This window comes from Azospirillum ramasamyi (genome assembly GCF_003233655.1).
In the GTDB taxonomy this organism is placed as follows: Bacteria; Pseudomonadota; Alphaproteobacteria; order Azospirillales; family Azospirillaceae; genus Azospirillum; species Azospirillum ramasamyi.
Genome location: NZ_CP029833.1, coordinates 394,846 through 510,188, shown reverse-complemented (window position 1 = coordinate 510,188; position 115,343 = coordinate 394,846). Strand labels below are relative to the sequence as shown.

Here is a 115,343-nt window from a genome sequence, read left to right as displayed (position 1 = left end):
TGTTGGTCCAAGAGTATGGCCGCAAGATGGCGCGCCGGTCCAGTCGGCACCAGCGGAAATCACAAGCCCGCCGAATTCTTTCCAATCCTGCCGCGCGCCTTGACCCCGGCAAAGGAACGGCCGGATCGGGGAGCCCCCGATCCGGCCGCATTCCGTTCGTACGCGGAGCTTCGGCCTTACTGCGCCGGAGCGGCGGCAGGAGCCGGCTGGCTGGCCTGCGGGGCAGCCTGCTGGTTGGCCTGCGCCGGGGCCGGAGCGCCCCCGGACTGCGGCCCCGGCCCGGCGAAGTAGCGGAAGAACTCGCCGTTCGGCGACAGCACCATGGTGGTGTCGGTGCCGTTCAGCGACTTCCGGTAGGCCTCCAGCGAGCGGTAGAAGCCGTAGAAGTCGGGATCCTGCGACGTCGCCTCGGCCATCAGCTTCAACGCGGTGTTGTCGCCTTCGCCTCGCAGGATCTGCGCGTCGCGCTGGGCCTCGGCGATGATGACCGTGCGTTCGCGTTCGGCGCGCGACTTGATCTGCTGCGACTGCTCCTGGCCCTGGGCTCGCGCCTCGGACGCTTCGCGTTCGCGCTCGGAGCGCATGCGGGCGAAGATCGACTGGCTGGTTTCCTCCGGCAGGTCGGCGCGGCGGATGCGCACGTCGACGATCTCGATGCCGAAGCGCTTGGCCTCGTCGTTCACCTGCGACTTGATGTCGGTCATGATGCGGGCGCGCTCGTCCGACAGGACGGCCAGCACCGTGACGTTGCCGAGCACGCGGCGGAGCGCCGAGTTGACGATGGAGTTCAGGCGGGTTTCGGCCACCGCCTCGGTCCCGGCGGTCTGGTAGAAGCGCAGCGGGTCCTGGATGCGGTAGCGGGCGAAGGCGTCGACGTCCAGGCGCTTCTGGTCGGCCAGGATCACCTGCTCCACCGGCGGATCGAGGTCGAGCACGCGGCGGTCGAGAAGGCGGACCTCCTGGATGAAGGGGATCTTGGCCTGCAGACCCGGCTCCTGGATCACCCGGCGCGGTTCGCCGAACTGCAGGATCAGCGCCTGCTGCGCCTCGTTGACGGTGAACAGGGACGACGAGGCGACGATGCCAAGGGCGACGATGCCGATGCCGACGATTGCGAGGGTGCGGTTCATGATGCGATCCTCCTCACTGGCCGGACAGGAGCTGGTTCTGCGGCAGCGAAGACAGCGGCTGGGGCTGCGTCTGCGTGCCGGGGCGCGGCCCGCCCTGGTTGCCGCCGGAATTGGCCGGCGGGGCCTGGCGCGGCGCCTGCTGCGGAGCCGGCGCGGCGTTCGGGGCCAGCTGGTTCAGCGGCAGGTATGGCACGACGTTCTGCGCCGATCCCTCCACGATGATCTTGTTCCGGCCGCGGAGGATCTCCTCCATCGTCTCCAGATACATGCGGCGGGCGGTGACGTCCTTGTTCTGCGCATAGGCCTCGTAGACCTTGCGGAAGCGCTCGGCGTCACCCTGGGCCAGGCTGACCACCTGCTCGCGATAGGCCGACGCCTCCTGCACCAGACGTTCCGCCTCGCCTCGGGCGCGCGGGATGATGTCGTTGCGGTAGGCTTCCGCCTCGTTGCGGGCGCGTTCGCGGTCGGCGCGGGCGCGCTGCACGTCGTTGAAGGCGTCGATGACCGGAGCCGGCGGGTCGGCCTTCTGCAGCTGGACCTGGGTGATCTCGATGCCCGACTGGTATTCGTCCAGCATGGTCTGGAGCAGCTGGCGGGTCGAGGTTTCGATCTGCTGGCGGGCCTCGGTGAGGGCGGGCTGCAGGTCGGTGCGGCCGATCACCTCGCGCATCGCGCTCTCGGCGGCCTTCTTGACCGTCGATTCCGGATCGCGGATCTTGAACAGGTAGTTGCCCGCGTCCTTGATGACCCAGAACACCGTGAAGTCGATGTCGACGATGTTCTCGTCGCCGGTCAGCATCAGGGATTCGTCCGGCACGTCGCGGTCGTTGCGGCCGGTACCCGCGGAGGAGCGGTAGCCGACCTCGATCCGGTTGACGCGCGTCACCTTCGGCAGCAGCACCGTCTCGATCGGCGACGGCAGGCGGTAGCGCAGACCGGGCTGTTCGGTGCGCGTCCATTCGCCAAAGCGCAGGACCACGCCCTGCTCGTCCGCCTCGACGCGGTAGATACCGCTGGCGAGCCAGATCAGGGCAAGCACGCCCACGACCACGGCCACGCCCCGGCCGCTGCCGAAGCCGCCGGGCATGGCGCGGCGCAGGCGGTCCTGGCTGCGGCGCAGCAGATCCTCAAGGTCGGGAGGCTGCGGGCCGCCGCCGCCGCCGCCATTTCCCCCACCCTGGGGGCGGCCCCACGGATTCCCGGGACCGTTGTTGCCCGGCGGGGGACCCCAGGGACCGCCGCCGCCGCCGCCCCCACCTTGATTGTTCCACGGCATCCGAGTGTGTCCCCCTTACTTCGTGATTCGTCCCATGATGTGAAAGCGCGCTGGCATGGCCCCGCACCTCCCTTTACCGATGTCGTCCGTCGGTCCTATAGTCCCCCATACCCTTAGGCAAGGATTCCACCAACGGATATCCGCCAATATCGGGAAGATAGCGGAGTTTTCAACCATGGCGCAGATCAGCGAAGCTCAAGTCATGCAGGCGCTGAAGACCGTCGTCGACCCGGACCGGGGCGCCGACATCGTCAGTTTGGGCATGTTGTCGGGCCTCGTGGTGCGTGACGGCCATGTCGCCTTCTCCATCGAAGTCGACCCCAAACGCGGCGCCCAGGCGGAGCCGCTGCGCCACGCCGCCGAGAAGGCGGTGGACGCCCTCCCCGGCGTTCTGTCGGTCACCGCCGTGCTGACCGCCCACCGGGCCGCTCCCCAGGCCGCACCGCAGCAAGGCCATTCGCATGGCGGGCACGGCCACTCGCACGGCCACTCACATGGGCATTCCCATGGCGCGGCGCCGCAGGGCGACCCGCAGAAGCCGCTGGTCCCCGGCGTGAAGGCCATCGTCGCCGTCGCCTCGGGCAAGGGCGGCGTCGGCAAATCGACCACCTCGGCCAACCTCGCGCTGGCGCTGGCCGCCAACGGGCTGAAGGTCGGGCTGCTCGACGCCGACATCTACGGCCCGTCGATGCCGCGCATGATGGGAATCGCCGGCCGTCCCAACAGCCCCGACGGCAAGCGCCTGGAGCCGATGGAGAATTTCGGCGTCAAGGTAATGTCCATGGGCTTCCTGGTGGCCGAGGACACGCCGATGATCTGGCGCGGCCCCATGGTGATGAGCGCGCTGCAGCAGATGCTGCGCGACGTCAACTGGGGCACGCTCGACATCCTGGTGGTGGACATGCCGCCCGGCACCGGCGACGCCCAGCTGACCATGGCCCAGCAGGTGCCGCTGGCCGGCGCGGTGATCGTCTCCACCCCGCAGGACATCGCCTTGCTGGACGCCCGCAAGGGGCTGAACATGTTCCGCCGCGTCGATGTGCCGGTTTTGGGCATCATCGAGAACATGAGCTATTTCTGCTGCCCCAACTGCGGCCACCGCACCGACATCTTCAGCCACGGCGGCGCCCGCAAGGAGGCCGACGATCTGGGCATGGAGTTCCTGGGCGAGATCCCGCTGCACCTGTCGATCCGCGAGACCTCCGACCAGGGACAGCCGATCGTGGTGTCGCAGCCGGAGTCCGAGCACGCCCAGGCCTACCGCCGCATCGCCACCCGCCTGTGGGAAAAGATCGGCGGCGGCACCGGCGGGCGCGCCGCCCCGCGCATCGTGGTGGAGTGAGGGGAGCGGGCGCTCCTTTGACCGGTTGAATGGCGGCCGAGGGGGCCGGCGGCGGAGAATGCTCCGCCGCCGGCCCCCGACGCTCCATCCGACGCCCCGCATATTGCGGTGAGCCGGCATATCTCCGGAACCGCGCCTGCGCTCCGAAACGCTGGAGCGATGACGCCATACAATTCGATACTACAAATCGACGCCCCTGAAGACGGTCTTCCATGTACCGGAAAAATCGTCCGGTGAAAGGCTTCCTTGAAAGCCACGCCCACCTGAAAAACCCACAGCCCTGACATAAAAATGAAAAATGCAAATTGTCCTGCATTTTTGAAATTGATGCTTTTATGAACGTTTAACTTTTCTCTGTACGGAAAGCATAATTCATTTTACCCGCATTTCCGCCCAAACCGTGACCCTTAAGAATCATCTCCACTGTTCTAGGCCGCGGTTCATTGACCGAGGCAGAGGGTTGGCTTTCACTTCCCTTCACTATCCATTTGGAAAATGCCGGGAAAAACCCTTCTGCAAGGAAATTCCATGCCATGGATTCACTCCATCCTCGATCAGGCACCAGAGATTGCCTTATTTCTTTCCGTCGCAGGCGGCTATTGGATCGGCAAGTTCCAGTTCGGTAAATTCCAGCTCGGGGAAGTGGCCGGTTGCCTGTTGGTCGCGGTGGCGATCAGCCAAATCGGCGTCTCGATCGACGACGGCGTAAAATCGTTCCTGTTCGCCTTGTTCATCTATGCGGTCGGCTTCGAATGCGGCCCGACGTTCTTTCAATCGCTCGACCGGAAGTCGATCCGCGAAGTCCTCCTCGCGGTCGTTCTCGCGGCCAGCGGCTTGATCACGGTCATCGTCATGGCCCATCTGTCGAGTCTCGACAAAGGCCTGGCCGCGGGCATCGCGTCCGGCGGGTTGACCCAGTCGGCCATCATCGGCACCGCCAGCTCGGCCATCGGCAAGCTCGCGCTGCCCGCGGAGGAGATTCAGCGCCTCCAAAACAACGTCGCGGTCGGCTATGCCGTCACCTACATCTTCGGAACGCTCGGCCCCATTCTGGTCTGCGTCAACCTGCTGCCCTGGATGATGAAGCGCAGCATCCGCGACGACGCCATCAAGGCGCAAACGGCGATGCTGGCCGGCACCCATCCTCTGGGGCCCGGCGAGCAGTACGCCATGAGGGCCCTGGTCGGCCGCCTCTACCGGATCGAACAGGCGGCGGGGCGGACGGTGGCGGAGATCGAGGCGGCCGCCGCCAACGGCCCGGTCAGCATCGAACGCGTGAAGCGCAACAACATGCTGATCGGCCTGCAGCCGACCCTGCGGCTGCAAACGGGGGACATCATTCTGCTGGTTGGACGGCGTGCCGGGGTGGTCGGTCTGGCCGGCACTCTCGGAGTGGAGCTTCGAACCTCGCGGGGCATGGACGTCATCATGCTGGAGCGGGACGTGGTCATCACCAACCCGGCCTACACCCACCGCACCGTCGCGGAGATCCGCAGGGCTACGGCGGACATCCAGCATCATGGCGTCTATGTGACCGGCGTGAAGCGGAGCGGTGTCCCGCTGACGCTCACCCCCAACACCGTGATCGAGTCCGGCGACATCGCCACGCTCTATGGCTCCGCGAAGGATGTGCAGCGCGTCGCCAAGTCGGTGGGGACGGACATCATCCCAAGCGACATCACCGACTGGATCTACCATGGCCTGGGGCTGGTGCTCGGCCTGCTCATCGGCCTGGCCGAGATCCGCATCGGCGACATTCCGCTGACGCTGGGCGGCGGCGGCGGCGCCCTGCTGGCCGGTCTGCTGTTCGGCTGGTACCGCACCCGCAACCTCACCATCGGCAACATGCCCGTGCCGGCCATGACGGCGCTGCGCGACCTGGGCATTGCCGGCTTCATCGCCGTGGTCGGCCTTCAATCCGGCCGGCAGGCGGTGAGCACGGTCGCCGAGAGCGGCTTGAGCATCTTCCTGGCCGGCGTGGTGGTGACGCTCGTTCCGTTGCTGATCACCCTGCTCGTCGGCCGTTACCTGCTGCGCTACGACAATGCGGCCATCTTCGCCGGCGCGCTGGCCGGTGCGCGAAGCGCCAACCCGGCCTTCGGCGAGGTGCTCACCCAGGCCGGCAACTCGATCCCGACCGTCCCCTTCGTCATCACCTACGCGCTGGCGAACATCCTGCTGACCCTGCTGGGGCCGCTGGTCGTGGCCTTCGTGTGAGCCACAGCATCGGCACGGCGGCAGGGCCGCCGCGGGGCGGCTCCGGGTCACGCCGCGGCCACCTCTGTCCGCAGGATCGGGGCCGGCGCCTCCTCACCCGTAGCGCCGCAACGCCTCCACCGTCAGCCCCAGGCCGACGGAGCCGAAGATGTTGCCTTCCACCACCCGCGCGTCCGGCGCCTCGGCCAGGATGGCGGCGCGCACCTGCGGCAGCAGGGTGGAGCCGCCGGTCAGGAACACCGCGTCGATGCGGTCGGCGGTCACGCCCGCATCAGCCAGACAGTCGCGGATGCGCGAACCGATGCGGGCGGCGAGCGAGCCGGTGGCCAGGTTCAGCGCCTCCCGGTCCACCGCCAGGGAAAGGTCTCCGTCGCCCCAGTCCAGCACGAGATCCGCCGCCGGCCGGTCGGACAGGGCGATCTTGGTGCGCTCCACCGCCATGGCCAGCGCGTGGCCCTGACGGTGCTCGATGATGCCGATAAGGCGCTCGATCTTCTCCGGCTCGGCGGAATCCCGCCGCAGGCGTTCCAACTCGGCCATCGCCTTGGCGGTGTAGAGGAAGTTGATCTTCGACCAGGTCGCCAGATCGAAATAGATGCTGCGCGGCGCCAGCAGACCGGCGCGCTTCATCGCGCTGCCCAGCCCCAGTTCCGGCATGGCGGTGGCGAGGCTGAGGTCGCGGTCGAAGTCTGTGCCGCCGACGCGGATGCCGTCATTGGCCAGGATGTCGCCGGCCCGGTCGGCCTTGCCCCGCCGCTCCGGCCCGATGCGCACGACCGAGAAGTCCGAGGTGCCGCCGCCGATGTCGGCGATCAGCGCAAGTTCCTCCCCCGCCACCTGCTGCTCGTAGTCGAGCGCCGCGGCGATGGGTTCGAACTGGAAGGAGACGTTGCGGAAGCCGGCGGCGCGCGCGATCTGGCCGAGCGCCTCCTCCGCCGCGGCGTCGCCGGCCGGGTCGCCGTCGACGAAATGGACCGGGCGCCCGACCACCACGTCGCCCAGTTCGCCGCCCAGCGCCTGTTCGGCCCGCGCCTTCACCAGATCGAGGAAGGTGCCGATCACCGCGCGGAAGCTGATCCGGCCCTTGCGGAGCGCGGTGTCGGCGTCGATCAGGTCGGTGCCGAGCATCGACTTGATCGAGCGCATCAGCCGCCCTTCCACCCCCGACACATAGGCGTCGACGGCCTCCTGGCCGATGGTGGTCCGGTCATGCTCGAAATCGAAGAACACCGCCGTCGGCAGGGTGGTGCGCACGCCATCGAGCGCCAGCAGCCGGAAACCGCCGGAATCCTGCACGCCCAGCGTCGTGTTCGAGGTGCCGAAATCGAGTCCGCACGCCGTCATGTCCCGCCTCCTGCCCGGATGACCGCTGCGGCCACCCGCCGCACCGGAAAAGGGGCGAGCGTATAACGGCTCCCGGCCACGGGATCAAGGCCGCCGGATCAAGGCCGCCGGATCAGGGCGCAGGATCAGGCCGTCGGATCAGGCCGTCGGATCAGGGCCGCCGCCGGAGGATCGGATGCGGTGTCACCGGGCGTGCAGCTTCCGCCCGTTGCCCAGCGGACGGCTGGCCAGCAGCACCGGCAGCATGAACAGGGTCAGGTTGGTCCAGGAAATGGGGCTGCGCGGCGGCTTCGGTTCGATCCAGCCGCCGCTGGCGCCCTGATATTCCGGCATCGCGGTCATCACGCCGCCCGAGGTGGCGGGGGCGGAGCGGTTCTGGAACATGTCCCGCTCGATGGTGTGGGCGAGCGCCCGCTCGGTCAGCTGCGGGGCCATGGCGTTGCTGACCGCGGCGATGCGGGCCTCGGTGCCGACGAAGCGTTCGCGTTCCGGTTTGCGGGCGAGCGCCAGGATGGCGGCGGCGACCTCCTCCGGCGGGTGGATGGGGTTCAGCGGCTTGACCGCCCGGCCGGTGTAGTTGGCGGCATGCTGCCACAGCGGCGTGTCGATCGACGCCGGCATGACCATGCAGACATGGATGCCCGGCTCGTCCACCAGCTCCTGCCGCAGCGATTCTGAAAAGCCGCGCACCGCGAACTTCGCGGCGGTGTAGGGCGTGGCATAGCGCTGGCCGATGTTGGACACCATCGACCCGGTGTTGATGATGATGCCCTCCCCGCGGTCGAGGAAATGGGGCAGCACGGCGCGGCAGCCATGGACGGTACCAAGCAAATCGGTGCGCACCACCTGCTCGAACACGTCGTCGGGGATGTCCTCGAACCGGCCGAAGGCGATGACGCCGGCATTGTTGACCCAGATGTCGATGCCGCCGAAGGTTTCGACGGCGCGGTCGGCCAGACGCTGCACGGCGCGCTGGTCGGTGACGTCGGTCGGAACCACCATCGCCCGGCCGCCGGCCTCCACGCACTCCCCCGCCACCTCGTGCAAGGCGGCCTGCCGGCGGGCCGCCAGGATCACCGCAGCGCCCTGGCGCGCGAACTCCAGCGCGGTCGCCCGCCCGATGCCGCTGGATGCGCCCGTGATGACCACCACCTTGTCGCCCATGCCGTCATCTGGCCGCTTCGCCATGACCGCTTTCCTTTCGTCGAAATCCCGTCCTTGGGCCGTACAACAGCGGGACATGCGGAAAATCTCGGCCGCCGCTCCCGCTCCGCCGACGGTTGCGGCCGATGCGCCCGATCGGCCAGCGGTCTGGAGAAGCGGGCGCGAACCGGCTACAGTCACGGGCGGAGTAAGGATTTCGTCCTCAACGATCGTGGAGCGGGCGCGGTGCCGGCGAGAGAGCTTGACGTGAAGGGGTTGCATTGCCCATTGCCCATCCTGCGCACGCGGGCCCTGCTCGACCGCATGGAGCCGGGGGAGGAACTGGTGGTCCAGGCGACCGACCCGGCCTCGGTCATCGACTTCAAGCATTTCTGCAACACGACCGACAACGCCCTGCTGTCGCACGAGACCCTGCCCGACGAGGTCCACAAGACCGTCTTCGTCTACCGCATCCGCCGGGGCGGCTGAGGCGCCCGTCCACGCCCCCACCCCGCCGTTCCGCGAAAGGTCCGCCCCGATGCCGCTTCCCCCCGCCTCCCCGCCGCCCCTGCGCCCCGGCGCCGTGATCCACGGCCCCGGTTCCTACGGCGTCGACGCGCTGCTGGACGGCTTCACGGCGGAGCTGAAGCGGCGCGGCTTCCGCGTCGGCGGGCTGATCCAGCGCAACCACGGGCCGGGCGACGACTGTGCGGAGCGGATGGAGCTGGTCGACGTCGCGACCGGGCGGGCCTATGACATCACCCAGCGGCTGGGGCGGGAATCGCAATCCTGCCGCGTCGATCCCACCGGCGTGGCGGAGGCCAGCCAGGCCATCCGCAACGCGGTCGCCGCGAAGGTCGATCTGCTGGTCATCAACAAGTTTGCCGGGCTGGAGTCGCACGGCGACGGCCTGTCGGACGAGATGCTGACGGCGATCGCGGAAGGCATCCCGCTGCTGACCAGCGTCGGCAGCCGCTATCTCAACGAATGGCAGTCCGCCACCGGCGGCTTCTGCGACCTGCTGTCGCCCACCGCCGACGCGCTGTGGCGCTGGTGGGGGCCGCAGCGGATGTACCCGGATCTGGTGCAGGGCGTCGCCGACGCCGAGGTCCGCCGCGTCGTCACCGGCGACAAGTGGGTGCTGGTGGAAACCGGCCAGGGGCTCGGCGTCGCCGCCCGGCAGGCGCCGGCGGCGGAGGAGGAGGATCCGTGGCGCTGGGCCGGCCGGTCCTTGCGCGATCTCGCCGCCATGGCCGCGCAATCGTGGGATCCGCTGGAGATCGCGGTGGGCGTTGCCGCGCTGAACGCACACTACAACCGGCCCGATGTGGCCGGCATTCCCGGCAACGGGCTGGACCTGTTCGCTTCGGTGGAGGGGCGCGTCGTGGTGGTCGGCGGCTTCCCGCAGGTCGCCAGCCGGATGCCGCGCGCCCAGGTGATCGACATGACCCCGCAGGAGGGCGAGCATCCGGAGGCCGCCTGCGACTGGCTTCTTCCGGGCGCGGAGGCGGTGGCCGTCACCGCCTCGGCCTTCGCCAACCGCACCCTGCCCCGCCTGCTGCGGGTGTCGGCCGGGGCGCGGGTGGCGATGATCGGCCCCGGCACGCCGCTGACCCCGCGCCTGTTCGACTACGGCCTCGACGTGCTGGCCGGCTTCGTCGTCACCGACCGCGAGGCGGTGGTCCGCACCATCGCCGCCGGCGGCGGCTCGCGCGATTTTCATCCCCATGGCCGGATGGTCACCCTGCACCGGCCACCCCACTCTTAACAGAACAAGAAAACCGGAGGAGTAGAGACCCCATGGCCGATCTGGACCACCAGACCCGCATCGAACTGGAAGCCGCGGCATTCCGCGGCCTGGTCGAGCACCTGCGCAAGCGTACCGACGTGCAGAACATCGACCTGATGAACCTCGCCGGCTTCTGCCGCAACTGCCTGTCCAAATGGTACGCGGCGGCGGCCAAGGAGCGCGGCGTCGCGCTGTCGGACGAGGACGCCCGCATCGCCGTCTACGGCATGCCCTATTCCGAATGGAAGCAGAAGCACCAGAAGGACGCCAGCCCCGAGCAGCAGCAGAAGTTCGAGGACACCAAGCCGCTGCACGCGGAGATCAGCGGGCACCGGTAAGGCACGGCGTCAGGAAAGCGGGGGCCTCTCCCGTCCCGAGGCTGGCGGCCCGGGACGGGAGAAGGCGCCGGAATGCGCGGCAAGCGCCCGCCGGCCGGCGGGCAGGCAGGGTCGAAGCCCCGGGGACGCGCTTCAGTCCCGCGCCACGATGGGGCTCAGCTTGTAGCGGGCGGCGACGCTCTCCAGCCGGCCGTCGGCCTTGATGGCGGCGACGAAGGCATTCACCCGCTCCAGCCACGCCGCGTCGCCCGGCGCCACCGCATAGGCGTAGGGCGTCGGCTGGACCGGCATGTCCGGCACGACCAGCCGGGCCCAGGGATGGAAGGCCAGCATGCGCTGGCCATAGGGATAATCGGTCAGGAAGGCGTCGGCGCGGCCGGCCTGCACCTCCTCCTCGCGTTCCTGCGGGCGGGTGACGGCGACGATGCGGGCGGCCTTCATCGCGCTGCGGGCATAGCCGTCCATGTAGGTGTCCTTCTGCACCGCCAAGACGTTGCCGCTGCGGTCCAGATCCTCCCAGCGCCGGATGGTGTCGTTGGTCTGGGTGGTCACCGCATAGATGCCGCTGCGCAGATAGGGCTGGCTGAAGGCCACGCGCTGCGCCCGCGCCGGGGTGGCGCCGATGGCGAACATGCCGATGTCGCAACGGTCTGCCAGCAGATCGTCGATGAAGCGGGGAAAGCTGCTCTCCACCACCGTCAACTGCACGCCGAGATCGTCGGCGAAGGCCCGCGCCATCTCGGCGTCCAGCCCCTCCAGCGCGCCGGTCCGCGGATTCCGGAACGAGATCGCGTAGTAATCGGGCCAGGAGCAGACACGAAGTTGCTTCTGCTCTGCAATTTTATGAAGTCTCCCATCCTTCTCAATCGCTGAAGCGGTATTGCCGGCAGCCGGAGAGAACAGAATTGCACAGCAGACAGCCAAAACGATACGCGTCTCCATATCACACCTTTCGTTAACCACTCGGACCTGTTCTTTGACGCCGCCGTGCAATGCAATACGGGGGACGCGGCATACTAACATCGACCGCATGAGAACGGCAGTGAATGCTTGGCGTATGGTCCGCGCAGCTGCTATTGTCGGGAGCGTCGATCTCGACCGGGACCGCCGGGCCGCATACGGATGACAACGCCGCAAGACCACGCTGCCTGACCGAACCCGTTCGACCACACCTGACCGCCCGGAACGCACGCCCTGCTCCATCGCCCAGCAAAAGCGGATCCAAAGGGTCTTTTCCAGAAGCGCGGCGGCATCATCGCCTTTGCCCTTCTGGCCGTCTTCGCCCTGTTGGTCAATCAGGGGCAACAGCTGATCGCCGCGCGCGAGGCGGCGCTCGACACCGCGGAGATCAATCTCGCCAGCCTTGCCGCGGCGCTGGAGGTGTCGACCACCCGCACGGTGCAGTCGGTCGACGTCACGCTGTCGGCCATCGTCGATTCACTGTCCGACGCCAGCTGGACGGGCGAGGACGGCCGGACCGGTCCCGACCTGTCCGCGCTCCTGACCGACCGGCTGCGGCGGTCGCCGCATCTGCGGGGCCTGACCCTGCTCGACCGCACCGGCCGCATCCTCGCCACGACCGAGGGGGCGCATCCCGCCGACGCCTATCTGACGGAGCTGGACGCCTTCCGCCAGCAGGCCGCCGGCCAGAACAGGGGGCTGGTGATCGGCGACCCGCGGCCGGGCCGCGGCCTGCTCGACCGCGCTGCCGGAGGGGAGCGGTCCGGGCGCTGGCTGCTGCCGATGAGCCGCGCGCTGCGCGATGCGGACGGCATGCTGCATGCGGTGGTCGTCGCCACCGTCAATCCCGACTATTTCCAGGGCCTGTACCGTGCGGTCCAGGGCGGCGACGACGCCGCGGTGGGCGACCGCATCGCGCTCTACCGGTATGACGGCACGCTGCTGACCGTCCAGCCGCAGGCGGGGGAGGAGATCGGCCACTCCTTCTCCGAGACGCCGCTGTTCCGCCAGCGCCTGCCCCAGGCCGAATACGGCGTGTTCAGCCACTCCGGCACCGATATCGGCGCCGGTCCCGACACGCGCATCGTCGCCTACCGGACGACCCCGGTCTGGCCGCTGGTGCTGACGGTCAGCGTGCGGCAGGACGCCGTGCTTGCCGTATGGCGCCACAATCTGCGGATGGCGGCCCTGCTCTCGGGCGGCATGATCCTGCTGCTCGGGCTGTTCGGCCTGCTGCTGGCGCGGTCGCTCGCCGCCCAGCGCCGCCAGGACGAGGAGTTGGAGGCGGCGAACGCCCGCCTGTCCGCCATCGTCGACACCGCGGCGGAAGGCATCGTCACCGCCCGGCCCGACGGGGTGATCGAAGCCGCCAATCCGGCCGCCCACGCCATCTTCCGCTGCGCGCCGGGCGGGCTGGTCGGCCGGCCGGTGACGGAGCTGCTGCCCGCCGACAAGCGCGAGGCCGCCGCCCGCATCCTGTTGGAGATCGCGCGCGGCCGCCGTCCGATGGACACCGCCACCCGCGGAGAAACCGCGGCGATCAGGCCGGCGGCGGACGGCGAGGAGAGCTTCCCGCTGGCCTATTCCATGGCGCTGGTGAAGACCGCGGCCGGGCCGCTCTTCGCCGCCATCCTGCGCGACCTGACGGAGGCGAAGCGGCTGGAGCACACGCTGCGCGACGCCAAGGAGCGGGCGGAGGACGGACAGCGCATCAAGATGGAATTCCTCGCGACGATGAGCCACGAGATCCGCACGCCGATGAACGGGGTGATCGGCATGGCCGGGCTGCTGCTCGACACGCCGATGGAGGCGGAGCAGCGCACCTATGCCGAAACCATCCGCGATTCCGCCGAATCGCTGCTGGTCGTCATCAACGACATCCTGGATTTCTCGAAGATCGACGCCGGCCGCCTGGATCTGGAGGTCGGTGAGTTCGAACTGGTGCCGATGGTCGAAAGCGTGGCGGAAATCCTGGCCCCGCGCGCGGCGGCCAAGGGGCTGGACCTTGCCAGCTTCGTGCCGCCCAACCTGCGCGGCGCCTTGCTGGGCGATGCCGGGCGGCTGCGCCAGATCCTGCTGAACCTCGCCGGCAACGCGGTGAAGTTCACCGACAGCGGCAGCGTCACCATCCTGCTGAGCGAGGAGCCGGCCGATCCCGGCCAGCCGGCGGGGGACGGCGTCCGCGTCCGCTTCGAAGTGCGCGACACCGGCATCGGCATCCCCGAGGAGGAACGCCCCCGCCTGTTCGCCATGTTCACCCAGGTCGATTCGTCCCCCGCGCGGCGCCATGGCGGCACCGGCCTGGGTCTGGCGATCTGCAAGCGGCTGGCGGAGCTGATGGGCGGCCGCATCGGGGTGGAGAGCCAGCCGGGCGCCGGAAGCACGTTCTGGGTGTCGATCCCGCTGAAGCGCGGCGCCGGCAGCGCCCACCCGCCGGCTCCCGCCGGCAACTGGGCCGGCCGCCGCCTGCTGCTGGTCGACGACATCGCGGTCAACCGCGACCTGCTGACCCGGCAACTGGACGGCTTCGGCATCGTGACCGAGACGGCGGAGAACGGCGAGGAGGCGCTGGACCGGCTGGCCGCCGCCGTCCGCGAGGGCCGTCCGTTCGACGCCGCCATCCTCGACCACCGCATGCCGGGGCTGACCGGGCCGGAGGTGGCGCGGCGCATCCGCGCCAATCCCGCGCTGGCCGGGATCCGTCTGGCGCTGGCCTCGTCCCACAGGCTGGAGGGGCAGGAACCGGAGAGGGCGCCGGTCGATACCCATCTGCCGAAGCCGATCCGCTTCAGCACGCTGTGCCATTGCCTTGCCCGCCTGCTGGAACCGCAATCGGGACCGGAATCCTCGGCGGCGCCCGCTGACTGGCCGGCACCCGCGCGGACCGGCAACGTCATCCCCCTCCCCGTGCGGCCCCCCGCCGGTCCGGCGGCTCCGCCCGACGGCAAGCCGCGGGTCCGCGTGCTGGTGGCGGAGGACAATCCGGTCAACCAGCAGCTGACGCTGGCGCTGCTGCGCCGTGCCGGCCACAGCGCGGAGGCGGTGTCCAACGGCGAGGAGGCGGTGGAGGCGGTGGAGGCCCGCCGCTACGATCTGGTGCTGATGGACGTCCAGATGCCGGTGATGGACGGGCTGGAGGCGACACGGCGCATCCGCCGGCTGTCCGGCGCGGCCATGCGCATCCCCATCGTGGCGCTGACCGCCAACGCCATGCAGGGCGACGCCGCCATCTGCCTGGAGGCCGGCATGGACGACTATCTGTCCAAGCCGATCAATGCCCGCAAGCTGCTGGACACCATCACCCGCTTCGCGAAGCCGGCCGGCGGGGAGGATGGCGGCCCCGGAGGCGGTCCAGCCGGCCCGCCCCCCTCTCCGCCGGCCGAACCGGAACCGCCCGCCGTCAACGTGGAGAAGATCGGGGAATTGCGCGACTCCCTGGGCGCGGACGGCTTCGCCCTGCTGCTGGAAACCTTCTTCAGCGACAGCCCCATGCATCTAGACCTGCTGCGCGGCGCCATCGACCGCGGCGACTGCGCCGGCATCGAGCGGGAGGCGCACATCCTGAAGGGCTCCGCCGCCAATGTCGGCTTCGACCGGCTGGCCGCCACCGCCCATCATCTGGTCAGCGCCGCCCGCCGCCGGGACCGGGACGCGCTGACCCCCGCCGCCGGGGCCCGCGTCGCCGCGGAGCTGGAGGCTGCCCGTCGGTCGGCGGCGGCGCTGGAGACACCCGTCGGCTGAAACGCGCTCCACACGGCTCGCGCTTCATACTGCGGCGCAATGCCGCCGGTGATTGTGCAGCAGGTGTGGTTTCGGTAAAACATGGCGGATTCCGCCCCCCTCCCCGCCGCGAACCACTGGAGCCACGCCGACCATGGCCGATGCCGTCACCGCACTGGTCGTCGATGACGAGGAAATGACCCGCGCCATCGTCGCCGGGTATCTGTCCCGCATCGGCTACCGGACGCTGGAGGCGGGGACCATGGCGCAAGCCTGGGAGATCCTGTCGGCCAACGGGACGGCGATCCACGTGGTGCTGCTCGACCGCCGCCTTGCCGACGGCGACGGGCTCATGCTGTACCAACGGATGAAGGGCGTGCCGGAACTGGCGGGCATCCCCGTCATCGTGCAGACCCTCTCCGACAGCAGCGCGGAGATCGCGGCGGCGATCCGCGCCGGGGTGTTCTATTACCTGATAAAGCCCTATGACGGTGCGCTGCTGCGTTCCGTCGTCCGCGCGGCGGAGGAGACGACCGGCCGGCTGAGGAGCCTGCAGGGCGACCTGCGCTCCCGCTCCGACGCCATCGCGCTGCTGCGCGACGCGCATTTCCGCTTCCGCACCCCGCAGGAGGCGCAGAACCTCGCCATCGCCCTGTCGTCGGTCGCCTCCACCGGGCACTGCCTGACCTTCGGCCTGTCGGAAATCCTGGTCAACGCGGTGGAGCACGGCAACCTCGGCATCGGGTTCGAGGCGAAGGGACGGCTGAAGGCCAGCGGCATGCTGGCCCACGAGATCGAAGCCCGGCTGGCGTCGTCCGAGCACCGCGACAAATACGCCACCCTGCATGTGGAGCGCAGCGACAGCCGCGTCATCTTCACCGTCACCGACATGGGGCCGGGCTTCGACTTCAAACGCTATCTGTCGGTCGATGCCTCCCAATCGCACGCCACCCATGGCCGCGGCATCGCACTGGCCCGCATGGTCGGGTTCGACCAGCTGACCTTCGTCGGCACCGGCAACCGGGTGGTGGGAATCGTCAATCTGGACCGGGCATAGGCCCGGCACCCACCGGACCAGCCCCTACATTCCCGGCTCGAACACCGCCACCCGGTTGCGGCCGAGATGCTTCGCCCGGTAGAGCGCGAGGTCGGCGCGGTGGATCGCCCGCTCCAGCGTGTCGGTGGCGCCCTCCAGCCCGGCGATGCCGATGCTGGCGGTCAGACGGAAGGTGCCGTCCGGCGCCTCGATCGGCATGCGGGCGAGGTGACGGCGCACCCGTTCGGCCACCACGCGGCTTTCATCGGCGGTGGCGCCGGGCAGCACCACCACGAACTCCTCCCCGCCCAGCCGGCCCAGCAGGTCGTATTCCCGCAGGATCGCCTGACATCCGGCGGCGACCATGCGCAGCGCGTCGTCGCCGGTGGCATGGCCGAAGGTGTCGTTGATCCGCTTGAAATGGTCGACGTCCAGCACGAAGACCGACAGCGGCTCGTGAAAGCGGTGGGCGCGGGCCAGCTGGGAGCGGGCCAGCTCCATGAAGGAGCGGCGGTTGTAGATGCCGGTCAGCGGATCGCGCGACGCCATGTCGCGCAGCGCCTCCTCCATGCTGCGGCGTTCGGTGTAGTCGTAGATCCAGGCCAGATTGACCGGCACGCCCTGGATCACCGCCTGATTGACGGTGAACAACGTCCAGAAGGGCGACCCGTCGGCCCGCTTGAACTGGACCTCCATGTTGGTGACCCCGCCGCCGCCGCGCAGGCGTTCCAGGACGCGCAGGCGCTGGTGGCTGTCCAGGTAATAGTCGCGGGCGCGGCTGCCGATCAGCTTTTCCCGCGGCAGGCCGATCAGTTCGGCGAAGCGGGTGTTGACGAAGATGATCCGCCCGTCGTCGCGGCGGGAGACGGAAACGCCGACCGGGCTCTGCTCCAGGATCGCTTCCAGCCTCTCCTCTTGCGGGCGGGTTTCCTCCGGTTCGTGGATGGCGCCGGCGATGCCCGTCGGATTGCCGGCCCGTTCGCCGAAGGCGGCCCGGATCAGGCTGGCCATGCGCATCGCGCCCTCCGCCGTGCAGAACGGCGCCTCGACGCGGATGCTGCCCTCCCACTCCGATACGGCCCCGTCCCTGCCGGCATTCCCCCCCGTCATGCCCGGCCTGTCGATGCCGGCGGGGCGCGGGAAGGCGTCGCCGAGCGCGCTGTAGCGGCCATCGGCCTCCTTGACGAAAAGCGGCACCGGAACCGCTTCGAGCAAGGCGTCGACCATCGGCATCCCGGCGGGTCCGGTGCCGCAGGGGGCGCCGGCCCCCTTCGCCTGCCGGCAGAGGGCGCCGACATCCGTCACCGTCAGCATCCGCAGCGCATCCGCCCCCTGGCCGGCGTCGTCGGTGTCCACCGGCAAGGGCGTCTCCGCCACCGTCACCCAGCGGGCGGCGCCGTCGGCCCGCCGCACCGGCCACGCCCGCGGCAGGCCGCGGTCCAGATCGAACTCGCACAGGGTCCGCCCCGCCAGCCCGCCCGTTTCGCAGGCGAGCAGCCCATGCAGCGCGGGGTTGGCGTAGCGGATCATCCCCGATGCCGTGACGATGCAAACCCCGACCGGCAAGCAGTCGTAGGCCGACCATGCGGAGCCCCGCACCCCCTGCACGTCACGGTCGGAAATCATTGCCATGCTATCAGAAACCAGCATGGCACAAAGTGTCCCATAGAATTTTATTTCCCCGCAATGCCGGAACGACCCCAAGGGGTCGAGGTGATCCGGGCAGACTTCTAAAAACAGTTGAGCTTATAAAATTTTTATCGATTGTTCAAGATGCTGACTTTTTGCTTGGTTGCACCGTCCCAACCTTGTCCCCGCCTTGCTCCCAGGCTCCGCGGCTGTCGAGTGCGACGCTAAGTCGCTGCCAAGCCTCCTCCGGGCCGGGCAGGCCGAAGCGCAGCCAATCCGGCCGCCCTTCGAACCGGCGCACCAGGATTCCGGCCTCCCCCAGCGCGCGATAGAGGCCGGGCGCCCGCCGATCCTCGACGAGGCAGAACAGCGCGGTGCCGCCGACCACCGTCAGGCCGGCGCCGGACAGCAGGCGGCGCAGCCGCGCCATCGCTTCGTCCAGCCTGCCGCGCGTCCCGGCGATCCAGTCGCCGTCGCCGAGCGCCGCCGTGGCGATGGACAGGCCGGGGCCGGACACCGCCCAGGGGCCGACCGCGTCGCGCAACGCCGCCGCCAGCCCGGCCGGCGCCAGCGCGATCCCCAGCCGCAAGCCCGCAAGCCCGAAGAACTTCCCGAAGGAGCGCAGGACCACCAATCCCGGCCGGCCGGCGAAACGGACGACGCTCTGTTCCGGCTCCATGTCGGCGAAGGCCTCGTCCACCACCAGCCAGCCGCCGCGCGCCGCCTGCGCCTGCGCCAGATGCAGCAGCCTTTCGGGCGGCAGGAGGCGGCCGTCGGGGTTGTTGGGGTTGACCAGGACCAGAACATCCGACGCCGGAATATCGACGGCGGGAGCGCCCGCCCGGTCCGCGCCATCCACCCCGCGCACCTCATGGCCGGCCAGCCTCCAGCAGCGGGCATGCTCGGCATAGGTCGGCTCCACGACCGCCACCCGGCCGGGCGGCCGCAGGCGCGGCAGAAGCTGGATCAGCGCCTGCGAGCCGGAAGCGGCGGCCACCAGCTCCGCCGACGGCGCGCCGTAGCAGGCGGCGGCGGCGGTGCGCAGCGCCGCCTCCTCCGCCCGGCCGGGCAGCCGGGTCCAGGCCTGCGGCGGGACCGGGGGCAGCGGGTAGGGCCAGGGGTTGATGCCGGTGGACAGGTCGACCCAGGGCTCGGGCGCCTCGGGAAAGGCGGCGCGGGCGCCGTCCAGGTCGCCGCCATGCAGCAGCCCGCCGCCATCCGCCACGCCCCCACCCGTCACGCGCGGCTTGGTCGCCGTGCCGTCTTCGGCCATGATCGCGCCTCCTTGCGTCCATCCTAGCGCGGCCCGCCGGCCGCCCCATCCGTTGGAACGTTCCGCCCGTGCCGCTTCATCCCTTCCTGCTCGCCGCCGCGCTCGTGATCGAGGCGGTGGCCGGCTATCCGGACCCACTCTATACCCGCATCCGCCATCCGGTGGTGTGGATCGGTGCGCTTATCGCGCAGCTCGACGCCGCGCTCAACCGCGAGGACGACGGTTTCGGACGGCGCAAGGCGTTCGGCGTGCTGGCGCTGGCGGTGCTGCTGCTGACGGTGGGCGGCGTGGCGGTGGCGGTGGCCTGGGCCTGCCGGCTGCTGCCCTTCGGCTGGCTGATCGAGGCGGCGCTCGCCTCCACCCTGCTGGCCCAGCGCAGCCTGCACGACCATGTGGCGGCGGTCGCCGGGGGCTTCCGCACCGGCGGGCTGGAGGGCGCGCGCAAGGCGGTGTCGATGATCGTCGGCCGCAACCCCGCCACGCTGGACGAACCGGCCGTCGCCCGCGCCGCCATCGAAAGCCTCGCGGAGAACTTTTCCGACGGTGTGGTGGCGCCGGCCTTCTGGCTGCTGGTGGGGGGCCTGCCGGGGCTGGCGCTCTACAAGGCGATCAACACCGCCGACAGCATGATCGGCCACCGCACGCCGCGGCACGAGGCCTTCGGCTGGGCGGCGGCCCGGCTCGACGATCTGGTCAATTTGCCGGGCTCCCGCCTGACCGCCCTATTGCTGGTCGGCGCGGCCTGGATGATGAAGGGGGCCGACCCTCGGCAGGCCTGGCGGTCCGTGCGGCAGGACGCCCGCCGCCACCGCTCCCCCAACGCCGGCTGGCCGGAAGCGGCCATGGCCGGCGCGCTCGACCTGCGGCTGGGCGGCCCGCGCGTCTATGGCGCCGCCCGCATCGAGGATGTCTGGCTCGGCGCCGGCCGCACCGCCGCGACCCCGGCCGACATCGGCCGCGCGCTGGCGCTCTACCGCCGCGCCTGCGTTCTGCTGGTCGGCGGAGCGCTGGTGCTGGCGCTGCTCGGCTGATCCGCTGGGCTGATCCGCTGGGCTGATCCGCTCGGCTCCTGATCCGTCACCGCCTCACCGCCCGGCGCACCATCAGGACGATCCGGCGCGCGACGCGGCGCAGCCAGCGCAGCAGGCGGCGGGCAGCCCGGTACGGGGCCGTCTCCTTCAGCCAGTCCAGCCAGGCGATGACCCAGCCATAGCCGCGGGCGAACCAGCCGATGGTCAGCAGCTTCGGCTTGGTGATGTGGAACAGCCGCTCCACCAGGACGATCTTCACCAGCTCCGTCCCGGCGATCACGGCGGCGCCGGCCAGCGGCTGCCCGGTGGCGAGAAGCCACGCCCCGACCAGCTTCGCCGGCTCAAGCAGGGCCAGCGGCACCAGGACGAGCGCCAGCGACGGGTAGGGCCCCAGCCCGGCGATCCAGGCGCCGGCCCAGCGGCTGAGCCGTGCGAAGACCGGGACCTGCGCGATCCGGCGCAGGACCGGCCGCACCACCCAGTAGGCCAGCGCATCCAGAAGGAAGTAGACCACTGCCGCCAGCGTCCACACCGGACGCAGCAGGCGGCCCCCCAGAGAACGAGATCCGGGCGAACGAGATCCGGGCGAACGAGATCGGGGCGGGCGGGGCTGGGAGCGCGAAGGAGCCGACTCTTGGGGAGAATCGGGGCCTTGCGGCTTCCCGGAAGAGGAATGCATGTTCATCCGTCATATCCCGCCGGACGTCGTAGGTCGCAGTCTACCACCAAGGCGAGCCTTTCGTTCGTGGAAAGGGGCTGGCACTGTCCCCTCAATTGTCTTCGCGCCTATGCGAACGATATTGCTGTAAACCCGATCGGTCCGTACAACCCAACACGACTCCCGTGCCCGGCCAATACGATCCACTGCTCGTCGCCTTATCCTACGTCATCGCCGTCTTCGGCGGTTATGTCGCCCTGGATTTGGCCAATCACACCCGCCTCGGCGAGGGCAGTCTCCGAGCCTGCGGCCACGGCGACGTGCGGCGGCTGGCCGGTGCGGCGTTGGCGCTGGGCGCCGGGGTCTGGTCGATGCACTTCATCGGCATGCTGGCCTACCGCAGCGAGGTGCCGATCGGCTACGACGCCGGGTTGACGGCGTTATCCTTCCTGCTGGCGGTGGGCGTTTCGGGCGCCGGGCTGTTCGCCGTGGCCCGCAACCGGCCGCGCCGCTTCACCCTCGGCGTTGCCGGAACACTCACCGGTCTCGGCATCGTCAGCATGCACTATGTAGGAATGGCGGGCATGCGCATGGACATGGAACTGTCCTACGACATCCTACTGGTCGCCACCTCCATCGCCGTCGCCATCGTCGCTTCGACCGTGGCCCTGTGGCTGGCCTTCCGCACCCAACGTCCGCTGCAGCGCGCCGCCGGCGCCGTCCTGCTGGGGCTGGGCGTGGTGACGATGCATTATACCGGCATGGCCGCGGCCGGCATGGAACCGGTGACTGAACTGAGCGCCGCCGGACAGATCCTGGCGCCCGTCCATCAGGCCGGACACCGTGCGGGAATGACCGCCACGGGCCAGGGGGTCGCCCTGTCCTCCACCCTTCTCGCCGTCATGACCGGGCTCGGGACGCTGCTGCTTCTCTGCCTCGCCCTGCTCTCCTCGCTGCTGGACCGCCGGCAGCAGGCGGACCGCTCGGCCGAGCAGGAGGCGCGCTACCGCGCCATCGTCGACACCGCGGTCGATCCCATCATCCTGATCGACGACCACGGCATCGTGCAGTCCTTCAACCATGCCGCGGAGAAGACCTTCGGCTACGGCGCCGACGAGGTGATCGGCCGCAACGTCAACATGCTGATGCCGCAGCCATACCGCACCGCCCATGACGGCTATCTTAACCGCTACCACCGCACGGGTGAGCGGCGGATCGTCGGCATCGGCCGCGAGGTGGAGGGGCTGCGCAAGGACGGAACCACCTTCCCGCTCGACCTGTCGGTCGGCGAATGGCATGTCGGCAAGCGGCGCATGTACACCGGCATCATGCGCGACATCACCGCCCGCAAGGCGGCGGAGGAGGCGATCCTGCGTGCCCGCGACGAGGCGGAGGCCGCGCGGATCGAGGCGGTGCAGGCCCGCGACGACGCCCAGCGCGCCGACCGCGCCAAGACGAAGTTCCTGGCCGCCGCCAGCCACGACCTGCGCCAGCCGCTTCAGTCGCTGTTCTTCTTCGCGCACGCGTTATCGGACAAGCTGGAGGACCACCCGACCGCCCCGCTGCTGGCCAGCATGACCGAATCGCTGACCGGCCTGCGGGTGATGCTGGACAGCCTGCTGGACGTCTCGCGCCTGGATGCCGGGGTGGTGAAGCCCAGCGTCACCGATTTCGCGCTCGGCCCCCTGCTGGACCGGCTCGCGGAGGAATACCGCCTCCGCGCCGGCGAATCCGGGCTGGTGCTGCGCCATGTCCCGACCTCCGCCTGGACCAGGAGCGACCCGGCCCTGCTGGAGCGCATCCTGCGCAACCTGATCGAGAACGCGATCCGCTATACCGAGCGCGGCCACATCCTGATCGGCTGCCTGCATCGCGGCGGCGGTCTGCGGCTGGCGGTTCTGGACCAGGGCATCGGCATTCCCGCCGACAAGACCCAGGACATCTTCCAGGAGTTCACCCAGCTCGCCAACCCGGAGCGCGACCGGCGCAAGGGCCTCGGCCTCGGGCTGGCGATCGTGCGGCGGCTGGCCGGGCTGCTGGAGCATGGGGTGGCCGTGCGCTCCACGCCCGGGCGGGGCAGCGGCTTCTACCTCGACCTGCCGGCGGCGGTGCCGCGCCCGATCCCGAAACCGGTCTGGCTGCCGGTGGAGCCGGCGCGCGTGAAGGGCCTGATCGTGGTGGTCGACGACGACACCATCATCCTGCTGAGCATGCGCGCGATGCTGGAGGAATGGGGATACGACGTGGTCGCCGCGGTGTCGGCCGACGAGGCGATCCAATCGCTGCTGAACCTGGGACGGCAGCCGGCGATGATCGTCGCCGACTACCGCCTGCGCGAAGGCCGGACCGGCGTGGAGGCGATCCGCGACATCTACGGCGTCTGCGGCGTACGGGTTCCCGCCGTGGTGCTGACCGGCGATACCGACCCGGCCCGCATCGCCGAAGTCCAGCGCAGCGGCCACCGCCTGATCCACAAACCGGTGTCCGCCCCCATGCTCCGGGAAATCCTGACTTCGGCCGCATGAGGGGCCGCATGAGGGAGCATCCTGAGGTGGCAGCCCGAGTGGCCGCCTGAGGGTTCAGGTCCGAAAAAGCGTCCGGCTCCACCCATGCAGCCCTGGACGCACGGGCGGTCGGGAACTAGCATCCGCCACCCGAACGAGCCTCCGGCGGCCCCCGCCCGTCGCCGCCCCATTTTCTCCTACGGACCGTGATGCTGCGTTCCCTGATCCGCGCCGGCGAGACCTGCGCTTTCCACCTCCGCGCCGCCCTGGCGCGTGCGCTGTCCCGCCCCGCTCATCCGCCCGCTCCTCCGCCTGCCGCCCCTCCCCCCGCCGGCTATCCGCCGCACCAGATGCAGCAGGGACCGGTCCAATATCCAGGCGCACCCTATCCCGGCGTCCCCTATCCGCAGGCGCCGCAGCAGCCGGTCCATCCGGCGGACAGCCATCCCCCCGGCGGTTATCCCGCTGGCGGTTATCCCCCCGGAAGTTATCCCCCCGGAAGTTATCCTCCCGGCAGTTACCCGCCCGGCACCCATCCATCCGGCGGCTATCCGCCCGCCCCGCCCCCCTATCCGCAGCAGCCCGTTCCGCCCCCCATTCCGCCCTATGCCGGCCAGCCGGCCTACGGCACGCAGCCTCCCTATGCCCCGCCTCCGCCGAACCGTCCGCGCTTCCGCCTGCCGCGCGGGCGCTGGGGCAAGGTCGCGGCGGTCGCAGGGGGATTGGTGCTGGTGCCGCCGGCGGCTCTGCTCGGCGCCTATCTGTGGATGGGAGCGCAGCAGCCGCAGACCAGCGGCACGATCACCATCCCCGGCAGCGGCGCCCCGGCGGAGATCGTCCGCGACGCCCACGGCGTCGTCCACATCTTCGCCACGACCGAGCGCGACGCCTACCGCGCGCTGGGCTATGCCCATGCCCAGGACCGCTTGTGGCAGATGGAGGCGATGCGCCGGGCCGGCGCCGGCCGGCTGGCCGAGCTGATCGGCGTGAAATACGGCGACTTCGCGCTGCGCACCGACCGCCTGATGCGCACGCTGGGCGTCCGCCGCTCGGCCGAGGCGATGGCAGCCACCCTGTCGCCCGACGCCCGCGCAGCCTTCGATGCCTATGCCGAGGGCGTGAACGCCTATCTCGAAACCCGCTCCGAGGCGCTGCCGCTCGAATTCCAGCTTCTGCGCCACACGCCGGAGCCGTGGACCGTCGCCGACAGCCTCGTCTGGGCCAAGCTGATGGCGCTGCAGCTGTCCGCCAACTACCGGGACGAGCTGTTCCGCTCCCGCATGATGGAGCGTCTGTCGCCGCAGCAGATCGACGACCTGTTCCCCTCCGACGCGCCAGGATCGCCCACCACGCTGGCCGGCGAGCTGCGCGATCTGGACATGGGCGACATGGTGCGCCGGACCCTGGCGGCCCTGCCGCGGATGGGCTTCGACACCGCGTCCAACGAATGGGTGCTGACCGGCGCGCGCACCACCACCGGCAAGCCGATCCTCGCCAACGACCCGCATCTGGGGCTGGAGGCGCCGATCCTCTGGTATCTCGCCCGCATCGTGACGCCGGACTTCACCAGCGCCGGGGCCACCGTGCCGGGCGTGCCGCTGACCATCCTCGGCCACAACGGCAAGGTCGCCTGGGGCTTCACCACCACCCACAGCGACACCCAGGATCTGTTCGTCGAGAAGCCCGACCCGCAGGATCCGTCCCGCTACCTGACCCCCGACGGCAGCGAACCCTTCGAGACGCGGGCCGAGACCATCGCCGTCGCCGGCGAGGCGTCGCAGACGCTGACCGTGCGCAGCACGCGCCACGGCCCCGTCATCTCCGACCTGGACGCCCCGCCGGCCGGCGGGACAGCGCCCGGCCCGGTGCTGGCGCTGTCCTTCCCCGGCCTGTCCGACGACGACACCAGCGCCGAGGCGCTGTACCGCCTGAACCATGCGGAGACGGCGGAGGCGGCGCGCGAGGCGTTGCGGCTGCATGTCGCCCCCCAGCAGAACGTCGTCTATGCCGACGTGACCGGAGAGGTCGGCTTCATCACCCCCGGCCGGGTGCCGATCCGCCGCAAGGGCGACGGGCGCGTGCCGGTTCCCGGCTGGACCGGCGAGTATGACTGGACCGGCTTCCTGCCCTACTACGCGCTGCCGCAGGCGGTGAACCCGCCGTCGGGCCAGTTCGTCAATGCCAACAACGCGGTGGTCGGGCACGACTATCCCTATATCCTCGCCACCGACTGGCCGGATCCCTCGCGCGCCAGGCGCATCGTCGAGATGCTGGGCGACGGCAGCCATTCCGTCGAGGACGTGGCGCGCCAGCAGATGGACATCGTCTCGCTGCCCGCCCGCGATTTCCTGCCGGAGCTGCTGAAATACCCGACGCCCCCCGGCCGCGCCGGCGACGCCGCGGCGCTGTTGCGCGGCTGGGACGGGCGGATGGACCGCGAACGGCCGGAGCCGCTGATCTTCACCATGTGGCTGCGGGAGCTGGTGCGGGCGGTCTTCGCCGACGAACTCGGCACCGATTTCGCCTCCTACTGGGATCTGCGGCCGGAGGCGCTGCGCCGCGTCATCCATGACCGGCCGGAGTGGTGCGACGACGTCACCACCCCGCAGACGGAAAGCTGCGCCGACATGATCGGCCGGTCGCTGGAAAGCGCGGTGGCGGCGCTGGCCGAGCGCCACGGCTCCAACCCGAAGAACTGGCGCTGGGGCGACGGCCACAAGGCGGCGCTGGCCCACCGGATGCTGAGCCGCCTGCCGCTGATCGGCGGGAAGGCCGACCTGTCGGTGGAAACCGACGGCGATTACTTCACCGTCAACCGCGGTTCGACCACCATCCGCGATTCCGCCAACCCGTTCCGCCATGTCCACGGGTCCGGGTTCCGCGCGGTCTATGATCTGGCCGACCTGGACAACTCCCGCTTCGTGATCGCCACCGGCCAGTCCGGCAACATCTGGTCCCGCCATTGGGGCGATCTGGTGGAGATGTGGCGCGACGGCGGCGCGTTGCGTCTGGCCGGCGACCGTGGCACGCTGATCTCGGCAGGGGCGGAGGTGCTGACACTCACACCACGCAACACCGGGACAAGCAATCGATGACAATCACTCTGGAGGACGTGCGCGCCGCCGCGGCGCGCATCGCGGGGCATCTGCCCCGGACGCCCACGGTTCCGGCGCCCCGCCTGGGGGACATGGCGGGATGCCGGCTGCACCTGAAGCTGGAAAACCTGCACGCCACCTCCTCCTTCAAGGAGCGCGGCGCGCTGAACAAGCTCCTGTCGCTGGGCGAGGCGGAGCGCCGGGCCGGCGTCATCGCCATGTCCGCCGGCAACCATGCCCAGGCGGTGGCCTGCCACGCCACGCGGCTCGGCATCCGCTCCACCATCGTCATGCCCGGCTTCACCCCCTTCACCAAGGTGGAGCGCACCGAGAATCTGGGCGCCACCGTCGAACTGCATGGCGAGACGCTGAGCGAGGCCGCCGCCTTCGCCCAGGATCTGGCCGCGCGCGACGGCCTGACCTTCGTCCATCCCTATGACGACCCGCTGGTCGCCGCCGGCCAGGGAACCGCGGCGCTGGAACTGCTGGAGGACGTGCCGGATCTCGACATGCTGGTGGTTCCCATCGGCGGCGGCGGGCTGATCGCCGGCATGGCGACGGCGGCCAAGGCGCTGCGCCCGGATCTGGAGATCGTCGGCGTCCAGTGCAGCCTTTATCCCGCCGTACGGCAGGCGCTGGCCGGACAGCCGATCACCTGCGGCGGCGCCACGGTGGCGGAGGGCATCGCGGTGAAGGCCCCCGGCGCCCTGACCCTGCCGATCATCCGCGCCCTGGTCGACGACGTGGTGGAGGTGGGCGAGGCGCGGCTTGAGGAAGCGGTCTACCGCCTCGCCACCGTGCAGAAGCAGGTCGCCGAGGGGGCCGGTGCTGCCGCGCTGGCCGCCGTGCTGGAGGATCCCGGGCGCTACCGCGGCCGCAAGGTCGGCATCGTGCTGTCCGGCGGCAACATCGACTCCCGCATCATGGCCCAGGTGCTGATGCGCGGGCTGGTCTATGAGGGCCGCATCGTCCGCCTGCGCATCGGCATCACCGACGCCCCCGGCGCGCTGGCCCGCGTCACCCGCCTGCTGGGCGAGGCCGGCGCCAACATCGTCGAGGTCCACCACCAGCGCCTGTTCCACAATGTGCCGGTGAAGATGGCGGAGGTCGACGTGGTCCTGGAAACCCGCAACCAGACCCATGTCGACGCGCTGATCGCCCGCATGAAGGACGCCGGATACCCGACCACGCTGATGGTCGAGGTGGGGTGACGGTCAGCCCCGTCGCACTTGACCATCAGCCCCTCTCTCCTGAGGGGAGAGGGGCGTTCGGGGCGGCAAGCGGCTCCGCCCGATCCGAATGCGACGGGCCTCCCCCGCCTCTTCATTCACCCATTGAACAGCGTCGCATCGATCCGCCCGACCATCGCCACCAGCCGCGGCGCGAACTCCTCCTCCAGCGCCTTCAGATCGACCATGAAGGCCGGCCCGCCGCAGTTGAAGACCAGCACCTGCGATCCGTCGCGCGGCACGAAGGGGACGCCGACGGCATGCACCTCCGACTTCCAGGCGCCGATGGAGCGGCAATAGCCGCGCGTCCGGTAATCCTCGATGGCCTGCTGGATGCCGTCGCGGATCTCGGGCCAGCGCTCGCCCTCATGCTCCTCCAGTTTCGCCATCAGGGGCGCCCGCTCCTCCTCCGGCAAGGCGGCCAGATAGGCGCGGCCCATGCTGGTGGTCGACAGCTTGATGTGGGAGCCGACGTCGAGCGACAGGGTGACCGGCACGGTCGCCTTGCAGCATTCCAGATAGATCATGCTCAGCCGGTCGCGCCCGCCCAGCGCCACGGCAAGCCCGGTCTGGTCGGCCAGCTCCTGCATCAGCGGCCGGGCGACCTGCCGGATGCCCATGCCCGACAGGCAGGCGTAGCCCAGCGCCAGCACCGAGGTGCCGAGCCGGTATTTGCCGGTGTTCTGGTCGTAGGCGAGATAGCCCAGCTTCGCCAGCGTGTAGGTCAGCCGCGACACAGTCGGCTTGGGCAGGCCGGTGCGCTGCGCCAGTTCCAGGTTGCCCAGCATCGCTTCGTTGCGGCGGAAGGCGCGCAGCAGTTCCAGCCCGCGGGCCAGCGCGGTGACGAAGCGCGGATCCTTCTCGTCGTCCGCCAGATCGTCGGCGACCAAAGCCTCTTCGCGCCTGCGCATGACCAAATCCTCCCGCAACACGTCACGGGACGATCCTGCCAACGGCCGCAGGGCACGTCAATGAAACTATGTTCCGCTGTGCGGAATTTACGCTTGGCGACGGGTGTCGAAGCCTACTGCGTCGCCCCAAGCCCCAGCGTCACCATGCGTTCGTACAGCGACGCGCGCGAAATGCCCAGCAACTTCGCGGCCCGCGCCTTGACGCCGTTGGCCTCTTCCAGCGCAGCGGCGATGGCGTGGCGTTCGGCGGCGTGCAGCACCTCCTGCAACGGCCGCGCGCCCGCCGCCAGCGGCAGGACCGAGGCGCCAGCCGGATGCTGCATCCCAGGCAGCACGCTGCGGATATGCGGCGCGGTCAGGATCGGCGCGTCGGTCAGCGCCACCACCCGCTCCAGCGTGTTGTAAAGCTCGCGCACGTTGCCGGGCCAGTCATAGTCGCGCAGCACCTGCACCGCCGATTCCAGAAGCTCGCGCGGCGGCGTGCCCTGCTGGATCGCCAGCTGTTCCAGGATGCGGTCGGCGATGCTCTCGATGTCCTCCGGCCGGTCGCGCAGCGGCGGCAGGGTGATCGGCACCACGTTCAGCCGGTAATAGAGGTCGGCACGGAACTGCTTCTCGCGCACCAGGGCGTGCAGGTCGCGGCTGGTGGCGGCGATGATGCGGACATCGACCCGCACCACCTTGTTGGATCCCAGCGGCTCGATCTCCCGCTCCTGCAGAACGCGCAGCAGCTTGGCCTGCACCGGCAGCGGCATGTCGCCGATCTCGTCCAGGAACAGGGTGCCGCCGTTGGCCAGCTGGAACTTGCCCTCGCGGTGGCGGCGGTCGGCCCCGGTATAGGCGCCGGGAGCGACGCCGAAGAACTCCGCCTCCAGCAGGGTTTCCGGGATGGCGGCGACATTGACGCCGACGAAGGGCTTGGCGGCCCGCGGGCTGGCGGAATGGATGGCCTGGGCCAGCAGTTCCTTGCCGGTTCCGGTCTCGCCCAGCAGCAGGACGGTGCTGTCCATCTGGGCGGCGCGGCGGCCCAGCCGCTTGATCTCGCGGATCGATTCGCTGGCGCCCAGGAATTGCGAGAAGGAGTATTTGGCCCGGCGCTCATGCGCCAGCTCCTGCTGGGTGCGGGTCAGCTCCTCCTGCATCTTCTCGAATTTGCGGACCAGCGGGCGCAGATACTCGGCGCGGTCGAACAGCACGAAGCCGATGGCGCCGATGATCGACCCGTCGGTGCCGAACAGCGGCATCCGCGTCACCACGAAGGACCGGTCGTCGAACTCCATGATGTCCAGCGGCTGGGGCTGGCCGCTGTCGATCACCCGGCGCAGCTGGCTGTTGGGGATGACGTCCTCCACCTGCCGGCCGCGCGGGTCGCCGGGAACGCCCAGCAGCGCCTTGTACTTCTCGTCCATCCAGGCGATGCGGCCATTGTGGTCAACCGCGACGGCACCGACGCACATGGATTCCAGGTGTTCGAACAGGGAGTGTACCGCCCTTTGGCGCAACGCTTCGAAATCGACGGTGTCGCCCACGTCACCCTCCCAAACGGGACCGATCTTCGTCGTCCCGGTGTCGAGGCCCCTTGCGATGCCAGCTTTGGTACCTGCTGCATTGCAACGCAATTTGCCAACAATATCAGAGGTCAACATAGTAGCCCATCCGTCGGATTAAAGGGAAGGCGCACAGGATCGGGCGGGTGCGCGGGGTCGATCCGCACCCGTTCATCAGATCAGAGCTTGACGGCACCGCAAACCGGGACGGTTTTTAAAAAGACAACCCGGACCTGCTCTCTACAACTTCCGCCATACCTCTTCTCTTTTTCACGGCTTGCAACTCATGCGGGTAGGAGGGCCGGAAAAAAGAAGGGGACCTTCCGGTCCCCCCTGGGGAGTTCGCGGAAATGGATCGCGGGCTCAGTGCCCCCGCTTCGGCAGGCGGTGCATCAGTTCGCCGACGATGCCGCGGCGGAAGACCAGGACGCAGACGACGAAGATGCAGCCGATGACCACCGGCACCGGCAGGCTGGTCGCCGCCAGATAGTTGCCCAGAGTCACCACCAGCCCGGCGCCGACCACCGGCCCCAGCAGCGTGCCCATGCCGCCCAGCAGCGTCATCAGCACCACCTCGCCCGACATCTGCCACGTCACGTCGGTCAGGCTGGCGAGCTGGAAGACGATGGCCTTGGTTGCGCCGGCGAGGCCCGCCAGCGAGGCGGACAGCACGAAGGCGACCAGCTTGTAGCGGTCGGTGCGGTAGCCGAGCGAGACGGCGCGCGGCTCGTTCTCGCGGATCGCCTTCAGAACCTGGCCGAAGGGCGAATGGACCGTGCGCCAGATGATGGCGAAGCCGATGAGGAAGATCGCCAGCACGGTGTAGTACATGGTCAGCGGCTGGTTGAGGTCGAAGATCCCGAACAGCACGCCGCGCGGTACGCCCTGGATGCCGTCCTCGCCATGGGTGAAGGGCAGCTGCAGCGCCAGGAAGAAGATCATCTGGCTCAGCGCCAGCGTGATCATGGCGAAATAGATGCCCTGCCGGCGGATGGCGATCGCGCCGAAGACCAGCCCCATCGCGCCGGCGACCGCGGTGGCGGCGAGCAGGCCGAACTCCGGCGGCCAGCCCCACACCTTCACCGTATGGGCGGAGATGTAGGCCGCCCCGCCGAAGAAGGCGGCATGGCCGAAGCTGAGCAGGCCGGCATAGCCGATCAGCAGGTTGAAGGCGCAGGCGAACAGCGCGAAGCACAGCACCTTCATCAGGAAGACGGGATACAGCACGAAGGGGGCCGCGACGGCGACCGCCAGCAGGAGGACGGTGACCAGGACGGTGCCGGTGCTGCGGGAGGAGCCCCGCGCGCCGATGGTGGTGGAGTTGCTGGCGACGGTCATGGATCAGCGCTCCCGTCCGAAGAGGCCCGCGGGCTTGATGAGAAGAACGATCGCCATCACGACGAACACGACGATGTTGGAGGCTTCGGGGTAGAAGACCTTGGTCAGCCCCTCCAGCAGCCCCAGCCCGAGCCCGGTGACGATGGCGCCCAGGATCGATCCCATGCCGCCGATCACCACGACGGCGAAGACGATGATGATGAGGTTGGTGCCCATCAGCGGCGACACCTGATAGATCGGCGCGGCCAGCACGCCGGCCAGCCCGGCCAGCGCCACGCCGAAGCCGTAGGTCAGCGACACCATCACCGGCACGTTGATGCCGAAGGCCTGCACCAGCGTCGGGTTCTCCGTCGCCGCGCGCAGATAGGCGCCCAGCTTCGTCCGCTCGATGGCGTACCAGGTGCCGAAACAGACGGTGAGCGAGGCGACGACGACCCAGGCGCGGTAGTTGGGCAGGAACATGAAGCCCAGATTCTGCCCGCCCTGGAGAGCCGACGGGATCGGATAGGGCTGGCCCGACACGCCGTACTGGTGGCGGAACGCCCCCTCCAGGATCAGCGCGAGGCCGAAGGTCAGCAGCAGGCCGTAGAGATGGTCGAGCTTGTAGAGCCGCGACAGCAGCGTCTTTTCCAGCGCGATGCCGAGCAGCCCGACCGCCACCGGCGCCAGCACAAGCGCCCACCAGTAGCCGAGCCCGAGATAGGTCAGCAACAGCCACGCCACGAAGGCGCCGACCATGTAGAGCGCGCCATGGGCGAAGTTGATGACGTTCAACATGCCGAAGATCACCGCCAGCCCGAGGCTGAGCAGCGCATAGAAGGAACCATTGATCAGGCCGAGCAGAAGCTGACCGAACAGAACTTGGGGCGGAACTCCCAGCAGGCTGAACATATCCGCGTCTCTCCCGGTTCGTGGTTGTTGTTCTTCTGGGTGGGATTTTCCGGCTTCGAATGCCCCCACCTGTCCTCCCTCGCTCTCAGCGGACCTGCGGTCCGCCTGCCGCGTCATCACCAGTCCCCTCCCCCGCTTTCAGCGGACCATGGCCGGCTGAAAACAGGGGAGGGTCGGGGAGGGGGCGACAGGCGCCCCCTCGCCCGTTACTTGACCAGCGCGCAGCCGCTCTGCTTCGGGTCCAGGAAGGCGGTCTCGGCCGGGATGGTCTTCACGACCTTGTAAAAATCCCAGGGCGCCTTCGACTCGGCCGGGGTCTTGACCTGGACCAGATACATGTCGTGGAACATGCGGCCGTTGGCGGCGATCTTGCCATTCCGGGCGAACATGTCCTCGACCGGCATCTCGCGCATCTTGGCGGTCACCTTGTCGGCGTCGTCGGTCTTCGCCGCCTCGACCGCCTTCAGGTAATGCTTCACCGCCGAGTAGACGCCGGCCTGCACCATGGTCGGCTTCTTGCCGGCCTTGGCCTCGAACTTCTTCGACCACTCGCGGGTCTGGTCGTCCATGTCCCAATAGAAGCCGGTGGTCAGCATCAGGCCCTGCGCCGATTCCAGGCCCAGCGCGTTCACGTCGGTGATGAACATCAGCAGGCCGGCCAGGCTCTGGCCCGACTGGGTGATGCCGAACTCGGCCGCCTGCTTGACCGCGTTGACGGTGTCGCCGCCGGCATTCGCCAGACCGATCACGTCGGCCCCCGAGCCCTGCGCCTGCAGCAGGAAGGACGAGAAGTCGGAGGTGCCGAGCGGATGGCGGACCGCGCCGCCGACCTTGCCGCCCAGCGACTTCACCATCTTGGAGGTCTCTTCCTCCAGCGACTGGCCGAAGGCGTAGTCGGCGGTCACGAAGTACCAGTTCTTCTTGCCCTGCTCGTACAGGGCGCGGCCGGTGCCGGCGGCCATGGCGTAGTTGTCGTAGGTCCACTGGAAGCCGTAGGGGCTGCACTGCGCGCCGCTCAGCACCGTCGCGCCCGGGCCGGACATCAGGAAGATGCGCTTCTTGTCCTTGGTGATGCCCTGCACCGCCAGCGCGGCGGCGGAGTTCGGCACGTCGGCGATCACGTCGACGCCGCCGGTGTCCACCCACTCGCGCGCCTTCGACGCGGCGATGTCGGCCTTGTTCTGGTGGTCGGCGACGATGATCTCGACAGGGGCGCCGGCGACCTTGTTGCCGAACTCCTCGGCCGCCATCCGCGCGGCGATTGCGGACCCTTCACCGGCCAGATCGGCATAGATGCCGGAACGGTCGTTCATCACGCCGATGCGGATGACGTTGTCCGACACCTGGGCGGCGGCCGGAATCGCGGTCCCGGCCAGCGTCAGCAAGGCGGTGCCGGCGAGAAGAAGCGTACGCATCGAAAGGTCTCTCCCTGTTGGTTTTATTGTGGAGCGGTCCCCGTCGCGGGAAGCCGGATCCGTGTTCGTGCAAAGCTCCGGACGTCAGCCGCCTCGCCCATGACCGGGGCGGGACGGCGTCGGCGCCGGGAATGGCGCCGGGAACGGCCGGAAGGCCGGACGGGCTACACGCCGAGATAGGTGTGGAGCTTGTCCATGTTGGCGTTCAGCTGGTCGTTGGGGATCATGTCGACCACATGGCCTTCCTCCATCACGTAATGGCGGTCGGCGATGGTGGAGGCGAAGCGGAAGTTCTGTTCCACCAGCACGATGGTGAAGCCGCGCGCCTTCAGCGCCCGCACCGCCACGCCGATCTGTTCGATGATGACCGGGGCGAGGCCCTCGGTCGGCTCGTCCAGCAGGATCATGGTGGCGCCGGTGCGCAGGATGCGGGCGATCGCCAGCATCTGCTGCTCGCCGCCCGACAGCCGCGTGCCCTGGGTGGTGCCGCGGCCCTTCAGGTTGGGGAACAGGTCGTAGATCTGCGGGATCGTCATCCCGCCCTCCTTCACCACCGGCGGCAGCGTGAGGTTCTCGTCGACGCTGAGGCTGGAGAAGATGCCGCGCTCCTCCGGCACATAGCCGATGCCGAGGCGGGGGATCTTGTGCTGGGCCATGCCGATCAGCTGCTGCCCCTGGAAGCGGATGGAGCCGGTGCGCTTGCCCATGATCCCCATGATGGCGCGCATGGTGGAGGTCTTGCCGGCGCCGTTGCGGCCCAGCAGCGTCACCACCTCGCCCTGCCGCACTTCCAGGTTGACGCCGTGCAGCACGTGGCTTTCGCCGTAGAAGCCGTGCAGGTCGGCGATCTCCAGCATCGCCGTGCCGGTGTGGGCGGTCTTCGTCTGCATACCGTCAGGCATGTCCGGTCCCCATATATGCTTCCATCACCTGCGGGTTCTTGGAGACGACCTCGTACGGCCCCTCCGCCAGGATCTCGCCGCGGCGCAGGACGGTGATGGTGTCCGACAGATGGGCGACGACCGACAGGTTGTGCTCAACCATCAGAACGGTGCGGTCGGCGGCGACGCGCTTGATCAGCGCCGCGGTGCCCTCGATGTCCTCATGGCCCATGCCGGCCAGCGGTTCGTCCAGCAGCATCACCTCCGGGTCGAGCGCCAGCGTGGTGGCGATCTCCAGGGCGCGCTTGCGGCCGTAGGGCAGCTCGGCCGCCAAATGGTTGGCCCAGGGGGTGAGGTTCACCGCCTCGATCAGTTCCAGCGCCCGGTCGTGCAGCTCGTAGAGCGTCGCTTCGGACTTCCAGAAATGGAAGCTGGTGCCGAGCGGCCGCTGCAGCGCCACGCGGACATTCTCCAGCACGCTCAGATGCGGGAAGACGGCCGAGATCTGGAAGGAGCGGACCATCCCCATCAGCGCGATGTCGGCCGGCTTGGTGCGGGTGATGTCCTTGCCCTTGTAGAGGATCTGGCCGCGCGTGGGTGTCAGGAACTTGGTCAGAAGGTTGAACACCGTGCTCTTGCCGGCGCCGTTCGGGCCGATCAGCGCATGGATGGTGCCCCGCTTCACTTGCAGGTTCACCTCCTTCACCGCCACGAAACCCTTGAACTCCTTCGTCAGATTGCGCGCTTCCAGGATGATGTCGTCGTTCGGTGCGGCGTTCATCGGTCGCGAATTCTCCTCCCGTTCGTCCTTATTCCGGGCTTGTGCCCGGGGCTTATGTCCGGGCTCCCAGCCCGGGGGGCCGCCATGCGGCGGGACGTTTCACCGATTGTCGTACGCACGAAGCGTGCCATGAAAGGGGTCGCTTCGCCCGGACTGCCGGACCCGTTGAATCTCCGCGGGTTCGCCTCCGCCTCCTCTCCCTCCGCTCTGGAGCCTGGCACCGGAAAGTGTCGGAATCGCGGACACTCTGTCCGCAAAACATGACACCATCCAAATTGTCGGCGTGCAAGATCATACGTGTGGTAGACGCCATAATGCGGCCTTGCCAAACCGCCATTGCACTGCGATGGTGACCGTCCGACGGTGCCCCGCCCGTCCTGACGGACGGTGGGGATAATAGGGAATGCGGTGCGGATCTCCCTTGCACGGGGTCCAATGCCGTGGCTGCCCCCGCAACTGTGTGCGACGAGCGTTCCATCCATCATGCCACTGGCCTTCGCGCCGGGAAGGCGGACGGCGACGCGACGACCCGCGAGCCAGGAAACCTGCCGCCGGACACGATAGGCTCCCAACCCCGCCGGGTGTGGCGGGACAGCAAGGAATCGTTCCATGGCCACCCGTTTCCTCCACACTGCCGCCGGTTCCGCGACCCGCAGCGCCGCCCAGACCGCGACCGCCGCCTTCGCCGCGATCCTGCTGGGCAGCTTCCTGCTGTACGGCGTCGGCTTCGCCCAGCCGCAGCAGATCCACGACGCGGCCCACGACGCCCGCCATTCCTTCGCGTTCCCCTGCCACTAAAGCCGGGGTCATGGATCTGATCCGGCGGCTGTTCACAGCCGCTTTGGTCGCGGGCGTGCTTTCCGGCACGGCCGCTTCCGTCGTTCAGCAGGCGACGACCGTCCCGCTGATCCTCGAAGCCGAGAAATACGAGGTGGTGACTCCGCCTTCCGCCCCCGCCGGTGCTGCCACGGAATCTCACCAGCATGGCCCCGTCCGCGAGGTCGGCGAAGGCGTGCCCGCCACGCTGGGCGAGGCGGTGCAGCGCATGGGCCTGACCATCGTCTCCAACCTGCTGACCGGCGTGGCCTATGCGCTGCTGCTGTCGGCCGCGATGCTGCTGGCCGGTCGGCCTGTCGATGCGCGGCGCGGGCTGGTGTGGGGGGCAGGCGGTTTCGTCGCCATGTCGCTGGCGCCCTCCTTCGGCCTGCCGCCTGAACTGCCGGGCATGGCCGGCGCCGATCTGGAGCTGCGCCAGCTCTGGTGGCTGGCCGCGGCGAGCGGGGCCGGCGTCGGCATGGCGGCGCTCGCCTTCTCCCGCAACCGCTTCGTCATCACCGCCGCCGTCCTTGCCGCCGCCCTGCCCCATCTGGTCGGCGCCCCCCACCCCGAAAGCGCCGAGGGCGCCGTCCCGCCGGAACTCGCCGCCCATTTCGTCACCGCCGCGCTGGGCGCTTCCGCCCTGTTCTGGGCGATCCTGGGCGCGGCCTGCGGCTGGCTGATGAGCGGACTGGTCGGCGAGACCGATTCCCGCCCAGCCCTGCGGCCCCAGCCCGGCGCGCGTTAAGGAGCCACGTCACATGTCCGCCCAACCCAAGACAGCCGTCGGCAAGGTGCCGGCGACCGTCATCACCGGCTTCCTCGGCGCCGGCAAGACCACGCTGATCCGCAGCCTGCTGGAACAGGCCGAAGGCCGCCGGCTGGCGCTGATCATCAACGAGTTCGGCGATGTCGGCATCGACGGCGACATCCTGCGCGCCTGCGGCAACCCGACCTGCACCGAGGACGACGTGATCGAGCTGGCGAACGGCTGCCTGTGCTGCACCGTCGCCGACGATTTCGTCCCGGCCATCGAAAAGCTGCTGGCCCGGCCGGAGCCGCCCGAGCATATCGTGATCGAAACCAGCGGCCTGGCCCTGCCGAAACCGCTGGTCCAGGCCTTCCATTGGCCGGCGATCAAGACCCGCGTCACCGTGGACGGCGTCATCGCCGTGGTGGATGCCGCCGCCGCCGCCGAGGGCCGCTTCGCCCCCGATCCCGCGGCGCTGGAGGCCCAGCGCGGCGCCGCCGGAACCGTCGACCACGAAACGCCGATCGAAGAGGTGTTCGAGGACCAGCTGCTCTGCGCCGACCTGATCGTCGTCAACAAGACCGATCTGGTCGACGCCGTCGACCTCGCCCGCGTCGAGGATCTGATCCGCGGCGCCCTCTCGCATACGGTCGGCCGCGACGCCAAGCTGGTCCGCGCCTCCCAGGGGGCCGTCGATCCGCTGGTGCTGCTGGGCGTCGGAGCGGCGGTGGAGGACGACCTCGCCAGCCGTCCCAGCCACCATGACGAGGAAGAGGGCCACGACCACGACGACTTCACCAGCTTCGTGGTGGAACTGCCGCCGCAGCCCGATCCCGCCGCTCTGGCGATGACCCTGGAGAAGGTCGCCGGCCTGCATGGCGTGCTGCGCCTGAAGGGCTTCATCGACGTGCCCGGCAAGCCGATGCGCCTGCTGGTCCAGGGCGTCGGCACCCGCATCCAGACCCATTACGACCGCCTGTGGAAGCCCGGCGAGGAGCGCCGCAGCCGTCTGGTGGTGATCGGCGAGAGCGGGCTGGACCGGGACGCCGTGACCGGGGCGGTTGTCGGGTAACTGATCGCCGCGTATAGCCCCCACCCCGACCCTCCCCCGCCGGGCGGGGGAGGGAGATTGGTGATGCTTTTCCAAACAAGCGCTTAGGTTCCCTCCCCTGCTCAGCGGGGGAGGGTCAGGGTGGGGGAAAGTGTCCCCACTCCTTGAACGTATCCGCGGACACCCATGCACCTGCTCGCCGCCCGCCAGGACGAACTGGACGCCGGCCCCCAGGCGGAAGACCTGGGACAGACGCCCGCCGACCTCGTCATGCTGTCTTTTTCCGACAGCGACCTGACCGCGCTCGCCAGCGCCTGGCGGGCCGGGCGCGAGCGGCTGCCCAGCCTTCGCCTCGCCAACCTCAACCGGCTCGGCCATCCCCTGTCGGTCGATCTCTACGTCGACACCATCGTCGCTCAGGCGAAGCTGGTGGTCCTGCGCCTGCTCGGCGGCAGCGGCTATTGGCGCTACGGCCTCGATCGCCTGTCCGCCCTCTGCCGCGAGCGCGGCATCCCGCTGGCCGTCCTGTCGGGAGAGGCCCAGCCCGACCCGAACCTGACCGCCTACGGCACCGTCGCCCCCGAAGCGGCCGACCGCCTCTGGCGCTATTTCACCGAGGGCGGCCCCGCCAACATGGCCCAACTGCTGGCCTGCGCCTCCACCCTGGCCGGCACGCCCCTGCCCCACGAGGATCCAGCCCCCGTCCCGCGCTTCGGCAGCTATGACGGCTGGCACGGTCCCTCCGCCCCAGAAGCCCCCGCCGAAGCTCCGGTTGCGGCGGTCGTCTTCTACCGCTCCCACCTGCTGGCCGGCGACCTCGCCCCGATCCACGCCCTGTGCGACGCGCTGGCCGCACGCAGTCTCGCCCCCCGCCCGCTGTTCGTCGCCAGCCTGAAGGAGCCGGACTGCGCCGCCTGGATGCGCGCCAGCCTGACCGCGCAGGACGCCGCGGTCGTCGTCAACACCACCGCCTTCTCCGCCGCACGCGAGGACGGCTCGCCGCTGGAGGCCAACGGCAGCCCGGTCCTGCAGGCCATCCTCTCCACCACTCCCGAAGCCGGCTGGCAGGCCTCATCGCGCGGGCTGGGTCCGTCCGATCTCGCGATGAACGTCGTGCTGCCGGAGATGGACGGCCGCATCATCGCCCGCGCGATCGCCTTCAAGGCGGCGGGGGAGCCGGACCCCGACCTGCAATTCGCCGCCCCGGCCCTGCGCCCGATCCCCGGCCGGGTGGATTTCACCGCCGACCTCGCGGCGAGCTGGGTCCGCCTGTCCCGAACCGCTCGGGCGGAGCGGCGGCTGGCGCTGGTGCTGTCCGATTATCCGGGGCCGGGCGGCGGCATCGGCCATGCCGTCGGCCTCGACAGCCCGGCCAGCACCGTGGCGATGCTCCGCCGCCTGTCCGCCGAGGGCTACAGCCTGTCCGCCATCCCGGACACCTTCTTGGATGGGGGCGCCGCGCTGATGGCCGCCCTTACCGCCGCGCCGACCCCGACCCTGTCGCTGGCCGACTACCGCCGCCTCGCCCCGCCGGACCTGCGCGCCCGCATCGCCGAGACCTGGGGCGAGCCGGCCGCCGATCCCGCCTGCCGCGACGGCGCTTTCGCCTTCCGCGTCCTGTCCTGCGGCAATGCCGTGGTGACGGTGCAGCCCAGCCGCGGCCACGGTTCCCTGACCACCGCCCAGCACCACGATCCAGACACCCCGCCCAGCCACGGCTATCTCGCCTTTTACCTGTGGCTGCGCCATGTCGTGGACATCCATGCCCTGGTGCAGATCGGCGCCCACGGCACGCTGGAATGGCTGCCGGGCAAGGCGGTGGCGCTGTCGGCCGATTGCTGGCCGGAGATTGTCGGCGGCGCCCTGCCGACCCTCTATCCCTTCATCGTCAACAACCCCGGCGAGGGCGTGCAGGCGCGCCGCCGCCTGGGCGCCGTGCTGGTCGGCCATCTGACCCCGCCGCCGGTGGACTCCGGCCTCTACGGCGAGCTCGCCGCGCTGGAAAACGCCATCGACGAGTATTCGCAGGCGACCGGGCTCGACCCGCGGCGGCTGGGCATGCTGCGCGAGACGATCCTCGACCTCGCCTGGAAATCCGGCGTCGCCGCCGACTGCAACCTGCGGCCCGACGACGATCCCGACGCCATCCTGTCGCGGCTGGACGCCCATCTCTGCGACATCAAGGAATTGCAGATCCGCGACGGACTGCATGTCTTCGGCCACAGCCCGACCGGCGAGCGCCGCGACCGTCTGACCGCCGCCGTCGCCCGCTCCGCCGATCCGGCCATGGTCGCCGCCGCGGTGGACGCCTGCGGCGAGGCGGAAATGCGGGCATTGCTCGACGGGCTGGACGGCCGCTTCGTCCGCCCCGGCCCCGGCGGTTCGCCGGCCCGCGGGCGGGCGGACACGCTGCCGACCGGGCGTAACCTCTATGCCCTCGACCCGCGCGGGGTGCCGACGCCGACCGCCTGGACGCTGGGCTGGCAGGCGGCGGACGCGCTGATCACCCGCTATCTCCAGGACCATGGCGATTGGCCGCGCCGGCTGGTGGTGGATTGCTGGGGCACCCCGGCCATGCGCACCGGCGGCGACGAGCTGGCCCAGGCGCTGGCCCTGCTCGGCGTCCGTCCGATCTGGGAGAACGGCTCCGGCCGGGTCACGGGATACGAGATCATGCCGGCCGGCGTGCTCGGCCGGCCGCGGGTCGATGTGACGCTTCGCATCTCCGGCCTGTTCCGCGATGTCTTCCCGCAGCAGATCGCCCTGTTCGACCAAGCGGTGCGCGCCGTCGCCGGGCTGGACGAGCCGGACGACACCAACCCGCTTGCCGCCACCGCGCGGGCCGAGGAACGGCACCTCGCGGCATCCGGCGCCGACGCGGCGGACGCCCGCCGCTGGGCCACCGCGCGCATCTTCGGCGCCGCCCCCGGCATCTACGGCACCGCGCTGTCCGGCATGATCGCGCGCGGCGACTGGACCGCAAGGGCCGATTTCGGCGCCGCCTATCTGGAGGGGGGCTGTCACGCCTATGGCGCCGGGATGGAGGGGGTGCCGCTGCCCGCCCTGTTCCGCCGCCGTGTCGGCGGCGCCGACGCCCTGGTCCACCACCAGGACCAGCGGGAGCATGACGTGCTGTCGACCGACGGCTTCATGCAGTTCGAGGGCGGTTTCGCGGCGGCGGCGGCGCTGGAGGACTCCGAACCGGCGCTCTACCACCTCGACAGCGCCGATCCGGGCAAGCTCGCCGTCCGTACGCTGGCGGAGGAGATCGCCCGCACCCTGCGCGGCCGGGCGGCCAACCCGCTCTGGATCCGGGGCATGATGCGCCACGGCTATCGCGGCGCTGCCGAGCTGGCGGCCGGCGTCGATACGCTCTTCGCCTTCGCCGCCACCACCGACGCCGTACGCCCCGCCCATTTCGACCTGCTGTACGACGCGTACATCGAGGATTCCGAGGTGTGGGACTTCCTGTCGCATGCCAACCCGGCGGCTGCCCGGCACATTGTGGCACGCATGAGCGAGGCGCTCGACCGCGGCCTGTGGCACCCCCGCCGCAATTCCACCGCGGAGGATCTGCGGCGCCTCCGGGAGACCGCCGCATGAAGCCCCCTGCCGCCAACCAGCCGAGACGCCGCGGCACCTGCCCCGGCGTGCTGGCGCCGATGCAGGTCGGGGACGGCTTCCTGCTGCGCGTCCGCGTCCCCGCCGGTGTGCTGCCCGCCGGCCATGCCCGCCGCATCGCCGAGTTGGGGGAGCGTTACGGCAACGGCCTGATCGACCTCAGCCATCGCGGCAACCTGCAGCTCCGCGGTGTTCCCGCCGACGCGCTGGACCCGGTGACCGACGCCCTGCGCGGCATGGGCTACGTCTCCAGCGACGCGGCGAGCGAGGCGGTGCGCAACGTCCTGTGCTCCCCCACCGCCGGGCTGGACCCCGCGGCGGCGATGGACGTACGGGCGGTTGCACGTACGCTCGACGCGCGGCTGGCGGAGGATAAGGGGCTGCACGGCCTGCCGCCGAAATTCGGCTGGCTGGTCTGCGGCGGCGGGATCGGCCATCTGGCGGAGAGCAGCACGGACATACGCTTCGACGCGGTGGACGGCGAATGGTTCCGGGTGTCGCTCGGCGGCACGCTGGCGAAGGCCGCGCCGCTGGGCCTGTGCCGGGCGGCGGATGCGGCGGATGCGGCGTCGGCGCTGGGCCGCGCCTTCCTGGAACTGCGCGCCGCCCTGCCGGAGCCGCCGCGCCGCATGGCCGGTCTGGTCGCGGCAATCGGCACCGAAGAAATCGGCAAGCGCCTCGCCCCGCTGCTGTCCCCTCTCGCCCCCATGGAGAGGATCAAGGGGAGGGGGACGCATCTCATGGATCGCTTCGGCTCGGCCGCCCCCCCTTATCCCGACCTTCTCCCCGGGGGGGAAAAGGAGCAAGCCCCGGCAATGGTGACGGCCTTCCCCTTCGGGCGCCTGACCTCCGCCACCCTCGCCGCGCTCGCCGCCGCCTGCGCCGAGATCCGCATCAGCCCCTGGCGCGCCCTGATCCTCGTCGCCCCCTCCCCCGATGCCGAAACCATCGCCGGCGCCCGTGGCGCCATCCTGTCGCACAGCGACCGCCGGCTGAAGCTGACGGCGTGCAGCGGGGCCGGCGGCTGCGATGTCGGAACCACCGACACCCATGCGGCCGCGCTCGCCATCGCCGACCGCGCAGGCCCCTTGCTGGACCATGTGCGAATGGTGCATGTGTCGGGCTGCGCCAAGGGCTGCGCCCATCCCGCCATCGCCGATGTCACCCTGACCGCCCGAGACGGCGTCTATGACGTCGCCCTGAACGCCAAACCCGGTGATGCCGCCCCGCACATCGGCCTGTCTCCCGCCGACGCCGTGGCCCGCGTCGCGGAACTGTTGACCGAGGAGTCCACCGGTGCCTGAGCCGCTCTACGACTATATCCGCGACGGAGCGGCCATCTACCGCCAGTCCTTCGCCACCATCCGGGCGGAGGCCGACCTGTCCGCCATCCCCGATGACCTGAAGCCGGTGGCGGTGCGCGTCATCCACGCCTGCGGCATGGTCGATGCGGCCGGGGATCTGCTGTTCTCCGCCGATGTCGGCGCCGCCGCCCGCGCCGCCCTGCGATCCGGCGCGCCGATCCTCTGCGACAGCGAAATGGTCGCCCATGGCGTGACCCGCGCCCGCCTGCCGGCCGACAACCCGGTGATCTGCACCCTGCGCGATCCCGCCGTGCCCGATCTGGCCAAAAGCCTCGGCAACACCCGCTCCGCCGCCGCGCTCGACCTGTGGGGCGACCGGCTGGGCGGTTCGGTGGTCGCCATCGGCAATGCGCCGACCGCCCTGTTCTACCTGCTGGAGATGCTGGCGGCCGGTGCGCCGAAGCCCGCGGCGATCCTGGGCTTCCCCGTCGGCTTCGTCGGCGCGATGGAAAGCAAGGAGGCGCTGGCCGAGAACCCCTTCGGCGTGCCCTATCTGGCGATCCGGGGCCGGCGCGGCGGCAGCGCCATGGCCGCCGCCGCCGTCAACGCGCTGGCGAGCGACGTCGAATGAGCGGCGATACCCTCACCCTCCCCACCCCCGGCACCCTGTTCGGCGTCGGCGTCGGCCCCGGCGACCCGGAACTGATGACGCTGAAGGCAATGCGCATCATCGGCGCCTGCCCGGTCGTCGCCTATTTCTGCAAGCGCGGCACCCGGGGCCAGGCCCGCCGCATCGCGGATCAGGCCATTCCGCCCGACCGGATCGAACTGCCGATGGTCTATCCGGTGACGGTGGAGCTGCCGCCGACCCACCCGGACTATGGCCGCCAGATCGAAGCCTTCTTCGACGAGTCCGCCGAGCGCATCGCCGGGCATCTCGCCGCCGGCCGCTCCGTCGCGGTGCTGAACGAGGGGGATCCGTTCTTCTACGGCTCCTTCATGCATCTGTTCCTGCGGCTGTCCGGCCGTTTCGCGACGGAGGTCATTCCCGGCGTCACCAGCATGGTGTGCAGCGCCTCGCTGCTGCCGCGCCCGCTGACCCTGCGCGACGACGTGCTGTCGGTGATCCCCGGCACGCTGGACGAGGAGTCGCTGGTCCGCGCGCTGACCGCCGCCGATGCCTGCGTGGTGATGAAGCTGGGCCAGAATTTGCCCAAGGTCCGCCGCGCCATCGCCGCCGCCGGGCTGGCCGAGCGCGCATGGTATGTGGAACGCGCCAGCATGGAGGAACAGCGCTTCATGCCCTTCCTGGAGGCGCCGGACGTCGCCCCCTATTTCTCCCAGATCGTCATTCCGGGCGAGGGCAGGCGGGGATGACCGGATGGCTGAAAGTTGTCGGATTGGGGCCCGGTCCCGAGGACTGGCTGACCCCCGAGGCGCGGCGCGATCTGGCCGAGGCCACCGACCTCGTCGGCTATTTCCCCTATGTGGAGCGCGTGCCGCCGGGGAATCAGCTGCGCCACGCCTCCGACAACCGGGTGGAACTGGACCGCGCCCGCTTCGCGCTGGACCTAGCGGCGCAGGGAAGACGGGTGGCGGTGGTGTCGGGCGGCGACCCCGGCATCTTCGCCATGGCCGCCGCCATCTTCGAGGCGCTGGACGATCCCGAGGCGCCCGAAGCGTGGCATGGGGTTCAATTGTCGGTCGATCCCGGGGTTTCCGCCATGCAGGCCGCCGCCGCGCGGGCCGGGGCGCCGCTGGGGCATGATTTCTGCGCCATCTCGCTGTCCGACAACCTCAAGCCGTGGGAGGTGGTGCTGAAGCGCCTGCGTCTGGCGGCGGAGGCGGATTTCGTCATCGCGCTCTACAACCCGATCTCCCGCGCCCGGCCCTGGCAGCTTGGCGCCGCCTTCGACGCCCTGCGCGGCATCCGCGCGCATGACACCCCCATCGTGCTGGGCCGCGCCGTCGGCCGCCCCGACGAGGAACTGACCGTCACCACGCTGGGCGAGGTGCGGGCGGAACAGGCGGACATGCGCACGCTGGTCATCATCGGCGCCTCGCACACCCGCTTCGTCGCGCGGGCGGACGGCGGGCGCTGGGTCTACACGCCCCGGCATTATCGGGGGTGAAGGTGAGTGCGACGGCAGTGCTGGCAGAGATGCCAGCGACCAACCCACCGCGAGTAACCCTCTCCCCCAGGGAGGAGAGGGGAAATTCGCGAAGGAAAGTGTCAGCCCACCCCCTCCAGCCACCCCACCGCCGCATCCACGCCGTGCAGTTCCGCCACGCCGTTGCCCGCCGGCCGCTCCACCATCACCACCGGCAGGCCCAGCGCGCGCGCGGCCTCCAGCTTGGCGTCGGTGGCGCGTCCGCCGCTGTTCTTGCTGACGATCGCCTCCACCCCCTGCCCGCGCATCAGCGCCAACTCGCCCTCCACGGTGAACGGCCCGCGGTCGAGGATCAGGCTCATGCGCGGCAGGGCCGGCAGCGGCTCCGGCGGGTCCACCGCGCGGATCAGGTAGCGCTTGTCCGGCGTCGCCTCGAAGGCCGCGACCTCCTGCCGGCCGATGGTCAGGAAAACGGTGTCGCCCAGATCGCGCAACGCCAGCGCCGCGGCGGCCATGTCCGGCACGCCGACCCAGCGGTCGCCCGGTCCCGCCACCCAGGCCGGCCGGGTCAGGACACGCAGCGGCACACCAGCCAGCGCGCAGGCCGCGGCGGCGTTGGCGGAGATCTGCGCTGCAAAGGGGTGCGTCGCGTCGATCACGGCACCGATGCCCTCGGCGCGCAGATAGCCGGCCAACCCCTCCACCCCGCCGAAGCCGCCGATGCGGGTGGGCAGCGGCGGCAGCACCGGGTTCTTCGTGCGGCCGGCCAGCGACACGCGGGCGTCGATGCCGGGATGGCCGGCCAGCCGTTTCGCCAGCGCCGTCGCCTCCGTCGTGCCGCCCAGGATAAGCGCCTTGACCATCTCCCCCACCCCACCCGTCAGGATCGGCGCCATGGATAGCATGGGAACGGCCCGCTGGCTCAGCATCGTCGGCATCGGTGAGGATGGCTGGGACGGTTTGCCGCCCGCCGCACGCGCGGCGGTGGAAAGCGCCGCGATCCTCTATGGCGGCAGCCGCCACCTCGATCTCGTGCCGGCCGTTGCGGGGCAGGAACGTCTGTCCTGGCCGTCGCCGATGACCGACGCCTTCCCCGGTCTGATCGCGCGGCGCGGACAGCGGGTCTGCGTGCTGGCGAGCGGCGATCCGTCCTGGTACGGGGTGGGCGCCACCCTGTCGCGGCTCGTTCCGGCTGCGGAAACGACGATGATACCGGCGGCATCCGCCTTCAGCCTCGCGGCCTCCCGGCTGGGCTGGCCCTTGCAGGACTGCCGCTGCCTGACCGTCCATGGCCGCCCGCTGGAGCTTGTCGTTCCGCATTTGCAACCGAACGCCAAGCTTCTGCTTCTTTCCTGGGACGGAACGACCCCGGCGAAGCTCGCCGCTCTGCTGCGCGCCCGCGGCTTCGGCGCCTCGCGCCTGACGGTGCTGGAGGCGATGGGCGGAGCGCGGGAAGGCCGGCTGGAGGCGACCGCCGAAGCCTGGACCGAGGAGCGCACCGCAGACCTCAACACCATCGCGCTGGACTGCGCCGCCGCCCCCGGCGCCCGCATCCTGCCGCTGGCCCCCGGCCTGCCCGACGACTGGTTCGAGCATGACGGGCAGATCACCAAGCGCGAGGTGCGCGCCGTCACCCTGTCCTTCCTGGCGCCGCGCCGGGGCGAGCTTCTGTGGGATGTCGGCGCCGGCTCGGGCTCCATCGGCATCGAATGGATGCTGCGCGATCCCGCCAACCGCGCCATCGCCGTCGAACACCACCCGGAACGCATCGCCCGCATCCTCGCCAACGCCGCGGCCCTCGGCGTGCCCGGCCTGACGCTGGCGCGCGGCAAGGCCCCGGCGGCGCTGACCGGGCTGGATTTGCACGGGCTGGAGCGGCCGGACGCGATCTTCATCGGCGGCGGGCTGACGACAGAGGGCGTGCTGGCGACCTGCTGGGACGCCCTGCCCCCCGGCGGCCGGATCGCCGCCAACGCGGTGACGCTGGAAAGCGAGGCGGTGCTGTTCGACGCGCATAAGCGGCTGGGCGGCGAGCTGACCCAGATCGCGGTCGCCCGCGCCTCGGCGGTCGGCGGCTTCCGCGGCTGGCGCGCCGCCATGCCGGTCACGCTGTGGCGGGCCGAAAAGCCCCATGCGGAGGGCACATGGACCGCATGACGCCCGACTCCCTGCTGTTCGGCCCGGTCTTCGTCGGGCTGGGCTGCCGCCGCGGCTGCGGCTGGGAGGAGATCGCCGCCCTGGTCGCCGTCGCCTTCGACGAGGCGGCCCTGCCCGACGCCGCGCGCCGGCTTGCCGCCCTCGCCGCCCCGGCGATGAAGGCCGACGAGGCCGGATTGGCGGAGGCCGCCCGCGCGCTCGGCCTGCCGCTGCGCTTCATCGCGGAGGACGCGATGCTGGCGGCGCAGGACCGCGTCCACACCCGCTCCTCCACCGTGCTGGCCGCGGTCGGGCTGGCGTCGGTGGCGGAGGCCGCGGCGCTGGCCGCCGCCGGGCCGGGATCGCGCCTGCTGCTGCCGCGCCGCTCGACGCCCCGCGCCACCGTGGCGCTTGCCTTGCCCGCAATCGCCCTGATTTCCGACGCTTTTTGGGGAACCCGTTCATGACCGTCCATTTCATCGGTGCCGGACCGGGCGCTCCCGACCTGCTGACCCTGCGCGGACGCGACCTGATCGCGCGCTGCCCGGTCTGCCTCTATGCCGGCTCCCTGGTTCCGAAGGAGATCATCGCCCACGCCCCCGCCGATGCCCGCATCGTCGACACCGCTCCGCTGACGCTGGAGGAGATCGTCGCCGAGTTCCAGGCCGCCCATGCCGCCGGCCGGGACGTGGCGCGGCTGCATTCGGGCGACCTGTCGGTCTACAGCGCGCTGGGCGAGCAGACCCGCGCGCTGCGGGATCTCGGCATTCCCTACACCATCACCCCCGGCGTGCCGGCCTTCGCCGCGGCGTCGGCGGCGCTGGGGCGGGAACTCACCCTGCCGGAGGTCAGCCAGACGCTGATCCTGACCCGCACCGAAGGCCGCGCCTCGGCCATGCCCGCCAACGAGACGCTGGAGGTGCTGGGCGCCTCGGGCGCCACGCTGGCGATCCACCTGTCGATCCACGTCGTCGACCGGGTGGTGGAGCGGCTGACCCCGCTCTACGGCGCCGGCTGCCCGGCGGCGGTGGTCTACCGCGCCACCTGGCCGGACGAACGGGTGCTGCGCGGCACGCTGGCCGACATCGCGGCGCAGGTGGCGGCCTCACCGATGGAACGCACCGCGCTGATCCTGGTCGGTCCGGCGCTGGGCCATGAGGAGTTCCGCTGCAGCGCGCTGTACGACGGCAGCCACGTGCGGCGCTATCGGGGATTGGGGGAGTGAGCAACCCCGACGATGCGCCCCTGCCGGTCGGTGACGAGCACCTCGACGGCGACCGGTGCATCCTCCAGCACATCCTGCGCGGCGCGGCGGGCCAGTTCCGCCACATGGTCGGCCAGCGGCAGGCCGGCGGCGTCCGCCATGCCAAGCACCTGCGCCGCCGTGTTGGCGCCGCGCGCCCGGGCGATCAGGTCCGGCCCGGCGCCCAGCTCCGCCAGCCGCCCGGCCAGCCAGTCGAAATCCACGCTGTTGCGCTTGCTGTGCAGATCCATCAGCCCGCGCGCCAGCTTGCCGAACTTGGCGAAGCCGCCGCACAGGGTCAGGCGGGGAATGGGGTGCCGGCGCAGGTATTTCAGCGTGCCGCCGGCGAAATCGCCCATGTCGATCAGCGCCTGTTCGGACAGGCCATAGCGCGCCACCACCGCCTTTTCCGACAGGTCGCCGGTGCAGGCGGCGACATGGCTCAGCCCGGCGGCCCGCGCCACGTCGATGCCGCGCTGGATCGACGCGATCCAGGCCGCGCAGGAATAGGGCACGACGATCCCCGTGGTCCCCAGGATCGACAGCCCGCCGAGGATGCCGAGCCGCCCGTTCATGGTGCGCCGGGCGAGCCGCTCGCCATTCTCCACCCCGACCTCGACCACGAGATCCGCGGGCTGTCCTGCCTCGGCCGCCGCCTCCCCCACCGCCCGGGCGATCATGCTGCGCGGCACCGGGTTGATCGCCGGTTCGCCGACGGCCAGGGGCAGTCCGGGCAGGGTCACGGTGCCGACGCCGGGGCCGGCGCGGAAACTCACGCCGCTGCCGGGGGCGCCGCGCCAGACCCGCGCCCGCACCAGCGCGCCATGGGTCACGTCGGGGTCGTCGCCGGCATCCTTGACCACGCCGGCCGCGGCCCAGGGTCCGTCCGACCCCTCCCCCCGCTCCGTCACCGCCAGCGCGAAGGCCGGGGTCTGGCCGCCGGGCAGGGTCACGGTCACCGGGTCGGGGAACTCCCGGCCGAACAGAGCGTCCGCCGCCGCACGCGCCGCCGCGGTGGCGCAGGTTCCCGTCGTCCAGCCTCGGCGCAAGGGTGTAGCATGCTCCGACATGCCGGAACCCTCCGCACCGCCTTCCATCTTCTCCGAGCCCGAGTCCGCGTTCATGTCGTCTGAGTGGTCCATTCCCGAAAGCGTCCTGGTCCCCTTCGCCCCCGGCAGCGTCTGGCTGGCCGGGTCCGGTCCCGGCGATCCCGGCCTGCTGACCCTGCTGGCCCTGCAAGGTCTAAGGCAAGCCGACGTCATCGTCCATGACGCGCTGGTCGGCGAACGGATCATGGCGCTGGCCGGCCCGTCGGCAAGGCTGGAGTTCGCCGGAAAGCGCGGCGGCCGCCCCTCCGCCCATCAGGACGACATCACCAACCGCCTGATCGAACTGGCGAAGGAAGGGCACCGCGTGCTTCGCCTGAAGGGCGGCGACCCCTTCGTCTTCGGCCGCGGCGGCGAAGAGGCGCAGGCGCTGGCGGCGGAGGGCATCCCTTTCCGCATCGTGCCGGGCATCACGTCGGGCCTCGCCGGCCCGGCCTATGCAGGCATCCCGGCGACCCACCGCGACACCAACCAGGCGGTGATCCTGGCGACCGGCCATTCGCTGGGCGGCGGGCCGGACTGGCGGGCGCTGGCCGCGACCAGGGCGCCGCTGATCCTCTATATGGGCTGGAAGGCGCTGCCCACCATCGCGGCGGAGCTGATGGCCGGCGGCCTGTCCGCCGATACCCCCGTCGGCGTGGTGACGGAGGCGACGACCCCCAACCAGAAGAGCCTCGTCACCAGCCTCGGGGCCTGCGTCGCCGATCTGGCGGCGAGCGGGCTGGAGCCGCCCGCCATCATCGTGATCGGCGAGGTGGTGCGGCTGCGCCCGGCGCTGGAATGGCTGCCGGCCCAGGCGGCGTTGCGGAATGCCGGAGGGAAGAATGGCTAGCGGTCTCATCATCGCCGCTCCGGCATCGGGCACCGGCAAGACGACGCTGACGCTGGGCCTGCTGGCGGCGCTCCGCGCCCGCGGCGTGGCGGTGGGAGCGGTGAAGTCGGGGCCGGACTACATCGACCCGGCCTTCCACCGCGCCGCCACCGGCCGTCCCAGCGTGAACCTCGACAGCTGGGCGATGGGGCCGGACCTGCTGGACGGGCTGGCCGCCCGCGCCGCCGAGGGCGCCGATCTGCTGGTCTGCGAGGCGCTGATGGGGCTGTTCGACGGCGTGGCCGGGGTCGGCGCCACCGGCACCGGCTCGACGGCGGAGATCGCGGCGCGCACCGGCTGGCCGGTCCTGCTGGTGGTCAACGCCAAGGGACAGTCGCAATCGGCCGCGGCCCTGGTGAAGGGCTTCGCCACATACCGCGACGACGTGACCATCGGCGGCGTCGTGCTGAACAATGTCGGCAGCCCGCGCCACACCGCACTCGCCGGCACCGCCATCGAGGCGCTGGGGATTCCCGTCCTTGGTTCCCTGCCCCGCGCGCCGGATCTCAGCCTGCCCGAACGCCATCTCGGCCTTGTCCAGGCCGACGAGACGGAGGGGCTGGCCGACCGGCTGGCGGCGCTCGGCCGTTTCGTCGCGGAGCATGTCGATCTCGACCGCGTCGTCGCGCTGGCGAAACCGTCGAAGGCCGGGCCGGGCAGCGACGCCCCCGCCCTGCCGCCGCCGGGCCAGCGCATCGCCATCGCGCGGGATGCCGCCTTCACCTTCGTCTATCCGCATTTGACCGCCGGCTGGCAGGCCGCCGGGGCGGAGCTGCGTTTCTTCTCCCCCCTGGCGGACGAGCCGCCCCCGCCGGATGCGGACGCCGTCTATCTGCCCGGCGGCTATCCGGAGCTGCATGCCGGGCGCCTCGCCGCCAACCACGCCTTCCGCGACGGCTTGCGTGCGGCGGTGGAGCGGGTGCCGGTCTATGGCGAGTGCGGCGGCTACATGGTGATGGGGGAAACGCTGGAGGATGCCGACGGCGTCACCCACCCGATGACCGGGCTGCTGGGGGTGCGCACCTCCTTCGCCAAGCGGCGCCTGCATCTGGGCTATCGCCGCGCGGCGCTGCTGGCCGACGGGCCGCTGGGTCCGGCGGGATCGCCGCTGATGGGGCACGAGTTCCACTATGCCTCGACCCTCGCCCGCGGCGACGACGCGCCGCTGCTGCATGCGACGGCGGCGGACGGCAGCGACCTGGGCGCGCTGGGCAGCCGGCGCGGGCTGGCGCTGGGATCCTTCGTCCACCTGATCGCGCGGGGGGCGACGGCGCATGGATGAAGACTTCACCCCGGCGGAGCGCGACGCGCTCTACAAGGCGATCTTTTCCCGCCGCGACGTGCGCGGGCAGTTCCGGCCCGACCCGGTGCCGGACGAGGTGCTGAACCGCATCCTGCTGGCCGCCCACCATGCGCCGTCGGTCGGCTTCATGCAGCCCTGGAACTTCATCGTCATCACCGACAAGGAGGTGAAGTCCCGCATCCACGCCGATTTCGCCCGCGCCAACGAGGAAGCGGCGGCGATGTTCGAAGGGGAGCGCCGCGGCCTCTACAGCCGCCTGAAGCTGGAGGGCATCCGCGAGGCGCCGGTCAATCTCTGCATCACCTGCGACCGCGAGCGCTCCGGCCCGGTGGTGCTGGGCCGCACCCACATGCCGGCGATGGACCTCTACAGCTGCGTCTGCGCCGTGCAGAATCTGTGGCTGGCGGCGCGGGCGGAAGGGCTGGGAGTCGGCTGGGTCAGCATCCTGCACGAGGACGCGCTGCGGAACGCGCTGGGCATCCCGGAGCGGATCGTTCCGATCGCCTATCTCTGCCTCGGCCGCGTCACCCATTTCGAGGCGACGCCGGAGCTGGAAACCAAGGGCTGGCGCAAGCGCCTGCCGCTGGAGGATCTGGTGTTCCGCGACCGCTGGCAGGAGGAGAAGCAGGGAGAGTGAAGGGACGGGCGCCGGCCCCGCGCAGGAGCGGCGCCCGCCGCCGGTTCAGCCGATCGGGTTGGCGAACAGGAAGTTCTCCGCCGTCAGCATGCTGCGGTCGACGCCCATCAGCTTGATGGTGCTGGTGCTGCCGAAATCGATCGACAGGTCGGCCCCGCTCTGGACCGAGTGGGTCAGCACGTCGTTCAGGCTGGAGAAGCCGGCGATGCTGCGCAGGTCGATCACGTCGCCGCCGCTGCCGGCCTGGAAATCGCCGATGCAGTCCCAACCATCGGCCGCACCCTGGACGAAGGTATCCCGCCCGGCGCCGCCGATCATATAGTCGTTGCCGCCATTGCCGGTGATGGTGTCGTTGCCGCTGCCGCCGGCCAGATACTCCCCGGCGGAGGTGCCGGTGATCATCTGGCCCGAAACGCCGCCGGTGGAGCCGCCACCCGTGCTTCCGCCGGGGGAGGCATTGAGGAACGAGAAGTTGGCGGCGGTCAGGCTGCTGCGGGTGACGTTTTCCAGGGTGACGCTGTTGTTGTCGTCGAAGCGGACGATGGTGTTGGCGCCCTCCTGGGTGGCGGCGGCCATCACCGCGGTGAAGTCGGTCAGCCCGGTCCAACCCGCGACATTCAGCACGTCGCCGCCGCTGCCGGCCTGGAAGTCGGCGACATAGTCCCAGCCGTCGCCGGGCTTGAAGACGAAGCTGTCGCTGCCGGCCCCGCCGACCATGTAGTCGTTGCCGCCGTTGCCGATGATGACGTCGTTGCCGGCGCCGCCGGCCAGATAGTCGCGGGCATCGGTGCCGGTCAGCGTCAGGCCGCCGGAGGAGCCGCCGGGGTTGCCCCCGCCCGTGTTGCCGCCGGACCCGGCCTGCCCCAGCGTGATGGTGTTGCCGGACAGGCCGATGCTCGACGCGGCGAAGCTGCCGGCGATGCGCAGGGTCACGTCGGCCCCGGCGGCGGCGTCCAGCCCGACATGGACCAGGGTGACGCCGTTCACCGTCTCCGCCTGGACCTGACCGGCCTGGAGGGTGCCGCCGCTGCCGGTGCCCACGGTACCCGACAGCGACGCACCGGCGATGGCGAAGGCGTCGCCGGTGACCGCGCCGGTTATGCTGGTGAAGCCATTGGCCTGGGCCGCCGTCATCGTCACGGTGTGGCGCTGGCTGCCGGTCAGGGCCAGCGTCTCGACGCTGGTCAGCGTCATCCCGCTGATGTCGATCCTCGGGGAGGCGACGTCGGTATAGTATTCCAGGTCGTAGCCGTTGTAGCTGGTCAGGTTGTCGGACCGGACCTCCAGCGTGTCGGTGCCGGTGCCGCCGTCGAAGCTGACGGTGCCGGCGTCATACTGGCTGACGACGATGTAGCGGTCGTTGCCGGCCTCGCCGAAGATCGTGTCGGCCTGGGTCTGGGCATAGCTGCCGGCGGTGACGATGCCGGCCAGGATGGTGTCGTCGCCGTCGCCGCCATGGATGGTGTCGCGTTCCCAGTCGCCCTTCAGCAGGTCGTTGCCGGCATCGCCATGGATCAGGTCGGCGCCGCCGCCGCCGGCCACCGTGTCGTTGCCGTCCTGGCCATGCAGTTCGTCATTGTCGGCGCGGCCATAGATCAGGTCGTTGCCGCCGCCGCCGAAGACGCTGTCGTTGCCGTCGCCGGCCTCCAGCGTGTCGTTGCCGGCCCCGCCATGCTCGATGTCGTCGCCGCCATGGCCCCAGAACCACACCGCCGTGTCGCCCGCCGTCATGCTGTCGGCATATTCGGAGCCGATCCAGCGCTGGATGTTCTCGAAGGTGTCGCCGGCCGCCTCGCCGGTGTTGTTGGCGCCGTTGCCCAGGTCCAGCGTGATGCCGGTGGTGGCGTCCTCGTAGGTGACGATGTTGAAGCCGCTGCCGCCGACATAATGGTCGGCGCCCAGCCCGCCGTTCATGGTGTCGCCGGCCGCCACGCCGCTGTTGCCGCCGCCGACCAGCGTGTCGTCGCCAAGCCCGCCGATCAGGCTGTCGTTGCCGGTGCCGCCGACAATGCTGTCGTTGCCGGCCAGTCCATTGATGACGTTGCCGCCATTGTCGCCGACCAGCGTGTCGTTGCCCGCCGACGGGGTGCCGCTGTAGGCCAGCCGGTGCGGCCACACGTCGGCGCCCGCGAAGGGCCGCGCCGTCAAAATCTGGCCGGTCACCACGTCGAGCTCCCAGGAACCGCCCTGGTCCGCATGGCCGACCGGATGGCTGGCGGCGGCGACGCGCGCGCCGGTGACGGCGGCCAGGCATTCCACGAAGCTGCGGCCGTCAGCCCCGGCGCCGACGTCGCAGGCATGGATCAGGATCTCGGTGCCGCTCGCATCGGGCCAGCGGCGGTCCAACAGGGCGCTGATGTCGAGCGGCATCGCCCCCAGCCTCACCACGCCCGGCGCGCCGTGGGCGATCAGGTGGACCGCGGCCGGCCCCGCCTCCAGGGCGTCGGCAAGCAGGCCGAGGGCGTCCTCGTCGCCGGCCACCCGGATCACCGTCACATCCGGCGCGTGCCGGCCGATCAACGCGTCGATATCGGCCAGCCCGGCGTCGGCAAGAATGATCCCGTGCATGAAAACCCCTTTCTGGGGAGTTGTTGGAAATCGTTTTGCGCATACCGTGATGTACGGGATCCTGCCCAGGCCACAACGCCCAATAAGCCGATCATTCCTTGGAAAGAACCGCGTCCGGCCGGGCGAGCTGATTTCTCCGCAACGGCGAAAGAGGACGGGCACAACCGATTTCGCCGCCCTTCCACTACTCCATCTCATGGCCCCGTCTTGCGGCCGATTTGCCAGGCCGGGGTAGAGGTCGGCCTGAATACCTCCAATTCGGAGGGGTTCGGCCCGCCAAATGGTCGGCGCCAATTTGTTTGACCTATATCGGAATGCGGCGCATCGTCTCGGGCAGACCTGCAGCGCAATGGAGTGCGCCCGATGTCCATTCCCGGTTCCTTCACCGCCTTCGTCATCGCCGACGACAACGGCAAGCCCAAGGGTTCCTTCACCACGCTTTCGCCGTCCGATCTGCCGGACCACGAGGTGCTGGTCGAGGTTTCCCATTCCACGGTCAACTACAAGGACGGGCTTGCCGTCACCGGAAAGGCGAAGATCGCCCGCAAACTGCCGATGGTGGCGGGGATCGATCTCGCCGGCACGGTGGTCGAGTCGCGCTCGCCAGCCTGGAAGGCCGGCGACCGGGTGGTGGTCAATGGCTGGGGCCTGTCGGAGACGCAATGGGGCGGCTACAGCCGCTATCAGCGGGTGAAGCCGGAATGGCTGATCCGCCTGCCCGACGTCTTCACACCGGAACAGGCGATGGGGATCGGCACCGCCGGCTACACCGCGGCGCTCTGCGTCGATGCGCTGGAACGCTGGGGCGCGATCCAGCCCGGCGGCGGCGAGGTGCTGGTCACCGGCGCGGCCGGCGGCGTCGGATCGGTGGCGGTCGCCCTGCTGGCCAAGCGCGGCTATGCCGTCACCGCCACCACCGGGCGGCCGGAGACGCACGACTATCTGCGCGGCCTGGGCGCCGGCGGCTTCATCGACCGCGCCACCCTGCTTGAGAAGGGGCCGCCCCTGCAGAAGGAGCGCTGGGCCGGCGGCGTCGATTCGGTGGGCGGCCAGACGCTGGTAAACGCCCTGTCGCAGACGGTGTGGGGCGGGGCCATCGCCGCCTGCGGGCTTGCCGGCTCGTCCGACCTGCCCGGCACGGTGCTTCCGCACATCCTGCGCAGCGTGACGCTGATCGGCATCGACTCGGTGATGGCCCCGGCCGACCGCCGCGCATCCGCCTGGGTAAGGCTGGCCCGCGACCTCGACCCCGGCCACCTGTCCGCGATGTACGAGGTCCATCCCTTCGCCGACCTGCCGACGCTGGGCGAACGCATCCTGGCCGGCCAGATCCGCGGCCGGGTGGTTCTGGACCTGTCCGCCTGAAACCGGCGGCCTGAAGCCTGCTCATAAAAAAACGGGCCATCGGCGGGAAGCCGATGGCCCAGTTCAGGAGAGAAGTCGTTCAGGAGAGCCGTACTCCGCCCCGGTTCAGTTCATCAGCAGATGCGGCAGCCACAGCGAGAAGCCCGGAACATAGGTGACCAGCAGCAGCGCCACGAACAGCGCCCCGTAGAAGGGCGTGATGGAGCGCATCACCTCGCCGACCGACACGCCGCCGATGGCGCAGCCGATGAACTGGGTGGTGCCGACCGGCGGGGTGTTTAGGCCGAGCGCGCAGTTGATCAGCATCACGATGCCGAACTGCACCGGGTCCATGCCATAGGCCATGGCGATCGGCAGGAAGATCGGCGTGCAGATCAGGATCGTGCTGGCCATGTCCATGAAGGTGCCCAGCAGGAACAGGATGATGTTGATCAGCAGGAAGATGACGATCGGGTTGGTCGAGATGCCGGCCAGCAGTTCGCCGGTCATGTCCGCCACCTCGTACAGCCCCATGAGGTACTGGAACATCGTCGACACGCCGATCAGCAGCAGCACCACGCCGGTGGTCTTCACCGTCTTGGCGGCGGCGGCCAGGAACTTCTCCAGGCTCAGCGTGCGGTAGACCAGCGTGGTCAGCAGCAGCGCGTAGATCACGGCCACGGAGGCCGATTCGGTCGCGGTGAACACGCCGCTGGTGATGCCGGCCAGGATGATGACGACGATCAGCATGCCCGGCAGGGCGGCGGCGAAGCTGCGCAGCAGGATGTCCCAGCCGGGGAAGGTTCCGCTCGGGTAGCCGCGGCGGACCGCGACGTAATAGGCGGCGCCCAGGTTGCAGACCATCAGCAGCAGCGCCGGCATCAGGCCCGCGGCGATCAGCGATCCGATGGACGCCTTTCCGCCGGCGGCCAGCGCGTAGATGATCATGTTGTGGCTGGTCGGCATCAGCGCGCCGACCAGCGCGGCGTGGGTGGTGACGTTGACCGCGTAGTCGGCGTGGTAGCCCTCCCGCTTCATCATCGGGATCATCACCGCGCCCATGGCCGACACGTCGGCGACGGGGGAGCCGGCGACGCCGCCGAACAGGGTGCAGGCCACCACGTTGGACATGCCGAGCCCGCCGCGGATGTGGCCGACCATGCTCTTCGCCGCGCCGACGATCTTGTCGGCGACGCCGCCGTGCAGCATCAGCTCGCCCGAGAAGACGAAGAAGGGAATGGCCAGGAACGAGAAGACGTTCATCCCCGACATCATCTGCTGGAAGACCACCGCGACGGGCAGGCCTTCATAGAGGATGGTGCAGAGCGCCGACAGGCCGATGGCGAAGGCGACCGGGATGCCGAGGATGAGGAAGCCGAAGAAGGTGATGCTGAGGATCATCAGTTCCATGACGGCTTGACCTCCTCGCCGCGCAGGATGGCGACGATGTGCTCGATGGAGAACAGGACGATCAGCACACCCGACAGGACCAGCGGCACGTAGCGCACGGCTTCCGAGATGTGAAGGTTCGGGATCGTGTAGGACATGACCGAACTGCCGAGCAGCCAGCCGTTGTAGGCCATGCAGCCGCCGAAGGTTCCGACCAGCGCGTAGATGAGGATGTCGACCTTGCGCCGCGCGGTGTCGGACAGCATCACCAAGAGGGATTCGAGCCCGATATGGCCGGCGTCGCGGACCCCGACGGCGGCACCGATCAGGGTGACGTACAGCACCAGCACGATGGCCAGGCTTTCCGCCCATGTCGGCGAGTTGTTCAGCACGTAGCGGCCGAACACCTGATAAAAGACGACCCCGACGATCGCCAGCAGACCGACGATGGCGACATACATGCCGGTCTTGGCCAGCACCGCGTTCATCCGGGTCAGCCAGCCGGCGGAATGCGGCGGGCTGACATCCATTGCTTGCAGCTCGATATCCATGCTGCGGCTCCCCCTCGGTGGCGGCGCCGCCCCGCCGGGGACGGCGCCGCGCCTCACCCCTTGCTTACTTGGTTTCCTGGACGCGCTGCACGAGGCCCTGGAGCTTCGGCGTGTTGGCGAACTTGTCGTAGACCGGCCTCATCGCATCGATGAATTCCTGCTTGTTGGCGACCTCGACGATCTGGGCGCCGGCCTTGGTGACGACGTCCTTCGACTTCTGCTCGCGCTCTTCCCACAGCTTGCGCATGTAGGGCACCGACTCCTTGGCGGCCTGGCGGACCAGAGCCTGGTCGTCCTTCGACAGGCGGTCCCAGGCGACCTTGGAGAAGACCAGCACTTCCGGCGCCATCGCGTGTTCGGTCAGCGTGAAGTACTTGGCGGCTTCGAAGTGGCGCGAGGATTCGTAGGACGGGTAGTTGTTCTCGGCCGCGTCGACGATGCCGGTCTTCAGCGCGGTGTAGACCTCGCCGAAGGGCATCGGCGTGGCGTTGGCGCCCAGCGCCTGGATCATGGCGACGAACAGGTCGGACTGCTGGACGCGGATCTTGGCGCCCTTCATGTCGGCCAGGGTCTTGTAGGGCTTGCCGGCCGAATACATGCTGCGCGAGCCGCTGTCGTAGAAGGCGAGGCCGATCATGCCCTGGCTTTCCATCGACGCCAGGATTTCGTCGCCGATCGCGCCGTCCAGGACGCGGCGCATGTGGCCGGTGTCGCGGAAGATGAAGGGCAGCGCGGTGACCATCGTCTCCGGCACCACGTTGTTCAGCGGCGCCACGTTGATGCGCATCATCTCCAGCGCGCCGATCTTCAGCTGCTCGATGGTGTCCTTTTCGTTGCCGAGGGTGCCGTTCGGGAACACCTTGATGCCGAGGCGGCCGTTGGTGCGTTCCGCCAGCAGCTTGCCGACATAGCGCGCCGCCTCGACGGTCGGGTAGTCGGTCGGGTGGATGTCGGCGGAGCGGAAGTCGCGCGCGGCGGCCGGAGCCGACAGCATCGGCGCGGCCATCATGCTGCAGACGGCACAGGCGGCCAGCAACGCGGTGCGGACCGAAGTCAGAGCAAACTTCATTGGTTCTCCTCCTGTATGCGGGGCCGGAGCCTGAGCGGACCGGCCTCTCTTGTTCTGGTGTTTTCCGGGTTACCCGGTGGCCGGTGGGCCGCCTGTGCGTGACTGGGTGATCCGTAGGCCTGTGGCAGGCGGAGCATGGATGAGTCCCTGTTGCAGAGACCGGCTTTCGCAGCGCTGCGAGCACACTGCGCGCGGCCGGAGATCGCGCATGGCCGACACCGGCCCCGCCCCTGCCCCCATCCTCTTTGCGCTCCGCTTGGCAACGGTGCCGCCCCCCGGCGGCGCCCTGTTCACGCTATTGAGGATATTAGTATATCACTCTGTGCGCAAGCCTGAAAGTTCCTGCCGGAAACTACCGTTTCGGACATTAAACTGAATCGGATCGGGGGAGAGAGAGACAAAGTGGCTGCGGATGCGGAGGTCAGCCATTACACGGATCGCCGCAGGGGGTAGGGTGCGACATTCGGCCCCGGCGCCCGCCGCAGCCCTTCCCCCAATCCGCTCGAACGCGGCGGTCGTTCGACTATGACCGCTCAGCCGTGACCATTCACCAGGGGCCACACCTCCATGGCGCCGCGGTAGATCATGTCCAGGGCGACGTAGAAGATGATGGCGAGGCCGACATAGGCCAGCCAGCGGTGCTTCTGCAGAACGCGGGCGATGAGGCTGGCGGCAAGGCCCATCAGGGCGATCGACAGGGTCAGGCCGATGACCAGCACCCCCAGATGCTCGCGCGCGGCGCCGGCCACGGCCAGAACATTGTCCAGCGACATCGACACGTCGGCGATGACGATCTGCCAGACCGCCTGCCCCAAGGTCTTGCGCGGGCCGGCCGTCTCGGCTCCGCCGTCGTCCTTCAGCAGCTCGACCGCCTCGTCCTCCTCATGGGACTGGCGCAGCTCGCGCCACATCTTCCAGGAGACCCACAGCAGCAGCACGCCGCCGGCCAGCAGAAGCCCGATGATCTGGAGAAGCTGGGTGGTGACCGCCGCGAAGGCGATGCGCAGCACGGTGGCGGCCAGAATGCCGATCAGGATGGCCTTGCCGCGCTGTTCCCGCGGCAGCCCGGCTGCGGCCAGACCGATGACGATGGCGTTGTCGCCGGCCAGCACCAGGTCGATCATGATGACCTGAAGCAGCGCCAGCAGCGCCTCAGTGGTGAATAGCTCCGTCATTTGAGCGGATGTCCTCGCATCACAGGAAATGTGGGCGGAGGGACCGCGCGAGGGCTTTTCGGACCGGCCGGGTCATGCCGAGGCATTGACGGAGGGCGTCGGTCGGGGCACGGGGCGCGGGCGGCTCCTTGGTATTCCCGGTCCGGCATCGCAACCGGAAGGGCTGCAAGAGGGGCCTGGCCTGCCGCTGGCGCTTTACGCCAAAGCGGCGGCTTGCGCAAGGCCGCGCATCGCACGGCTCCGCGGAGGGATTTCAGGTTGCGATATCAGGGTTCTTCGACCTCCACGGCTGCGCCGCCGGCAGCGGCGGCGTCGAGGATCGCGTCGATCAGACGATGCACCTTCAGCGCCTCCCGCCCATCCACCCGCGGCCGGCGCCCCTGGTCGAGCGCGTCGAGAAAATCGGCCAGAACGGCCCGGTGATGTTGGTGCGAGAAGGCCATCGGGTCGGCGCCGCCGCCCAGCGTGGCGCCGTCCCGGCCGCCGAGGATGCGCTCGCCGCCGACCAGCTGCACCTCCAGCCGGTCGCCGGACAGCACGGCCGACCCGCCGGTGCCGGCGATCTCGATCCGCTCCGGGTAACCGGGACAGGCGGCGGTGGTGGCGTCGATGCTGGCCAGCATCCCGTCGCCGTAGCGGAGCGCGGCGGCGACCACATCCTCGGTGTCCATGCCGGGCTCCATGCCCGCGGCCGGGCTGCGCAGCGCGCTGGTGGCGGCGAAGGCGGCGACCCGTTCCGGCAGGCCGAGCAGCCCGACGAATACGTCCAGCGTGTGGATCGCCTGGGTCAGCAGCACCCCGCCGCCGTCGCGCGCCTTCATGCCGCGGCCGGGCTGGGCGTAATAGGCGGCGTCGCGCCACCAGCGCACCGACACGGCCGCCGACAGCGGCCGGCCCAGCGTGCCGTCGCGCATCAGCGCCGCCAGCCGCTCCACCGATTCGCGGAAGCGATGCTGCAGCACGACGCCCAGCGTCAGCCCGGCCGCCTCCATCGCCGAAACCACGGCGCGCGCGCCCTCCGGCGTGGCGTCGAGCGGCTTTTCCAGCAGGACATGCTTGCCGGCGGCGGCACAGCGGGCGACCAGCCCGGCATGGCTGTCGGGCGGGGTCAGCAGCAGGACGGCCGACAGCGCCGGATCCTCCAGCAGCGCCTCGATCCGGTCGACCACCGGCAGGCCGTGGCGGGCGGCGAAGGCGGCGCGGCGCTCGGCCGACGGGCTGAAGCAGCCCGCCACCTCCACCCGGTCCCGAAGGTCGATCAGGCTCTGCGCATGCGGGGCCGAGGCCATGCCGAGGCCGATCACGCCGATGCGGCGGCGGCCGGATGCGGCCGAGGGGGCTACCGGGAGGGCCATCAGGGCGTTCCTTCGATGTCTCCGCCGGCCAGGCTGCCGGTCGGACTGCCGGCCAGGCTGCCGGAGAAATAGAGCGGTGCGGCAGTGCGCACGTCGTCCACCGTGATCTGCAGGTTGTCCAGGTGGAGGATCAGGCTCCGTTCGGCCCGGTCCGGGTCGTGGTCGGCAATCGCCTCGACGATGGCCTCATGTTCGGCGATCACCGTGCGCATGCGGCCGGGAACCGGCAGGGTCAGCCGCCGGCAGCGGTCGAGCTGGACCTTGGCCTGCTGGATGATCGTCCAGAAGCCGGGATAGCCCGCCATCTCGGTGATCAGGGCGTGGAAGGTCTCGTCGGCCTGATGGAAGCCGTCGGCGTCGCCGGCCGCATCGACCTCGCGCTGCTGCTCCAGGCAGGCGCGCAGGGCCGCGATCTGGCTGCGGCTGGCACGCTCCGCCGCGAAACGCACGGTGGCGCGCTCCAGCACCTTGCGGATCACGCCAGCCTCCGGCAGCGCTTCCAGCGGGATGCGGGCGACGAAAGTGCCGGATTGCGGGAAGATCTCGATCAAACCGTCGTCCGCCAGCCTCAGCAGCGCCTCGCGCACCGGCGTGCGGCTGACGCCATAGGCTTCGGCGATCTGCTTCTCGACGATCGGTTCGCCCGGCTTGCGCCTCAGCGACACGATCTCCGCCCGCAGGTCGCGGTGGATGGCGTCGGCGACCGTCGAGCCCCGTCCTCCGTCGCGCCGGGCCGGCATGCGGATCTGCATCGGGGCGGCCTTGCCCGCCTTGGCCGGACGGACGGGGGTGGTGGAACCGGTTTTGGCCGGCGGATTGCCGGATGGCATGGCGTCCAGCCTCCTCAGCAGCGACTGCCTGAAGAATACTAATATATTAGATAGGGCGGCAAGCAATTTCGCTCACCCATGGTCGCCTGCGGATGTGACGAAGGCGGCGGCCCTCCCGCCATGGCTGTGGGAGGAGGGCGAGGACCAGCCGCCTACAGCTCCGCCGCCAGCTTCGTCCCCTGGGCGATGGCGCGCTTGGCGTCCAGTTCGGCCGCGACGTCGGCGCCGCCGATCAGGTGGACGGCGATGCCGGCGGCCTCCAGCGGCGCCTGAAGCTCGCGCAACGGTTCCTGCCCGGTGCACAGCACGATGTTGTCGACGGCAAGCGTCTGCACCCTCTCGCGCTTCTCGCCGAAGCTGATCGTCAGCCCCTCGTCGTCGATGCGCTCGTAATTCACGCCGGACAGCGCCTGGATGCTCTTCATCTTCAGCTGCGCCCGGTGGATCCATCCGGTGGTCTTGCCCAGACCCGCGCCCGGCTTGCTCGCCTTGCGCTGGAGCAGGACGATCTCGCGGGCCGGCGGGGTCGGGTGCGGACGGATGCCGGCGACGCCGCCGCGCGCCTCGGCCGGATCGGCAACCCCCCACTCGGCGCGCCACAGGGCCGGCTCCAGGCTGGGCGACGGCCCCTCATGCGCCAGGAACTCGGCAAGGTCGAAGCCGATGCCGCCGGCACCCACAACCGCGACCCGGCGGCCCACCGGCTTGGTGCCGCGCAGCACGTCGATGTAGGTCAGCACCTTGGGATGGTCCTGGCCGGGGATCTTCGGGTCGCGCGGCACCACCCCGGTCGCCAGGACCACCGCGTCGAACCCGGCAGCCGCCAGGTCGCCGGCGCCCACCCGCCGGCCCAGATGCAGCGCCACCCCGGTCTCCGCCAGGCGGTTGCGGAAATAGCGCACCGTCTCGTGGAACTCCTCCTTGCCGGGGATCAGCTTGGCCATGTTGAACTGGCCGCCGATCTCGTCGGCCGCGTCGAACAGATGCACCTCGTGCCCGCGCTCCGCCGCGGTGGTGGCGCAGGCGAGCCCGGCCGGACCGGCGCCGACCACGGCGACGCGCCTGCGCTTCGCGGCGGGGGCGATCACCAGTTCCGTCTCGTGGCAGGCGCGCGGGTTGACCAGGCAGCTCGCCGTCTTGCCGGAGAAGATGTGGTCCAGGCAGGCCTGGTTGCAGGCGATGCAGGTGTTGATCGCCTCCGGCCGCCCCGCCGCCGCCTTGGCGACGAAGTTCGGATCGGCCAGGAAGGGCCGCGCCATCGACACCATGTCGGCCAGCCCCTCGCCGATCACCGCGTCGCCGGTTTCGGGCGTGTTGACGCGGTTGGTGGTGCAGAGCGGGATCGACAGCCCACGGTCAGACAGGGCCTGCTTCAGCTTCCCCGTCACCCAGGCGAAATTGGCGCGCGGCACGCTGGTGGCGATGGTCGGCACCCGCGCCTCGTGCCAGCCGATGCCGGTGTTGATGATGGTGGCTCCGGCCTTCTCGATGGCCTGGGCGAGCTGCACCACCTCCTCCCATGTGCTGCCGTCGGGGATCAGGTCCAGCACGGACAGGCGGTAGATGATGATGAAGTCGCGCCCGACCGCCTCGCGCATGCGCGACACGATCTCCACCGGGAAGCGCATGCGGTTCTCGTAGGAGCCGCCCCATTCGTCGGTGCGCTGGTTGGTGTGGGTCACCAGGAACTGGTTGATCAGGTAGCCTTCCGACCCCATCACCTCCACCCCGTCATAGCCGGCCTCGCGCGCCAGCTCGGCGCAGCGGACATAGGCGCGGATCTGGCGCTCCACGCCCCGCGCGGTCAGGGCGCGCGGGGTGAAGGGGGTGATCGGCGACTTGATGCGCGACGGCGCCACCGACAGCGGGCTGTGGGCATAGCGGCCGGCATGCAGGATCTGCAGCGCGATCTTGCCGCCTTCGGCATGGACCGCCTCGGTGATGATGCGGTGCGACCGCGCCGCGCCATGCCGCGCCAGGGTGGAGCCGAAGGGCGACAGCCACCCCTCCACATTGGGCGAGAATCCGCCGGTCACCATCAGCCCGACCCCGCCGCGCGCCCGTTCGGCGAAATAGGCGGCCAGCCGCGGGAAGTGGCGGCGCCGGTCCTCCAGCCCGGTGTGCATCGACCCCATCAGCACCCGGTTCTTCAGCACCGTGAAGCCGAGGTCGAGCGGGGCCAGCAGATGCGGGTAGGGCTGGGCGGCGGGCTGGCTCACGGGATGGGTCCTCCGGCTTTCGAAGACGCGCTTCTGGTGGCGCTGGGAATACGGATGATCCGTGACCCGGAGCCTAATTCGAGGTGACGTATGCGTCAACATGGTTCCGCGACGATGCGCGCGGCTCCCCCAGCATTGTTCGCGCACCCCGCTTTCCGCTGGATGAAAAAGCCGTTCGACGAACTGGCTCAAGGGCCTGCACGGCGGTCAAGCTCCCGACCCAAGGGCCGCCCCTCCATCCGCGGCGGCCATCCCGCAACCCAAGAGCGCAGCCCAACGCGCAACCGGGAGTTCGGCCATGGTGCAGTTCGCCGCCAACCTGACGATGCTCTACAACGAGCATCCCTTCCTCGACCGATTCGCCGCGGCGGCCGATGCCGGCTTCCGTGGCGTGGAGTATCTGTTCCCCTACGACTTCCCCGCCGACGCGCTGGCCGAGAAGCTGCGCCAGAATGGCTTGACCCAGGTCCTGCACAATCTGCCCGCCGGCAATTGGGGCGGCGGCGAGCGCGGCATCGCCATCATGCCCGACCGCGTGCAGGAGTTCCGCGACGGCGTCGCCCGCGCGATCGACTATGCCGGCACGCTGGGCTGCAAACAGGTGAACTGCCTCGCCGGCATCCTGCCGCAGGACGGCGACGCCGCCGCGGCCGAAAGCACGCTGGCCGGCAACCTCGCCTATGCCGCCGATGCGCTGGCCGGCGCCGGGATCAAGCTGCTGATCGAGCCGATCAACACCCGCGACATCCCCGGCTTCTACCTGAACCGGACGAAGCAGGCGCTGGACCTGATCGCCAAGGTCGGTTCCGACAACCTGTACCTGCAGTACGACATCTACCACATGCAGATCATGGAAGGCGATCTGGCCCGCACCATCGAGGCCAACCTCGCCCGCATCGCCCATGTCCAGCTGGCCGACAACCCCGGCCGCTTCGAGCCCGGCACCGGCGAGATCAATTATCCCTTCCTGTTCAAGCATCTGGACGCCATCGGCTACAGCGGCTGGGTCGGCTGCGAATACAAGCCGAAGACGACGACGGACGAGGGGCTCGGCTGGTTCGCCCCTTACAGGACGGCACCGGCGCACGCCTGAGACGCCCCCAATATCACGCGAGAAAGGACTACCGTCATGAAGGTCGGATTCATCGGTCTCGGCATCATGGGCACCCCGATGGCGGGGCATCTGCTGGACGCCGGTCACACCCTCTATGTCCACGACATCAAGCCGGTGCCGGCCGAGCTGACCGACAAGGGCGCGATCCCCTGCCCCAGCGGCCGGGAAGTCGCGGCGGCGGCCGAGGTCATCATCACCATGGTTCCCGACACCCCCCATGTCGGCGCCGCGCTGTTCGGTGAGAACGGCGTCGCCGCCGGCCTGTCGTCGGGCAAGATCGTGGTGGACATGTCCTCGATCTCCCCGATCGAGACCAAGGAATATGCCAAGCGCATCAACGATCTCGGCTGCGCCTACCTGGACGCCCCGGTGTCCGGCGGCGAGGTCGGGGCCAAGGCCGCCTCGCTGACCATCATGGTCGGCGGCCCGCAGGACGCCTTCGACACGGTCAAGCCGCTGTTCGACAAGATGGGCAAGAACGTCACGCTGGTCGGCGGCAACGGCGACGGCCAGACCACCAAGGTCGCCAACCAGATCATCGTCGCGCTGACCATCGAGGCGGTGGCCGAGGCCCTGCTGTTCGCGTCGAAGGCCGGCGCCGATCCGGCCAAGGTCCGCCAGGCGCTGATGGGCGGCTTCGCCTCCTCCCGCATCCTGGAGGTCCACGGCGAGCGGATGATCAACCGCAACTTCAACCCGGGCTTCCGCATCGAACTGCACCAGAAGGATCTGAACCTGGCGCTGAGCGGCGCCAAGGCGCTGAACCTGTCGCTGCCGCACACGGCGAGCTGCCAGCAGCTGTTCAACGCCTGCGTCGCGCAGGGCGGCGCGGCCTGGGATCACTCCGGCATGCTGCGCGCGCTGGAGCTGCTGGCCGGGCATGAGATCGGTTCGAAGTGAGGAGATGGGGCGTCGTCGGCCGACGACGCCCCCACCCGCAGCATTCCCCCATCGTCCATTCCAGTGCATCCTACCCGCTTCGCTACCCACGCCACCATGAGCACCGCCATGACCACAGACGCCCTGCTCCACGACCTGTTCCAGGCGGCGCTCACCGCGGTGACCGCCGAGACCCGGCTGCCGGCGGCCCTGCCGCAGCCGCCGAAGGGCCGCACGGTCGTCATCGGCGCCGGCAAGGCGGCGGCGGCCATGGCGAAGACGGTGGAGGACCACTGGCCGGGGCCGCTCACCGGCCTCGTCGTCACCCGTTACGACCACGAACTGCCGACCGGGCGGATCGAGGTGGTGCAGGCCAGCCACCCGGTGCCCGACGCCGCCGGACAGGAGGCCGCGCGCCGCATCGCCGACATGGTGCAGGGGCTGACCGCCGACGACCTCGTGCTCTGCCTGATCTCCGGCGGCGGCTCCGCCCTGCTGGCCCTGCCGGCGCCCGGCATCGCGCTGGACGACAAGCGCGCCGTCGCCAAGGCCCTGCTGAAGAGCGGCGCCGACATCGGCGAGATGAACTGCGTGCGCAAGCATCTGTCGGCGGTGAAGGGCGGCCGGCTCGCCGCCATGGCCCATCCGGCCCGCGTCGTTTCGCTGCTGGTGTCCGACGTGCCGGGCGACGATCCGTCGGTGATCGCCAGCGGCCCGACCGTGCCCGACCCGACCAGCTTCGCCGACGCCCGCGCCATCCTGAGGAAATACGGCATCACCCCGCCGCCCGCCGTCGCCGCCTTCCTGGAAGCGGCCGAGGACGAAACGCCGAAGCCCGGCGACCCGCGGCTGTCCGGCGCCGAGACCACCATCATCGCCACCCCGCAGGACGCGCTGGAAGCGGCGGCGGCTCTCGCCCGCGACCGCGGCTATACCCCCGTCATCCTGGGCGACGCCATCGAAGGCGAAGCACGCGAGGTCGCCAAGGTCCATGCCGGCATCGCCCGGCAGGCCGCCCGCCGCGGCCAGCCCGCTCCGGTGCCCGCCGTGATCCTGTCCGGCGGCGAGACCACGGTGACGGTGCGCGGCCAGGGCCGCGGCGGCCGCAACGTCGAATTCCTGCTGGCGCTGGCGGTGGCGCTCGACGGCCATCCCGGCATCTGGGCCGCCGCCTTCGACACCGACGGCATCGACGGGACGGAGGACAATGCCGGCGCCATCCTGCGTCCCGACACGCTGAAACGGGCGGAGGCGCTGGGCCTGGATGCCAAGGCCTTCCTCGCCGACAACGACGGCTACAGCTTCTTCAAGGCGCTGGGCGATCTGGTCGTCACCGGCCCGACCCGCACCAACGTCAACGATTTCCGGGTGATCGTGATCGATCCGGCCTGAGGGCCGGACGATTCACCCCGCTTTCGCCTTGGTCAGCTGCGCGATGTAGATCCGCGCCAGCGACTTCAGGATCGGCGGCATCGCCGTCACGGCGTCCTCGAAGCTGCGCTTGTCGATCACCTCGCAGATCCCGCCGGCGACCGCTACCGCGGTGACGTCCGGCTTGCGGCCGGTCAGCAGATAGATCTCGCCGAACAGGCTGCCCGGCCCGAAGGTCGCGATGTCCCCGCCCAGCGTGCCGTGGCCGGGGCGGAGCGCAACGCGGCCGGACTGGATCAGGTCAGCGAGCGCACGGTGGCGCTGCGCTCCCCATCGTCGATCAGGGCCATCTCGCCGACCACTGCCCCCTTGCCGACCCCCCCCAGACGCCGGGTGCCGCCGTCCGGCGCGGTCAGCAGCACCTCCAGCTCGCCGGATTCGATCAGCCACGCCCGGTCGGCACGCTCGCCCTGGCGCATCATCACGATGCCGGGACCGATGGTGTAACGCCTGGGACCGGCAGCGGCAGCGGCGGAATGCGTCATCGGGAATGCGTCATGGGGGAGGCCCGGGAAAGGCGAAAGGGTGCCGCCGCACTCTACCCCATGGCGCCGGAACCGTCAGCCGCCGGTCTTCATCATCCCGCCGCGGTCGCGCGCCGGCCCGCCGCCGCGCCCCCCTCCATGGCCGAGATGCTGGCGCAGGAAGGCGACCACCTCCGGCGCATCCCATTCCACCGCCCCCTCGACGCGGCCAAGCTCGCGGCCCTCCGGATCGATCAGGATGGTGGTGGGCAGGCCGCGCAGGGACAGCGCCTTCATCGACTCCGAGGCGGGATCGAGGAACACCCTCAGATGCTCCACCCCCGTCTTCCTGTAGAAGGGCTCCACCGCCGCCCGTCCGCCGCGGTCCAGCGACAGCGCCACCACCTCGAAGGCCTCGCCGCCCAACTGGGCCTGCAGCCGGTCGAGCGACGGCATCTCCTTCACGCAAGGCCCGCACCAGGTCGCCCACAGGTTCAGCAGGATCACCCGGTCCTTGAAGTCGGCCAGATCGACCCGCCGCCCCTCGGCGTCGATGAAGGACAGCGGCGCCATCGGCTTGGGCTCCGCCCCCTTGAACTTCTCCAGCTTCTCGACGCCGGTGGCGGCGACGGGCGTGGCGCCGGATGCGGTTCCGGCCGGCGCGTCCGGCGCGCCCAGCCGCAGCACCTCCGGTGGAGTGGGCGCCGCGCCGGCGCTCCACCACAGGCCGGCCCCGGCCATGCACACACAAACCGTTGCGACAGCCGCCAAAGTCCGCATACTCACGCTTCCTCGCTCCCTTCACACGAATGCCGCGAAAACCGTCCCCATGAGCGCCGATCAGACCCCGCCGAATTCCGCCGCCGCCGCCCCCGCCGCCAGCCAGATGTGGGGCGGGCGTTTCGCGCGCGGTCCCGCCGCCATCATGGAGAAGATCAACGCCTCCATCGGCTTCGACAAGCGGCTCGCCGACCAGGACATCGCCGGGTCGAAGGCCCATGCCGCGATGCTGGCCAAGCAGGGCATCATATCCCAGGCCGACGCCGACGCCATCATCGACGGGCTCGACCGCGTAAAGGCAGAGATTGACGCCGGCAGCTTCACCTTCAAGGTGGAGCTTGAGGACATCCACATGAATGTGGAGGCCCGGCTGGCCGAACTGATCGGCGAACCGGCCAAGCGGCTGCACACCGGCCGTTCGCGCAACGACCAGGTGGCGACCGACTTCAAGCTGTGGGTGCGCGACGCCATCGACCGGACCGTCGCCGGGCTGACCGCCCTGCAGGCCGCCCTGATCGACCTGGCGGAGCAGCACAGCGAAACGGTGATGCCCGGCTTCACCCACCTGCAGGCGGCGCAGCCCATCAGCTTCGCCCATCACCTGCTGGCCTATGTCGAGATGTTCGGGCGCGACCGCGGCCGCTTCCGCGACGCCCGCTGCCGGCTGAACGAATGCCCGCTCGGTTCCGCCGCGCTGGCCGGCACCCCCTATCCCATCGACCGCTTCATGACGGCGGAGGCGCTGGGCTTCAACCGGCCGACCGCCAATTCGCTGGACGCGGTGTCCGACCGCGACTTCGCGCTGGAGTACCTGTCGGCGGCGTCGATCTGCGCCATGCACCTGTCGCGCTTCGCCGAGGAGATCGTGATCTGGTGCTCCGCCCAGTTCCGCTTCATCCGGCTGTCGGACGCCTTCACCACCGGCTCCTCCATCATGCCGCAGAAGAAGAACCCGGATGCGGCGGAGCTGGTGCGCGCCAAGGCCGGCCGTGTCATCGGCAGCCTGAACAGCCTGCTGATCGCCATGAAGGGCCTGCCGCTGGCCTATTCCAAGGACATGCAGGAGGACAAGGAGCCGGTTTTCGAGGCCGACGACACGCTGGCGCTGTGCATCGCCGCCATGGAAGGCATGGTGCGCGACATGCAGCCCAACGTCCCGGCGATGCGCGAGGCGGCCGACCGCGGCTTCCTGAACGCCACCGACCTCGCCGACTGGCTGGTGCGTGAACTGGACATGCCCTTCCGCGAGGCGCACCACGTCACCGGCCGCGCCGTGAAGGCGGCGGAGGACCGGCGCGTCGGCCTGACCGACCTGACGCTGGCCGAACTCCAGGCCATCGAGCCGCGCATCACCGAAGCCGTCTATCCGGCGCTGAGCATCGAGGCGTCGCTGAACAGCCGCACCAGCTTCGGCGGACCGGCGCCCGTCCGCGTGCAGGAGGCGGTGAAGGCCGCCCGGGAGCGTTTCCTGTGAGCCGTACCGTCACCTTGACCGTCCTCGCCCTGGCCGGCGTTCTGGCGCTCGCCGGCTGCGGCAAGAAGCCCAGCATCGTCGACAGCCCGCGCCCGGAAGGTCAGGCCGATCCCTTCCCGCGCAGCTATCCCAACCCCTCGCTGGACCCGAAGCCCGGTAAGCCGGCCGGTTCCGGAGTCCAGTTCCCATGAACGCCGCCCGCACTGGTTCCTCCGCCTACAGTTCTCCAGGCGGCTCGCCGATGAGCGTCTTCGCCTACCGCAACGGCGTTCTGCATGCCGAATCCGTGTCGCTGGAGGATGTGGCGCGCGAGGTGGGGACGCCCTTCTACCTCTATTCCACCGCGGCGCTGGAATCGCATTACAACGCCTATGCCGGCGCCTTCGCCGGCCAGGAGGCCGGCGTCTGCTATGCGCTGAAGGCCAACTCCAACCTCGCCGTCATCCGCACGCTGTCCCGGCTCGGGGCCGGCGGCGACGTGGTGTCGGTTGGCGAGATGAAGCGCGCGCTGGCCGGCGGCATCCCGGCCGGGCGGATCGTCTTCTCCGGCGTCGGCAAGACCCGCGACGACCTGCGGGCGGCGCTGGAGGCCGGCATCCACCAGATCAACGTGGAGTCGGTGCCGGAGCTGGAGGCCCTGAGCGAGGTCGCCTCGTCCATGGGCGTGGAGGCTCCGATCGCCTTCCGCGTCAACCCGGACGTCGACGCCAAGACCCACGCCAAGATCGCCACCGGCAAGAAAGAGAACAAGTTCGGCATCGACTACGACCACGCGCGCGAGATCTACCGCCGCGCCGCGTCCCTGCCGGGCATCAAGCCGGTCGCCATCGCCGTCCATATCGGCTCGCAGCTGACCGACCTCGCCCCCTTCCGGGCGGCCTACGAGCGGGTCGCGGCGCTGCTGCACCAGCTGCGCGAGGACGGGCACGACATCCAGCGCCTGGATCTCGGCGGCGGGCTCGGCATCACCTACAAGAACGAGGCGCCGCCCGATCTGGCCGATTACGCCGCGATGGTGCGCTCCATCACCGGCAATCTCGGCTGCCGCATCACGCTGGAGCCGGGCCGCTCGCTGGTCGGCAATGCCGGCATCCTGGTCAGCCGCGTCATCTATGTGAAGCAGGGGCTGCACCGCCGCTTCGCCATCGTCGACGCGGCGATGAACGACCTGATCCGCCCGTCGCTGTACGACGCCTATCACGGCATCGTCCCGGTGGCGGAGCCGGCCGAGGGCGTCGCGGCGGAGCCCTATGACGTGGTCGGCCCGGTCTGCGAGAGCGGCGACACCTTCGCCGTTCAACGCCCGCTGCCGCCGCTGGCCGACGACGACCTCGTCGCCTTCCTGTCGGCCGGCGCCTATGGCGCGGTGATGGCTTCGACCTACAACACCCGGCCGCTGGTGCCGGAGGTTCTGGTCAACGGCGACCGCTTCTCCGTCATCCGCCCCCGCCCGACGGTGGAGGAGATGCTGGCCGCCGAGCGCGTTCCCGACTGGCTGTAAGGGCTTTGGGAGGAGGGGGCTGCCGACCGAAGGTCGGTGGAAATAGGCTTGCGCCCCTCCCCACCCCCTCAGATGCGGGTCAGCCCATCCGGCCTCGACGGCTGCACCGGCGCCGGCTCCGCCGGTGGATTGGCCGGCCCCGGCGCCAGCTGCCAGCCGTCGAGCGCGCGTTTCAGCGCGTCGAGGCCGGCACTGGCGGAGGCCTTGGCCTCGTCGGCGGCGCGGGTGATGGCGGCGCACAGTTCGGCGCGCCGCTTGGGGTCGTCGCGGCTTTCCTCCAACGCCCGGCCGACATCGTCGGCCGTCCCGCCGTCCTGGGCTTCGGGCTGCACCGTCTTCGGGTCGATGCCCAGCAGCGGCAGCAGATACTCCCGCCCCTTCTCACGCGCCAGTGTCACCGCCTTCTCTCCGAACCGTTCCGCCGACGCCAGCCCGGCGTCCCAGGTGGTGAGCACGGCCGAGACGGTCGGGCTGCAGCGGCCGGCGGGATCCTCCGACGCTGGTGGCGGCGCCGGCGCCTCGGTCTGCGCCCGCAGCGGAGCGGCGGAGAGCAGCAGAACCGCCAGGGCCGGCGCGGCAAGGCGGCGGATGGGGCTGGATTGACACGTCATGCGGGAGAACCTGCGGTCTTGAAGGGGTCTTGCGCTCATTTGGGAAGGCGGTATGCCCCTTTCCATGGCCCCTGCCCATCTGGCGCCGCCGGCCCGGTTCACGCCATTCACCGGATGGAAAGTGCGCAAAGGCCGCAACCTGTGGCGATTTTGCTACCAGATGACTGTTACATGACCGTTACATGACACGCCGCCGCTGCACCGCGCGGCGAAGCATGCTAAGAGCAGCGCCGAATCACCCCAGTCACCGCGAGTCATTGCCCCATGCTGCTGCGCGCATTCCGTTCGCTGATGCCGAAGGAGGAACGCTTCGTCGACCAGTTCGTCGACCAGGCCCGCCACATCGTGGCCGCAGCCGCCGCCCTGGAGGCGGTCATGGACGCAGGGCCGGAGGAGCGGGCGCAGAAGATCGCGGCGCTGAAGCGGGTGGAAAAGGACGCCGACCGCATCGCCAAGGATGCCGGGCGCGGCCTGCACCGCGCCTTCATCACCCCCTTCGACCGGTCGGACATCCTGTCGCTGATCAACGCGCTGGACGACGCCATCGACCTGATGGACGAGGTGCCTCGCCATGCCGGCCTCTACGGCATCGAGTCGTTCGACGAGCCGATGCGCCGCTTCGTCTCCCTGATCCGCCAGCAGGCCGACGTTCTGGTGGAACTGATGCCGCTGCTGGGCGCCATCGCCCGCAACGCCGAGCGGATCGACCAGCTCTGCGGCCGCCTGTCCGACCTGGAGGACGAGGCCGACGATGTGCTGCGCGGCGCCCTGCAGACGCTGATCGCGGAAAAGCCGGACATGATCACCTTCCTCGGCCGGCGCGAGCTGTACGAGATGCTGGAGGCGGTGACCGACCGCTGCGACGACGTCGGCGACCTGGTCGCGGGCATCATGCTCGATCAGGTCTGAGGCGGCGGCAATGGAGGCCCTTCAGATCGGTCTGCCGGCGATCATCTTCATCGTCTTGGTGGCGCTCGCCTTCGACTTCATCAACGGCCTGCACGACGCGGCGAACTCCATCGCCACGGTGGTGTCCACCCGCGTGCTGTCGCCCAAGGTGGCCGTCCTGTGGGCGGCCTTCTTCAACTTCATCGCCTTCCTGTTCTTCGGCCTGCATGTCGCCACCACCATCGGCACCGGTCTGGTCGACCCGCTGGTGATGGACCCGGCGGTGATCCTGGCGGCGCTGATCGGCGCCATCGGCTGGAACCTCATCACCTGGTATCTCGGGCTGCCGTCCTCCTCGTCCCACGCGCTGGTGGGCGGCATCGCCGGCGCCGGCATCGCCAAGGCCGGGATCGACGCCATCGTCGCCAGCGGCTTCATCAAGACGGCGGTCGCCATCGTGGCGTCGCCGGGCATCGGCCTGCTGCTGGCGCTGGCGCTGATGCTGGTGGTGTCCTGGGTCCTGCGCCGCGCCGCGCCCTTCGCGGTCGACCGGCAGTTCCGCCATCTCCAGCTCGTCTCGGCCGCGCTCTACAGCCTGGGCCACGGCGGCAACGACGCGCAGAAGACGATGGGCATCATCGCCGTCCTGCTGTTCAGCCAGGGCATGCTGGGCGACACCTTCCACGTGCCCTTCTGGGTCATCATCACCTGTCAGGCGGCGATGGGGCTGGGCACGATGATGGGCGGCTGGCGCATCGTCCGCACCATGGGCTCGCGCATCACCGACCTGAAGCCCTATCAGGGTTTCTGCGCCGAGACCGCGGGCGCCATCACGCTGTTCGGCGCGACATGGATGGGCATCCCGGTGTCGACCACCCACACCATCACGGGCGCCATCGTCGGCGTCGGCTCCGCCCGCCGCACCTCGGCGGTGCGCTGGGGTCTGGCCGGCCGAATCGTCTGGGCCTGGGTGCTGACGATTCCCGCCGCCGGCATCGTCGCCGCCCTGTCCTACCTGCTGGTTGCCGGCCTGCTGGCCCCCTGATCGGGCCGCCGGCCGCCCGGCGGGGCGGGAAATCCGGGGCAGGAACGCGACGCGAACGGATAAACCCTTCGTTCAGCAGCGCAGCCTTGACCCGGAAGGGCCGGAACGGCAGGATCGGTGCGGTGGAGACAGGATACCGGTCATGCCGCATATCGAACGCACCGACCAAGGCGAGCAGTATGTGCTTCCCGGCACCGAACGCCGGACGGCTCCCGGCTTGCCCTATGCGGCGGAAGCCGACGGTCAGCTGACCCTTCATTTCTACGCCCCGCCCGACAAGTCGGAACGCCGGCCCCGCCCGACCTCCGCGCGCGCCCTGCCTGTCACCCCGGACTTGCCCGCAGGGATGCCGGCCGCGATGACCCAGGTCCAGACCAAGACGTCGGGAGAGGCCGCGCCGCAAAGCCTGTTCGGCCGCCGCCTCGCCCATTTCCCGCAGGTCTTCGAACAGCCCTGACGGCTGCCGGCAGTCACCTCCCCCTGCGGGATTCACCCCCAAAATTCACCCCGGAAAATTCGCGACGTTTCACGCAACGCCCGTCCGGCTGCGGCCGGAGTCGAGGATGCGGGCGATCTGACGCAGCAGGACCTCGCGGTCATAGGGCTTGCCGATATGCCCGTTCATGCCGGCCTCGCGGCACTGGCGCCGTTCCTCTTCGGAGGAGCCGGCGGTCAGCGCCAGGATCGGCAGGTCGCCGCGGGGCGGCGGCATCGCGCGGATGGCCCGGCTGGCCTCCAGCCCGTCCATGACCGGCATCTGCACGTCCATCAGCACGAGATCATGGTCGCCGGCCTGCACCGCCTCCACCGCCGCGGCACCGTCGGCGACCATATCGATCCGATAGCCGCTGTCACGGAACAGGGCGGCCAGCAGCTCGCGGTTGATCGACAGATCCTCGGCGATCAGCAGGCGCGGCGGTCCGGCCGGCCGGGGCGGGGCGGGAGCCGGCACGGAAACCAGTGGGGACGCCGGGGCGGAGGATGGCACCGCCGCCGCCACGCGCGCGCCGGTGATGCGGGCCAGTTGCAGGCGCAGTTCGTCGATGGAGAAGGGCTTGGCGATCATCGCCACCTCGGGTCCGAAGGCGGCGGGGTTGCCGACGGCATGCGCGGCGAAGCCGGAGGCCAGCAGCACCGGCAGGCCGGGCCGCATGCGGGCGGCCTGCCGCGCCAGCTCCGTACCGTCCATGCCCGGCGGCATGACCACGTCGCTCAGCATCAGGTCCAGCGGCTCCGGCCCGTCCAGGATCACCAGCGCCTCGTTGGCATTGGACGCCGCGATCACGCGGTGCCCCCAGCCGCGCAGCAGCCCGGCCACCATGTCGCGCACGGTCGCATCGTCGTCCACCAGCAGGACCGACAGCGGCTGCACCGCCGGGGCCGGCTCCGGTGACGGGGCCGGCCCCGGGGCGGGGGCAGGGGCCGGAGCAGGCGCCGGCCGGGCTTCCGGCGGCAGCAGGCGGCCGGCAGGCAGGCGCACCGTCACCGTGGTCCCGACGCCCAGCCTGCTGTGCAGCGCCAGGGCGCCGCCATGCAGCTCCACCAGCCGCTTGGTCAGCGGCAGCCCCAGTCCGGCGCCCTCGATGCCGCGGTTGGCGGCGCTGTGCACGCGGGCGAAGGGCTCCAGCACACGATCGACATCCTCGGCGGGGATGCCGAGGCCGGTGTCGGTGACGCGGATCACCGGAACACCCTCTTCGACCGCGGCCGTCACGGTCACGGAGCCGCCCGACGGCGTGTATTTCACCCCGTTGGCGATCAGGTTCAGCAGGATCTGGCGGATGCGCCGGTCGTCGCCGCGCAGATGCCGCAGCTCGGGCGCCACCGCCGCCGACAGCCGCACGCCGGCCCGCTCCGCCCGCGGGATCAGCATGCGGAGGGCGAAGTCGGCCGCCGCCTCCAGATCGCAGCGCCCCTCTTCGATCGAAAGCGCGCCGGCCTCCGCCCGCGCCTGGTCGAGGATCTCGTTGATCAGTTCCAGCACATGCTGGCCGGAATCGCGGACATTGGCGGCATATTGCCGGTAGACCGGGTTGCCGACCGGCCCTTCCGCCTCGCGCGCCATCAGGTCGGCGAAGCCGATCACCGCGTTCAGCGGGGTGCGCAGCTCGTGGCTCAGCCCGGCCAGGAATTCGCCCTTGGCGCGGTTGGCGGCCTCGGCGGCCTGCCGCGCGGTCTCCGCCATGTCGCGGGCATGGTCGAGCGCCGCGGCCAGCCGGGCGCTCTCGTCGCGCTCGGCGCTGGTCCGCTCCACCGCGTTGCGCGCTTCGGCCAGCGCCACCTGCGCCTTGCGCTCGCGGTCCAGGTAACGCAGGCCCCAGGCCAGCGCCGCCAGGATCGCCAGCAGCCCGACGGCGGTCTCCACCACCGTGTAGAGGGTGCGGGTGCGCCATTCCGCCATCGCCTCGGTCCGGTCGATGCCGGTCACCACCACCAGACCGTAATCGCGCATCGTGCGGTAGGCGGCGATGCGCAGCACCCCGTCCAGCATCGACGGCGACAGATAATGCCCGTCCGGCGCCTCGCGCAGCTGGGTCTGGAACAGCAGCCCGCCGGCCACCGACCGACCCGCCGAAGCCTCGGTCGCCGGGCGGCGGGCGACGACCTCCCCGTTCGGACGGTAGACGCCGATCAGCGGGTCGAACTCGAACCCCAGCATGTTGTAGAAGTCGGTGAGGGTATCGACCCGGATCGACGCGGACGCCACGCCGACGAAGCGCCCCTGGTCGTCATGCAGGGGACGGGACACCGGAAAGACCATCGGCTGGCTGCCGGTGCGGCCCGGCTGCCCGGCGCCGATATGCAGGCGCATGCCGTTCCGCATGGCCTCCAGCCCGGCCGGATCGGCGAAGCCGGCGATGCGGTTGGGAAAGCTGGCTGATTCCAGGATGGCCCGCCCGTCGGCGTCGAAGATCCAGATCGCGTCCGCGCCCTCGACATGGGCGGCGTATTCGCGCAGGCGGGTCCAATGCTTCAGGTCGCGCATCCTCTGCGGCCCGCCGGCCTCCGCCACCATCGCGGCCGTCTGGTCGAGCGCGATGTCGGCCGCGCGCACCGTCCGGTGGACATGGTCGTCCACCAGCCGGGCCATGTCGCGGACCATGGCGAAGCGGTGCTGCTGAGTGTCCTGGTAGTCGTAATAGATTCTGTGCGCCGCGTTGCCGGCCAATGCGGCCAGGACGACCACCACAACCAGAGCGCCCCGGACGAAGCGTCCCACAGATCCTCCCGGAATTCCCCCGACACGCCGCGCGATGCAGCCCGATCGTCACGGCCAACCCAAAGCTTCAAGTCCAAACTATCACGAAACCCGCCGGGCCGGCGCGCTATTCGACGGCGGCCCGTCTCAGGGTTTTTCCCTATGGCGGGCGCCGGGACGGCAGAGCACAGCATCCGCAAAAAATCGCCCCTCCCCCCATCTTGCACGGGGTACCCCACGGGCCCAAATGCGCGGGCGACTTGACCATTGGGGAGGTAGGAACATGGGTCTGTTCGATATGTTCAAGGGCAACGCTCCGCTGGAGATGAACCCGCGCCGGGCGCTCGTCGTCTCGCTGATCTACTGCATGGCGTCGGACGGCGAGATCGATCCGGAGGAGGTGGGCCATCTGGTCTCCGTCCTCGGCCGCAACTCCACGCGCGAGGAACTGGACCGCTGCTTCAAGTTCGCGCGCAGCACCCCGCCCGACACGTTCCTGGGCGAGGTCGCGCCGAAGCTGAACGAGCAGCAGCGCCTGTGCATCCTGCTGAACATGATCGACAGCGCCATGGCCGACGGCGAGGCGGAGCAGGGCGAACGCGACCTGATCGTCCGCTTCCAGCAGGCCTTCGGCTTCGACGACGCCAAGCTGCAGCCCTATTTCCAGGCCCTGGTGGTGAAGAACAGCCGGACCGTGCTGGACGCCTGAGGGCCGGGTCGAACCGGCTCCCGATCCTGCCCCTGCGGGGTCGGGAGCCCCCTCGGCCTCCCCGCCCCGATGGGCAAAACCGCGTCCGGCGCAAGAGGGGATTGTCGCAGGAGTTCGCCGGAATTTGCCGCGTCTGACCCGCGAAACGGTCACGGGCGGAATAAACCGCCTCAACCTATGTTGATACAGGTTAGAGGCCGGCCACCGTCAGCTTTGCCGACGCGCCCGCTGTGACGCAACCGTTCAATTGTCACAGCCGAACGTCATAGGCACCGTTGTGGGAACTGGTCCGAAGGTATAATCTGTTCGTGTTCCCAACCAATTCCCGAACATGGGAAGGTGCCATCCATGAATCTGCACAGTCTGGCCAGCGACATGGTGCAAACCGCTCTGGCCTGTGAAAAGGCGCTCCCCGGTCGGGCGAACGCCGATGAATATGATCTCGCCCGGCACATCCTGGTCGAACCCGACCATGCCTGGCACGTTTGCGAGACCTACGCCCGCGCCGTCAGCATACCGGTCGAACAGCTTCCGGTCAGCCAGCTCCGCGGCCTCATCAGCGACATCGTCCTGTCGAAGCTTCCCCGCTACGACTGAGTTTCTCGATCCCAAGGGCCGGCGCCGTATCCGGCCGATGGCCGGAACGATCCGGGTACTTTCACTCCCGCAATTCCTGTTCCGTGGTGCCACCATGGCGATCGAGCTTCATTCCTTTACCGTAACGCTGGCCGTCGCGGATTCCGCCGGCTGTTCCAGCGCCGCCGAACACCGTGCCCGCATCTGGAAGGCCGTGTCCGAGCTGTCGGCCGCCGTCCGCAATGCCGGCATGGCGACCGAGGCCCGTTTCCGCGGCCAGGACCGCCAGGGCCATGTCCTGTTCGAGGCGACCGACACCGGCGCCGCCTTCCTGCGCGGCCTGCCCGCCATCGCCCGCGTCGACGACGCGCGCATGGGCGGCGGGCGCGTCCAGCTTCGCCACTGACGCCGCCCCGGCTCGCCGGCCGGCGCGGACGTCACCGCAAGAACGGTCACCGCAAGAACGAAGGCCCGCCGCTCCGATCCGGGGCGGCGGGCCTTGCCGTTCTCAGCGAATGACGTTTCCGCTCAACGCGCGCGGTGGCGCAGGGGCCGGACGTTGCTCTCGGTCTCGACCTCTTCGGTCGGGCGCACCTTCTTCAGCTGGACGATGAAGCGCTCGGCGCCGTTCTCCATGACGGCGATGCCGGTCAGGCCATGCGCCCAGTCGCACGGGACGACGTGGATCTCCTTGATGGTGGCGGTACCGGCGGCAAGCTCCGCGCGATCCAGGACCACGTCCCCGACCCGGAACCCCAAATAGGCGTCTATCAGCATTCTGTTGGGTGTCCGTCTTCCGTTTCAGGCCACGCACCGGGGCCGGCACCACGGGCCGGGCTCCTTCACGATAAGCCATCTTGCCACAGATTGGGCGTTTCGCGACGCTTTCCCAGCGGCGGCGTCGCAGTAAACCTATGGAGACCCCCGATTGTTCCAGCCGCGGAGCGCCGGTCATTGTTGCCGGCGGGGCGATTGGGATAGGGTCGACCGGCTTCATCATTCCCCGTTCCCTCCCCCTTTCCTCCCCTCCCGAGAGGTCCGTCGGTCGTGCAGAGTTGGCTGGTCCTGGCCGTGTCGGCGGCCTATCTGGGCGTGCTGTTCGCCATCGCCTGGTGGGGCGACCGGCGCACCGCGGGCGGAACGCTGGTGCTGTCCTCGCCGCGCGCGGCCGGCATCCTCTATGCGCTGACGCTCTGCATCTACAACACCAGCTGGAGCTTCTACGGGTCGGTCGGGCGGGCATCGGCCAGCGGCTTCGATTTCCTGCCGATCTATCTGGCGCCGATGTTCCTGCTGCTGGCGGCGCGGCCGGTGCTGACCAAGATCATCGCCATCACCAAGGCGCAGAACGTCACCTCCATCGCCGACTTCATCGGCGCGCGCTATGGCAAGAGCCAGGCGGTGGCGGCGCTGGTGACGCTGACGGCGCTGGTGGGCGTGCTGCCCTACATCGCGCTCCAGTTGAAGGCGGTGGCGGCGAGCTTCGACGTGCTGACGGCCCCCTCGCTGGCGGCCCCGGCAGCCCTGCCGCCGCCGATCTGGGGCGACACCGCCTTCGCTGTCGCCCTGTCGATGGCGGTCTTCACCATCCTGTTCGGCGTCCGCCACATCAACGCCAGCGAGCATCACCGCGGCCTGATGCTGGCCATCGCCTTCGAAAGCCTGGTGAAGCTGACCGTCTTCCTGGCCGTGGCGGCCTTCATCGTCTGGGGCATGTTCGACGGCTACACCGACCTGATCTCCCGGCCGCAGGCGGAACCGCTGCTGTCGCCCAGCTTCTCCGACCCGACATGGTGGTCGAACACGGCGATCTCGCTGATCGCCTTCCTCTGCCTGCCGCAGATGTACCATGTGATGACGGTGGAGAACGACAACCCCCGCCATCTGCGCGCCGCCGCCTGGATGTATCCGGCATATCTGCTGGCCTTGAGCGCGCTGATGATCCCCATCGCCGTGGCCGGCCTGATCACCTTCGGTGACGGCATCAACCCCGACACCTTCATGATCACCCTGCCGATCGCGGCGGGGGCCGGCGGCTTCAGCCTGCTGTCCTTCATCGGCGGGCTGTCGGCGGCGACCGGCATGGTGATCGTCGCCGCGGTGTCGCTCAGCACCATGCTGTGCAACGACGTGGTGATGCCGCTGCTGCTCAGCCGCCCGCGCTTCGCCGCCCGCGTCGGCCGGCGCGACATGGTCGGCACGCTGCTGCTTGTGCGGCGGCTGTCGGTGCTGGGCATCCTGCTGCTGGCCTATGTGATGCACCGGCTGGTCGACCGCGATTACCCGCTGACCGTCATCGGCCTGCTGTCCTTCGTCGCGGTGGCGCAGTTCGGGCCGGCCTTCTTCGGCGGGCTCTACTGGCCGCGTGCCAACCGGGTGGGGGCGCTGGCGGGGCTGGGTGCCGGCTTCCTGCTGTGGGTCTACACGCTGATGGTGCCGTCGATGGCCCGCATCGTCCCGGTGCCCGACGCGCTGTTCGAGGTCGGCCCCTGGGGCATCGGCTGGCTGCGCCCGCAGGCGCTGTTCGGGATCGAGGGGCTGGACCCGATCTCCCACGCCAGCCTGTGGAGCCTGCTGGCCAACGTGATCGCCTTCGTCGCCGGCTCTCTGCTCGCCCGCCCCAGCGCGGTGGAGCGCACGCAGGCCGTCTTCTACACCACCGCCACCGCCGACCAGGACGACGACGATACCCCGCAGGCGCTCGCCAAGCTGGCCGACCTGCGGGCACTCGCCATCCGCTTCGTCGGGGCGGAGCGCGGCAACGCCGCCTTCGACGCTTACGCCGCCGGCCGCAAGGGCGAGGCCGGCCCGGCCGACCTCGACGCCGTCCGCTTCACCGAGACGCTGATCGCCGGCGCCATCGGCGCGGCGTCGGCGCGGGTGGTGATGGCGGCCTCGCTCCAGGGACGCTCGCTGTCGCGCGGCGACGCCATGGCGATGCTGGACGAGGCGTCGGAGGCGCTGCGCTTCAACCGCAAGCTGCTGCAGGCGACGCTGGAGAACATCGGCCAGGGCATCTGCGTGATCGACGCCGACCACCGCATCGCCGCCTGGAACCACCGCTATCTGGAACTGCTCGACCTGCCGGCGGACATGGTGCGGGTGGGCGTGCCCTTCGCCGAGCTGATCCGCTTCAACGAGCGGCGCGGCGAATACAGCGCCCACGACATGAAGGCGCTGCTGACCAACCGCGACACGGCCAACCAGGAATGGCCCTACCGCTACGAGCGGCGCCGGCCCGACGGCACGGTGCTGGAGATCGTCGCCAACCCGCTGCCGGAGGGCGGCTACGTCTCCACCTACACCGACGTGACCGAGCGCTACCGGGCGGCGGAGGCCCTGCGCGAGGCCAACGAAAGCCTGGAGCACCGGGTGCGGGAACGCACCGACGCCCTGCAGCAGGCCAAGGCGGAGGCCGAGGCGGCCAACGCCAGCAAGACCCGCTTCCTCGCCGCCGCCAGCCACGATCTGCTGCAGCCGCTGAACGCCGCCCGCCTGTTCGTCTCGGCGCTGGAGGAGAGCATCCGCGTCCCCCTGCCGACGGCGGAGCAGCGGCTGTCCGAATGCGGCATGATCGACAATGCCGCCGCCGCCCTGCGCTCCACCGAGATGCTGCTGGGCGGGCTGCTCGACATCTCCTCGCTGGATGCCGGCAATGTCCGGGTGCAGATGCGCAGCTTCGCCATCGACGAGCTGCTGGGCGGGCTGGGGGTGGAGTTCTCCGCCCTGGCGCAGGAACGCGGGTTGACGCTGAGGGTGGTCGGCTGCGGCGCCACGGTGCGGTCGGACCCGCAGCTGCTGCGCCGGGTTCTGCAGAATTTCCTGTCCAATTCCGTCCGCTACACGCCGAAGGGCCGGGTCCTGCTGGGCTGCCGGCGGCGCCGCGATCCCATGCTGGGGGACCGGCTGCGCATCGAGGTGTGGGACACCGGCCCCGGCATCCCCGAGGCCAGGCACCACGAGGTGTTCCAGGAGTTCCGCCGGCTGGGCGGCGAGGACGGCAACGGCGACCCGACCGACAAGGGGCTGGGGCTGGGCCTCGCCATCGTCGACCGCATCGCCCGACTGCTCGGCCATCCGGTCACGATGCGGTCCACGGTCGGGCGCGGCACCGGATTCACCGTGGAGGTGCCGGTGGAGCGGGCGCGCGCCGCCGCGGTCGACCGTCCGGTCTCCGTCCCCACCGCCCTGTCGGCCGGGCTGCTGGTGCTGTGCATCGACAATGAGGAGCCGATCCTGGCCGGCTTGCGCGCCCTGCTCGGCCAATGGGGCTGCCGGGTGGCGACGGCGTCGGACGTGTCCGGCGCGCTGGCGGCGCTCGCCCCCTTCGACGGCGCGCTTCCCGACGTGGTCTGCGTGGATTATCACGTGGGAGGCGGGCAGACGGGGCTTGCGGTTCTGCAGCGGTTGCGGGAATTGTGGGGCCGTCCGGTCAAGGGGCTTCTGCTGACCGCCGACCGCTCCGAAGCGGTGCGGGCCGAGGCGGAGCGTTGCGGCTGCGGCGTGCTCTACAAACCGGTGAAGCCGGCGTCGCTGCGCCGCTTCCTGAACGGGGCGGCCCTGCAGACGTCTGCGGTGGCCGAACGGTAAGGCTGGAACCGGATAAAAGCCGGACGGCCGCGAATGGGGGGAATGCGGAAGCCATGGGCGAGGACAGCGCAGAGGGAGAAGGAACGACCATCGTCATCGGCGACGACCACCCGCTGGTCCAGGCGGCGCTGCGCGACGCGCTGGGCAAGGCGATGCCCGAGGTGCGGGTGATCGAATGCCCGGACCTCGATTCGGTGATGGCCACGGTGGGGGAGCGGCCGGACCGCATCGACCTCGTGCTGCTCGACCTCAACATGCCCGGCACCCACGGCTTCGCCGGCCTGTTCATGATGCTGGCCCACCACCCGACCGTGCCGGTCGCCATCCTGTCGGCGCTCCAGGATTCCGACACCATCCGCCGGGCCCTGGCCTATGGCGCCTCGGGCTACATTCCCAAATCGCTGTCGATGCCGGCGATGGCCGATGCCATCCGCGCCATCCTGTCCGGCGAGACCTGGGCGCCGCCGCTGTCCGCCGCCTCATCGGAAGCCGAGGAGGCCGAGGCCGCCCGCCGCTTCGCCTCCCTATCGCCGCAGCAGCTGCGCATCCTGACGATGATCGTCGACGGCAAGCTGAACAAGCAGATCGCCGGCGAGCTGAACGTGTCGGAGCAGACGGTGAAGGTCCACGTCTCCAGCATCCTGCGCAAGCTGAACGTGGTCAGCCGCACCCAGGCCGCCGTGGTCGCCGGCCGGCTGGCGGTGGGCGGCGACGTGCTGCGGTGAGGATGAACCTCACTCCCATGACCGACCCTGCGGTGCCCCCATGCTCCTTCTGCTGAGCCTTTCGCTCGCCCTGTCGCTGATCCTCCTGCTCGGCGCCGCGGCGATGGAGCGGGCGGCGATCCTCGGCCGGATCAACGGGGCGAACGGCCTGACCATCCTGGTGGCGCTGATCGTCTCGGCCGCCGCCTCCCTCGTCGTGGCCCTGCTCGCCGGCTGGATCGGCGGATGGAGCGCCCTGCTGTCGGTCCTCGCCGGTTCGGCGCTCTATCATTGGGCGATGACGAAGCTTCTGCTGGGCGGTCTGCAGGCCATCGCGTCCCGCATCGCCGCCGGCGACCGGGCGAAGACGCCGTCACGCTGATCGTCCGTACGTTCTTCCTTTGTACGCATCGGCTGGCGGTTTGCGCGCTCCTTTGCTAAGCTGCCGCCATCATGACCGCGCCCCTGCACAGCGTCTGCCGCGACTGCGCCGCCGCCCTGCCAAGCGCAGAAGCGGGCGACGTCACGCGCTGCCCGAAATGCGGCAGCCGGCGGCTGTTCCGCCATGCGGAGCTGCACAGCCTGTCCATCGGCCACATCGACTGCGACAGCTTCTATGCCACCGTGGAAAAGCGCGACCGGCCGGAGCTGGCCAGCCGGCCGGTGATCGTCGGCGGCGACGACCATCGCGGGGTGGTGGCCGCCTGCTGCTATGTCGCGCGCATCTCCGGCGTGCGCTCAGCCATGACGATCCGCGAGGCGCTGGACCGCTGCCCCGACGCCACCATCATCCGCCCCGACATCGCCAAATACAAAGAGGTCGGCCATCGGGCCCGCGCGATCATGGAGGCCTTCACCCCCCTGGTGGAACCGATCAGCATCGACGAGGCCTATCTCGACCTGACCGGCGTCGAGGACCGCCTCAGCATCAGCCCGGCCCAGGCGCTGGTGGAGATCGTCCGCCGCTTCGAGCGGGAACTGCGCATCACCGCCTCCATCGGCCTCAGCTACAACAAGCTGCTGGCGAAGATCGCGTCGGACCTCGACAAGCCGCGCGGCTTCTCGGCGCTGGGCCGGGCGGAGGCGGCGGGCTTTCTGGCGCCCAAGCGCGTCACCATCCTGTGGGGCGTCGGCCCGGCGCTGGAGCGCAAGCTGTTCGCCGACGGCATCACCCGCGTCGGCGACCTGCAGGACAAGGACGAGCATTGGCTGGTCAAGCGTTACGGCGCCATGGGCCGGGTGCTGTTCAACTATGCCCGCGGCGAGGATTCCCGCCGGGTGACGCCGGAAGCGCCGAGCAAGAGCATCTCGTCGGAGGAAACCTTCGACTGGGACGTCACCACCCTGCCCGCCCTGGCGCAGGAGCTGCGCCCGCTGGCCGACAAGGTCGCCCGCCGGCTGGAGCGCGAAGGGCTGCTGGGCCGCAGCGTGGTGCTGAAGCTGAAGACCAGGGATTTCCAGCAGCTGACCCGCTCCCGCCGGGTGGAGCCGACCCGCTCGCCCGAGGCGATCCTCGCCGCCGGCCTGTCCCTGCTGGAGCGCGAGGCGGACGGCCGCGCCTTCCGCCTGATCGGCATCGGCTGCACCGACCTGACCCACCCGGAAACCGCGCCCGACCCCGAACTCGACCTGTTCGGCTGAGCACGCGGCCCCGCAGGCCCATGCCTGCGAAGGCAAGCGGCCGGACGGCCGCGCCCGCCGTTTGAGGGCAAAGAGCATAAAGCCTGATGGGTCAGGCTTTATGCTCGATGATATCAGTCGCCGGTGTCCTCCAGCGCCGACCGGCTGCCGGGCCGCACGACGCTGCGGATGGCGAAGCTGGACTGGATGCGCTGGACGCCGGGCAGGCGCGACAGCGAATCCTTGTAGATGCGGTCGTAATCGGCGGGGTTCTGCGCCACCACCCGCAGCAGATAATCCGAACTGCCCGACAGCAGATAGCATTCCCGCACCTCCGGGCAGCGGCGGACGGCGGCGTCGAACCGGCGCAGATACTCCTCGGTCTGGCGTTCCAGCGTGATCTGGACGATGACGGTGACCGACCGTTCCTCGTCCATCGTCTCGATGATGGCGGTATAGCCGCGGATCACGCCGGAATGCTCCAGCATGTGCAGGCGGCGCAGGCAGGCCGATGGCGACAGCCCGACCTCCGCCGCCAGCTTGGCGTTGCTCATCCGGCCGTCCTTGCGGAGAAGGCGCAGGATCTTGTGGTCCAGGGCGTCCAGGGCGTGCATGCAACTTTATTCGAAGACATGGAGGATTCTGCGAAAGCTCCAGCACACTATGGGGGATTCATGCAAGGCTTTGCAGAGATTCACCCCGTTCGCCGGTCTTATAGTGGCTTTTGTGAGACAATCAGTCCAACCGATGGTTTCACTTGGGACCGGAGCGTTCGGCCGGAGCGCTTAACTGAACTACCGGGCTGAACCGCTTGGGCGAAGGATTGGATCGAGGAGATCTCGCATGGTCGGTTCCCGCATGGTCACGCGCATCGGCGTTCCCAAGGAGATCAAGAACCACGAATACCGGGTCGGCCTGACGCCCGCCTCGGTCCGCGAACTGGCGGCGGACGGCCATGCCCTGCTGGTGCAGAGCGGCGCCGGCGCCGAGATCGGCTTTTCCGACGAGGCCTACCGCGCAGCGGGTGCCGATATCGCCGACACCGCCGAGGAGGTGTTCGCGAAAGCCGAACTTATCGTGAAGGTGAAGGAGCCGCAGCCGGCGGAATGTCGCAGGCTGCGGCCGGATCAGGTGCTGTTCACCTATCTGCACCTCGCCCCCGATCCGGAACAGGCCCGGCTGCTGATGGAGAGCGGTTGCACCGCCATCGCCTACGAGACGGTCACCGACCGCGCCGGCCGCCTGCCGCTGCTGGCGCCGATGTCGGAGATCGCCGGCCGCATGGCGATCCAGGTCGGCGCCGTCGCGCTGCAGAAGAGCACCGGCGGCTCCGGCATCCTGCTGGGCGGCGTGCCCGGCGTGCTGCCCGGCAAGGTGCTGGTCATCGGCGGCGGCGTGGTCGGCGCCAACGCGGCCCGCATGGCGATGGGGCTGGGCGCCGACGTGACCGTCGCCGACCGTTCCATGCCCCGGCTGGCCCAGCTCGACGATCTGTTCGGGCCGCGGCTGAAGACCGTCCATGCCTCGGCCGACACGCTCGACCGCCTCATCGCCGACAGCGATCTGGTGATCGGCGCCGTGCTGGTGCCGGGCGGCGCGGCGCCGAAACTGATCCGCCGCGACCAGCTGGCCGGCATGCGCCGTGGTTCGGTGCTGGTGGACGTCGCCATCGACCAGGGCGGATGCTTCGAGACCAGCCGGGCCACCACCCATTCCGACCCGACCTATGTGGTGGACGGGATCGTCCATTACTGCGTCGCCAACATGCCGGGCGCGGTCGCCCGCACCAGCACCGAGGCGCTGAACCACGCCACCCTGCCCTTCGTCCAGGCGCTCGCCGGCAAGGGGTGGAAGCGGGCGCTGGCCGAGGATCCTCACCTGCTGGAAGGCCTGAACGTACATGCCGGGCACTTGACCTACGCGGCGGTCGCCGATGCCCTGGGACAGCCCTTCACCGACCCCCGCGGCATCGTCGGCTGAACATGTGAACAGCTGTTGACAGAAAAGTGAATGGAATTTGGCCGACGCTCTCTTTTTAGAAATTTCATTCTGAAATCGGCGATGGCGGCGCGAGGAATGTTGTTTTTTTTCGCTGCAGGAAAGAGAGTGTTGCGCCTACGGATCAAGTTGCTTTACCTGTCTGTGACAAGAAAAAGGGCAGCATCCGCCACCGGCACCAAAGTGCCGGGGGGTGAGGCCAAGAACAGATTCGAACAGGGTAAGGCTCGGCGCCTTTCGCCGACTGGGCTGGGCCGGACGGCTGTTCCGTCCGATCCGGCCGCTTCACGACAGGTTTGCCCGGCAGCCATGCCGGTGGGGACGCCACGGCCGCAAGCCGTGCCGCGCAAGTGGGAGCTGTTGACCATGGCCGAACGACGGAATGCCGCCCGGGTGCGGAGCCGCACCCCCGCGACAGTGTCGCGCGTCCGGATGATGCCGCCGCTCGTCCTGCCGCCGTTCGTCCTGTTGGCCGCCGGTCCGATTTCGGGCCGCCGGACCACGCCGGACCTCCACATGCAGACCCGCAAGGGTTCCCCATACCGCCTTTGACCGAAGCCCCGCCGGATCCCGCATCCGGCGGGGCTTTGGCAAGAACCGGGTGCGGCGGCGGGGTTCCAAGCGTCCCCTGCCTTGGTCCTGGATGTTCTCCCCCGTTCATCCGGATCGGAACTCCGCCGCCGCACACGGCTCAATCCAGGTTTCGAGTGCCAAGATTCGATTGAAAAGCTTCGAGTGCCAGTTTTCGAGTGCCTGCCTATTCGGTGATCTGGGAGAGTGGGAGAAGAGCGCCTGATGGATTATTTTCTACAACAATTGATCAACGGCTTGTCGCTTGGGGCGATTTACGGCCTGATCGCGATCGGCTACACGATGGTGTACGGCATCATCGGGATGATCAACTTCGCGCATGGCGAGATTTACATGATCGGCTCCTTCGTGGCGCTGATCACCTTCCTGGCCATCGGCGCGCTCGGTATCACCTGGGTGCCTCTGGCCCTGCTGGTCATGCTGCTCGCCTCCATGCTGTTCACCAGCGTCTACGGCTGGACGGTCGAGCGCATCGCCTACCGGCCCCTGCGCTCCTCGCCCCGGCTGGCGCCGCTGATCTCCGCCATCGGCATGTCGATCTTCCTGCAGAACTACATCCAGCTCCTCCAGGGCGCCCGCTCCAAGCCGCTGCAGCCCATCCTGCCCGGCAACCTCACCCTGATGGACGGCGCCGTCTCCGTCAGCTACGTGCGCCTGGCCACCATCGTCATCACCCTGGTCCTCATGGTCGGCTTCACCATGCTGATCAACCGCACCTCGCTGGGACGCGCCCAGCGCGCCTGCGAGCAGGACAAGAAGATGGCCGGGCTGCTCGGCGTCAACGTCGACCGCGTCATCTCGCTGACCTTCGTCATGGGCGCCGCGCTCGCCGCCGTCGCCGGCATGATGGTGCTGCTGATCTACGGCGTCATCGACTTCTACATCGGCTTCCTCGCCGGGGTGAAAAGCTTCACCGCCGCCGTGCTCGGCGGCGTCGGCTCGCTGCCCGGCGCCATGCTCGGCGGCGTGGTCATCGGCCTGATCGAGGCCTTCTGGTCCGGCTATGTCGGCTCCGAATGGAAGGACGTCGCAACCTTCTCCATCCTCGTCCTCGTCCTGATCTTCCGGCCCACCGGCCTGCTCGGCCGGCCCGAGATCGAGAAGGTGTAAGCGCCATGACCCTGCACTCCAACACCGTCCCGTCCGCCGCCGCGGGCGGCAAGGCGCGCGGCGTCGACTGGGCCGCCGCCGTCAGGGAGGCCGGGCTCGCCGCCTTCGTCGCCCTGCTGCTGACCGTGCCGCTGGTCGGCCTGCGCACGGTGGACCGCCCCACCGGGCTGGGCATCGAAGCCCGGCCGGAGGAGGTCGTCGCCTCCATCGTCCTGGTCTTCCTCGGCCGCCTCGGGCTCGGGCTGATCCGCCATGGCCTGGCGCTGCCGGTGCTGATCCTGGCGCTGGTTTGCGCCGGCGTCGGGCTGCTGCTGCCGATGCCGACCCAGGTGCTGCGCCTGGTGCTGGTGCTGGGCGGCGGCGTCATCGCCATCCGCGCCGCGCTGACGGTGGCCACCGGCCGCTCCAAGCTGTCGCAGGCCGACCGCGACAAGCGCATGGACCGCATCGCCGCCAAGGTGCAGCACGCCAGCCGCTACATCGGCCCGGTCGCCGTCGCCTTCGCCGCCGTCCTGCCGCTGACCCCGATGGCCGACCGCATGATCCTGGACATCGGCATCCTGCTGCTGACCTACATCATGCTGGGCTGGGGCCTGAACATCGTCGTCGGGCTGGCCGGCCTGCTCGACCTCGGCTATGTCGCCTTCTACGCCGTCGGCGCCTATTCCTACGCCCTGCTGGCCCATTACTTCGGCCTCAGCTTCTGGGTCTGCCTGCCGCTGGCCGGCCTGCTCGCCGCCATCTCCGGCGTGCTGCTCGGCTTCCCGGTTCTGCGGCTGCGCGGCGACTATTTCGCCATCGTCACCCTGGGCTTCGGCGAGATCATCCGCATCATCCTGGTCAACTGGTACCAGTTCACCGGCGGGCCCAACGGCATCTCCGGCATTCCGCGGCCGAGCTTCTTCGGCATCGCCGACTTCTCGCGCAGCCCGGCCGACGGCATGGCCGCCTTCCACGAGATGTTCGGGCTGGAATTCTCGCCGCTGCACCGCATCATCTTCCTCTACTACCTCATCCTGGCCCTGGCGCTGGTGGTGAACCTGTTCACGCTGAGGGTGCGCAAGCTGCCGCTGGGCCGGGCGTGGGAGGCCCTGCGCGAGGACGACATCGCCTGCGCCTCGCTCGGCATCAACCGCACCAACATGAAGCTGGCGGCCTTCGCCATCGCCGCGATGTTCGGCGGCTTCGCCGGCTCCTTCTTCGCCACGCGCCAGGGCTTCATCAGCCCGGAGAGCTTCACCTTCATCGAGTCGGCGATCATCCTGGCCATCGTGGTGCTGGGCGGCATGGGCAGCCAGATCGGCGTGGTGGTCGCCACGCTGCTGGTGATCGGCCTGCCCGAGGCGTTCCGCGAGCTGGCCGACTACCGCATGCTGGCCTTCGGCGGCGGCATGGTGCTGATCATGCTGTGGCGTCCGCGCGGCCTGCTGGCCCACCGCGACCCGACCATCCTCCTGCATGGCGGCTCCCATGGCGGCAACAAGCCCCCCGCCGCGACGGGAGCCGCGAAATGAGCGCCGTCATGAGTGAAAAGCCCCTGCTCACCGTCGAACACCTGACCATGCGCTTCGGCGGTCTGGTGGCGAACAACGACGTGTCGTTCGAGGCGCGGGCCGGCGAGATCACCGCGCTGATCGGCCCGAACGGCGCCGGCAAGACCACGCTGTTCAACTGCGTCACCGGCTTCTACACCCCCACCGTGGGCCGGCTGACGCTGCGCCACCCGGAGGGCCGGGAGTTCCTGCTGGAGCGGATGCCGGGCTACCGCATCGCCCAGCTGGCCGGGGTGGCGCGCACCTTCCAGAACATCCGGCTGTTCAGCGGCATGAGCGTTCTGGAGAACCTGATCGTCGCCCAGCACAACAAGCTGATGCGCGCCTCCAAATTCGCCATCGCCGGGCTGCTGGGCTTGCCCAGCTACCGCAAGGCCGAGCACGATGCGGTGGAGCTGGCGAAATACTGGCTGGACCGGGTGCGTCTGACCGAGTTCGCCGACTGGGAGGCCGGCAACCTGCCCTATGGCGCCCAGCGCCGCCTGGAGATCGCGCGGGCGATGTGCTCGGAGCCGGTCCTGCTCTGCCTGGACGAGCCGGCGGCCGGGCTGAACCCGCGCGAGTCGGCGGAGCTGGCCGAGATCCTGACCTTCATCCGCGACGTCCAGACCCCGCAGGGGCACCGCACGGGCGTGCTGCTGATCGAGCATGACATGAGCGTGGTGATGCGCATTTCCGACCATGTGGTGGTGCTGGACTATGGCCGGAAGATTTCCGACGGCGATCCGGAGCATGTGAAGAACGACCCGGCGGTGATCCGCGCCTATCTGGGCGAGGACGAGGACGAGGCGCTGCCGCCGGAGGTGGCGGCCGACCTGAACATGCCGCAAGAAGCGCAGAAGGGGGCCTGAGCCATGCTGAAGGTATCGGGCGTCCACACCTTCTACGGCGCCATCGAGGCGCTGAAGGGCATCGACATCGAGATCGGGTCCGGCGAGATCGTCTCGCTGATCGGCGCCAACGGCGCGGGCAAGTCGACGCTGCTGATGACGATCTGCGGCAGCCCGCGGGCGCGCCAGGGCCGGGTGTTCTTCGAGGGCGAGGACATCACCGACCTGCCGACCCACGAGATCGTGCGGCGCGGCATCGCGCAGAGCCCGGAGGGCCGGCGCATCTTCCCGCGGATGACGGTGCTGGAGAACCTGCAGATGGGCTCGATCGTCGCCCAGCCCGGCAGCTTCGAGCGCGAGCTGGAGCGGGTGCTGACGCTGTTCCCGCGGCTGAAGGAGCGCATCAACCAGCGCGCCGGCACGATGTCGGGCGGCGAGCAGCAGATGCTGGCGATCGGCCGCGCGCTGATGAGCCAGCCGCGTCTTCTGCTGCTGGACGAGCCGAGCCTGGGTCTGGCGCCGCTGATCGTGAAGCAGATCTTCCAGGTGATCCAGGAGATCAACCGGGAACAGAAGATGACGGTGTTCATGGTGGAGCAGAACGCGTTCCACGCGCTGAAGCTGGCGCACCGGGCCTATGTGATGGTGACGGGGAAGATCACGATGACGGGGACGGGGGCGCAGCTTCTGGCCGACCCGGAGGTCCGCGCGGCCTATCTGGAAGGGGGCCACTGAGATGGAGACGATCCTGGGCTCGTCGGTTCCGGTGTTCGTGTTCCTGACGGTTCTGGTGTTCGGCGGCTGCGGCGTGCTGACCGGCCAGACCCTGGCGGAGGGGTGGAAGCCGGTGTCGAGCGTGCTGGCCTATTCGCTCCTGCTGGGGGTGGGCGACCGCTTCCTGGCCTGGGGCCTGTTCGGCGAGCAGCTGCTGTCGCTGTGGGGCTTCGCCGTCCACACCGCGGTGATCGCGCTGATCACCCTGACCGCCCACCGCATCGCCACCGCCCGCCGCATGGTCAACCAGTATCCCTGGCTCTACGAGCGCGCCGGACCATTCGCATGGCGGGCGCGCGATCCGGCCCGCGGCTGAGCCGGCACCGGAACAAGCCACGACCGGAAAGACCTGAATCCGGACTCTCGGCATGAAAAGGCGCCGTTCGTCAAAGTGACGGCGGCGCCTTCCTTTTGTCCGGGCCAAAGCGTGACTTTAGGTTTTCTGTGACGATCGGCAGCATCCGAAAGTCAGAGAAGAAGATCGTGGCGCAAGCCATGGCATGTCGTTACAATAGTATTTAAACCAAGCAATTCGTTGACGCTTCGATAGTGAGCGCCGGTCCTGCCGGCGGTGCATCGCCGTGCCCTCGCGGCCGGCGGTCATTGCCCTGGAGGACGACGCCCGAAGTGGAGCGAAGGCGGCATGGGAAGGGGCAAGAGCATGGCAGTGGACAAGGCGGCCGTATCCCGGCCGCGTCGGTTCCGGAGTATCGGCCGCAAGGTGACGGCGGCCTTCGTCGCGGCCATCGTCGGCGGCTTCGTCGTCATCATGGGGCTGCAGGCCAAGATGCAGTATGACGACGCGGTGCGGCTGGCCACGCAAGACGCCCGCGTCAAGACGGACATGCTGGCGAATGCCACCAAGACCAGCTTCGTCGCCGGCGACGGCGCCTCCATCGAGACGGAGTTCATGCCGCTGGCCGACAGCGGCGAGGTGCAGCTGGCCTCGCTGCGCGCCGCGAGCGCATCGGGCACGCTGGCCGATTTTTCCAACCCGCGCTTCGCCCGATACGACCTGAAGGCCGACCAGGATCTGGTCGAGGCGGTTCTGGCCGGCAAAGGGGCGCAGACCCGTTCGGCCAAAGGCCACATCGTCGTGACGGTGCCGGTGGTGACCGGCAAGAGCAACCGGCTGGTCGGCGCCCTGCAGATCGCCTGGAGCCTGGACCAGCAGATCGACGCCATCGCCACCCAGATGCGCAACCAGATCGCCATCTGCCTGATCGCCCTGGCGGTTCAGATCGGCCTGCTGAACGTCCTGCTCGGCCGCATCGTCATCCGCCCGCTGCGCGCCATGTCGGCGGCGATGGCGAGGCTCGCCGGCGGCGACACCACGGTGGAGGTGCCCGGCACCGGCCGCTCCGACGAGATCGGCGCGATGGCCGGCTCCGTCACCGTCTTCCGCGACAACGCCCGCGCCATCGACCGCATGCACGCGGCCCAGGCCGAAGCCGACGCCAAGGCGGAGGAGGCCAAGCGCGCAGCATTGCTCGACCTCGCCGACCGTTTCCAGGGCACGGTGAAGCGCTTGGTGGAGGGCATCGCCGAGTCGGCATCCGGCATGGCCGACAGCGCCGACCGCATGGCGGTGGTGGTGGGGGAGGCGTCGAGCCAGACCCGCAACGTCGCCCGCGAATCGGATGACATCCAGTCCAACGTCCGCTCCGCCGCGGCGGCGGCGACCCAACTGGCCGGCTCCATCGGCGGCATCTCCGAACAGGTCGGCCATTCCGCCCGCATCGCCGGGGAGGCGGTGTCCCACGCCGACCGCACCAACGCCACGGTGCAGGGGCTGATCGCCAATGCCGAGCGCATCGGCCAGGTGGTCGGGCTGATCCACGCCATCGCCAAGCAGACCAACCTGCTGGCGCTCAACGCCACCATCGAGGCGGCGCGGGCCGGCGAGGCCGGCAAGGGCTTCGCCGTGGTGGCGACCGAGGTGAAGGGTCTGGCCGACCAGACCGCCAAGGCGACCGACGAGATCGCCGCCCAGGTCAACGCCATGCAGTCGGTGACCCGCGAGGCGGCCGACGCCATCGGCACCATCGGCAGCACCATCACCGAGATCGACGGCATCGCCGGCACCATCACCCGGTCGGTGCAGGAACAGAACGCCGCCACCAAGGCGATCGCGCGGGCGGTGGAGACGGCGGCGGCGGTCACCCAGGACGTGTCGGCGACCATCGCGGCACTTGCCCACACGGCGGAGAGCGCCGGCAGCACCGCGCTGGGCGTCCAGGACGCCGCCCGCGGCCTGTCCGGCCAGACCCGCGCGCTGGCGGCCGAGGTCGACCGCTTCCTGGGCGAGGTTCGCCAGCAGGCGAACGGGGATGTGAAAGCGGCGTAAAAACACCCTCTCCCGCCCCAGGAGAAGGAGGGGACCCACGACGTGGGAAGGATGAGGGTCGGTCCGAGAATCCGCAACCACACCGAGTCTCGGCTCGCCCCTAACCCTCCCCCCCCGCCGTTTCACGGTGGGCCCCTCCCTCTCCCGGGGCGGGAGAGGGCGAGTCTCAAGACCTTACGAGAAGGCCTGCAGGCCCGTCTGCGCCCGGCCCAGGATCAGGGCGTGGACGTCGTGGGTGCCCTCGTAGGTGTTCACCGTCTCCAGGTTCACCATGTGGCGGATGACCTGGAATTCCTCGGAGATGCCGTTGCCGCCGTGCATGTCGCGGGCGACGCGGGAGATGTCGAGCGCCTTGCCGCAGTTGTTGCGCTTGATCAGCGAGATCGCCTCCGGCGACCAGCTGCCGTCGTCCATCATGCGGCCGACCCGCAGGCAGGCCTGCAGGCCCAGCGTGATCTCCGTCATCATGTCGGCCAGCTTCTTCTGGACCAGCTGGGTCTGGGCCAGCGGACGGCCGAACTGCTTGCGGTCCAGCGTGTACTGGCGGGCGGCGTGCCAGCAGAACTCGGCGGCCCCCATCACGCCCCAGGCGATCCCGTAGCGCGCCTTGTTCAGGCAGCCGAACGGACCGCCCAGGCCGGCCACGTTGGGCAGCAGGTTCTCGTCGGGAACGAAGGCCTCGTCCAGAACGATCTCGCCGGTGACCGAAGCGCGCAGAGACAGCTTGCCCTCGATCTTCGGCGTGGAGAAGCCCTTGGTCCCGCGCTCCACCACGAAGCCCTTGATCTTGTTGTCATGGGCGTCCGACTTCGCCCAGACGATGGCGAGGTCGGCGATGGGGGAGTTGGTGATCCACATCTTGGAGCCCGACAGCAGATAGCCGCCGTCGACCTTGGTGGCGCGGGTCTTCATGCCGTTGGGGTCGGAGCCGTGGTCCGGCTCGGTCAGGCCGAAGCAGCCGACCAGCTCGCCGGTGGCCAGGCGCGGCAGCCACTTCTTCTTCTGCTCTTCGCTGCCATAGGCGTAGATCGGGTGCATGACCAGCGAGGACTGCACCGACATGGCGGAGCGATAGCCGCTGTCGACCCGCTCCACCTCGCGGGCGACCAGCCCGTAGGCGACGTGGCTGACGCCCGGCCCGCCGTACTCCTCCGGGATGGTCGGACCCAGCAGGCCCAGCTCGCCCATCTCGCTCATGATCTCGCGGTCGAACCGCTCCTCGCGGAAGGCGGAGATGACGCGGGGCTGCAGCCGGTCCTGGCAGTAGGCGCGGGCGCTGTCGCGCACCAGCTTCTCATCCTCGGTCAGCTGGGCTTCAAGGAGGAAGGCGTCGTCCCACTGGATGCTCTGCACGGTGCGTCTCCTGGTCATGTCGTATGGCGGTGCGCCGCCGGTTGCCGGCCGGCTGCCAAGTGGCCGGTCATCGATTGAAGCGCACTGTGCCGTGCCGATGCCATACCTGCAAACACATATTTTCTATCCTAGCCATAACGATGCGATATGACTTAAAAGAAACTTTCGGTGTTCTGAGCGGTTCATCAAAAGTTTTAACGTGATGATTACGATTGCCTATGCAATTTTGCCGATGGCGCACTGATCGCCGTTCATCCTTGGACATCCCGCCCGTGTTTGCTGCATTGCAACCAATAACCGCCCTCGCCGGTTTTCCTCTGTTGCTGGGCCTTGCTTTGCTTACGCTTCTGCACGAAGACGTTGCAATTGCGGTGGGGGCCAGTCTGGTCAGCGTCGGTACGGTCAGCATCGGCGTAACCGCCATTACGTTGCTGTGCGGAATCGTTATCGGCGACCTTTTCATTTATGTCCTTGGGCTGTTGTCCCTGCGGGTCGGCTGGATCCGGCGGCGGAGCGAGGGTCCGATGCTTGAGCGCTGCCGCGTGGCATTGCAGAAGAACCTGCTGCCGACGCTGGTGACTTGCCGGATTGTTCCCGGCGTCCTGTTCCCGACCTACTTCGCCTGCGGCGTGATGCGGGTGCCGTTCCTGCGCTTCATCGTCATCACCCTGGTGACGGCGGGGGTGCATGTCGGGCTTCTGCTGACGCTGATGACCTCGTCGCTGGAGGCGGCGGCGGTCCAGGTGCAGGTGATCGGCATCGGCTGCGCGGCCCTGCTGGTCGTCCTGCGCACCAAACGGGCGCAGTCCATCGCCGGCGCGGCGTTCGCCCGCCTCCGGGCCAGGGTCGAGCCGCATCTGCCCAGCGGCCTGCGCGAGGCGCTGCACTGCAATCCCGCGCCGCGCGCCCTCGCCCTGCCCGGCCTGCCGGTGGTGCCGGCCGGCGCCCCCACCATCGGCTGGGCGGAGCGCATTCCGCCGCTGCTGTTCTACATCCCGCTGGCCGTCCAGTGGTTGGCCCTGGGCGTCCGCTACCGCAGCGTCACCCTGCCGACCGCCGCCAACCCCTCCATCGAGGCCGGCGGGCTGCTGGGCGAATCGAAGATCGCCTGCATGGACCTGATCGGCCCGGCGGCGCGCCGGTGGGCGGCGCGTTCCATGGCGCTGACCAACCGCCCGTCGCTGACCCCGGCGGCGCTCGACCGGCTGGCGTCCGGCGCCGGCCTGTCCTTCCCGCTGGTCGCCAAGCCGGACATCGGCTGGCGCGGCATCGGCGTGCGGCTGGTGCGCGATGCGGCCGACCTGCGCGCCTATCTCGCCGGCTTCCCGGCCGAAGCGCGGGTGATCCTGCAGGAGCATGTGGAGTATGCGGGCGAGGCCGGCATCTTCTACGTCCGCAAGCCCGGCGAGCGGCACGGCCGCATCTTCTCCATGACCTTCCGCTATTTCCCCCATGTGGTGGGCGACGGCCGGTCCAGCCTGCGCGAGTTGATCGCCGCCGACCCCCGCGCCTCCTGGAAGGCCGACCTGCATCACGAGGCGCTGGCCGGCCGGCTGGACGAGGTGCCGGCGGCGGGCCGGACGGTGCGGCTGTCTCTGGTCGGCAGCAGCCGGGTCGGCGGGCTCTACAAGGATGCCTGCGGACACGTCACCGCGACGCTGACCGCGCGTTTCGACGAGATCGCCGACCAGATGCCGGGCTTCCATTTCGGCCGCTTCGACGTGCGCTTCGCCTCGGTGGAGCGGCTGGCGATGGGCGAGGATTTCCGCATCATCGAGGTGAACGGCGCAGGCGCCGAGGCCATCCACATGTGGGATCCGGAATTCCGGCTGGGCGCCGCCTACGCCACCCTGTTCCACCAGCAGGCCCTGATGTTCGAGGTGGCCGACGCCTGCCGGGCGCAGGGCGCGAAGCCGCTGACCGCCTGGGAGCTGGTCAGCTACCAGCGCCGCCAGCAGAGCTTGCTTCCGCTCTACCCGGCCTCCAACTGATCTGTCGGCCGGAAGCACCCGGCGGAAATCGCATGGGGGCGCGATGCGCCACAGCCTCGCCCATCTCCGCAACCGCCCGTCCCTGGTGGGCGCGCTGGCGGTGGCGTTCGCCGTCGGCGCTGCCGGGGCAGCGTGGCTGCGCCTGTCCACCACCCTGCTGATCGGGTGGGATTCGGGCGTCGTCGTCTACATCGTGATGGCCGGCATCCAGATGAGCCGGGCGACCGTGGCGTCGATGCGCCGCCGGGCCAAGCTGCTCGATCCCGGCAAATGGGGCGTGCTGACCGGGGCGGTGCTGGCCTCCCTGATCGCGCTGGCCTCCATCGTGGTCGAGTTGATGTCGGCCAAGGGTTCCTCCGACGAAGGGCTGTCGGCGGGGCTGGCGGCGGCGACGGTCCTGCTGTCCTGGGGCTTCCTGCACATCTTCTTCGCCCAGCATTACGCCCATGACTATTGGCTGAACGGTGAACCGCAAGGGGGGCGGCCGCTGGATTTTCCCGGCAACGACGCTCCCGACTATCTGGAGTTCCTCTATTTCAGCTTCACCATCGGCATGACGGCGCAGGTATCCGACGTCACCACCCGCAACGCCGCCATGCGCCGGCTGGTGCTGATGCACGGCACATTGTCCTTCCTGTTCAACACGGCGGTGCTGGCGCTGGGGGTCAATCTGGCCGCCGGGCTGGCCGGCTGACGGGATCCATGCGGATCCCGCCGCCGAAGTCGCGTCATGCCCGCAAACGGCGGGCGCGGCCGTCCGGCCGCTTGCCTTCGCAGGCACGGGCCTGCGGGGCCGCAGTCGCGGCCCTTACCATGGGGCGTAAGCCGGAACCTACGCCCGGCGCTATCACAGCGCCGCCAGCACCTCGTCCAGCGTGGCGAGGAACAGCTTGGCGTCGTCGGAGGAGAACACCAGCGGCGGGCGGATCTTCAGGATGTGCCCTTCCTGCCCGGTGGCGCTGATCAGCACCCGGCGCCGGCGCATGTCGTTCACCACGCGGGCGGTCTCCTCCGGCGCCGGGGTCTTGAGGGTGCGGTCGCGCACCATCTCGACGCCGATGAACAGGCCGCTGCCGCGCACGTCGCCGATCAGGTCGTGCTTGGCGGCCAGTGCGCGCAGGCCGTCGATCATCTCGGTGCCGACGGCCAGGGCATTCTCCTGCAGCCGGTCGGTCTTGATGACGCGCAGCACCGCATGAGCCGCGGCGCAGGACACCGGGTTGCCGCCGAAGGTGTTGAAATAGCGCTGGTTCTTGCCGAACGCCTCGACCACCTCCGGCCGGAAGATGGCCCCCGCCACCGGGTGGCCGTTGCCCATCGGCTTGCCGACCGTCACGATGTCGGGCACCAGCCCATGGCGCGCGAAGCCCCACATATCGGTGCCGAGCCGGCCGAAACCGGGCTGCACCTCGTCGGCGATGAAGATGCCGCCGGCCTTGCGCATCGCCTCCACCGCCGGGGCGAGGAAGCCGGCCGGATCGGTGAAGACGCCGCTGCTGGAGAAGATGGTGTCGACCAGCAGCGCCGCCGGGGCGATCCCCTTCTCGCGCAGATCGGCGATGGCCTCCTCGACCGAGCGGGCGAAGGCGGCGCCGACCTCCGCCTCCGGGATGCGGTAGCTGTCGGGCGACGGCACCACGCGGACATGGTCGCCCAGCTTCACCGCGGCGCCCAACGAGGGCGACATCTCCGCCAGCGCCGAGGTGACGCCGTGATAGGCGTTGTGGGCGATGACGACGCCGGTGCCGCCGGTGTGGACGCGGGCGACGCGCAGGGCCAGATCGTTGGCCTCGCTGCCGGTGCAGGTCAGCATCAGGTGCGACAGTTCGGGCGGGAACTCCGCCAGGAAGGCTTCGGCGAAGTCGAGGATGCCGTCGGTCAGATAGCGCGTGTGGGTGTTCAGCACCGCCGCCTGCTTCGCCATCGCCTCCACCACCTCGGGCCGCGAATGCCCGACCGAGGCGACGTTGTTGTAGGCGTCCAGATAGCGGTTGCCGTCGGCGTCATAGAGGTAGGAGCCCTCCCCCCGCACCACATGGATGGGGTCGGCGTAGAACAGGCGGTAGGCCGGGCCGAGCAGCTTCTCGCGGCGGGCGATCAGGGCGCGCTCGCGCTCCGGCAGGGAACCGGCGGAGGCGGGCGCATAGGCGTTGATCATGGTCATGACGGTTCACACTCTCTGGCAGGCGAGATGGAGCAGGCGGTGCGCGGTGGCGGCCTCGTCGCCGGTCAGCTTTTCCAGCCCGGCGAAGGCGCGTTCGGAATTCCGCAGGATATAGGGGGCGTTCGCCGGATATTCGGCCGCCCGCCAGCTGGTGATGCCGATGGTCAGGGCCAGCCGGGCCGCCACCAGATCGGGCAGCAGTTCCACCTCCTCCGGGGTCAGCGGCAGCACGGCATTGTAGGCGCGGGTCATCTCGACCAGGGAGCCGAAGGGCGTCTCGCCGCTGGTGACGTGGTAGGCGAGCGCCGTCGCCAGGTCGTTGACCAGCGGCGCCTTCAGCGCGTCGCCGAAATCGATGATGCCGGTGACGGTCTCGTGCCCGACCGGATCGACCACCGCGTTGTGCGGGTTGAGGTCGTTGTGGATCACCTGATGCCGCAGGGCGGGCAGCCGCGGCGCCACCTGTCCGGTGAAGCGGTCGACGAAGCGCTCCACCATCCGGCGGCGCGGGCCGTCGGGCAGGTAATGCAGCCGGTCGGCGACGCTGGCGGTGCGCGTGATGTCCCACAGCAGATCGCGCTCCGAACCGGGATGCGCGTAGTCGGCCAGCGCCAGATCCAGCCGGGCCAGCGTCGCCCCCAGCGACCGCATCAGCCCCGGCGAGGCCGGCGCGGCATGGAGCGGCGTGCCTTCGAGATAGGTCAGCAGCCGCAGCACCATGGTCTGGCCGTCGACCTGGACGGTCGTCTGGGCCTCGCCGTCCAGGGTCGGCACCACGCGCGGCACCGGCAGGGAGGGATCGCGCGCGGTGACATGCTGCATCGCCCCGGTCTGGAAGCTGGTGACGGGCTGCGGTTCCGCCGGGTTGGTGAACTTCAGCACATAGCCCTGCCCTCCGGCGGCGGCGATGTGGAAGTTGCGGTCGCGCTCGCTGCTCAAGCTGCGGACGCTGCCGGTCACGCCGAAACAGCGCCGCATCATGGCGCCGGCCTCGTCGGGGGAGATCGGCGGCGCGGCGGTGGTCAGAACGTCACCGGGGATCATGTCCGATGTCTCCTTGTCGTTCGAGGCGTTCAATGTTTGATGCATCATCGTCATGGATGGACTGGGGAGGCGGGGAGGTCCGGGGGCCGGCGATGCGGCGATCGGGTCAGGAGGCGGGGGATTCCGGGGACTCCGCGTCGATCCGCTCCAGGATCGGGCCGCTGGCCAGCAGGATGTCGGCCTGGATGGCGATGGCGGCGGCCGGGCCGTCATGGCGGCGGATGGCGTCCATCAGCGGATAGTGATGGTCGATCATCGTGCGCCCGGCCCCGCCATAGACGTCGGCGATCAGCGGTCCCATCTGCAGCCACAAACGCCGCAGGATGTCGCCGAGCACCGGCATGTCGGCGATCTCCGCCAGCTTGAAGTGGAAGATCTGGTTGAGTTCGGTGGCCAGCGCGGTGTTGCCGGCGGCCATCGCATCCTCGTTGCGCGCCAGCAGCGCCTCCAGCGCGGCGATCTGGGCGGGCGTGGCCATCCCGGCGGCGCGGGCGGCGGCCATCCCCTCCAGGCTGACGCGGATGTCGCGGATTTCCAGATAGGCGGCGCGGGTCAGCATCGGAACGCGGATGTCGCGCGGCGAGCGCAGCACCAGGGCCTGATCCTGCACCAGACGCAGGATGGCGTCGCGCACCGGGGTGACGCTGGTCCCCAGCCGTTCGGCCAGATCGCGGATCTTGAGGCGGTCGTTCGGCTTGAACGCCCCCTTCATCAGCGCCTCGCACAGCTTCTGATAGATCGTGCCGCCGAGGTTGTCATGGTCGAGAAGGGTCAGATCGAACCCGCTCATCTTCCCCCTCCTTGCGCCGTCGCCGGCTGTCGCCGTTCGTTGTATGATGCATCATCATGCCCGTTACCCCGTCGGCGGTCAAGGCAATGCATATCGGTGTATGCGTTTGGCGGGGCGCCGCGGCCGAACCCGGAAATTTTTTGCGGCGCGTCCCGACGAATCCGCACCGCCGCCCCGTATCAAGGGCATACGGAAAGACCGGGGCGGCCCTGCGGCCCTTCCGGCAAGCGTCGGGAAAGTCATGACGATTCGTTGGAAGCCGGTGGTCACCGGTGTGGTTCTCGCCGGTCTGGTCGGCGGCGTCGGCTACGCGGTTCAGCAGAAGCTGGCCCCTCCCGCGGCACCACCCGCCGCGGGCGCCCCTCCCGGTCCCCGCGGCGCCGGCAACGCCGTGGTGGCGGTCCAGGCCGGCACCGTCGCGCGCGAGGACGTTCCGATCTGGTTCGACGGCATCGGCACGATCCAGGCCTTCAACACCGTCACCGTGCGCGCCCGCGTCGATGGCGAGCTGCAGCGCGTCTCGCTCCAGGAAGGTCAGCTGGTGAAGGCCGGCGACCTGCTGGCGACCATCGATTCCCGCGCGCTCCAGGCCCAGCTCGCCCAGGCCGAGGCGAAGAAGGCGCAGAACGAGGCGCTGCTCGCCAACGCCCGGCGCGACCTCGAGCGCAACATGAGCCTGAAGGAATTCGCGTCGCGCCAGACGGTCGACACCCAGCGCGCGCAGGTCGCCCAGTACGAAGCGCAGATCCGCGCCGACGAGGCGGCGATCGAGGCGGTGCGGGTCCAGCTGAACTACACCACCATCACCGCGCCGATCAGCGGGCGCATCGGCCTGCGCAACGTCGACCAGGGCAACGTGGTGCGGGCCAGCGACCAGAGCGGCATCGCCACCATCACCCAGATCCAGCCCATCACCGTGCTCTTCACCCTGCCGGAGAAGCAGCTCCCCGCCGTGCTGGCCGCCCAGGCGCAGGGGCCGGTCACGGTGGAGGTGCGGGACCGCGACGGCCGGCGCGTGCTCGACACCGGCTCCCTCGCCGTGGTGGACAACCTGATCGACAGCGGCACCGGCACCATCCGCCTGAAGGCGCAGATGCCCAACGACCCGCAGAAGCTGTGGCCCGGCCAGTTCGTCAATGTCCGCCTGCTGTCCACCATCCGCCGCGACGCCACCACGGTGCCCTCGACGGTGGTGCAGCGCGGGCCGCAAGGCACCTACGCCTATGTCATCAAGGACGACCTGACGGTGGAGCAGCGCCCGATCAAGGTCGCCCACCAGGAGGAGAACAAGGCCATCATCGACGAGGGCCTGACCCCCGGCGAGCGCGTGGTGGTGGACGGCCAGTACCGCCTGCAGCCCGGCTCCAAGATCCGCATCGTCGAGCCCATCGCGTCGGCCGCCCCCGTCGGCACCGCCGGCACCGCCGCCCCCGCGATGGCACCGCCCGCCGGCGCCGCGTCCGACCCGGCCGCGCGCGAGGAGCGGCGGCGCGAGCGCCAGCAGCAGCGCGAGAACACCGGCGCCCCGCCCGCCCCCGCCCCTGCAGCCTCCCCTGCAGCCTCCCCTGCCGGCGACGCCCCGCGTGAGGGACGGCAGCCCTCATGAACATCTCCGCCCCCTTCATCCTGAGGCCGGTCGCCACCGGGCTGCTGATGCTGGCGGTCGTGCTGCTCGGCCTGCTGGGCTACAGCACGCTGCCGATCTCGTCGCTGCCGACGGTCGATTTCCCGACGGTGCGCGTCACCACCCAGCTGCCGGGGGCGGCCCCGGACGTGATGGCCTCCTCCGTCACCGCGCCGCTGGAACGGCAGCTCGGGCAGATCCCCGGCATCTCCTCGATGATCTCGACCAGTTCCTTCGGGCTGTCGGTCATCACCCTGCAGTTCGACCTCTCCCGCGACATCGACGCCGCCTCGCAGGACGTGCAGTCGGCGATCAGCGCCGCATCCGGCACGCTGCCCAGGGGGCTGCCGAACCCGCCGGTCTACGACAAGGTCAACCCGGCCGACACGCCGGTCATGGTGCTGGCGCTGAGCTCGGACTCCCTGCGGCTGGAAACCGTCAGCGACGCCGCCGACACGCTGCTGGCGCAGAAGCTGTCCCAGGTCGAGGGCGTCGGCTATGTCGGGATCGAGGGCGGCCTGCGCCCGGCCGTGCGCGTGCAGGTCAACCCCGCCGCCGTCGCCGGTCTCGGGCTGACGCTGGAGGATGTGCGGACCACCATCACCCAGGCCAACGTCAACGCGCCGAAGGGCAGCTTCGACGGGCCGCGCCAGTCCTGGTCGATCGGCGTCAACGACCAGATCGAGACCGCAGCCGCCTACCGCCCGATCATCGTCGCCTACAAGAACGGCGGCCCGGTGCGGCTGTCCGACATCGGCACCGTGGTCGATTCGGTGGAGAACACCCGGCTGGCCGCCTGGCATGACGGCAGGCCGGCGGTTCTGCTGAACGTGCTGCGCCAGCCCGGCGCCAACATCATCGAGACGGTGGACCGCATCCACGAGCTGCTGCCCTCGCTGGAGGCCACGCTGCCGCCGCAGATCAAGATGGCGGTGCTGACCGACCGGACGGAAACCATCCGCGCCTCGGTCGCCGACGTGCAGAAGACGCTGGTGCTGACCGCCGGGCTGGTGGTGATGGTGATCTTCCTGTTCCTGCGCAAGGCGTGGGCGACGGTGATCCCGGCGGCGGTGCTGCCGCTGTCGCTGATCGGCACCTTCGGCATCATGGCGCTGTGCGGCTTCAGCCTGGACAATCTGTCGCTGATGGCGCTGACCATCGCGGCGGGCTTCGTCGTCGACGACGCCATCGTGATGATCGAGAACATCGTCCGCTACATCGAGAAGGGCGAGAAGCCGCTGCAGGCGGCGCTGAAGGGCGCGCGCCAGATCGGCTTCACGATCGTGTCGCTGACCCTGTCGCTGATCGCCGTGTTCATCCCGCTGCTGTTCATGGGCGGCGTGGTCGGCCGGCTGTTCCGCGAATTCGCCATGACGCTCTCCATCGCGGTGCTGGTGTCGGCGGTGATCTCGCTGACGCTGACGCCGATGATGTGCGCCCGCCTGCTCAAGCCCGAGACGGAGAGCAAACCCAACGCCTTCTTCCGCTGGACCGAACGCGGCTTCGAGGCGCTGCTGAACGGCTACGCCGCCTCGCTGCGCGTCGTGCTGCGCCACCAATTGGCGACCCTGCTGTTCACCATCGCGACGCTTGCCGCCACGCTCTACCTCTACACCGTGGTGCCCAAGGGCTTCCTGCCGCAGCAGGACACCGGCGTCATCATCGGCGTCACCGACGCCGCGCCGTCCATCTCGGTCAAGGCGATGGCGGAGCGCCAGCGCGAGGTCGCCGACATCGTGCGCCGCGACCCCGACGTGGCGGGGGTGGCGAGCTTCGTCGGCACCGGCACGGTGAACGCCACCACCAACACCGGCAGCCTGACCATCGCGCTGAAGCCGCGCGACCAGCGCAGCGCCTCGGCCGAGGAGATCATCGCCCGGCTGCGCGCCGCCACCGCCGACCTGAAAGGCGTCTCGCTGTTCATGCAGGCGGTGCAGGACGTGCAGATCGACAGCCGCGTCAGCCGCACCCAGTATCAATACGTCCTGCAGGACGCCGACCCGAAGGAGCTGGAGAACTGGACCCCGCGCCTGCTGGAGGCGCTGCGCGCGAGGCCGGAGCTGACCGACGTGGCGACCGACCAGCAGCCGGACGGGCTGCAGGTCTACCTGGACATCGACCGCGACGCCGCGTCCCGCCTGAATGTGCTGCCGCAGGCCATCGACGACACGCTGTACGACGCCTTCGGCCAGCGGCAGGTGTCCACCATCTACACCCAGACCAACCAGTACCGCGTGATCCTGGAGGTGGAGCCGTCCTTCCAGATGGACCCGTCCTCCCTGTCCAAGATCTATGTGAAATCGGGCAACGGCGGCGTGGTGCCCTTGGGCGCGGTGGTGTCGATGGAGCGCAGGACCGCCCCCCTGGTCATCACCCACCAGGGGCAGTTCCCCTCCGTCACGCTGTCCTTCAACGTGGCGCCCGGCGTCTCGCTGGGGGCGGCGGTGGCGGCCATCCAGGAGGCGCGCGAAAGCATCGGCATGCCCGAAACCGCGACCGCCCGCTTCGCCGGCACCGCCGCGGAGTTCCGCACCTCGCTGGAAAACCAGCCCTGGCTGATCCTGGCGGCGGTGGTCGCGGTCTACATCGTGCTCGGCATCCTGTACGAGAGCACGATCCACCCCATCACCATCCTGTCGACCCTGCCGTCGGCGGGCATCGGCGCGCTTCTGGCGCTGATGGCGACCGGCCACGACCTGTCGCTGATCGCGCTGGTCGGCATCGTGCTGCTGATCGGCATCGTCAAGAAGAACGCCATCATGATGATCGACTTCGCGCTGGAGGCCGAACGCCACCAGGGCATGGCGCCGGAGCGCTCGATCTACGAGGCGTCGCTGCTGCGCTTCCGCCCGATCATGATGACGACGATGGCGGCCCTGCTCGGCGCCCTGCCGCTGGCGCTGGAGAACGGCACCGGATCGGAGCTGCGCAAGCCGATGGGCATCGCCATCGTCGGCGGGCTGGTGCTGAGCCAGGTGCTGACGCTCTACACCACGCCGGTGGTCTATCTCTACATGGACCGGATGGGCACCCGCCTGCGGCGCTGGCTGCGGCCGGGGGCGAAGGCGGCGGCCCTGCCGGGCAACGACCGGGCGCCCGGCCGCGCGGCGGCGGAGTAGACCGCCCATGGCATCCCCCGCAAACTCTCCGTCCAAGCTGTCGCTCTCCGCCCCCTTCATCGCACGGCCGGTCGGCACCTCGCTGCTGATGATCGGGCTGATGATCCTCGGCATGGTCGCCTACCGCTTCCTGCCGGTGGCGCCGCTGCCGCAGGTGGAGTTCCCGACCATCGTGGTCTCCGCCTCGCTTCCCGGCGCCAGCCCGGAGACGATGGCCGCCTCCGTCGCCACGCCGCTGGAACGGCGGCTGTCCCGCATCGCCGGCATCACCGAGATGACGTCGAACAGCAGGCTCGGCAGCACGTCGGTCATCGTGCAGTTCGACCTGGACCGCGACGTCGAGGCGGCGTCGCGCGACGTTCAGGCGGCGATCAACGCCGCCGGCGGCGACCTGCCGGCCGACCTGCCGAGCCCGCCGAAGATGCGGCGCATCAACCCGGCCGACGCGCCGGTGCTGACGCTCGCCATGACCTCCACCACCCTGGCGCCGTCGGAGCTGTACAATCTGGCCGACAGCGTGATCGGCCAGCGGCTGAGCCAGATCGAGGGGGTGGCCCAGGTCTCCATCAACGGGGCGGAGAAGACGGCGGTGCGCGTGCGGGTCAACGCCACCGCCGCCGCCAACATGGGCGTCAGCCTGGAGACGATCCGCAGCGCCATCTCGCGCGCCAACGCCAACGGCCCGAAGGGCAGCTTCGACGGCCCGCACGAGTTCTGGTCGATCGGCGCCAGCGACCAGCTGTTCGGCGCGGACGCCTACCGCCGGCTGATCGTGGCGCAGAAGGACGGCGCCACCATCCGCCTCGGCGATGTCGCCGAGGTGATCGAGGCGCCGGAGAACAGCCGCACCGCCGCCTGGCAGGACGGCCAGCGCGCGGTCCTCATCAACATCCAGAAGCAGCCGGGCTCCAACGTGGTGGAGACGGTGGACCGGGTGAACGCCGAACTGCCGACCCTGCGCAGCTGGATGCCGCCCGGTGTGGAGCTGTCGGTGCGCACCGACCGCACGCCGACCATCCGCGCCTCGATCGACGACGTGCAGAAGACGCTGGCGATCACCGTGGCGCTGGTGGTGATGGTGATGGCGCTGTTCCTGCGCCGCCTGTGGGCGACGGTCATCCCGGCGGCCTCGGTGCCGCTGTCGCTGGCCGGCACCTTCGGGGTGATGTGGATCGCCGGCTACAGCCTGGACAATTTCTCGCTGATGGCGCTGACCATCTCGGTCGGCTTCGTGGTGGACGACGCCATCGTCGTCATCGAGAACATCGTCCGCCACATCGAGAAGGGCGTCCGGCCGCTGGAGGCGGCGATCAAGGGATCCCGGCAGGTCGCCTTCACCGTGGTGTCGATCAGCCTGTCGCTGGTCGCCGTCTTCATCCCCATCCTGTTCATGGGCGGCCTCCAGGGCCGGCTGTTCCGCGAGTTCGCCGTGGTGCTGTCGGTCGCCATCGCCGTGTCGGCGGTGGTGTCGCTGACCCTGACCCCGATGATGTGCGCCCACCTGCTGCTGCCGGAGGCGGAGCGCAAACCGCCCGGACGGCTCGCCCGCGGGCTGAGCTGGATCGGCGACCGGCTGTTCGGCCTCTATGCCGACGGGCTGGACTGGGTGCTGGCCCACCGCCGCACCATGCTGGCGGCGACCTTCGCCATCATCGGCGTCAGCGTCTGGCTCTACGGGCAGGTGCCGAAGGGCCTGGTGCCGCAGCAGGACACCGGCCTGCTGATGGGCTTCAGCGACCCGCCGCCGGACATCTCCTTCCAGGCCATGGTCACGCGCCAGCGCGCGCTTCAGGAGGCGGTGGCCGGCGATCCGGCGGTGGCCAGCGTCGGCGGCACCATCGGCGGCGGCGGGCCGGGCGGCAGCTATTCCGGCCAGATCTACATCGCCCTGAAACCGAAGGCGGAGCGCGAGGATCTGGCGACCGTCACCCAGCGGCTGCGCATGCGCGCCGGCCGGGTGCCGGGGGTGCAGCTGTTCCTGTCGCCGGTGCAGGACATCCGCGTCGGCGGTTTCCAGGGCCGCAGCCAGTACCGCTACAGCCTGCAGGATCCCGACATCGGCGCGCTGAACGAATGGGCGCCCAAGCTGGTGGAGAAGATGCGCACCCTGCCGGAGCTGGTGGACGTCGCCAACGACCGGCAGAACGGCGGCATCCAGGCCAACGTGATCGTCGACCGCGACGCCGCCGCGCGGCTGGGCGTGTCCCTGAGCGAGCTGGCGGCGACGCTCTACGACGCCTTCGGCCAGCGGCAGGTCTCCACCATGTATCTGGCGCAGAACCAGCACAAGGTGGTGCTGGAGGTCGACCCGCGCGAGGCGCTCGGCCCCGACGACCTGAAGCGCATCCATGTGTCGGGCCGCGACGGCATGGTGCCGCTGTCGACGGTGGCGCGCGTCACCATCGGCAACCAGGCGGCCAGCATCCAGCACCAGAACGGCTTCCCGGTCGCCAACCTGACCTTCAACCTCGCCCCCGGCGTCTCGCTGTCCCAGGCGACCGAGGTGATCCAGCGCGCGGCGGAGGACATCGGCATGCCGGCCAGCATCCGCGCCGGCTTCCAGGGCGACGCGCGCGCCTTCCAGCAATCCTCGTCCAGCCAGCCGCTGCTGATCCTGGCGGCGCTCATCACCATCTACATCGTGCTGGGCATTCTGTACGAGAGCCTGATCCACCCGCTGACCATCCTGTCGACCCTGCCCTCGGCCGGGCTGGGGGCGCTGATCGCGCTGATCCTGACCGGCTACGACCTGTCGATCGTGGCGCTGATCGGCATCATCCTGCTGATCGGCATCGTCAAGAAGAACGCCATCATGATGATCGACTTCGCCCTGGAGGCGGAGCGCGAGCGCGGCCTGTCGCCGCTGGAGGCGATCCGCGAGGCCGGGCTGGTCCGCTTCCGCCCGATCATGATGACGACGGTCACGGCGCTTCTGGGCGCGGTGCCGCTGGCCTTCGACTACGGCACCGGCGGCGAGATCCGCCGCCCGCTGGGCGTCGCCATCATCGGCGGCCTGCTGGTCAGCCAGATGCTGACGCTCTACACCACGCCGGTGGTCTATCTGACGCTGGAACGGCTGGCCATGCGCCGCCGCCGCCGCGCCGCCATCGCCGCCCCCGCGGAATAGGAGGCGGCGATGGGCGCGGTGCTCCTCGGGGATAAGCGCCCTCTCCCGCCCCGGGAGAGGGAGAGGAGCCGCGCCGAAGGCGCGGGGAGGGTGAGGGGTGAGTCAAGACTCCCGAACCGCATGGTTCCTTGGATGACCCCCTGGCACCCCCTCGCGCTCTTCGGCATAGTTCTGGCCCACGGCATGAGCGGAACCCCGGTGATCGAGGCCAGCGGCACGGACGACGAGTTGATGGCCCGCGTGGCCGGCGGCGACGCCGCGGCCTTCGACCGGCTGGCCGTCCGCCACATGCGCCGCGCCGTGGCTCTGGCCCAGCGGATGACCGGCAACCCGTCCGACGCCGACGAGATCGCGCAGGAGGCCTTTCTGCGGGTCTGGCAGCATGCCGGGCGCTGGGACGGCGGGCGGGCCTCCTTCACCACCTGGCTCTACCGCATCGTGATGAACCTCGCCATCGACCGCGGCCGGCGTCCCGGCTGGTCGCCGCTGGAGGAGGCCGGCGATCCGCCCGACGAGTCGCCCGACGCGCTCGCCCGCATCGCCGAGCGCCAGACGGCGGAGCGCGTCAACCGGGCGCTGGCCGCCCTGCCCGACCGCCAGCGCGCCGCGGTGGTGCTGTTCCACCAGGAGGGGCTCAGCCTGCGGCAGGCGGCCGAGGTGCTGAACATGGGCGAAAGCGCCTTCGCCTCGCTGCTCGCCCGCGCCCGCTCGGCGCTGAAGGCCGCGCTCGCCGCCGGAGAGGATCCGTGAAGGAGGATGCCCCATGAGGGATGAAGCAATGACCGACGAGCGGTTCCTCCGTCACCTGGACGCGTATGGCGCCTCGCCGGAACGCTGGCCGTCCGAACTGCGCGCCGGGGCCGAGGCCGCGCTCGCCCGCTCCCCCGCCTTGCGGGCGGCGGTGGACGAGGCGATGTCCTTCGACCGGCTGCTGGCCGGCAGCCCCCCGGCGGTGGAGGATGCCCGCATCGACCGCCTGCTGTCCGCCGTCGGCGCCGGCGCCCGCGCCGTGCCGCAGGACGGGCTGATGCTGCTGTTGCTGGGACGGATGCCGCGGCGGACCGTGGCGGGCTTCTGCGCCGCGCTGCTGGCGCTCGGCTGGCTGACCGGCGGCTGGCTCGCCGGGACGCTGCCGGCCCCCATCCAGGCGCCGCGCGGCCAGGAACTGGCCCTGCTGCACGATGACGTCGTCACGCTGTTCGACGGAGACTCCCAATGAGCGGTTTCACCGCGCCCCGCCGGATTCTGCGGCGGCCGGGCCTGCGCGCTCTGGCGCTGGCCTCGCTGGCGCTGAACCTGTTCCTGGCGGCGATGCTGGTCGCGACCTTCCGCCATCCCGCCCCGCCGTCCCGCCAGCCGGCGTACCAGCCGATGCCCGACCGCTTCGTCGAGCGGATGGTCGCCGACCTGTCCGACGCCGACGCCCGGCGCCTGCGCGCCGCCTTCGAGCCGCTGCGCCCGCGCTACGACACGCTGACCCGGGAATACCACGAGGCCGGACAGCGGGTGCGTGCCCTGCTGCAGGCCGATCCCGTCGACTACGACTCCCTGCGCGCCGCGACCGAAGCGGCCCGCGCCAAGCGCCGCCAGATGGGCGAACTGACGGAGGAAACCGTCCTGTCGATCCTGCCCGACCTGTCTCCCGCGGGACGCCTGCGGCTGGTCGGCGGTCCGGGTTCCCCCGCCACGCCAGCTATGCCTAAAAAATAAGCAAACCCAGTCATCCACAGGCCGGACAGGCCGGCAGGAAGGATGTGGATGATTCTGTTCGGGGATTGCGCACACATCTATCCACAGATTCTGTGGAGAAGAAAACCGGCGGAAAATTTATCCACACAAATCCACAAGTTATCATCCCCAAGTTTTATCGGCCCTCTTCCCGACGATCCTTGTATCCACCGCCGATCCGGCATATCCAAATAACGAGGATCGGCAAGACTGGTGGAGGATCGTCATGATCGGAGATCCGTTTCATCCAAAGAAGGCGACGATCTCTTTGCGCGTTGATCGCCGAATCAAAGATGTCGCCAAGAATTACGCACGCCAGCGGCAAACGCCATTGGCCGAGGTCATGCGCGACCTCTTGGCCCGCTATGTCGCCGAATGCGCGCGGGAGAACGCCCTGGCCGCCCCGGACCTGTTGAAGGACCGGCCGGCGCAATATGTGGATCTCGCCAAGCTGGAAGGGCTGATGGGCCGGCGGGAATAGGCTCCGCACGCCTTGAGCGGACGGCTCCGGCCCCATACATCGACGGTGGAACCGCTGCCAGGGGAAGGAGCCCCGCCATGCCGACCACCGCCCAAGCTTCAGGTCAGTCATCCACAGGCGCCGACAGCCTGCTCGTCGCCTGCCCGCATTGCGACACCCTGAACCGCGTGCCTCCGGCCCGGCTCGGCGGCGGCAAATGCGGCCGCTGCGGCAATACCCTGTTCGAAGGCAAGCCGGTGGCGCTCGACGCCCGACGCTTCGCCGCCCATGCCGAACGCGGCGACCTGCCCGTGCTGATCGACTTCTGGGCCGAATGGTGCGGTCCCTGCCGCATGATGGCCCCGGTCTTCACCCAGGCGGCGGCACAGCTGGAACCGCGGGTCCGACTCGCCAAGATCGACACGGAAGCCTCGCCGGACCTTGCCGCCCGTTTCGGCATCCGCAGCATTCCGTCGCTGGTTCTGGTCCATCACGGCCGCGAGATCGCCCGCACGGCCGGCGCCATGCCGCTGCCGGCGCTGGTGGGATGGGTCAGGCAGACGCTGGGGCTATAGCCCCGCTCCCTTAAGCACGCCCGCCCCGCCCTGCCAATGATCGGGATCAAATGCGAGGCATGAGGGCAGGTATGGCTGAGGCGCGGGCTGGGCGTCTCTGTTCGGCGCGGTCTATCGTAGACTGTTCCCATGCTGACGCTTCGACATCTGGCGATCGACACCGTCCGGGAGAACGTCGCCTTCCTCAACCGGCGCTGCGCCCGGTACCATGTCGAGGATTTCCTCGGTCTGGGCCGGGTGGAGGTGCGGGCCGACGGCCGTTCCCTGCTGGCGGTGCTGAACATCGTCGACGACCCCGCCATCGTCGCCCCCGACGAGATCGGCCTGTCCGACCCCGCCTTCGCCCAATTGGGGCTGGCCGAGGGTTCCGCCGTCCATCTCGTCCCGCCGACCCCGCCTGAGAGTTTCGAGCTGGTGCGCGCCAAGGTCGGCGGCGCCGCCCTGAGCGACGCGCAGCTGGCGGCGATCATCCGCGACATCGCCGACCAGCGCTATTCGAAGATCGAGATCGCCGCCTTCCTGATCGCCTGCGCCAGCTTCATGACGACGGCGGAGGTGCTGGGGCTGACCCGCGCCATGATCGCCGCCGGCACCCGGCTGCAGTGGCGGGATTTGGGCACCATCGCCGACAAGCACTGCATCGGCGGCATTCCCGGCAACCGCACCTCGATGATCGTGGTGCCGATCGTCGCCGCCCACGGCCTGCCGATCCCCAAGACCTCGTCGCGCGCCATCACCTCCCCCGCCGGCACCGCCGACACCATGGAGGTGCTGGCGAATGTCGACGTGCCGATGGAGCGCATGCAGGCGCTGGTGCGCGAGGCCAAGGGCTGCCTGGTCTGGGGCGGCCATGTCCGGCTGTCGCCGGCCGACGACATCCTGATCTCGGTCGAGCGCCCGCTCGCCATCGACACGCGCGAGCAGCTGGTCGCCTCCATCCTGTCGAAGAAGGTGGCGGCCGGCTCCACCCATCTGCTGATCGACATCCCCGTCGGCCCCAGCGCCAAGATCCGCACGGCGGGCGAGGCGGTCCGCCTGCGCAAGCTGTTCGAGCATGTCGGCGACAGCCTCGGCCTGACGCTGGAGGTGGCGATCACCGACGGTTCGCAGCCGGTCGGGCGCGGCATCGGCCCGGTGCTGGAGGCGCGCGACGTGATGGCGGTGCTGCGCAACGATCCGGCATCCCCCGCCGACCTGAGGGAGCGCGCCCTGCTGCTGGCCGGCCGCATCCTGGAATTCGACCCCGCCGTCCGCGGCGGCAGCGGCAACCGCCGGGCGCGCGAGCTTCTGGAGTCGGGCGCGGCGCTCGCCGCCATGGAGCGCATCATCGCCATGCAGGGCCCGCCGCCCGCGGTGGCGACGCTGGGCTCCCTGGTCGCGGAGGTCGCCGCCCCCGCCGACGGGGTGGTGTCGTCGCTCGACTGCTACCGCCTGGCCCGCATCGCCCGGCTGGCCGGCGCGCCCACCGACAAGGGCGCCGGTATCGACCTGCTGCGCAAGGTCGGCGACCCGGTGCGCCGGGGCGAACCGCTCTACCGCATCCACGCCAGCACCAACGCCGACTTCACCTTCGCCCAGGCCCATGCTGCGGAAAGCAGCGGGGTGGTGCTGGGGGTGGGGTGAGCAGGAACCAATCTCCTTCTCCCCGGGGG

General features: G+C 69.8%; 95 protein-coding genes and 1 riboswitch. Of the genes, 60 read left to right on the top strand and 35 right to left on the bottom strand.

The window, feature by feature from the left end:
* Positions 1-176: 176 nt before the first annotated feature.
* Together hflC and hflK are read right to left on the bottom strand one after the other, a co-directional pair.
* Positions 177-1,130, bottom strand: a complete 954-nt coding sequence (gene hflC / locus DM194_RS24525) for a protease modulator HflC (protein WP_111070234.1) — start codon at positions 1,128-1,130, stop codon at positions 177-179.
* A gap of 13 nt (positions 1,131-1,143) precedes the next feature.
* Complete coding sequence (hflK, locus tag DM194_RS24520; protein WP_111070233.1) at positions 1,144-2,406, bottom strand: FtsH protease activity modulator HflK; 1,263 nt, start codon at positions 2,404-2,406, stop codon at positions 1,144-1,146.
* 175 nt (positions 2,407-2,581) lie between these two features.
* Between hflK and apbC the strand changes: the two genes are divergently transcribed.
* Both apbC and aspT read left to right on the top strand, forming a co-directional pair.
* On the top strand, positions 2,582-3,748 hold the full coding sequence (gene apbC, locus DM194_RS24515; protein ID WP_111070231.1) for an iron-sulfur cluster carrier protein ApbC: 1,167 nt from the start codon (positions 2,582-2,584) through the stop codon (positions 3,746-3,748).
* A 528-nt stretch (positions 3,749-4,276) separates the two neighbouring features.
* The gene (aspT, locus tag DM194_RS24510; protein ID WP_111070229.1) at positions 4,277-5,965 is read left to right on the top strand and encodes an aspartate-alanine antiporter; all 1,689 of its coding nucleotides are present in this window, start codon (positions 4,277-4,279) and stop codon (positions 5,963-5,965) included.
* Positions 5,966-6,058: 93 nt separating this feature from the next.
* On the opposite strand, the gene DM194_RS24505 is transcribed toward aspT, so the two are convergent.
* Together DM194_RS24505 and DM194_RS24500 are read right to left on the bottom strand one after the other, a co-directional pair.
* Positions 6,059-7,309, bottom strand: coding sequence for an Hsp70 family protein (locus DM194_RS24505; protein WP_111070227.1), 1,251 nt, complete (start codon positions 7,307-7,309; stop codon positions 6,059-6,061).
* A 183-nt stretch (positions 7,310-7,492) separates the two neighbouring features.
* Positions 7,493-8,497, bottom strand: coding sequence for an SDR family oxidoreductase (locus tag DM194_RS24500; protein WP_111070225.1), 1,005 nt, complete (start codon positions 8,495-8,497; stop codon positions 7,493-7,495).
* Positions 8,498-8,740: 243 nt separating this feature from the next.
* Between DM194_RS24500 and DM194_RS24495 the strand changes: the two genes are divergently transcribed.
* The 3 genes from DM194_RS24495 to DM194_RS24485 are packed head-to-tail and all read left to right on the top strand — an operon-like array spanning position 8,741 to position 10,579.
* Positions 8,741-8,941 (top strand): sulfurtransferase TusA family protein, encoded by a 201-nt coding sequence (locus DM194_RS24495; protein ID WP_246024581.1) that lies wholly within the window; start codon positions 8,741-8,743, stop codon positions 8,939-8,941.
* A gap of 49 nt (positions 8,942-8,990) precedes the next feature.
* Positions 8,991-10,220 (top strand): DUF2478 domain-containing protein, encoded by a 1,230-nt coding sequence (locus tag DM194_RS24490; RefSeq protein ID WP_111070221.1) that lies wholly within the window; start codon positions 8,991-8,993, stop codon positions 10,218-10,220.
* A gap of 32 nt (positions 10,221-10,252) precedes the next feature.
* The gene (locus tag DM194_RS24485) at positions 10,253-10,579 is read left to right on the top strand and encodes a DUF1244 domain-containing protein (RefSeq protein WP_111070219.1); all 327 of its coding nucleotides are present in this window, start codon (positions 10,253-10,255) and stop codon (positions 10,577-10,579) included.
* 132 nt (positions 10,580-10,711) lie between these two features.
* On the opposite strand, the gene DM194_RS24480 is transcribed toward DM194_RS24485, so the two are convergent.
* A complete protein-coding gene (locus DM194_RS24480; protein ID WP_425457330.1) occupies positions 10,712-11,503 on the bottom strand; it encodes a substrate-binding periplasmic protein in 792 nt (263 codons plus the stop codon).
* Between the two features lie 363 nt (positions 11,504-11,866).
* On the opposite strand from DM194_RS24480, the gene DM194_RS24475 reads away from it, so the two are divergent.
* Both DM194_RS24475 and DM194_RS24470 read left to right on the top strand, forming a co-directional pair.
* Positions 11,867-15,280, top strand: a complete 3,414-nt coding sequence (locus DM194_RS24475) for a response regulator (RefSeq protein ID WP_246024580.1) — start codon at positions 11,867-11,869, stop codon at positions 15,278-15,280.
* Between the two features lie 133 nt (positions 15,281-15,413).
* Positions 15,414-16,316: an ATP-binding response regulator gene (locus tag DM194_RS24470; RefSeq protein WP_111070215.1), complete on the top strand. Its 903-nt coding sequence runs from the start codon at positions 15,414-15,416 to the stop codon at positions 16,314-16,316.
* A gap of 24 nt (positions 16,317-16,340) precedes the next feature.
* Here the strand turns inward: DM194_RS24470 and DM194_RS24465 are convergent, their stop codons facing one another.
* Together DM194_RS24465 and cobD are read right to left on the bottom strand one after the other, a co-directional pair.
* Entirely contained in the window at positions 16,341-17,927 is a 1,587-nt protein-coding gene (locus DM194_RS24465) for a sensor domain-containing diguanylate cyclase (protein ID WP_246024579.1), read from the bottom strand.
* A gap of 136 nt (positions 17,928-18,063) precedes the next feature.
* Positions 18,064-19,197: a threonine-phosphate decarboxylase CobD gene (gene cobD, locus DM194_RS24460; protein ID WP_111070211.1), complete on the bottom strand. Its 1,134-nt coding sequence runs from the start codon at positions 19,195-19,197 to the stop codon at positions 18,064-18,066.
* A gap of 68 nt (positions 19,198-19,265) precedes the next feature.
* Between cobD and cbiB the strand changes: the two genes are divergently transcribed.
* Positions 19,266-20,228 (top strand): adenosylcobinamide-phosphate synthase CbiB, encoded by a 963-nt coding sequence (gene cbiB, locus DM194_RS24455; RefSeq protein WP_111070209.1) that lies wholly within the window; start codon positions 19,266-19,268, stop codon positions 20,226-20,228.
* A 46-nt stretch (positions 20,229-20,274) separates the two neighbouring features.
* Here cbiB and DM194_RS24450 read toward each other — a convergent pair whose 3' ends face one another.
* On the bottom strand, positions 20,275-20,742 hold the full coding sequence (locus DM194_RS24450) for a hypothetical protein (RefSeq protein ID WP_246024578.1): 468 nt from the start codon (positions 20,740-20,742) through the stop codon (positions 20,275-20,277).
* Between the two features lie 329 nt (positions 20,743-21,071).
* On the opposite strand from DM194_RS24450, the gene DM194_RS24445 reads away from it, so the two are divergent.
* From DM194_RS24445 to DM194_RS24435, 3 genes are all read left to right on the top strand, one after another.
* A complete protein-coding gene (locus tag DM194_RS24445) occupies positions 21,072-23,411 on the top strand; it encodes a hybrid sensor histidine kinase/response regulator (protein WP_111070205.1) in 2,340 nt (779 codons plus the stop codon).
* Positions 23,412-23,599: 188 nt separating this feature from the next.
* Complete coding sequence (locus tag DM194_RS24440; RefSeq protein WP_246024577.1) at positions 23,600-26,485, top strand: penicillin acylase family protein; 2,886 nt, start codon at positions 23,600-23,602, stop codon at positions 26,483-26,485.
* Positions 26,482-27,696 (top strand): threonine ammonia-lyase, encoded by a 1,215-nt coding sequence (locus DM194_RS24435; protein WP_111070203.1) that lies wholly within the window; start codon positions 26,482-26,484, stop codon positions 27,694-27,696. The genes DM194_RS24440 and DM194_RS24435 overlap by 4 nt, the downstream gene beginning before the upstream one ends.
* A gap of 116 nt (positions 27,697-27,812) precedes the next feature.
* On the opposite strand, the gene DM194_RS24430 is transcribed toward DM194_RS24435, so the two are convergent.
* The 7 genes from DM194_RS24430 to DM194_RS24400 form a co-directional block, all read right to left on the bottom strand.
* On the bottom strand, positions 27,813-28,625 hold the full coding sequence (locus DM194_RS24430; protein ID WP_111070201.1) for an IclR family transcriptional regulator: 813 nt from the start codon (positions 28,623-28,625) through the stop codon (positions 27,813-27,815).
* A gap of 113 nt (positions 28,626-28,738) precedes the next feature.
* Positions 28,739-30,154 carry a sigma-54 interaction domain-containing protein gene (locus DM194_RS24425; RefSeq protein WP_246024576.1) on the bottom strand — a complete coding sequence of 472 codons (1,416 nt, stop codon included), beginning with the start codon at positions 30,152-30,154 and terminating at the stop codon, positions 28,739-28,741.
* 381 nt (positions 30,155-30,535) lie between these two features.
* Complete coding sequence (locus DM194_RS24420) at positions 30,536-31,510, bottom strand: branched-chain amino acid ABC transporter permease (RefSeq protein WP_111070198.1); 975 nt, start codon at positions 31,508-31,510, stop codon at positions 30,536-30,538.
* Positions 31,511-31,513: 3 nt separating this feature from the next.
* Positions 31,514-32,401 (bottom strand): branched-chain amino acid ABC transporter permease, encoded by an 888-nt coding sequence (locus tag DM194_RS24415; protein WP_111070191.1) that lies wholly within the window; start codon positions 32,399-32,401, stop codon positions 31,514-31,516.
* Positions 32,402-32,607: 206 nt separating this feature from the next.
* Positions 32,608-33,816 carry an ABC transporter substrate-binding protein gene (locus DM194_RS24410; protein WP_111070188.1) on the bottom strand — a complete coding sequence of 403 codons (1,209 nt, stop codon included), beginning with the start codon at positions 33,814-33,816 and terminating at the stop codon, positions 32,608-32,610.
* Positions 33,817-33,980: 164 nt separating this feature from the next.
* Positions 33,981-34,718 (bottom strand): ABC transporter ATP-binding protein, encoded by a 738-nt coding sequence (locus tag DM194_RS24405; protein WP_111070185.1) that lies wholly within the window; start codon positions 34,716-34,718, stop codon positions 33,981-33,983.
* Positions 34,711-35,478, bottom strand: coding sequence for an ABC transporter ATP-binding protein (locus DM194_RS24400; RefSeq protein WP_111070182.1), 768 nt, complete (start codon positions 35,476-35,478; stop codon positions 34,711-34,713). The genes DM194_RS24405 and DM194_RS24400 overlap by 8 nt, the downstream gene beginning before the upstream one ends.
* 344 nt (positions 35,479-35,822) lie before the next feature.
* Positions 35,823-36,045, top strand: a riboswitch (cobalamin riboswitch).
* A gap of 42 nt (positions 36,046-36,087) precedes the next feature.
* Here DM194_RS24400 and DM194_RS24395 point away from each other — a divergent pair.
* The 8 genes from DM194_RS24395 to cobJ all read left to right on the top strand — a co-directional run bounded on the left by DM194_RS24395 (position 36,088) and on the right by cobJ (position 45,153).
* Positions 36,088-36,276, top strand: a complete 189-nt coding sequence (locus DM194_RS24395) for a CbtB domain-containing protein (RefSeq protein WP_111070180.1) — start codon at positions 36,088-36,090, stop codon at positions 36,274-36,276.
* 10 nt (positions 36,277-36,286) lie between these two features.
* A complete protein-coding gene (locus DM194_RS24390) occupies positions 36,287-37,042 on the top strand; it encodes a CbtA family protein (protein WP_111070177.1) in 756 nt (251 codons plus the stop codon).
* A gap of 13 nt (positions 37,043-37,055) precedes the next feature.
* Positions 37,056-38,117 (top strand): cobalamin biosynthesis protein CobW, encoded by a 1,062-nt coding sequence (gene cobW, locus DM194_RS24385; RefSeq protein WP_111070174.1) that lies wholly within the window; start codon positions 37,056-37,058, stop codon positions 38,115-38,117.
* A gap of 165 nt (positions 38,118-38,282) precedes the next feature.
* On the top strand, positions 38,283-41,699 hold the full coding sequence (cobN, locus tag DM194_RS24380; RefSeq protein ID WP_111070171.1) for a cobaltochelatase subunit CobN: 3,417 nt from the start codon (positions 38,283-38,285) through the stop codon (positions 41,697-41,699).
* Positions 41,696-43,021 (top strand): precorrin-3B synthase, encoded by a 1,326-nt coding sequence (gene cobG / locus DM194_RS24375; protein WP_111070169.1) that lies wholly within the window; start codon positions 41,696-41,698, stop codon positions 43,019-43,021. The genes cobN and cobG overlap by 4 nt, the downstream gene beginning before the upstream one ends.
* Complete coding sequence (locus tag DM194_RS24370; protein WP_111070166.1) at positions 43,014-43,652, top strand: precorrin-8X methylmutase; 639 nt, start codon at positions 43,014-43,016, stop codon at positions 43,650-43,652. The genes cobG and DM194_RS24370 overlap by 8 nt, the downstream gene beginning before the upstream one ends.
* On the top strand, positions 43,649-44,398 hold the full coding sequence (locus tag DM194_RS24365; RefSeq protein ID WP_111070164.1) for a precorrin-2 C(20)-methyltransferase: 750 nt from the start codon (positions 43,649-43,651) through the stop codon (positions 44,396-44,398). Before DM194_RS24370 ends, DM194_RS24365 begins: the two co-directional genes overlap by 4 nt.
* Complete coding sequence (gene cobJ, locus DM194_RS24360) at positions 44,395-45,153, top strand: precorrin-3B C(17)-methyltransferase (protein ID WP_111070162.1); 759 nt, start codon at positions 44,395-44,397, stop codon at positions 45,151-45,153. Before DM194_RS24365 ends, cobJ begins: the two co-directional genes overlap by 4 nt.
* Positions 45,154-45,254: 101 nt before the next feature.
* On the opposite strand, the gene DM194_RS24355 is transcribed toward cobJ, so the two are convergent.
* Entirely contained in the window at positions 45,255-46,037 is a 783-nt protein-coding gene (locus DM194_RS24355; RefSeq protein WP_246024575.1) for a cobalt-precorrin-6A reductase, read from the bottom strand.
* On the opposite strand from DM194_RS24355, the gene cbiE reads away from it, so the two are divergent.
* Genes cbiE through cobM form a run of 3 tightly spaced genes read left to right on the top strand, consistent with a single transcriptional unit; the run spans position 46,036 to position 48,493 of the window.
* Complete coding sequence (cbiE, locus tag DM194_RS24350; protein ID WP_111070160.1) at positions 46,036-47,289, top strand: precorrin-6y C5,15-methyltransferase (decarboxylating) subunit CbiE; 1,254 nt, start codon at positions 46,036-46,038, stop codon at positions 47,287-47,289. The genes DM194_RS24355 and cbiE overlap by 2 nt on opposite strands.
* Positions 47,277-47,735, top strand: coding sequence for a cobalamin biosynthesis protein (locus DM194_RS24345; protein ID WP_111070158.1), 459 nt, complete (start codon positions 47,277-47,279; stop codon positions 47,733-47,735). The genes cbiE and DM194_RS24345 overlap by 13 nt, the downstream gene beginning before the upstream one ends.
* Entirely contained in the window at positions 47,732-48,493 is a 762-nt protein-coding gene (gene cobM, locus DM194_RS24340; RefSeq protein ID WP_111070156.1) for a precorrin-4 C(11)-methyltransferase, read from the top strand. Before DM194_RS24345 ends, cobM begins: the two co-directional genes overlap by 4 nt.
* On the opposite strand, the gene DM194_RS24335 is transcribed toward cobM, so the two are convergent.
* Entirely contained in the window at positions 48,472-49,581 is a 1,110-nt protein-coding gene (locus DM194_RS24335; RefSeq protein ID WP_111070305.1) for a cobalt-precorrin-5B (C(1))-methyltransferase, read from the bottom strand. The two genes, cobM and DM194_RS24335, sit on opposite strands and share 22 nt — an antisense overlap.
* A 52-nt stretch (positions 49,582-49,633) precedes the next feature.
* Here DM194_RS24335 and cobA point away from each other — a divergent pair, with 52 nt between their 5' ends.
* From cobA to bluB, 3 genes are read left to right on the top strand one after another with little or no spacing between them, the layout of a single operon-like run.
* Positions 49,634-50,449, top strand: coding sequence for a uroporphyrinogen-III C-methyltransferase (cobA, locus tag DM194_RS24330; protein WP_111070304.1), 816 nt, complete (start codon positions 49,634-49,636; stop codon positions 50,447-50,449).
* Positions 50,427-51,770 (top strand): cobyrinic acid a,c-diamide synthase CobB, encoded by a 1,344-nt coding sequence (locus DM194_RS24325; protein WP_111070154.1) that lies wholly within the window; start codon positions 50,427-50,429, stop codon positions 51,768-51,770. The genes cobA and DM194_RS24325 overlap by 23 nt, the downstream gene beginning before the upstream one ends.
* On the top strand, positions 51,763-52,428 hold the full coding sequence (bluB, locus tag DM194_RS24320) for a 5,6-dimethylbenzimidazole synthase (RefSeq protein WP_111070152.1): 666 nt from the start codon (positions 51,763-51,765) through the stop codon (positions 52,426-52,428). Before DM194_RS24325 ends, bluB begins: the two co-directional genes overlap by 8 nt.
* Before the next feature lie 45 nt (positions 52,429-52,473).
* Here the strand turns inward: bluB and DM194_RS24315 are convergent, their stop codons facing one another.
* Entirely contained in the window at positions 52,474-54,996 is a 2,523-nt protein-coding gene (locus DM194_RS24315) for a DUF4347 domain-containing protein (RefSeq protein ID WP_111070151.1), read from the bottom strand.
* A gap of 369 nt (positions 54,997-55,365) precedes the next feature.
* Between DM194_RS24315 and DM194_RS24310 the strand changes: the two genes are divergently transcribed.
* Positions 55,366-56,361: an MDR family oxidoreductase gene (locus tag DM194_RS24310; RefSeq protein ID WP_111070303.1), complete on the top strand. Its 996-nt coding sequence runs from the start codon at positions 55,366-55,368 to the stop codon at positions 56,359-56,361.
* Positions 56,362-56,466: 105 nt separating this feature from the next.
* Here DM194_RS24310 and DM194_RS24305 read toward each other — a convergent pair whose 3' ends face one another.
* The 7 genes from DM194_RS24305 to DM194_RS24275 form a co-directional block, all read right to left on the bottom strand.
* Complete coding sequence (locus DM194_RS24305; RefSeq protein ID WP_111070149.1) at positions 56,467-57,750, bottom strand: TRAP transporter large permease; 1,284 nt, start codon at positions 57,748-57,750, stop codon at positions 56,467-56,469.
* Positions 57,741-58,280 (bottom strand): TRAP transporter small permease, encoded by a 540-nt coding sequence (locus tag DM194_RS24300; protein ID WP_111070146.1) that lies wholly within the window; start codon positions 58,278-58,280, stop codon positions 57,741-57,743. The genes DM194_RS24305 and DM194_RS24300 overlap by 10 nt, the downstream gene beginning before the upstream one ends.
* Positions 58,281-58,344: 64 nt before the next feature.
* The gene (locus DM194_RS24295; RefSeq protein WP_111070144.1) at positions 58,345-59,349 is read right to left on the bottom strand and encodes a TRAP transporter substrate-binding protein; all 1,005 of its coding nucleotides are present in this window, start codon (positions 59,347-59,349) and stop codon (positions 58,345-58,347) included.
* 533 nt (positions 59,350-59,882) lie between these two features.
* Positions 59,883-60,524 carry a TerC family protein gene (locus DM194_RS24290; RefSeq protein ID WP_111070142.1) on the bottom strand — a complete coding sequence of 214 codons (642 nt, stop codon included), beginning with the start codon at positions 60,522-60,524 and terminating at the stop codon, positions 59,883-59,885.
* Between the two features lie 266 nt (positions 60,525-60,790).
* The gene (locus tag DM194_RS24285; protein WP_111070140.1) at positions 60,791-61,879 is read right to left on the bottom strand and encodes a Gfo/Idh/MocA family protein; all 1,089 of its coding nucleotides are present in this window, start codon (positions 61,877-61,879) and stop codon (positions 60,791-60,793) included.
* Positions 61,879-62,709, bottom strand: coding sequence for a GntR family transcriptional regulator (locus DM194_RS24280; RefSeq protein WP_111070138.1), 831 nt, complete (start codon positions 62,707-62,709; stop codon positions 61,879-61,881). Before DM194_RS24280 ends, DM194_RS24285 begins: the two co-directional genes overlap by 1 nt.
* A gap of 152 nt (positions 62,710-62,861) precedes the next feature.
* Positions 62,862-65,030 carry an NADPH-dependent 2,4-dienoyl-CoA reductase gene (locus DM194_RS24275; RefSeq protein ID WP_246024573.1) on the bottom strand — a complete coding sequence of 723 codons (2,169 nt, stop codon included), beginning with the start codon at positions 65,028-65,030 and terminating at the stop codon, positions 62,862-62,864.
* 196 nt (positions 65,031-65,226) lie between these two features.
* On the opposite strand from DM194_RS24275, the gene hyi reads away from it, so the two are divergent.
* The 3 genes from hyi (at position 65,227) to DM194_RS24260 (ending at position 68,313) form a co-directional block, all read left to right on the top strand.
* Complete coding sequence (gene hyi, locus DM194_RS24270; RefSeq protein ID WP_111070134.1) at positions 65,227-66,021, top strand: hydroxypyruvate isomerase; 795 nt, start codon at positions 65,227-65,229, stop codon at positions 66,019-66,021.
* 36 nt (positions 66,022-66,057) lie between these two features.
* Positions 66,058-66,942, top strand: a complete 885-nt coding sequence (glxR, locus tag DM194_RS24265; RefSeq protein ID WP_111070132.1) for a 2-hydroxy-3-oxopropionate reductase — start codon at positions 66,058-66,060, stop codon at positions 66,940-66,942.
* Between the two features lie 108 nt (positions 66,943-67,050).
* Positions 67,051-68,313, top strand: a complete 1,263-nt coding sequence (locus DM194_RS24260) for a glycerate kinase type-2 family protein (RefSeq protein ID WP_111070130.1) — start codon at positions 67,051-67,053, stop codon at positions 68,311-68,313.
* A 275-nt stretch (positions 68,314-68,588) separates the two neighbouring features.
* Here the strand turns inward: DM194_RS24260 and DM194_RS28845 are convergent, their stop codons facing one another.
* Both DM194_RS28845 and DM194_RS24250 read right to left on the bottom strand, forming a co-directional pair.
* Positions 68,589-68,837, bottom strand: coding sequence for a cyclic nucleotide-binding domain-containing protein (locus tag DM194_RS28845; protein ID WP_246024572.1), 249 nt, complete (start codon positions 68,835-68,837; stop codon positions 68,589-68,591).
* 75 nt (positions 68,838-68,912) lie between these two features.
* Positions 68,913-69,557: a TlpA family protein disulfide reductase gene (locus DM194_RS24250; RefSeq protein WP_246024571.1), complete on the bottom strand. Its 645-nt coding sequence runs from the start codon at positions 69,555-69,557 to the stop codon at positions 68,913-68,915.
* An 88-nt stretch (positions 69,558-69,645) separates the two neighbouring features.
* On the opposite strand from DM194_RS24250, the gene argH reads away from it, so the two are divergent.
* Genes argH through lysA form a run of 3 tightly spaced genes read left to right on the top strand, consistent with a single transcriptional unit; the run spans position 69,646 to position 72,571 of the window.
* Positions 69,646-71,070, top strand: a complete 1,425-nt coding sequence (gene argH, locus DM194_RS24245; protein ID WP_111070126.1) for an argininosuccinate lyase — start codon at positions 69,646-69,648, stop codon at positions 71,068-71,070.
* Positions 71,067-71,261, top strand: coding sequence for a hypothetical protein (locus DM194_RS24240; RefSeq protein ID WP_111070124.1), 195 nt, complete (start codon positions 71,067-71,069; stop codon positions 71,259-71,261). The genes argH and DM194_RS24240 overlap by 4 nt, the downstream gene beginning before the upstream one ends.
* Before the next feature lie 50 nt (positions 71,262-71,311).
* Positions 71,312-72,571 (top strand): diaminopimelate decarboxylase, encoded by a 1,260-nt coding sequence (gene lysA / locus DM194_RS24235; protein WP_111070122.1) that lies wholly within the window; start codon positions 71,312-71,314, stop codon positions 72,569-72,571.
* 68 nt (positions 72,572-72,639) lie between these two features.
* Here lysA and DM194_RS24230 read toward each other — a convergent pair whose 3' ends face one another.
* On the bottom strand, positions 72,640-73,182 hold the full coding sequence (locus DM194_RS24230) for a hypothetical protein (protein WP_111070120.1): 543 nt from the start codon (positions 73,180-73,182) through the stop codon (positions 72,640-72,642).
* A 264-nt stretch (positions 73,183-73,446) separates the two neighbouring features.
* Between DM194_RS24230 and DM194_RS24225 the strand changes: the two genes are divergently transcribed.
* From DM194_RS24225 to DM194_RS24215, 3 genes are all read left to right on the top strand, one after another.
* Positions 73,447-74,091 (top strand): DUF47 domain-containing protein, encoded by a 645-nt coding sequence (locus DM194_RS24225; RefSeq protein WP_111070118.1) that lies wholly within the window; start codon positions 73,447-73,449, stop codon positions 74,089-74,091.
* A gap of 10 nt (positions 74,092-74,101) precedes the next feature.
* The gene (locus DM194_RS24220; RefSeq protein WP_111070117.1) at positions 74,102-75,115 is read left to right on the top strand and encodes an inorganic phosphate transporter; all 1,014 of its coding nucleotides are present in this window, start codon (positions 74,102-74,104) and stop codon (positions 75,113-75,115) included.
* A gap of 142 nt (positions 75,116-75,257) precedes the next feature.
* A complete protein-coding gene (locus DM194_RS24215; protein ID WP_111070115.1) occupies positions 75,258-75,572 on the top strand; it encodes a hypothetical protein in 315 nt (104 codons plus the stop codon).
* Between the two features lie 69 nt (positions 75,573-75,641).
* Here DM194_RS24215 and DM194_RS24210 read toward each other — a convergent pair whose 3' ends face one another.
* Positions 75,642-78,335: a response regulator gene (locus tag DM194_RS24210; protein WP_111070112.1), complete on the bottom strand. Its 2,694-nt coding sequence runs from the start codon at positions 78,333-78,335 to the stop codon at positions 75,642-75,644.
* A gap of 262 nt (positions 78,336-78,597) precedes the next feature.
* On the opposite strand from DM194_RS24210, the gene DM194_RS24205 reads away from it, so the two are divergent.
* The 3 genes from DM194_RS24205 to DM194_RS24195 all read left to right on the top strand — a co-directional run bounded on the left by DM194_RS24205 (position 78,598) and on the right by DM194_RS24195 (position 80,005).
* Positions 78,598-79,023 (top strand): tellurite resistance TerB family protein, encoded by a 426-nt coding sequence (locus tag DM194_RS24205; RefSeq protein WP_176581499.1) that lies wholly within the window; start codon positions 78,598-78,600, stop codon positions 79,021-79,023.
* 348 nt (positions 79,024-79,371) lie between these two features.
* Positions 79,372-79,620, top strand: coding sequence for a hypothetical protein (locus DM194_RS24200; protein WP_111070110.1), 249 nt, complete (start codon positions 79,372-79,374; stop codon positions 79,618-79,620).
* A 94-nt stretch (positions 79,621-79,714) separates the two neighbouring features.
* Entirely contained in the window at positions 79,715-80,005 is a 291-nt protein-coding gene (locus tag DM194_RS24195; protein WP_111070107.1) for a hypothetical protein, read from the top strand.
* A 122-nt stretch (positions 80,006-80,127) separates the two neighbouring features.
* Here DM194_RS24195 and DM194_RS24190 read toward each other — a convergent pair whose 3' ends face one another.
* On the bottom strand, positions 80,128-80,337 hold the full coding sequence (locus DM194_RS24190) for a hypothetical protein (protein ID WP_236784050.1): 210 nt from the start codon (positions 80,335-80,337) through the stop codon (positions 80,128-80,130).
* A 309-nt stretch (positions 80,338-80,646) separates the two neighbouring features.
* Here DM194_RS24190 and DM194_RS24185 point away from each other — a divergent pair, with 309 nt between their 5' ends.
* From DM194_RS24185 to DM194_RS24170, 4 genes are all read left to right on the top strand, one after another.
* Positions 80,647-84,189, top strand: a complete 3,543-nt coding sequence (locus tag DM194_RS24185) for a hybrid sensor histidine kinase/response regulator (RefSeq protein ID WP_111070102.1) — start codon at positions 80,647-80,649, stop codon at positions 84,187-84,189.
* 53 nt (positions 84,190-84,242) lie between these two features.
* Complete coding sequence (locus DM194_RS24180) at positions 84,243-84,914, top strand: LuxR C-terminal-related transcriptional regulator (RefSeq protein ID WP_111070099.1); 672 nt, start codon at positions 84,243-84,245, stop codon at positions 84,912-84,914.
* 40 nt (positions 84,915-84,954) lie between these two features.
* Positions 84,955-85,275 carry a hypothetical protein gene (locus DM194_RS24175; RefSeq protein ID WP_111070097.1) on the top strand — a complete coding sequence of 107 codons (321 nt, stop codon included), beginning with the start codon at positions 84,955-84,957 and terminating at the stop codon, positions 85,273-85,275.
* Between the two features lie 71 nt (positions 85,276-85,346).
* Positions 85,347-86,534, top strand: coding sequence for a DNA polymerase IV (locus DM194_RS24170; RefSeq protein ID WP_111070095.1), 1,188 nt, complete (start codon positions 85,347-85,349; stop codon positions 86,532-86,534).
* A gap of 113 nt (positions 86,535-86,647) precedes the next feature.
* On the opposite strand, the gene DM194_RS24165 is transcribed toward DM194_RS24170, so the two are convergent.
* Positions 86,648-87,127, bottom strand: a complete 480-nt coding sequence (locus DM194_RS24165) for an Lrp/AsnC family transcriptional regulator (RefSeq protein ID WP_111070093.1) — start codon at positions 87,125-87,127, stop codon at positions 86,648-86,650.
* A gap of 244 nt (positions 87,128-87,371) precedes the next feature.
* On the opposite strand from DM194_RS24165, the gene ald reads away from it, so the two are divergent.
* The 7 genes from ald to DM194_RS24125 all read left to right on the top strand — a co-directional run bounded on the left by ald (position 87,372) and on the right by DM194_RS24125 (position 95,716).
* Positions 87,372-88,493, top strand: coding sequence for an alanine dehydrogenase (gene ald / locus DM194_RS24160; protein ID WP_111070301.1), 1,122 nt, complete (start codon positions 87,372-87,374; stop codon positions 88,491-88,493).
* Positions 88,494-89,306: 813 nt separating this feature from the next.
* Entirely contained in the window at positions 89,307-90,212 is a 906-nt protein-coding gene (locus tag DM194_RS24150) for an ABC transporter permease subunit (protein ID WP_063635815.1), read from the top strand.
* Positions 90,213-90,217: 5 nt separating this feature from the next.
* A complete protein-coding gene (gene livM / locus DM194_RS24145; protein ID WP_111070091.1) occupies positions 90,218-91,726 on the top strand; it encodes a high-affinity branched-chain amino acid ABC transporter permease LivM in 1,509 nt (502 codons plus the stop codon).
* A gap of 8 nt (positions 91,727-91,734) precedes the next feature.
* Positions 91,735-92,616 carry an ABC transporter ATP-binding protein gene (locus DM194_RS24140; protein ID WP_246024570.1) on the top strand — a complete coding sequence of 294 codons (882 nt, stop codon included), beginning with the start codon at positions 91,735-91,737 and terminating at the stop codon, positions 92,614-92,616.
* A 3-nt stretch (positions 92,617-92,619) separates the two neighbouring features.
* On the top strand, positions 92,620-93,330 hold the full coding sequence (locus DM194_RS24135; RefSeq protein ID WP_111070087.1) for an ABC transporter ATP-binding protein: 711 nt from the start codon (positions 92,620-92,622) through the stop codon (positions 93,328-93,330).
* A 1-nt stretch (position 93,331) separates the two neighbouring features.
* Positions 93,332-93,685, top strand: coding sequence for a DUF6867 family protein (locus tag DM194_RS24130; protein ID WP_111070086.1), 354 nt, complete (start codon positions 93,332-93,334; stop codon positions 93,683-93,685).
* 345 nt (positions 93,686-94,030) lie between these two features.
* On the top strand, positions 94,031-95,716 hold the full coding sequence (locus DM194_RS24125; protein WP_111070085.1) for a methyl-accepting chemotaxis protein: 1,686 nt from the start codon (positions 94,031-94,033) through the stop codon (positions 95,714-95,716).
* A 174-nt stretch (positions 95,717-95,890) separates the two neighbouring features.
* Here the strand turns inward: DM194_RS24125 and DM194_RS24120 are convergent, their stop codons facing one another.
* Positions 95,891-97,087: an acyl-CoA dehydrogenase gene (locus tag DM194_RS24120; RefSeq protein WP_111070084.1), complete on the bottom strand. Its 1,197-nt coding sequence runs from the start codon at positions 97,085-97,087 to the stop codon at positions 95,891-95,893.
* Between the two features lie 200 nt (positions 97,088-97,287).
* On the opposite strand from DM194_RS24120, the gene DM194_RS24115 reads away from it, so the two are divergent.
* Together DM194_RS24115 and DM194_RS24110 are read left to right on the top strand one after the other, a co-directional pair.
* Positions 97,288-99,060, top strand: a complete 1,773-nt coding sequence (locus DM194_RS24115; protein ID WP_246024623.1) for a VTT domain-containing protein — start codon at positions 97,288-97,290, stop codon at positions 99,058-99,060.
* 43 nt (positions 99,061-99,103) lie between these two features.
* Positions 99,104-99,754 (top strand): DUF1345 domain-containing protein, encoded by a 651-nt coding sequence (locus tag DM194_RS24110; RefSeq protein ID WP_111070083.1) that lies wholly within the window; start codon positions 99,104-99,106, stop codon positions 99,752-99,754.
* Between the two features lie 153 nt (positions 99,755-99,907).
* Here DM194_RS24110 and DM194_RS24105 read toward each other — a convergent pair whose 3' ends face one another.
* From DM194_RS24105 to DM194_RS24095, 3 genes are all read right to left on the bottom strand, one after another.
* On the bottom strand, positions 99,908-101,224 hold the full coding sequence (locus DM194_RS24105) for an aspartate aminotransferase family protein (RefSeq protein ID WP_111070082.1): 1,317 nt from the start codon (positions 101,222-101,224) through the stop codon (positions 99,908-99,910).
* Between the two features lie 6 nt (positions 101,225-101,230).
* The gene (locus DM194_RS24100) at positions 101,231-102,268 is read right to left on the bottom strand and encodes a phosphotransferase (protein WP_111070298.1); all 1,038 of its coding nucleotides are present in this window, start codon (positions 102,266-102,268) and stop codon (positions 101,231-101,233) included.
* 106 nt (positions 102,269-102,374) lie between these two features.
* Positions 102,375-103,058, bottom strand: a complete 684-nt coding sequence (locus DM194_RS24095; protein ID WP_111070081.1) for a GntR family transcriptional regulator — start codon at positions 103,056-103,058, stop codon at positions 102,375-102,377.
* A gap of 241 nt (positions 103,059-103,299) precedes the next feature.
* Here DM194_RS24095 and DM194_RS24090 point away from each other — a divergent pair, with 241 nt between their 5' ends.
* From DM194_RS24090 to DM194_RS24055, 9 genes are all read left to right on the top strand, one after another.
* Entirely contained in the window at positions 103,300-104,664 is a 1,365-nt protein-coding gene (locus DM194_RS24090) for an efflux RND transporter periplasmic adaptor subunit (RefSeq protein WP_246024569.1), read from the top strand.
* A complete protein-coding gene (locus tag DM194_RS24085; RefSeq protein WP_111070080.1) occupies positions 104,661-107,801 on the top strand; it encodes a multidrug efflux RND transporter permease subunit in 3,141 nt (1,046 codons plus the stop codon). The genes DM194_RS24090 and DM194_RS24085 overlap by 4 nt, the downstream gene beginning before the upstream one ends.
* A gap of 7 nt (positions 107,802-107,808) precedes the next feature.
* On the top strand, positions 107,809-110,928 hold the full coding sequence (locus DM194_RS24080) for an efflux RND transporter permease subunit (protein WP_111070079.1): 3,120 nt from the start codon (positions 107,809-107,811) through the stop codon (positions 110,926-110,928).
* 132 nt (positions 110,929-111,060) lie between these two features.
* The gene (locus DM194_RS24075) at positions 111,061-111,678 is read left to right on the top strand and encodes an RNA polymerase sigma factor (protein WP_246024567.1); all 618 of its coding nucleotides are present in this window, start codon (positions 111,061-111,063) and stop codon (positions 111,676-111,678) included.
* Between the two features lie 13 nt (positions 111,679-111,691).
* Positions 111,692-112,147 carry a hypothetical protein gene (locus tag DM194_RS24070; RefSeq protein ID WP_111070078.1) on the top strand — a complete coding sequence of 152 codons (456 nt, stop codon included), beginning with the start codon at positions 111,692-111,694 and terminating at the stop codon, positions 112,145-112,147.
* Entirely contained in the window at positions 112,144-112,638 is a 495-nt protein-coding gene (locus DM194_RS24065; protein WP_111070077.1) for a periplasmic heavy metal sensor, read from the top strand. Before DM194_RS24070 ends, DM194_RS24065 begins: the two co-directional genes overlap by 4 nt.
* A gap of 244 nt (positions 112,639-112,882) precedes the next feature.
* Entirely contained in the window at positions 112,883-113,137 is a 255-nt protein-coding gene (locus DM194_RS28335) for a hypothetical protein (RefSeq protein WP_162630171.1), read from the top strand.
* Positions 113,138-113,214: 77 nt separating this feature from the next.
* The gene (gene trxC, locus DM194_RS24060) at positions 113,215-113,691 is read left to right on the top strand and encodes a thioredoxin TrxC (RefSeq protein WP_111070076.1); all 477 of its coding nucleotides are present in this window, start codon (positions 113,215-113,217) and stop codon (positions 113,689-113,691) included.
* Positions 113,692-113,820: 129 nt separating this feature from the next.
* Positions 113,821-115,314 carry a thymidine phosphorylase family protein gene (locus DM194_RS24055; RefSeq protein WP_111070075.1) on the top strand — a complete coding sequence of 498 codons (1,494 nt, stop codon included), beginning with the start codon at positions 113,821-113,823 and terminating at the stop codon, positions 115,312-115,314.
* Positions 115,315-115,343: the final 29 nt, after the last annotated feature.

Excerpts from the sequence above, each read along its gene's own strand:
- DM194_RS24280 (WP_111070138.1), bottom strand. The coding sequence starts at position 62,709 with ATGCCATCCGGCAATCCGCCGGCCAAAACCGGTTCCACCACCCCCGTC.
- DM194_RS24505 (WP_111070227.1), bottom strand. The coding sequence starts at position 7,309 with ATGACGGCGTGCGGACTCGATTTCGGCACCTCGAACACGACGCTGGGC.
- argH (WP_111070126.1), top strand. The coding sequence starts at position 69,646 with ATGAGCGCCGATCAGACCCCGCCGAATTCCGCCGCCGCCGCCCCCGCC.
- DM194_RS24410 (WP_111070188.1), bottom strand. The coding sequence starts at position 33,816 with ATGCGTACGCTTCTTCTCGCCGGCACCGCCTTGCTGACGCTGGCCGGG.
- DM194_RS24085 (WP_111070080.1), top strand. The coding sequence starts at position 104,661 with ATGAACATCTCCGCCCCCTTCATCCTGAGGCCGGTCGCCACCGGGCTG.
- DM194_RS24365 (WP_111070164.1), top strand. The coding sequence starts at position 43,649 with ATGAGCGGCGATACCCTCACCCTCCCCACCCCCGGCACCCTGTTCGGC.
- ald (WP_111070301.1), top strand. The coding sequence starts at position 87,372 with ATGGTCACGCGCATCGGCGTTCCCAAGGAGATCAAGAACCACGAATAC.
- livM (WP_111070091.1), top strand. The coding sequence starts at position 90,218 with ATGACCCTGCACTCCAACACCGTCCCGTCCGCCGCCGCGGGCGGCAAG.
- DM194_RS24125 (WP_111070085.1), top strand. The coding sequence starts at position 94,031 with ATGGCAGTGGACAAGGCGGCCGTATCCCGGCCGCGTCGGTTCCGGAGT.
- DM194_RS24470 (WP_111070215.1), top strand. The coding sequence starts at position 15,414 with ATGGCCGATGCCGTCACCGCACTGGTCGTCGATGACGAGGAAATGACC.
- DM194_RS24435 (WP_111070203.1), top strand. The coding sequence starts at position 26,482 with ATGACAATCACTCTGGAGGACGTGCGCGCCGCCGCGGCGCGCATCGCG.
- cobW (WP_111070174.1), top strand. The coding sequence starts at position 37,056 with ATGTCCGCCCAACCCAAGACAGCCGTCGGCAAGGTGCCGGCGACCGTC.
- DM194_RS28335 (WP_162630171.1), top strand. The coding sequence starts at position 112,883 with ATGATCGGAGATCCGTTTCATCCAAAGAAGGCGACGATCTCTTTGCGC.
- DM194_RS24465 (WP_246024579.1), bottom strand. The coding sequence starts at position 17,927 with ATGGCAATGATTTCCGACCGTGACGTGCAGGGGGTGCGGGGCTCCGCA.
- DM194_RS24075 (WP_246024567.1), top strand. The coding sequence starts at position 111,061 with ATGACCCCCTGGCACCCCCTCGCGCTCTTCGGCATAGTTCTGGCCCAC.
- DM194_RS24400 (WP_111070182.1), bottom strand. The coding sequence starts at position 35,478 with ATGAACGCCGCACCGAACGACGACATCATCCTGGAAGCGCGCAATCTG.
- DM194_RS24130 (WP_111070086.1), top strand. The coding sequence starts at position 93,332 with ATGGAGACGATCCTGGGCTCGTCGGTTCCGGTGTTCGTGTTCCTGACG.
- cobJ (WP_111070162.1), top strand. The coding sequence starts at position 44,395 with ATGACCGGATGGCTGAAAGTTGTCGGATTGGGGCCCGGTCCCGAGGAC.
- apbC (WP_111070231.1), top strand. The coding sequence starts at position 2,582 with ATGGCGCAGATCAGCGAAGCTCAAGTCATGCAGGCGCTGAAGACCGTC.
- DM194_RS24300 (WP_111070146.1), bottom strand. The coding sequence starts at position 58,280 with ATGGATATCGAGCTGCAAGCAATGGATGTCAGCCCGCCGCATTCCGCC.
- DM194_RS24120 (WP_111070084.1), bottom strand. The coding sequence starts at position 97,087 with ATGACCAGGAGACGCACCGTGCAGAGCATCCAGTGGGACGACGCCTTC.
- DM194_RS24140 (WP_246024570.1), top strand. The coding sequence starts at position 91,735 with ATGAGTGAAAAGCCCCTGCTCACCGTCGAACACCTGACCATGCGCTTC.
- cbiE (WP_111070160.1), top strand. The coding sequence starts at position 46,036 with ATGGGAACGGCCCGCTGGCTCAGCATCGTCGGCATCGGTGAGGATGGC.
- DM194_RS24055 (WP_111070075.1), top strand. The coding sequence starts at position 113,821 with ATGCTGACGCTTCGACATCTGGCGATCGACACCGTCCGGGAGAACGTC.
- trxC (WP_111070076.1), top strand. The coding sequence starts at position 113,215 with ATGCCGACCACCGCCCAAGCTTCAGGTCAGTCATCCACAGGCGCCGAC.
- hyi (WP_111070134.1), top strand. The coding sequence starts at position 65,227 with ATGGTGCAGTTCGCCGCCAACCTGACGATGCTCTACAACGAGCATCCC.
- DM194_RS24420 (WP_111070198.1), bottom strand. The coding sequence starts at position 31,510 with ATGACCGTCGCCAGCAACTCCACCACCATCGGCGCGCGGGGCTCCTCC.
- DM194_RS24415 (WP_111070191.1), bottom strand. The coding sequence starts at position 32,401 with ATGTTCAGCCTGCTGGGAGTTCCGCCCCAAGTTCTGTTCGGTCAGCTT.
- DM194_RS24065 (WP_111070077.1), top strand. The coding sequence starts at position 112,144 with ATGAGCGGTTTCACCGCGCCCCGCCGGATTCTGCGGCGGCCGGGCCTG.
- cobM (WP_111070156.1), top strand. The coding sequence starts at position 47,732 with ATGACCGTCCATTTCATCGGTGCCGGACCGGGCGCTCCCGACCTGCTG.
- DM194_RS24275 (WP_246024573.1), bottom strand. The coding sequence starts at position 65,030 with ATGTTGACGCATACGTCACCTCGAATTAGGCTCCGGGTCACGGATCAT.
- DM194_RS24295 (WP_111070144.1), bottom strand. The coding sequence starts at position 59,349 with ATGAAGTTTGCTCTGACTTCGGTCCGCACCGCGTTGCTGGCCGCCTGT.
- cobA (WP_111070304.1), top strand. The coding sequence starts at position 49,634 with ATGTCGTCTGAGTGGTCCATTCCCGAAAGCGTCCTGGTCCCCTTCGCC.
- DM194_RS24080 (WP_111070079.1), top strand. The coding sequence starts at position 107,809 with ATGGCATCCCCCGCAAACTCTCCGTCCAAGCTGTCGCTCTCCGCCCCC.
- hflK (WP_111070233.1), bottom strand. The coding sequence starts at position 2,406 with ATGCCGTGGAACAATCAAGGTGGGGGCGGCGGCGGCGGCGGTCCCTGG.
- DM194_RS24355 (WP_246024575.1), bottom strand. The coding sequence starts at position 46,037 with ATGCTATCCATGGCGCCGATCCTGACGGGTGGGGTGGGGGAGATGGTC.
- DM194_RS24170 (WP_111070095.1), top strand. The coding sequence starts at position 85,347 with ATGACCGCGCCCCTGCACAGCGTCTGCCGCGACTGCGCCGCCGCCCTG.
- DM194_RS24490 (WP_111070221.1), top strand. The coding sequence starts at position 8,991 with ATGCCGCTTCCCCCCGCCTCCCCGCCGCCCCTGCGCCCCGGCGCCGTG.
- DM194_RS24110 (WP_111070083.1), top strand. The coding sequence starts at position 99,104 with ATGCGCCACAGCCTCGCCCATCTCCGCAACCGCCCGTCCCTGGTGGGC.
- DM194_RS24430 (WP_111070201.1), bottom strand. The coding sequence starts at position 28,625 with ATGCGCAGGCGCGAAGAGGCTTTGGTCGCCGACGATCTGGCGGACGAC.
- DM194_RS24220 (WP_111070117.1), top strand. The coding sequence starts at position 74,102 with ATGGAGGCCCTTCAGATCGGTCTGCCGGCGATCATCTTCATCGTCTTG.
- DM194_RS24440 (WP_246024577.1), top strand. The coding sequence starts at position 23,600 with ATGCTGCGTTCCCTGATCCGCGCCGGCGAGACCTGCGCTTTCCACCTC.
- cobG (WP_111070169.1), top strand. The coding sequence starts at position 41,696 with ATGAAGCCCCCTGCCGCCAACCAGCCGAGACGCCGCGGCACCTGCCCC.
- DM194_RS24195 (WP_111070107.1), top strand. The coding sequence starts at position 79,715 with ATGGCGATCGAGCTTCATTCCTTTACCGTAACGCTGGCCGTCGCGGAT.
- DM194_RS24305 (WP_111070149.1), bottom strand. The coding sequence starts at position 57,750 with ATGGAACTGATGATCCTCAGCATCACCTTCTTCGGCTTCCTCATCCTC.
- DM194_RS24135 (WP_111070087.1), top strand. The coding sequence starts at position 92,620 with ATGCTGAAGGTATCGGGCGTCCACACCTTCTACGGCGCCATCGAGGCG.
- DM194_RS24205 (WP_176581499.1), top strand. The coding sequence starts at position 78,598 with ATGGGTCTGTTCGATATGTTCAAGGGCAACGCTCCGCTGGAGATGAAC.
- DM194_RS24290 (WP_111070142.1), bottom strand. The coding sequence starts at position 60,524 with ATGACGGAGCTATTCACCACTGAGGCGCTGCTGGCGCTGCTTCAGGTC.
- DM194_RS24070 (WP_111070078.1), top strand. The coding sequence starts at position 111,692 with ATGAGGGATGAAGCAATGACCGACGAGCGGTTCCTCCGTCACCTGGAC.
- DM194_RS24100 (WP_111070298.1), bottom strand. The coding sequence starts at position 102,268 with ATGATCCCCGGTGACGTTCTGACCACCGCCGCGCCGCCGATCTCCCCC.
- DM194_RS24390 (WP_111070177.1), top strand. The coding sequence starts at position 36,287 with ATGGATCTGATCCGGCGGCTGTTCACAGCCGCTTTGGTCGCGGGCGTG.
- DM194_RS24315 (WP_111070151.1), bottom strand. The coding sequence starts at position 54,996 with ATGCACGGGATCATTCTTGCCGACGCCGGGCTGGCCGATATCGACGCG.
- DM194_RS24230 (WP_111070120.1), bottom strand. The coding sequence starts at position 73,182 with ATGACGTGTCAATCCAGCCCCATCCGCCGCCTTGCCGCGCCGGCCCTG.
- DM194_RS24250 (WP_246024571.1), bottom strand. The coding sequence starts at position 69,557 with ATGGCCGGGGCCGGCCTGTGGTGGAGCGCCGGCGCGGCGCCCACTCCA.
- DM194_RS24500 (WP_111070225.1), bottom strand. The coding sequence starts at position 8,497 with ATGGCGAAGCGGCCAGATGACGGCATGGGCGACAAGGTGGTGGTCATC.
- DM194_RS24345 (WP_111070158.1), top strand. The coding sequence starts at position 47,277 with ATGGACCGCATGACGCCCGACTCCCTGCTGTTCGGCCCGGTCTTCGTC.
- DM194_RS28845 (WP_246024572.1), bottom strand. The coding sequence starts at position 68,837 with ATGACGCATTCCGCCGCTGCCGCTGCCGGTCCCAGGCGTTACACCATC.
- glxR (WP_111070132.1), top strand. The coding sequence starts at position 66,058 with ATGAAGGTCGGATTCATCGGTCTCGGCATCATGGGCACCCCGATGGCG.
- DM194_RS24175 (WP_111070097.1), top strand. The coding sequence starts at position 84,955 with ATGCTCCTTCTGCTGAGCCTTTCGCTCGCCCTGTCGCTGATCCTCCTG.
- aspT (WP_111070229.1), top strand. The coding sequence starts at position 4,277 with ATGCCATGGATTCACTCCATCCTCGATCAGGCACCAGAGATTGCCTTA.
- bluB (WP_111070152.1), top strand. The coding sequence starts at position 51,763 with ATGGATGAAGACTTCACCCCGGCGGAGCGCGACGCGCTCTACAAGGCG.
- DM194_RS24180 (WP_111070099.1), top strand. The coding sequence starts at position 84,243 with ATGGGCGAGGACAGCGCAGAGGGAGAAGGAACGACCATCGTCATCGGC.
- DM194_RS24325 (WP_111070154.1), top strand. The coding sequence starts at position 50,427 with ATGCCGGAGGGAAGAATGGCTAGCGGTCTCATCATCGCCGCTCCGGCA.
- cobD (WP_111070211.1), bottom strand. The coding sequence starts at position 19,197 with ATGGCCGAAGACGGCACGGCGACCAAGCCGCGCGTGACGGGTGGGGGC.
- DM194_RS24150 (WP_063635815.1), top strand. The coding sequence starts at position 89,307 with ATGGATTATTTTCTACAACAATTGATCAACGGCTTGTCGCTTGGGGCG.
- DM194_RS24260 (WP_111070130.1), top strand. The coding sequence starts at position 67,051 with ATGACCACAGACGCCCTGCTCCACGACCTGTTCCAGGCGGCGCTCACC.
- DM194_RS24090 (WP_246024569.1), top strand. The coding sequence starts at position 103,300 with ATGACGATTCGTTGGAAGCCGGTGGTCACCGGTGTGGTTCTCGCCGGT.
- DM194_RS24395 (WP_111070180.1), top strand. The coding sequence starts at position 36,088 with ATGGCCACCCGTTTCCTCCACACTGCCGCCGGTTCCGCGACCCGCAGC.
- DM194_RS24225 (WP_111070118.1), top strand. The coding sequence starts at position 73,447 with ATGCTGCTGCGCGCATTCCGTTCGCTGATGCCGAAGGAGGAACGCTTC.
- DM194_RS24115 (WP_246024623.1), top strand. The coding sequence starts at position 97,288 with ATGCAATTTTGCCGATGGCGCACTGATCGCCGTTCATCCTTGGACATC.
- DM194_RS24165 (WP_111070093.1), bottom strand. The coding sequence starts at position 87,127 with ATGCACGCCCTGGACGCCCTGGACCACAAGATCCTGCGCCTTCTCCGC.
- hflC (WP_111070234.1), bottom strand. The coding sequence starts at position 1,130 with ATGAACCGCACCCTCGCAATCGTCGGCATCGGCATCGTCGCCCTTGGC.
- DM194_RS24485 (WP_111070219.1), top strand. The coding sequence starts at position 10,253 with ATGGCCGATCTGGACCACCAGACCCGCATCGAACTGGAAGCCGCGGCA.
- DM194_RS24105 (WP_111070082.1), bottom strand. The coding sequence starts at position 101,224 with ATGACCATGATCAACGCCTATGCGCCCGCCTCCGCCGGTTCCCTGCCG.
- DM194_RS24200 (WP_111070110.1), top strand. The coding sequence starts at position 79,372 with ATGAATCTGCACAGTCTGGCCAGCGACATGGTGCAAACCGCTCTGGCC.
- cobN (WP_111070171.1), top strand. The coding sequence starts at position 38,283 with ATGCACCTGCTCGCCGCCCGCCAGGACGAACTGGACGCCGGCCCCCAG.
- DM194_RS24405 (WP_111070185.1), bottom strand. The coding sequence starts at position 34,718 with ATGCCTGACGGTATGCAGACGAAGACCGCCCACACCGGCACGGCGATG.
- DM194_RS24215 (WP_111070115.1), top strand. The coding sequence starts at position 75,258 with ATGCCGCATATCGAACGCACCGACCAAGGCGAGCAGTATGTGCTTCCC.
- DM194_RS24285 (WP_111070140.1), bottom strand. The coding sequence starts at position 61,879 with ATGGCCCTCCCGGTAGCCCCCTCGGCCGCATCCGGCCGCCGCCGCATC.
- lysA (WP_111070122.1), top strand. The coding sequence starts at position 71,312 with ATGAGCGTCTTCGCCTACCGCAACGGCGTTCTGCATGCCGAATCCGTG.
- DM194_RS24095 (WP_111070081.1), bottom strand. The coding sequence starts at position 103,058 with ATGAGCGGGTTCGATCTGACCCTTCTCGACCATGACAACCTCGGCGGC.
- DM194_RS24335 (WP_111070305.1), bottom strand. The coding sequence starts at position 49,581 with ATGTCGGAGCATGCTACACCCTTGCGCCGAGGCTGGACGACGGGAACC.